An 81,947-nucleotide genomic window follows, 5' to 3' on the forward strand; every position below is an offset into this window, starting at 1 on the left:
CGACGACGTTCCTGATGGTGCTGTGCTGACTGTCGAGATCACGGAGAACGAGGGTGCCGTTGTCCGCTCCAACGAACTCACGATCGCAGGCGAGAGCGCGTAGGTGCACGCACGGCCGGGAACTTGCAGGCTGAGAGAGGTTTCGAAACCTCCAGGACCCGATACTGACGCGCTCAGAATCGGTCAGTTTGGGGCTGTGGCGCCGGGGGTTCTGAAACAGACCCTAGTCGCGGTACGGGTCCAGGCCCCATGTTGGGAAGACGTGCTTGCGCGTCGCAAGGATCGCGCGGTCGACGTGATCGGCGGGGTCGTAGCCCTCGGCCCAGGGATGCCACTCGGGATCGCCGCTGCCGAGGCGCTCGGCCGGGTCGAGGCCGGACAGCTCCTCGACCTCCCGGCGCCAGGACTCGGGAAGCTGAAGGCCGGGCGCCAGCGGCACGTGCGCCGCCTCCGCGACGAGGCTCGCCCACACCAGCGGCACGACGTCCACCACCGCGTACCCGCCGCCGCCGAGCGCCACCCACCGCCCGTCGGCGAGCTCGTGCGCGAGCTCGTGCACCCACCGGGCGGCGACGCGCTGCGCGCCGACGCCCACGTTCAGGTCGGTGAGCGGGTCGTTGCCGTGCGCGTCGCACCCGTGCTGCGACACGATCACCTGCGGCCGGAACTCGCGCACTACCACCGGGACGACGGCGTCCACCGCCCGCAGCCAGTGCGGCCCGTCGGTACGGGGCGGCAGCGCCACGTTCACGGCGGTGCCCTGCGCCGCCGTGCCGCCGGTGTCCCCGGCGTTGCCGCTGCCCGGGAAGAGGGTGTGGCCGTCCTGGTGCACCGAGACCGTGAGCACCCGCGGGTCGTTCCAGAAGATCGCCTCGACGCCGTCGCCGTGGTGCGCGTCCAGGTCGGCGTACGCGACGCGCTCGGCGCCGAGGTCGAGCAGCCGCTGCACCGCCGCGGCCGCGTCGTTGTAGATGCAGAACCCCGACGCCGCGCCCCGCTGGGCGTGGTGCATGCCGCCGGCGATGTTGACGCCGTGCGCCACGCGCCCGGACCACACGGACTCTGCCGCGTCCACCGACGCCGCCACCAGCCGGGCCGCGGCCTCGTGCATCGCAGAGAACACGGGGTCGTCCTCGGTGCCGAGCCCGCGCAGGGGGTCTGGGGCGCCCGTCGCTGCCGCGCGACGCACCGCGGCGACGTACTCGGGGTCGTGCACGGACTCGATGACCGCGTCGGTGGCCGGTGCGACGTCGCCCACCTCGAGGCCGGGCTCGTCGAGCAGCCCGAGCTCGGTCACGAGGCGCATCGTCAGGTCGAGGCGAGCGGGCGCCATAGGGTGCCCGGGGCCGAAGTCGTAGGCCAGGAGCTCAGGGCTCCACAGCAGCCGGGCGACACGCATCCCGTCACGTTAGCCCACGGCGTGGCAGGCTGTGGCCAGCGACTGAGGGGCGAGAGGGGACAGGGTGCCGACGAGGTGGGGCGGTCGCGCGCTCACGCTGCGCGGGTGGGCGAACCGGGCTGCACGCGAGTACCCCGCCCGCCTCGCCATGACGGTGTTCGCGGCCGTCATCACGGTGATCTGGCTGCTGCTGCTCACCCCCTGGGCGACGGCGTCCGGCAAGAGCGCATCCTTCGTGGACGCACTGTTCACCGCGACGTCCGCCGTGTGCGTGACCGGCCTCGTCGTGGTGGACACCGCGACGTACTGGTCCGAGTTCGGGCGCGTCATCATCCTCGTGGGCATCAAGGTCGGCGGCCTGGGAGTGATGACGCTCGCCTCGCTGCTCGGCCTGGCCATGTCACGCCGACTCGGCCTCACGCAGAAGCTGCTCACCGCGTCGGAGACCAAGACCGAGCGGCTCGGCGAGGTCGGCGCGCTGCTGCGCACGATCATCGTCACGGCCACCTCGATCGAGGTGTGCATCGCGCTGCTGCTGTTCCCGCGCTTCCTCGCGCTGGGCGACCCGGCGGGCCAGGCGGCGTGGCACGCCCTGTTCTACGGGGTGTCGTCGTTCAACAACGCCGGCTTCGTCCCGACGGCGCACGGGCTGCTGCCGTTCGCGTCCGACTGGTTAGTGCTGATGCCGATCGCGCTCGGCGTGTTCATCGGCTCGCTCGGCTTCCCCGTCATCCTCAACGTCATCACGCACCGCCGCCGTCGCGAGCACTGGGTGCGGTCGCTGTCGCTGCACACCAAGCTGACCGTGACGACGAGCCTCGCGCTGCTCGTGGGCGGCGCCCTGGTCATCGGCGCACTCGAGTGGAACAACCCCAGCACGTTCGGTTCCCAGAGCTTCACCACCAAGGTGCTGTCGTCGATCTTCGCGTCCGTGATGCCGCGCTCCGGCGGGTTCAGCAGCGTGGAGGTCCACGAGATGTCGCAGGAGACCTGGCTCGTCACCGACGCGCTGATGTTCGTCGGCGGCGGCTCGGCGTCCACCGCCGGCGGCATCAAGGTCACCACCCTCGCCGTCATGCTGCTCGCCATCTTCTCCGAGGCGCGCGGTGACAAGGACACCGAGGCGTTCGGCCGGCGCATCCCCCGTGACACCCTGCGGCTGTCGATCGCGGTCGTGTTCGTGGGCGCGACAGTCGTCCTCGTCTCGAGCCTGGCGCTGCTGCGGATGACCGAGTTCACGCTCTCCGCGGTGCTCTACGAGGTCATCTCCGCCTTCGCCACCGTCGGACTGTCCACGGGCATCACGGCCGACCTGCCGGACCCGGCCAAGTTCTGGCTCTGCGGGGTGATGTTCGTCGGCCGCGTCGGAGTCATCTCGCTGATGGGTGCCCTGGCCCTGCGCGACCGGCGGCGCATCGTACGCTTCCCCGAGGAGCGGCCGATCGTCGGCTGACCGCCACAGGCTGACCCGCTACAGGAAGGACCCGCCGTGCCCGAGAAGAAGGCTCCCCCGCGCGAGGCGGGCGTGCTCGTGGTCGGCCTCGGCCGCTTCGGCTCCGCCCTCGCGACGACGCTCGACCGCCTGGGCCAGGACGTGCTCGCCGTCGAGCGCGACGAGCGCCTGGTCGCGCAGTGGTCGGGACGCCTTCCGCTGGTGGAGGCGGACGCGTCGGAGGCCGAGGCGCTGATCCAGCTCGGCGCCAAGGACTTCGGCGTCGCGGTGGTCGGCGTGGGCACCGAGCTCGAGGCGTCCGTGCTCATCACGGCCAACCTGGTGGACCTCGGCACCCCGCAGATCTGGGCCAAGGCCGTCTCGGCCGAGCACGGCCGCATCCTCACCCGCATCGGCGCCCACCACGTGGTGTACCCGGAGGCGGACGCCGGCTCGCGCGTCGCGCACCTGGTGAGCGGCAAGATGCTCGACTACATCGAGGTGGAGGACGGCTTCACCATCGTGAAGATGCGCCCGCCCAAGGAGATGCAGGGCTTCACCCTCGCGCAGTCCGACATCCGCAAGCGGTACGGCGTCACCGTGATCGGCGTGAAGTCGCCCGGGGTCGAGTTCGCCTACGCCACGCCCGAGACCCGCGTGAGCGCCAACGACCTCCTCGTGTGCTCGGGTCACGCCGACCTGCTGGAGCGGTTCTCCGGGCGCCCCTGAGCCACCCCGCTGGTCGAGCCTGGCGAAACCCTGAGGTGGTTTCGACCAGCTCAACCCAGCGATGTACGTCACGCGGTGCGGCGACGCAGGGTGGCGACGCCGAGGGCGACGGCGCCGACGATGAACAGCGCGATCGCGCCGACCGCGCCGGCGACGTCCCCCCACTCGCCGCCGGCGGCGAGAGTCTGCATCGCCTCCACGGCGTACGTCAGGGGGAAGACGCGCGAGAGCCACTCGAGCACCTGGGGCATCTGGTCGCGCGGCATGAGCAGCCCACAGGTGATGAGCTGCGGGAAGATCACGGCGGGCATCATCTGCACGGCCTGGAACTCGCTGCGGGCCAGCGCGGACGCCGCCAGCCCCAGGCAGCAGCCCAGCACGGCGTCGAGCATGGCCACCACGACGACGAGCCACAGAGGGCCGAGCACGTCCATGCCGACGGCGAGCGCGAAGCCCACCACCACGACCGACTGCAGCAGCGCGAGCGCCGCGAAGGCCAGCGCGTAGCCGGCCACGAAGTCGCCCTTGCGCAGCGGGGTGGTCATGAGCCGCTCGAGCGTGCCGGACTGCCGCTCGCGCAGCGTGGCGACGCTCGTCACCAGAAACATCACGATGAGCGGGAAGAGACCCACGAGCATGGGGCCGAACTGGTCGAGCACGGGCGTGCCGTCGAACATCCACGCGATGAGGCCGAGCAGCAGGCACGGCAGCACGAGGATGAGGGCCACGGTGCGGCGGTCGAACCGGAGCTGAGCCAGCACCCGGCTCGCGGTGGTCATCGTGAGGCCGGTCGTGAGCGTCATCGGGATCCCTCCCCTGTCGTCGAGGGCGAGCTCTGCTGCTCGATGAGCGCGAGGAACGCGCGCTCGGCGTCCGGCGCCCCGGTGGTGGCGAGGAGGTCGGACGGCGTGGTGTCGGCCACGAGGGCGCCGTCGCGCAGCAGCAGCAGCCGGTCGCACTGGGTGGCCTCGTCCATGACGTGGCTGGACACGAGCAGCGTGCGCCCGTCGGCGGCGAGGCGGCGGAACATCGCCCACAGGTCGCGGCGCAGGACGGGATCGAGGCCGACGGTGGGCTCATCGAGCACGAGGAGCTCCGGGTCGGCGACGAGCGCGGCGGCCAGCGACACCCGCGACCGCTCCCCGCCGGACAGGGTGCCCACCCGCTGCCTCTCGTGCCCGCCCAGGTCGACGACGGCGACGGCGCGCTGTGCGGCCGCCTCCGCCCCGGCCCCGGGCAGGCCCGCGAGGCGGGCGAAGTAGCGCAGGTTCTGCGCCACCGTGAGGTCCGTGTACACCGAGGCGGCCTGGGTCACGTAGCCCACGCGACGCCGCAGCCCCGCCGAGCCGGCGGGCTCGCCGAGCACCGTCACCTCGCCCGAGACGTGCGACTGGACGCCGACGACCGCACGCATCAGCGTCGTCTTGCCCGAGCCGGAGGGGCCGAGCAGCCCCACCACCTGGCCGGCCGGCACCGCGACGTCGAGCCCGTCGATGATCCGTCTGCCGCCGCGCTCGACCCGGAGCCCGCGGGCTCTGACCGCGTCGCCGGCGGCGTCGTTATTCACCATGTGAAGAATTCTGCTCCCCGCGGGCGAGGAACGCAATGGTGGACGGCGGTTCAGTCCGTCCCGTCAGTTCGCCCCGTCAGAGGGGAGCGCCCCGGTGAGGTAGCGCTGCAGCGTCGGTCCGACGAGCGCCGCGACCCGCGCGGGCGGCTGCGACGCGAGCGGCTCGATCGGCACCAGGTAGCGCGTCATGAGCACCCCGGCCATCTGCGACGCGACCAGGCCCGTCCGCAGTGGCGCGTCCGCGACGTCGAGCCGCCGCACGATGGGGCCGAGCAGCTCCGCGCCGAGGAACTGCGGCAGCAGCGCGCGCAGCCCCGGGTCGGCCATGACCGCCGGGATCACGAGGCGCACGGTCTCGCCGTAGTCCGCGTCCCACAGCTCGACCACCGACCGGACGAGCCGCTCCCCCAGGCTCTCCGCGGGGCCACCCTCCACCACGGTCCGCACGATCGCCGCCGGGTCGATGTCCGCGAGCCCGAGCGAGGCCGTGAACAGGTGGGTCTTGTCGCCGAACCAGTGCCGCACCGTGCCCGGGTCCACGCCGGCGCGCCGGGCCACGGAGCGGACCGACGAGGCCTCGTAGCCGCGCTCCGCGAACTCCGCGCGGGCGGCGGCGAGCACCGGCTCGCGGGTGTCATGGCCTGCGGGCCGGCGGCCGCGACGACCGGGGTGGGCTGGTGTCGGGGGCACAAGGGTCATCGTGCCAGCACGACCGCGGCGGGGCCGCGCCGTCGGCCCCTTGCCCTACGGTGTGACCTGGCACACAGCGGCACACAGCGGCACACAGCGGCACACAGCGGCGGTCACTCCTACGGCACGGTGGCGATGGTGAGACGGGGGCGATGGTGAGACGGAGGCGATGGTGAGCACGAGCAGGCCCGCGGGCGAGGGGGCGCGCACCCCGCCCTGGCGGTACGCGATCGGGATGCTCGGCACGTCGATCCCGATCAACCTCGTCAAGGGGTCGGTGATCCTCTACTACGTCGACATCCTCGGCCTGGACGTGCGGGCCTACGGCCTCGTCATGACGATCTACGCGGTCATCGACGCGATCGACAACCCCGTCCTCGGCTACCTGTCGGACCGCACCCGCACCCGGTTCGGCCGGCGGCGCCCGTGGCTCCTGGTCGCCGCCCCGCTGCTCGCCGCCAGCATGATCGCGCTGTTCTCCGTGCCAACCGGGCTCGACGGCGCCCGGCTCGTGCTCTGGTTCGCCGTCTTCGCGATCCTGTGCGAGGCGTTCGACTCCGTGCTCAACGCGAACTACGGGGCCCTGCTGCCCGAGCTGTTCCCCGTCGAGCGCAAGCGCGCCGTCGCGAACGGCCTGCGGCAGGGGTTCCAGCTCGTCGCGCTCGTGATCTCGCTCGCCGTCACGCCGCTGCTGACGACGGGCGTCTTCGGCACGGAGGAGAGCACGGAGGGCTTCACCACCACGGCCGTGCTGTACGGGGCCGTCGCGTGCGCCGTCATCGTGTTCATGGCCCTGGGGGTCCGCGAGAACCCGCGATACGCCACCGACCGGAGGCCCGCCCTCTGGTCGGGGATCGTCGCGATCCTGCGCAACCCGCTGTTCTGGAAGGTCGGGCTCGTCGGAGCCTGCTACGCCGTGGCGATGGGGCTGGTGCTCACGGGCGTGCAGCTGTACGTGCGGTACTCGCTGGGGCTCGCGGTGACGAACGCCCTCTTCCTGCAGGCCGTCGTCATCCTCGTGGCGGCGGGCGGGCTCGCCGTCTGGACCCGGGTGGTCGCCCGGCGCGGGGCCCTGTGGACGTGGCGCGTGGCCTACGCCGTGCTCGCGGTGAGCTTCGCCGGGCTGTTCTTCGCCGACAGCCTGGTCACCGCCATGGTCGCCGGGGCGGTGGTCGGCGCCGGCTGGTCGGGCATGCTCGCCACCAACGACCTCGTCGTGGCCCGCGTGCTCGACTCCGACGCCGCCGTGCACGGCGAGCACCGCGAGGGCCTGTTCCTCTCGGCGTTCGGCTTCTTCGGGCGCCTCAACGGGATCGTGACGGGGCTGGCGCTGACGTCGCTCGGAGTGTTCTTCGGCTACAACTCCGGCGCCCAGCCGGGTGACGATCCCGGCCTCGCGTTCCGCATGTACCTGTGCGTCTACCCGTTCGTGCTCACCACGATCGGCGCCGTCGCGTCCCGGTTCGTCACCGTCCCCGCCCCGCCGGCCGACCGCGTGCCGACCGAGGAGGGCGCGCGATGAGGGGCCTGGTCATCACGGCGGACGACCTCGGCCGGGACGACGCCAGCACCGACGTCGTCCTCGAGCTGGCCGCCGCGGGGCACGTCACCGCGACCACGCTGATCCCCGTCGCGCCGGGCTCCGACGCCGCCGCCCGCCGGGCGCGCGAGGCCGGGGTCGCCCCGCACCTGCACCTCACGCTCAGCGGCGAGCGCGGGCTGCCGCCCTGGCGTCCCCTCTCGCCGGGGGCGAGCCTCGTCGGGCCCGACGGCGCGCTCCCCGACGACCCGGGGGAGGTCGGCGCCCGCGCCGAGACCGCCGACGTCGCGGCCGAGCTCGACGCCCAGCTCGCGTGGATGCATGACCGGGGGCTGAGCCCGGTCGCGACGGACTCCCACGCCGGCACCCTCTACGGGCTGCACGGGCGGTCGTTCCTCGCCGAGGCCCTCACCTGGTGCGCCCGGCACGGCCTCGCGTTCCGGCTGCCCCGCGATCCCGCCCCGTACATCGGCGGCCCCCTGCCCCCGCCGCTCGCCGACCAGCATGCCCGCGCCGTGGCACTCGCCGACCGGCTCGGCGTGCCCCTGCCCGCGACGATCTGGACCAACCGGCGCGACGCCGTCGCCCTCGGCGGCTACGAGGCGCTGCGCGCCGACCTCGTCGCCCGCCTGGGCGACCTTCCCGAAGGAGTGAGCGAGCTGTTCCTGCACCCGTCCACCACCGGCACCGTCCGCGCCTGGGAGGCGCGGCTGCTGCGCGACCCCGCCTGGCACGCAGCCCTGGAGCGCGCCGGCGTCGAGCTCGTCGCCGGGTGGTCGTCGTGACGCGCCTGGAGCGGACGCTGCGCCTCGGGCTCGAGGACCTGCTCGCCGACGACCTGCGCACGGTCGCGTTCGAGGTCGGCGGCGAGCCGAGCGTCGAGGTGACGCTGGACTACGACCGGGACGCCGCCGTCGTCGACCTCGGTCTGGAGGGGCCCGCGGGGTGGCGCGGGTGGTCGGGCGGCTCGAAGCGGAGCTTCGTCGTCGAGCGCGACGCCGCGACCCCGGGCTACGTCCCGGGCGAGCTCGAGCCGGGCGAGTGGCGCGTGCAGCTCGGGCTGTACCGGCTGCCGGTGGAGCCGATCGAGGTGCGTGTCACGGTCGAGCTGCCTGCGTCGTCGCCGTCGTCGCCGGTGCCGCCCGAGCCCGCGGGCGAGCCGCGACCGGACGCGCCCCGGGCGAGCGCGCGCGGGCTGCCCGCTTCCGACGGCCTCACCTGGTTCGCCGGGGACTTCCACGCGCACTCGACCCACTCGGACGGCGAGCAGTCCCTCGGGGAGCTGGCGGCGCTGGCCGTCAGCAACGGGCTCGACTTCCTCGCGGTCACGGAGCACAACACCGTCTCCCACCACCCGCTGCTCGCCGGGGTCGGCGCCGCGCACGGCATCACCCTGCTGCCCGGCCAGGAGGTCACGACCGCCCGCGGGCACGCGAACGCGTTCGGCGACATCGGCTGGGTCGACTTCCGCGAGCACCCCGACCGCTGGGTCTCGACCGTCGCGGAGCGCGGCGGCGTGCTGAGCGTCAACCACCCGCTGCAGGAGGAGTGGGCGTGGCAGCACCCGCTGGCCGCCCTCCCGGACGCGCTCGAACTCTGGCACGTCACGTGGTTTCGCGAGCCGCGGGCCACCGCCCCCTGGACCCTGCTGTCCCGGTGGCGCGACGACGCGACCCTGCTGGGCGGCAGCGACTACCACCACCCCCGCCACGGCTACCTGCCCGGCACGCCGGTCACCTGGGTCGCCGCCGCGGACCGCAGCGCCGAGGCGATCCTCGACGGCGTGCGGGCCGGGCGTACCGCGATCACCCGGCCCGGCCCCGACGCCCCCGCCCTCGTGCGCCTCGGCGACGACCTGGTCGCGCTCGCGGCCGACGGGACGGTGCTCGGCGACGTCGACGGCCGGCGGCGGAGGTTGCACGGCGACCGCGTCGTGCTGCCCGCCGACCGCGCCGGCCGCGGGCCGTTCCGGCTGGAGAGCCCGACCGGCGAGATCCTGGCGATCACCCGTTGACCGCCGCCCCCGCTGGTTGAGCCCGCTGGTCGAGCCCGCTGGTCGAGCCCGCTGGTCGAGCCCGCTGGTCGAGCCCGCTGGTTGAGCCTGTCGAAACCCGGTTCGTGGTCTCGACCCTTCGACAGGCTCAGGACGGCGCAAGCTCGACCGACGAAGCCTCGACGGGTCAGCCGTGCTCGGCGGCCAGCTCGCGCGAGCGGTCGCGCGCGGCCTCGAGAGCGTCGAGGAAGGCGGCCCGCACGCCGCCGTCGTCCAGCTTGCGCAGCGCGGCGACGGTGGTGCCGCCGGGCGACGACACCTTCTCGCGCAGCAGCACGGGGTGCTCCCCCGTCTGGTCGAGCAGCTTGGCCGAGCCCAGCACGGTCTCGACGGCGAGCCGGCGCGCGACGTCGCGCGTGAGGCCCAGCAGCACGCCGGCCTCCGCCATCGCGTCGACGACGTAGAAGACGTAGGCCGGGCCCGAGCCGGCGAGGGCACCGAACGCGTCCATGTCCTTCTCCGCGATGCGGAACACGTGGCCCGAGCCGGACAGCACCTTCTCGACCAGCGCGACGTCGTCCTCGCGGGCGGCGGTGCCGCCGACGACGGCGGTGACGCCCGCGCCGACCAGCGCCGGGGTGTTCGGCATGGCCCGGACGACGGGCGTGCCGGCGGGCAGGCGCTGCTCGAAGAACGACAGCGGCAGGCCGGCGGCCACGCTCACGACGACGGCGCCGGGGTCCAGCGCGTCGGCCACGCGGTCGAGCATCGCGCCCACGTCCTTGGGCTTCACCCCGATCACCACGACGTGCGCGCCCTCGACCGCGGCCACGTTGTCCGTCGTCGCGCGCACCCCGAACCGCTCGGTGAGGTGCGCCCCGCGCTCCGCGCGGCGCGACGTGGCCACCACGTCCTCGGGGGCGACACCGGCGGCCAGCGCCCCGGCCAGCACCGCCTCGCCCATGTTGCCCGTGCCGAGGAACGCCATCTTCACGCCGCTCACCTGGGCACTCGTCGGGGCCTGCTCGTCAGTCTGCTCGCTCACGGGCACCACGGTACGTCCCCGCGAGTTGCCGGCGGGCGGCGGGACTACAGCGGGTAGGCGGAGTAAAAGTCCTCCATCAGACCCGACGGGCCGGTGGCCTGCAGGACGGCCGTGCCGTTGCGCCAGGTGACGACCGACGTGCCCTCGGTGGTACCCGGGGTGATGACGTACGCGCCCACGGCCTTGTCGTCCACCGCCACGTCGCCCTCGCCCGTCGGCTCGCCCACGGCCTTGACCAGCGCCTCGTAGGCGGCGGTCGCGGTGTCGTCGTCCTCCCACTGGCCGGCCAGCACCTGCGCCGACGTGGCGCCGTCTCCGTCGCCGTCGGCGTACGTGAGCTGCCACGCCTCGACGGCGTCCGCGTCCTTCTCCCACGCCTCGTAGGTCGCCGCCTCGCGCAGCGCGAGCTGCAGCACCGCGTCCGGCGTGGCCTTGAGGAACGTCGTCTGGTCCTTCGGACGGCCGCTCGGGGAGATCGTCGGCGTCGGCACCGGGGCGGTCACCGTGGCCTGCGGCTCCGGCTCGTCGTGGGCGAACCCGGGCCAGACGAACGCCGTGAGCAGCACCACCAGCAGCACCAGTAGCCCCGCGCCCGACGCCACCACGATCCGACGGCGGCGGAACACCTCCGGCGACGGGCGCCCGTTTCCGCCCGTGCGTGCCTGGCTCACGATGTCCTCCTGCGGGTCGGTGCGTCGATGCACCCGCAGCCTAGGGGGCGCCGCCGCCGATCGATCGCGTCCGGCGGCCGCGTGTCGACGACCGCACGTCGACGCCGCGGCGCCGGTCCGACGACGGCACGAGCCCGCTGTCGGTGCCGACCTCTAGCGTCTGACGACGTGAGCACCACCGCCTCGTCCCGCACCCGCGCCAAGCAGGCGCGCCCCGGCTACCGCTGCACGGAGTGCGGATGGACCACCTCCAAGTGGGTGGGCCGGTGCGGCGAGTGCCAGGAGTGGGGCACCGTGACCGACGAGGGGCCGGCGGCGTCCGGGCCGCGCACGGTAGCGGTGAGCCCGAGCAGAACGCCCGCGCGCCCCATCTCGGACATCGACATCACCGCCGCGCAGACGGAGCCCACGCGGGTGGACGAGCTGGACCGGGTGCTGGGCGGCGGCCTCGTGCCGGGCGCCGTCGTGCTGCTGGCCGGGGAACCCGGCGTCGGCAAGTCGACCCTGCTGCTCGACGTCGCTGCCACGTACGCGCGCGGCGCCGACGGGCGCGACGCCCGCACCGTGCTCTACGTGACCGGCGAGGAGTCCGCCGGGCAGGTCCGGCTGCGCGCCGAGCGGGTGGGCGCGCTGGCCCCGAGCCTGCTGCTCGCCGCAGAGACGGACCTCGGCACGGTGCTCGGCCACATCGAGGCCAACGAGCCGGACCTGCTGGTCGTGGACTCCGTGCAGACCATCGCCTCGGCCGAGGTGGACGGCACCCCCGGCGGGGTCAGCCAGGTGCGCGAGGTCGCGGCGGCGCTCATCCGCGTCGCCAAGGAGCGCCAGGTGCCGGTGCTGCTGGTCGGCCACGTCACCAAGGACGGCACCGTGGCCGGGCCGCGCACCCTCGAGCACCTGGTGGACGTCGTGTGCCAGTTCGAGGGCGACCGGCACTCGCGGCTGCGGATGGTCCGCGCCGTGAAGAACCGGTACGGCCCCACGGACGAGGTCGGCTGCTTCGAGCTGTCCGAGGCCGGGATCGTCGGCCTCAGCGACCCGAGCGGACTGTTCCTCTCCCACCTCGGCGCGGGCGTGCCCGGCACCTGCGTCACTGTGACCCTCGAGGGACGGCGGCCGCTCGCCCTGGAGCTGCAGGCGCTCGTCGCGCCGTCCCCCCTGGCCAACCCGCGCCGCACCACCAGCGGCGTCGAGTCGTCGCGGTTGGCGATGATCCTCGCCGTCCTCCACCGGCATGCCGGGCTGCGCCTCGCCGACCAGGACGTGTACGTCTCCACGATCGGCGGCGCCCGAGTCACCGAGCCCGCCGCCGACCTGGCCACGTCCCTCGCGATCGTCTCCGCCCGCACGGGCGAGCCGCTGCCCACCGGCACGATCGCGCTCGGCGAGGTCGGCCTCGCCGGCGACCTCCGGCCCGTCACCGGGCTCGACCGGCGTGTCGGGGAGGCCGCGCGCCTCGGCTTCGTGCGCGCCGTGGTGCCCTCCGGCGCCGCCGTCAAGGCGCCCGCCGGGATGCAGTTGCTGGAGGCCCGGCACCTCGCCGAGGCGGTCGAGCTCGCCGGAGTCGGTGTCCGATCGGCGGATCACCAGGGCGAGCGCACTCCCACGTCGTAGGATTCCCCCGTGGCTCCCTCTTCCGTGCACTCCGATGCCCTGCTCCGGGAGACGCTTGCCGCGGTCGCCCCCGGCACCGAGCTGCGCGACGGCCTGGAACGGATCCTGCGCGGCCGCACCGGCGCGCTCATCGTGCTCGGCCTCGACAAGACGGTGGAGCAGATGTGCTCGGGCGGCTTCGAGCTGGACGTCCAGTTCTCCGCCACCCGCCTTCGCGAGCTGTCCAAGATGGACGGCGCGTGCGTGCTCGACCGCGACGCCACCCGCATCCGGCGCGCCGCCGTCCAGCTGCTGCCGGACCCGTCCATCGAGACCAGCGAGTCCGGCACCCGGCACCGCACCGCGGAGCGCGTCGCCAAGCAGACCGGCCTGCCCGTCATCTCGGTCAGCCAGTCCATGCGGATCATCGCCATCTACATCGGCTCGTTCCGGCACGTCCTCGAGGACCCGGACACGATCCTGGGCCGCGCCAACCAGGCGCTCGCCACCCTCGAGCGGTACCGCTCGCGCCTCGACGAGGTGTCCGGCACCCTGTCCGCGCTGGAGATCGAGGACCTCGTCACCGTGCGCGACGTGTGCTCGGTGGTGCAGCGCCTCGAGATGCTGCGCCGCATCTCCGAGGAGATCGACGGGTACGTCGTCGAGCTCGGCGCCGACGGCCGGCTGCTCGCCCTGCAGCTCGACGAGCTCATCGGCGGCGTCGGCGCCGACCGTGACTTCGTGGTGCGCGACTACGTGGAGCTCGATCGCAACAGCCGCACGCTCGCGAACGTGCACGCCGACCTCGCCGCCCTCGACTCGGCCCAGCTCCTCGACCTCGGCCACATCGGGCGGGTGCTCGAGCTGCCGGGCGGGGGCGTCGCCCTCGACGCCGCGGTGGCGCCCCACGGGTACCGGCTGCTGGCCAAGGTGCCGCGGCTGCCCGCCGCGATCATCGAGCGGCTGGTGCGGCACTTCGGCGGGCTGCAGAAGCTCCTCGCCGCCAGCGTGGACGACCTCATGGCCGTGGACGGCGTCGGGGAGCAGCGCGCCCGCGCCGTGCGCGAGGGCCTGTCCCGCCTGGCCGAGTCCAGCATCCTGGAACGTTACGTCTGACCTGTTCCGCCGGCCTCGTCCCGCCGTTCAGCGGGTCTTCTCGTCAGCGGCCTTGTCGCCCTTCGACTCCTCGGCCGGCTCGACGCCCTTCGCGTCGTCAGCTTTGGCACCGTCAGCCTTGGCGTCGTCGGCCTTCGCGTCCTTCGCGTCGTCGGCCTTCGCGTCGCTCTTCGCCTTCTCGGCGACGGTGAAGGTCACGGGCTCGCTGCGGGTGCCGGGGACGTCGGCGAGCGTCGCGGTCGCCTGGTAGGTGCCGGCCTCGACGGCGGGCTGCTCGCCCTCGCAACCCTTCACCGAGCGATCGCTGGACCACTTCACCTCGCGGACGTCCACGTTCTCCGGGCCGAGCAGCAGCATCCGCGTGCCGTCGGCGCAGTCGGCGGACGACCAGAGGCGCTCCTTGCCGGACTCGTCGGTGATCGTCACCGCGCGGCTGGCGTCCGCGCCGTCGAACAGGCACGGCACCCGCCCGACGTTCGTCACCCGCACCATGAACGACACCGGCGAGCCCGCCGTGACGGTATTCGCGCTCGACGAGAGCCGAAGCTCCACGTTCTCCGGGCGGCACGTCGTGGCCGGCCCACCGACGTCGAGCGGCTCCGGCACCGCGACCTTGTCCGCCGCCAGCCCTTCCGGGCCTCCGGCCAGCACCCCGCGCACCCCGTCCACCGCCTGCCCGAGCCCGTAGCCGCCCACCACGCCCAGCGCGGTCAGCAGGATCACGACCAGGAACGAGACGACCGGAGACCGCCGCCCGCGCCGGGCCGCCGGCCGCCGCGCGGGCTGCCGTCGTGCCGGCTTCCGACCCGCCGCCGCGCGGGCGCCCCCGCGGGAGGCTCCCGGCGCGACGAGCGGGGACGCCGTGGCGACGCGACGGTCGCCGCGCCGCGCGCCCGACGCGCGCGCCGTCGTCGACCGGCCGGCGGATCCGCGTGCGCCCGACCGCGCACCCGTGGACCGCGAGTTCGACGACGCGTTCTGGCGCGCACCCGCCCGCGGCGCAGAGCTCTTGGACCCGCCCTTCGATGCGCCCTTCTTCGGCGTGCTCTTCGAGGCGCCACGCGGCGCGCTCTTCGGCGTGCTCTTCGAGGCACCCTTGGGCGAGCCCTTCGAGGCGGACGTCCGCGAGGACGCGGACGACGATCGCTTGGACGCGCCGCCCTGTGACGACCGGGGCGTGCCGCCGGAGCGCGCGGACGAGCCGGACGCGCTGGTCCGCCCACCGGCGGAGCGCGCACCACCGCCGCGCGAGGTGCCCCCACCTCGACGCCCGTCGTCCGCACGTGTCACGGGCACCCCTCCGTCTCGATCCGTGCCGCCGCGCCACCGTACGACGCGCGCGGGCGCGCTCCGCGGAGCCGCGCCGCCGTCGTCCCGGGAACCACCCGCTCGCGCACGCGAGCTGTCAGGACCAGGGCGACGTATACGGGGCTGTGAACCTGACAGGTCGTGGGCGAGAATGGGCGACCGTGCCCTCCCCCACCGCCGAAGCGCCGACCTCGACCCGCGACGAGCTGGTCGCGCGCACGGTCGCGTGGTTCGACGACGCCGCCCGCGACCTGTTGTGGCGCCGCGCGGACCGCACCCCGTGGGGCGTGCTGGTCAGCGAGGTGATGCTGCAGCAGACGCCGGTGGTGCGCGTCGAGCCGGTGTGGCGGACGTGGCTGGAGCGATGGCCGACGCCGGCCGACCTCGCCGCCGCTTCCACGGCCGACGTGCTGCGTGCCTGGGACCGGCTCGGGTATCCGCGCCGCGCGCTGCGACTCCACCAGTGCGCGGCAGCGATCGTCGAGCGGCACGACGGCGAGGTCCCGGTCGACGAGGTCGCCCTGCGCGCGTTACCCGGCGTCGGGGAGTACACCGCCGCGGCGGTCCGCGCGTTCGCGTTCGGACGCCGCTCCGTCGTCGTCGACACCAACGTGCGGCGCGTGCTGGCCCGCGCCCTGGGCGGCAGCGCGCTCGGCGCGCCCTCCCCCACGGCGGCGGAGCGAGCGCTCGCGGCCGGCGTCGTGCCCGAGGACGACCAGACCGCGGCACGCTGGGCCGCCGCGTCGATGGAGCTCGGTGCCCTCGTCTGCACGGCCCGCACCCCGCGCTGCGGCGCGTGCCCCGTCGCGGACCTGTGCGCATGGCGCGCCGCCGGGCACCCACCCGACGAGGATGCGCACCGCCGTCGCACGCAGGCCTGGCACGGCACGGACCGGCAGGTGCGCGGCCGCGTCATGGCGGCCCTGCGCGCCGCCGTCGATCCCGTGCCCCGAGTCCTGCTCGTCGACTCCGGCCCCCACGCGCTCCAGGTGGACCGGTGCCTCGCCGGCCTGATCGAGGACGGGCTCGTCGAGCAGGACGACGCCGGCCGGTACCACCTGCCCGCCTGACGATGGGTTGAGCCGGTCGAGTCCCGGGTTTCGACAGGCTCAACCAGCGAGGGTTTCGACAGGCTCACCAGCGATGGTTTCGACAGGCTCAACCAGCGGCGGGGTCAGAGCTCCAGCAGCAGGCGGGAGTTGCCGAGGGTGTTGGGCTTGACCCGCGCGAGGTCGAGGAACTCGGCGACGCCGTCGTCGTGGGAGCGCAGCAGCTCGGCGTACACGTCGGTGGTGACGGGGGTGCCGTCGATCTCGCGGAACCCGTGCGTGCGGAAGAACCCGACCTCGAAGGTGAGGCAGAAGACGCGCCGCAGCCCGAGCTGCCGCGCCCGGCCGACGAGCCCCTCGACGAGCGCGTGCCCGACGCCGCGACCGCGCCAGGCCGGGTCGGCCGCGAGCGTGCGCACCTCGGCGAGGTCGTCCCACATGACGTGCAGCGCGCCGCACCCGATCACGCCGCCGTCGGGGTCCACCGCCACCAGGAACTCCTGGACCGCCTCGTAGTAGCCGACCATCTCCTTGGCCAGCAGGATCCGGCGCTCGGCGTACGGCTCCACGAGCCGCCGCACCGTGCGCATGTCTGCCGGCAGGGCGGGACGGACGGCGAACGACGCGCCGTGGTCCGCAGGCAGGTCCGGGAGCACGCCGTCACTCTACGGTCGGGCCCCCGCGACGGCACGGGCGTCCGGTGCACGGACGTTCACGTGCGCGGAAGTCAGGGGCGGGGCTGCTCCACGAGGGCCGCGGCGGTCACCTCGTCGATCACCAGGTCCGTCACGACGCCCGCGGCGAGCGCCGCGGTCAGAGGCCGGACCTTGTTGTCCCCGGCGACGGCGCACAGCCGGCGCGGCACGCGGCGCAGCTCCGCCGGCGACGGCCCCGTGGCACGGGCGTTCAGCTGGATGTCGCGGTAGGTGCCGTCCGCCCGCACGAAGACGGTGCACACGTCGCCGACCACACCCTCGGCGTCGAGCAGGGCGACGTCGTCGGGGTCCAGGTAGCCGGCCGAGTAGACGTGCGAGGGCACCCCTCCGGTGAGGGCGCCGACCGAGAACAACGCGATGTCGGCACGGCCTTGGACGTCGAGCACCCGGCGCACGGAGCGCTCGCGCCACATGGCGGCGCGCGTCTCGGCGAAGTCGAAGAACGCCGGGACCGGGAAGTGGTGCACCGTCGCGTCGAAGGCGGCGCCGAAGCCTGCGATCAGGTCGCCGGCGTAGCTCATGCCCGAGGTGCGCGTGTTGGCGGCGCCGTTGAGCTGCACGACGGCGGAGCCGCGCGTGGGCTTGTGGGGTAGGTGCTCGGCGATCGCGGCGAGCGTCGTGCCCCACGCGATCCCCAGCACCATGTCGGAGTCGAACCAGCGGGCCAGCAGGCGCGCGGTGGTGACTGCGACCTGCTGGAGGCGGTCGCCGTGGGTGGCCGCGTCGGAGACGGGCACCACGTAGGCGTCGATGCCGTACCGCTCCACGATCTTCTGCCCCAGGCCGGGCGCGCGGGAGTGGCCCGGGCGCAGCGTGATCTCGACGACGCCGGTGTCCCGCGCCCTCTTGATCAGCCGCGACACGGTGGAGCGCGACGTCCGCAGGTGCCGCGCGATCGTCTCCATCTTCATGTCCTGCAGGTAGTACATCGTCGCGGCCATGACGACGTCACGGTCCCGATAGCTCGACAGCTGGTTCGACATGACTCCAGCATCTCACCCTGCACGTTTGTGCACCCAGGTTGCGCGGACGTGCCAAGAGTGCTGGTCTGAGTACGTCTTCGCCGATCGGAAGGAACCCACGATGGCCTCCACCCGGCTTACCGCCGAGTCACGCACCCAAGCGCTCGCCGCGCTCAAGGCCTCGCAGGCCCCGAGCGGCGAGCTCGACGTCCTGGTCATCGGCGGCGGCATCACCGGCGCCGGTGTCGCCCTCGACGCCGCGACCCGCGGCCTGTCCACCGCGATCGTCGAGGCGCAGGACTGGGCCTCGGGCACGTCGAGCCGCAGCAGCAAGCTGGTGCACGGCGGCCTGCGGTACCTGCAGATGCTCGACTTCCACCTGGTCAAGGAGGCCCTCACCGAGCGCGACCTCCTGCTCAAGGACATCGCCCCGCACCTGGTGAAGCCCGTCCCGTTCCTCTACCCGCTCGAGCACCGGCTGTGGGAGCGCGCGTACGTCGGCGCCGGCATCGCGCTCTACGACATCCTGGCCTCGCTCGCCCCCGGCCGGCGCGCCATGCCCCTGCACCGGCACCTCAGCCGGCGGCAGATGGAGCACAAGTTCCCCGACCTCGCCCACGACGCCGCGATCGGCGCCGTCCAGTACTGGGACGCGTCGGTGGACGACGCCCGCCTCGTGTCCACGCTCGTGCGCACGGCCGCGAGCTACGGCGCCCACGCGGCGGCCCGCACCCAGCTGGTGGCGCTCACCAAGGGCGCCACCGGGGCCGTGAACGGCGCCGTCCTCCTCGACCTCGAGACCGGCGAGGAGATCGCCGTCCGCGCCCGCCACGTCATCAACGCCACGGGTGTGTGGACGGAGGACACCGAGGCGCTGGCCGGCGACGCCGGCGGCCTGCGCGTGCTCGCGTCCAAGGGCGTGCACATCGTGGTGCCGCGCGAGCGCATCAAGGGGACGGTGGGCCTGATCCTGCAGACCGAGAAGTCGGTCCTCTTCGTGATCCCGTGGTCCCGGTACTGGGTGGTCGGCACCACGGACACCCCGTGGGTGCAGGACCCGGTGCACCCCGTCGCGACCGCCCAGGACATCGACTACGTGCTGGACCACGCCAACGCCGTGCTGGCGCACCCGCTGTCGCGCGACGACATCGTCGGGACGTACGCCGGCCTGCGACCGCTGCTGCAGCCCGGCACCAAGGAGGGCACCAGCTCGGCCAAGGTCTCGCGCGAGCACACCGTCGCCAGCCCCGTGCCCGGCCTCACCGTCATCGCGGGCGGCAAGCTCACGACCTACCGCGTCATGGCCAAGGACGCCGTGGACTTCGCCATCGGCCAGCGCGCCGCGGCTCTGCCGTCGATCACACACCAGATCCCGCTGCTCGGCGCCGTCGGGCTGCGGGCCACCCGGCGCCTCGCCCGCACCTGGGCGCAGCGGTACGGCTGGACGCCTTCCATGGTCGACCACCTGCTGCACCGGTACGGGTCCTCGCTGCGCCAGCTCGTCGACCTGTGCGAGCAGGACCCGTCGCTGGCCCGCCCGCTGGAGCACGCCCCCGCCTACCTGCGCGCCGAGATCCACTTCGGCGTCAGCCACGAGGGCGCGCTGCACCTCGAGGACCTGCTGCTGCATCGCACGCGCCTCGTGTACGAGGTGGCCGACCAGGGCCGTGGCGCGCTCGCCGAGATCGCCGACATCACCGCGCCGCTGCTCGGCTGGGACGACGCCACCCGGCAGGCCGAGATCGACGCCTACACCGCCCGCGCCGACGCCGACGACGCGGCGGCGCTCGAGCCCGACGACGCCAGCGCGGAGGCCGTGCGCCTCCGCGTCCCGGACGTCGCCGCCATGCAGCCCCTGCGGGGCTGACCCACCCCGGCCGGGCGTACGGCCGGGACATCACCACCCGCAGGGCATCGCCCGACGCGGTACTCTCCGGTCCCGGAGAGGACAACGAGGTCCCTAACAGAAAGAGATCCGACGATGGACACACTGATCATGAACGCGTTCTGGTCCGAGATACTCGGTACCGCGACGCTGATCCTGCTGGGCGCCGGCGTCGTCGCCAACGTGGTGCTCCCCAGGACCAAGGGGTTCAACGGCGGATGGCTGCTGGTCAACTTCGGGTGGGGCCTCGGCGTGTTCGCCGGTGTCTTCACCGCGTACAAGTCCGGCGCGCACCTGAACCCTGCGGTGACGATCGGCCTGTACACCGCGCAGCAGCCGTTCGCCCAGCTCACCGGTCCCGACGGGCAGATCACCGCCACGATCGAGCCGACCGTGAGCAACATGTTCATCTACTTCGCCGCCGAGATGATCGGCGCGATCATCGGCGCCGTGCTCGCGTTCATCGCGTACAAGAAGCACTTCGACCAGGACGCCCCGGGAGCCACCAAGCTCGCCGTGTTCTCCACGGGCCCGGAGATTCGCTCCTACGCCTGGAACTTCATCACCGAGGTCCTCGCAACCTTCGTGCTGGTGTTCTTCGTCGTCGTCTCGGGCAAGACTCCGCACCAGCTGGGGCCGCTCGCCGTCGCGCTCATCGTGGTCGCGATCGGCGCCAGCCTCGGTGGACCCACGGGGTACGCCATCAACCCGGCACGTGACCTCGGGCCGCGCATCGCGCACGCCTTCCTGCCCATCAAGGGCAAGGGCTCCAGCGACTGGGCATACTCGTGGGTCCCGGTGGCCGGGCCGCTCGTGGGTGGCGTGCTCGCCGGCCTCCTCGGCTCCGTCTACTCCTGACCCGACCCCGCCGGCCGGGCCTCTCGCGGGCCCGGCCGGCTTCCCACCACCACACCGACGTGAAGGGCATCCCCCATGGCTGACTACGTCCTCGCCATCGACCAGGGCACGACGAGCTCGCGTGCCATCGTCTTCGACCACTCCGGCCGCATCGTCTCGTCAGGACAGCTCGAGCACGAGCAGATCTTCCCCCGAGCCGGGTGGGTCGAGCACAACGCCGAGCAGATCTGGACCAACGTGCGCGAGGTCGTCGGCCTCGCGCTCACCCGCGGCAACCTGGCGCACACCGACCTCGTCGCGATCGGCATCACCAACCAGCGCGAGACCGCGGTGGTGTGGGAGAAGAGCACCGGCAAGCCCGTCTACAACGCGATCGTGTGGCAGGACACCCGCACGCAGGCGATCGTCGACGAGCTCGGCGGCGACGTCGGCCCCGACAAGTACAAGTCGATCGTCGGCCTGCCCCTGGCCACCTACTTCTCCGGCCCCAAGGTCAAGTGGATCCTCGACAACGTCGACGGGGCGCGTGAGGCCGCCGAGCGCGGCGACCTGCTGTTCGGCAACACCGACACCTGGGTGCTGTGGAACATGACGGGCGGGCCCGACGGCGGCGTGCACGTCACGGACGTCACCAACGCGTCGCGCACCATGCTCATGGACCTCGACACCCTCTCCTGGCGCGAGGACATCGCGGCCGACATGGGCATCCCGATGTCGATGCTGCCCGAGATCCGCTCCTCCTCCGAGGTGTACGGGCAAGGCCGCGCCCGCGGCCTGGTCCCCGGCGTCCCGATCGCCGGCATCCTCGGCGACCAGCAGGCCGCGACCTTCGGGCAGGCGTGCTTCGAGGTCGGTACCGCGAAGAACACCTACGGCACCGGCAACTTCATGCTGCTCAACACCGGCACGGAGAAGGTGCCGAGCAGGAACGGCCTGCTCACCACCGTCTGCTACAAGATCGGCGACCAGCCCGCCCGCTACGCGCTCGAGGGCTCGATCGCCGTCACAGGCTCGCTCATCCAGTGGCTGCGCGACAACCTGGGCATGTTCGAGGACGCCCCCGACGTCGAGTGGCTCGCCCGCAAGGTGGACGACAACGGCGGCGCCTACTTCGTGCCCGCGTTCTCGGGCCTCTTCGCCCCGTACTGGCGTCCGGACGCCCGCGGCGCGCTCGTCGGGCTCACCCGGTACGTCACTCGCAACCACATCGCGCGCGCCGCGCTCGAGGCGGTCGCGTTCCAGTCCCGCGAAGTCGTCGACGCCATGCGCCTCGACTCCGGGGTCGAGCTCACCGAGCTCAAGGTCGACGGCGGCATGGTCCAGAACGAGCTGCTCATGCAGTTCCAGGCCGACCAGCTCGGGGTGGACGTCGTGCGGCCCAAGGTCGCGGAGACGACCGCGCTCGGCGCCGCCTACGCCGCCGGCATCGCCGTCGGCTTCTGGAAGGGCGAGGAGGACGTCACCGCCAACTGGGTCGAGGACAAGCGCTGGTCGCCGGCCATGGCCGAGGACGAGCGTGAGCGGCTCTACCGGTCGTGGAAGAAGGCCGTGACGAAGACGTTCGACTGGGTCGACGAGGACGTGCAGTAGTCCTACCTCGGTGGTTGAGCCTGTCGAAACCAGCATCCGCTGGTTGAGCTTGTCGAAACCACCGGCCGCTGGTTGAGCTTGTCGAAACCACCGGCCGCTGGTTGAGCTTGTCGAAACCACCGGCCGCTGAAGGGACGACGTCGCTTCGTCCGGTCGCGTTCACGCGCCCCAAGGGGCGCTCCACTTCGGGAACTTCTACGACCGGATGAAGCGATGTCGTCCCTTCAGCCTTTGCGTTCGGCTGGCTGCCGGGTGGTGAGAACGCGGTGCCCCCTCGGCTCCGCGTCCGGGCTACGCCACGACGAGGAGGCCGGAGGCGACCGCCGTCAGGGCGAGGCCCAGCACCTGGATCGCGCGCGGGCGCTCGCGCAGGACGAGGACGCCCACCAGCACCGGGACCACCGGATAGAGGGCGGACAGTGCCACCGCGACGGTGACGAGCTCGGTCCGCGTCGCCTGCAGGTAGCAGATGAGGGCGGCTGCGGCGAGGACGCCGGAGAGGGCCGCCGCGAGCCGCACTCCCGGGCTCGGCCGGGCGGTGACCGGGGCGTCCCCCTCCCGGACGGCCCGCTCCGGGGCGGGCACCGACGCCACCGGGACCAGGATCATGAGCGCGCCGACGAGGACGACCGCCGCCGCGCGCCCCGATGCCACCGGCCAGATCCCCAAGCCCGTCCCTGCCTGTGCCAGGGCGAGGTACTGGACCGCGATGCCGACGCTCGACGCGAGGCCGTCGCGCACGGCTCGGCGGTCCCCCCCGGCGCGCTTCCGCGTCCCCGGGAGACCGAACTACCCCGCATCCGCAGCCGGGCCGTCAGCCGCGCAGGAAGGTCTCTGCGGTGGTCAGCAGGAGGTCGCGCTCGCCCGCGACCGTGAAGGCGTCGTCCGTCGCGACGCGCTCGAGGAAGCCGCCCGACAGCAGGGCGAGCCAGGAGGCGATGCGAGCGGCGGGGGCGTCGTCGCGCACCTCACCCGCCGCCTGCCCGCGCTCGATCCACGGGAGCAGCAGGTCGCGCTGGGCCCGGTCGTCGGCCGCGAGCGCGTCGGCCACCGCGGGCAGGTGCATGACGCCCGCGACGGCGCGCACGAACCCAGGGATGCGGGGGTCGGCGGCGTCGTCGGCCCACCCGGCCAGGATGTCGAGCAGCACGCCGCGCGGGTCGCTGCGCCCCGCGTACCCGGCCGCCCGCTCGACGATGTCGGCGGTGCCCAGCTCGAGGATCGCGAGCACGAGCTCCGTCTTGGTGGCGAAGTAGTGGAAGAACGTGCCGGAGCCGATGCCCGCCTGCCGGCAGATCGCGGCCGTCGTCGCGCCCTCGTAGCCCCGCTCGGCCAGCACCGTCAGGCCGGCGTCCACGATCTGCAGGCGCCGGTGGGCGTGCCGCTCCGGGTCAACCGTGCGTGCCATGCGCACCGTCCGCACCGCGCCGCGCCGCCGTCCCGGCGTCGCCGCCTGCTGCCCCGCCGACCCTCCGCACCTGCAGGCGGTCGTCGCGCCGGCGCGCGGCGAGGCCGATCCCGGCGAGCTCGGCGTCCAGCTCCGCCACGGCGGCGGGGTCCTTGTGCTCCTCGAGCCGCCGCAGCAGGGCGTGCTCCGTCGCCGTGAACCCGGGCCGGCCGTCCATCCACCGCGCGTAGTCGGCCTCGTAGGGGTCGGCGTCGCGCCACGGCCAGTGGTGCGCCTCGAACGCGGCCCGCACCTCGGACTTGCGCAACGTGTCGGCATCGAGCCGCGCCCGCGGGGCTCCGGCCCCGCCGAGGAGGACCAGGTAGCGGCCGTCGCGGAAGACGTCGGCGACCCCGGCGCGCTCGATCCAGCCTTCCCGGTCGTCCGTGCGGTGCTCCAGGTGGTCGTCCGCGACGGTCAGCCGCAGCGCCTCCCCGATCGTGGTCAGCATCAGGAGCACCCCGCCCACCAGCCCGAGTCCGCCGAGGATCGGCACGGACCAGGCGAGGGGCAGCCCCGCGAGCAGGTCGACCGCGCCGAGGCTCGGCAGCGGGCTGCGCTCGAGCAGAGCCTGGAGCCAGCGGGCGAGCGGCGGGAGCACGAAGCCCAGCACCACGCCGGCGACGACGGTCGCCACGAGGACGAGGACGGGGACGGCACGGGGCTGGCGCACCTCGGTGGTCTGCACCCCGCAATTCTTGGAGCGTGCACTCCAATAATGCAACCCGGGGCCTACCCTGGGCCCGTGAGCATCACGGGCACCATCGCAGCACACGAATACACGATCCCCGGCGTCCACGTCACCGACCGCACCCTCACGGTGCCGCTGGACTGGTCGCGCCCCGACGACAGCCGCACGCTGTCGCTCTTCGTCCGCGAGCTCGTGGACCCCACCAAGCGCGCCGACGACCTGCCGCTCCTCGTCTTCCTCCAGGGCGGCCCCGGCGGCAAGGGGCCGCGGCCCACCGGCCCGGAGGGCTGGGCGGGCGAGGCGCTGAAGCGGTTCCGCGTGGTGCTGCTGGACCAGCGCGGCACCGGGCGCTCGACGGCCGTCCGCGCCGGCGCCCTCACCGCGCTGGGGTCCGCGGAGGCCCAGGCGGAGTACCTCACCCACTTCCGCGCCGACTCGATCGTGGCCGACGCCGAGCACGTGCGCGAGGCCGTGTACGGCGGGCGGCGCTGGTCGACGCTCGGGCAGTCGTACGGCGGCTTCCTCACGCTGACCTACCTGTCGCGCGCCCCCGAGGGCGTCGCGGCGTCGTACGTCACCGGCGGCCTCGCGGGGCTCACCGCGAGCGCCGAGGACGTGTACCAGCGCACCCAGCCGCGCGTCGTCGCGAAGAACGCCCTCTACCGCGAGCGCTACCCCGCCGACGAGGCCCGCATCGCCCGCGTCGCCGACCGCATCGCCGCGGGCGACGTGCGCCTGCCCGGCGGCGACCTGCTGAGCGTCGAGCGCTTCCAGATCCTCGGCACGGCCTTCGGTATGGGCCCCGGGTTCGAGCGCGTGCACTGGATCGTGGACGAGGCGTTCGACGACGCGGTGCCCGACGAGCTCACCGACACGTTCCTCGCCGAGGTCGAGGCCGCCACCGGCTTCGCGACCAACCCGATGTACGCCGTCCTGCACGAGTCGATCTACGCCCAGGCCGGCACCGGCCCGACGGCGTGGGCCGCCCAGCGGGTGCGCGACGAGGACGCGTCGTTCGGCGCCGGCGCCCGTCCGCTGCTGTTCACGGGCGAGATGATCTACCCCTGGATGTTCGAGCAGGTCGCGGCGCTGCGCCCGTTCCGCGCGGCCGCCGAGGCGCTCGCGGCCCGCACCGACTGGGACGACCTGTACGACCTCGACGCGCTCGCCGCCAACGACGTGCCGCTCGAGGCCGCCGTCTACCACGACGACATGTTCGTGGACGCGCAGCTCTCGCTCGCTACGGCCGCGCACGTCGGGAACGCCCGCGCCTGGGTGACCAACGAGTTCGAGCACGACGGCCTGCGCCTCGGCGACGTCTTCGGCAAGCTCCTCGCCCGTCTGGACGCCCGCGGCGGCGCCCGCCCCGCGAGGTAGTGCGAAATCCCGCGAGGTAGTGCGAATCTCGGCGAGGTAGTTCGGCCCGTCGGCATGGACTCGTCACGACGCCGTCCACGACCTCCCCGGCCAGTACGCCCACTCCTCGAAGTCGGCCACGCGCCCGTCGGGTGCGAAGCGCAGCACCCACAGGTCGCGGTACTCCTGCTCGTCCGGCTCCGTGTAATGCACTTCGAGCCGGACGACGGCGTGGTCGCCCTCGACGGCGAGCGGCTCGGCCGTCATCGTGAAGATGGCGCCCTCGTCGACGAGCCAGAACCCACGGATCGCGTCGTGACCGACCAGCTCCTGCGGGTCGTACGGCGAGCGGGCGTACCGCGCGTCCGGCGTGAAGAGCCGCGCGACGGCGTCGGCGTCCCCGTCGCGCCACGCGTCCTCGTACCCGGCGACCCACCGCCGCACGGCCTCCCGGTCCAGAGCCATCTCCGCAGTATGCCCACGGGCCACGCCCCCGGCAGCGTGGGACCGGTGCGGGTACCGGTGCGGGCACCGTGGGAACTGCGCGGTACCGTCGTTCGTCGGACTACCGGCCGGCCCCGTCGTCCGGCGCACGCACACATGAAGGTGACACCCGCATGAGCACCACCTCCCCCACCCCGATCCTGCGCGCGGCCGACCTCGTGGTCGGCTACGGCGGCCCCGCGATCCTGCAGGGAGTGGACCTCGAGCTGCTGCCGGGCGCCACGCCCGTCGGCGTGGTGGGCGAGTCGGGAGCCGGCAAGTCGACGTTGGTCCAGGCGCTGCTGGGGCAGATCCGCATCCGCGAGGGCCACGTGACGTACGAGGGCCGCACCGTCTCGCGCCTGTCCCGCCGCGACAAGAAGCGGTTCCGGGCGAGCGTGCGGTCCGTGGCGCAGAACGGGCTCGGCGTCGATCCCCGCTGGACAGCGGAGAAGGCGCTGACCGAGGCGCTCAAGGAGGCGCGCAAGGCAGGGCGCACCGGCGGGCAGACGGTCGCCGACCTGCTCGACGACGTCGCACTCGGCGCGGAGTTCACGTCGCGCACGGTGCACTCGCTGTCCGGCGGCGAGAAGCAGCGCCTTGCCCTGGCGCTCGCCCTCGCGACCCGCCCGGACGCCCTGCTGCTCGACGAGCCGCTCACGGCCGTCGACCCGACGATGCGCGGCGAGGTCGTGCGCCGGCTCACCGAGATCACCGCCGAGCAGGGCACCGCCGTGCTGCTCGTCTCGCACGACGTCGAGCTGGTCGACCGGCTCTGCCCCACCGTCCACGTCATGGCGGAGGGGACGTTCGTCGCGTCCGGCGCGCTGCGCGACGTCCTCGCCGACGCCGACCACCCCGCCGTCCGGGACCTGGCCGAGAACGCGCCCCTGGCGGCCCAGCGCTTCCGCTGACGGCCGGCCCAGGGAACCCGACCCGGAGCGGCGGCTGGCTCCTGTCCCGCTCCACCGACACCGTCGTGCGCCTGCTCGGCGGCGACCCGGACGTGCGCTCCGAGGAGATCAGCGAGCAGGAGCTGCGCGACCTGGTGGCCGCGCACCCCGGCCTGCACGAGGACGAGCGGCGCATCCTGACCGACGTGTTTGCCGCGTCGGACCGCACCCTCGGCGAGGTGATGCGCCCGCGCGGGGACGTCGTCTTCCTCGACGCGACGCTCACCCTGGCCGAGGCGGACGCCCGCACCCGCGGCCTGCCGTACTCGCGCTACCCGGTCACGGGCGAGGACGTGGACCCCGCGGCCGCCACGCGCGCCGCTCGGCACCTACGACGCCGGGCTCACCCCCGAGGGCTTCGCCCGGCTGACCTCCGTCGAGCTGCCCGACGGCCCGTACGAGACCGTCGCGGGCTACGTGCTCGCCCGGCTCGGGCGGCTGGCCGAGCCGGGCGACCAGGTCACGGTCGGCGGCCGGACCCTCACCGTGGAGTCCGTCGAGGACCGTCGGATCCGCACGGTTCGGGTGGAACCCCCGTCCTGAACGTCACGTGCCGGCGTCGTCGCGGGGCGCGTGCCGCTGCAGGAAGGCGAAGACGTCCGTGTCGTCGACGCCGGGGAACGCGCCGCGCGGCAGCGCCGCCAGCACCTGCTGGTGCATCCGCGCGCTGGGCCAGGCGACGCCGTGCCAGCGCTCGGCCAGGTCGGCCGGCGGGCGCTGGCAGCAGGAGGGGTCGGGGCAGGTAGAGCTGTGCCGCACGTGGGTGTCACGGCCGCGGAACCACTTGGCGTGCGCATACGGCACGCCCACCGTGATGGAGAACTGCCGGCCGTCGGCGCCGGAGCCCGTCTGCACGGAGTCCCAGAAGGTGCCCGCCGGGGTATCGGTGTACTGGTACGACTCCGTGGCCCGGTCACGACGCGTGAACGCCTCCCGCCCGGCCCACCACCGGCACACGAGCTGGCCCTCGATCGCGCCCGTGACGTCCTGCGGCAGGGGCAGGCCGTCGTTCGCGTAGCCGCGGAAGAGGGCGCCGTCGTCCCCGACGCGCAGGAAGTGCAGCGGGATGCCGAGGTGCACGGTGGCGAGGTTGGTCAGGCGCATCGCCGCGGCCTCGTGCGTGACGCCGAACGCGTCGCGGAAGTCCTCGACGGCGAGGTCCTTCTCGCGCTTGCGCTGCTGCAGGAACTCCGTGGCGACGGACTGCGGCATGAGGCAGCTCGCGGCGAAGTACGTGATCTCGACGCGCTGGCGCAGGAAGTCGGCGTAGCTGCGCGGTCGCTCGTGCCCCAGCACGCGGTGCGCGATGGCCTGCAGCGCCAGCGAGCGCAGCCCGTGCCCGCCCGGGATCGACGCCGGGGGCAGGTAGATGCGGCCGTTCCTCAGGTCGATCACGGAGCGCGCAGACCGAGGCAGGTCGTCCACGTGCAGGATGGTCAGTCCCAGCTGCTCGGCCATGCGCGCCACCGTGCGGTGCGTCAGCGCGCCGGCGCCCGAGTACCCCGCCCGCCGGATCAGGTCCTCCGCGACGGCCTCGATCTGCGGGAAGTAGTTGTCCCGCTCCTGCCGCTCGTTCCGCAGCTCGGTGTTGGCGCGACGAGCCTCCTCGGGGGTGGCGATAGCCTCCTCCTCCCGCCGAGCGAGCTCGGCGTGCAGGCCGACGAGCTGCTCCAGCACCGGCACCGGAAGCTTCTGGCTCGGCTTGACCGACGGCAGCCCGAGGGCGCCGAACAACGGCCCGCGCTGCGCGCGCTCGAGGGCGATCTCCAGCTCGGCACGGTGGGACGGCGGCTCGTCGGCGAGCAGGTCGGGCACCGCGACGCCGAGGGCGTCGGCGATGCTGCGCAGCACGGAGAGGCGCGGCTCGCGCCGCCCGTTCTCGATCAGGGACAGCAGGCTCGGCGCCGAGCCGACCCGCTCCCCCAGCGCCTCCAGCGTCAGGCCCCGCGAGGTCCGCGCGTGCCGGATCCGACGACCAAGCGTGATGAGGTCCGGGCTCACGGACGGGGCTCGCGGGTCGCGGTCGGGCATGAGTTCACGGTACGTGAAGATCGGCGAATCTTCACGGGTGAGTTACTGGAAAGGTGCCGCCGAGGCGGGGCACGCTGGTGGCAGCCCTCCCGGCATCGCACACGGAGGGCCATGCAGGGCCACGCCGACGGACGGAGCACCCGATGACCTTCACCGCGAACCCGCGCCGCACGCGACTCGCGATCGCCGAGCTCGCGCCCGACATTCTGGCTCTCGGCGAGCCGGCGGGCGCCGCGTCGCCGCGAGGCGCGACCTCGGCCGCGTTCTCGACGTCGGCCGCACCGGCGCCGCGGGACGCGCACGCCTGGGTGCGCCGGATCGCGGAGCTGACGCAGCCCGACGAGATCGTGTGGTGCGACGGCTCGGTCGCGGAGAAGCAGCGGCTGCTCGACCGGATGGTCGAGGCGGGCACGCTGACGAAGCTGGACGAGGCCAAGCGCCCGAACTCCTACCTCGCCCGGTCGGACCCGTCCGACGTGGCGCGCGTCGAGTCGCGCACCTTCATCTGCGCCGAGCGCGAGGCGGACGCGGGCCCCACGAACAACTGGCGCGCCCCGGCCGAGATGCGCGCCGAGCTCGATGACGTCTTCGCCGGGTCGATGCGCGGCCGCACGATGTACGTGGTGCCGTTCTCGATGGGCCCCGTCGGCGGCCCCATCTCCCAGGTGGGCATCGAAGTCACCGACTCGCCGTACGTCGTCGCGTCCATGCACGTCATGACGCGCGTGTCGACCCGCGTCATGGACCTCATCGACGGCGGGCAGCAGTGGGTGCCGGCCGTGCACTCCGTGGGCGCCCCGCTTGCGGACGGCGAGGCGGACGTGCCGTGGCCCTGCAACGACACCAAGTACATCGTCCACTACCCCGAGACCCGCGAGATCTGGTCGTACGGCTCCGGGTACGGCGGCAACGCGCTGCTGGGCAAGAAGTGCTTCGCGCTGCGCATCGCCTCGGCGATGGCCCGCGACGAGGGCTGGCTGGCCGAGCACATGCTGCTGATCCGGGTGACGTCCCCCGAGAAGCGGCAGTACCACCTGGCCGCCGCCTTCCCCAGCGCCTGCGGCAAGACGAACCTCGCGATGCTGCGTCCGACCATCCCGGGCTGGACCGTCGAGACCCTCGGCGACGACATAGTCTGGATGCGCCCCGGCACCGATGGCCGCCTGCGCGCGATCAACCCCGAGGCCGGCTTCTTCGGCGTCGCGCCCGGCACCAGCGTCGAGACCAACCCGACGGCGATCGACACGCTCTCCCACGACGTCATCTTCACCAACGTGGCGCTCACCGACGACGGCGACGTGTGGTGGGAGGGGCTCACCCCCGAGCCGCCCGCCCACCTGGTCGACTGGCGGGGCGACGACTGGACGCCGGAGTCCGACACCCCGGCCGCGCACCCCAACTCGCGGTTCACGGTGGCCGCCGCCCAGTGCCCGTCCATCGCGGACTCGTGGGAGGACCCGGCGGGCGTGCCCGTCGACGCGGTGATCTTCGGCGGCCGGCGCGCGACGAACGTGCCGCTCGTGGCGCAGGCGACCAGCTGGGACCACGGCGTGTTCATGGGTGCCACCATCAGCTCCGAGCGCACGGCGGCAGCCGAGGGCACTGTCGGCGAGCTGCGTCGCGACCCGTTCGCGATGATGCCGTTCTGCGGCTACAACATGGCCGACCACTGGGCGCACTGGCTGCGCGTGGGCAAGGCGATCGACGCCGACAAGCGACCCAAGGTGTTCCAGGTGAACTGGTTCCGCAAGGGCGACGACGGCGGCTTCCTGTGGCCCGGGTTCGGCGAGAACTCGCGCGTGGTCGAGTGGATCGTCACCCAGCTCGACCGGGCGCGGGGCCTGCGCACCGACGCCGGCGCCGTGCACTCCCCCGTCGGCCTGCTGCCCGCCCCGGACGCGCTGCGCACCGAGGGCCTGGACCTGTCCGACGCCGACCTTGCCGCCCTCTTCGACGTCCCGGCCCAGCCGTGGCTGGCGGAGGCGGCGCTGACCGGCGAGTTCTTCGACTCCTTCGGCGACCGCGTGCCCCAGCAGCTCCGGTCGCAGCTCGCCCTGCTGCGCGAGCGGCTCGGCACGACCGCCTGAGGGCCGCAACCCTCGATCGGGTCGGCAGTTCGTGATCGGGTCGGCAGTTCGAACTGCCGTCCCGATCACGAACTGCCGACCCGATTCGCGTCAGGGCCGCATCTCGGGCGTGAAGGCGATGCCGATGCGCTCGTAGAGCCGCTTGCGCTGCGTGTTCTGGAAGGCCGCGACGCGCCAGCCCTCCCCCGTGCGGACGATGGTGAAGGTCTGCACCTTCGACGCCCTGCGCGGGGGCTTCGTGGCCACGTCGCCCTCGGCGAGGACCACCGCCACGTCGGGGTGCGGCACCGAGACGGACACGACGCGGGCGAACATGCGCGTGCCCTTGAGGAACCTGCGGAACAGTGCGGCGTGCGACCGCTCGATGCCCTCCGGGCCGCGGTACGTCGTACCCATGAAGGTCACGTACGGCGCGTCCGGCGTGAACTGGGCAGCGTAGGCGGCCGCGTCGCCGCGGTCCCACGCGTCGACCAGCCGGTCGACGACGGCGAGCGCCTCGGCGCGGACGACCTCGGCCCGGGGCTCGGTGACGGCGGTGATTCCGGTCATGGCTTCCTCCTGCGACAATTGACTGCGACGCTGCAATAGTTGCACGCATGCACATACTTGTCGAGAGGAACCCTGTGCCTGTTGAGCCACCGGACGCTTCGGCGACGTACCGCCGATACCTCGCCGCCGTCGTCACCTACCACCTCGCCGCCGCCAACCGGCTGGGCCTGGGCGCCACCGACTACCAGGCGCACAGCCTGCTCGGGCTGCACGGCCACCTCAGCACCGGCGAGCTGGCGGGATATCTCGGGCTCTCGCCGAGCGCGACGACGCGCGTCGTCGACCGCCTGGTCGGCCTCGGCCTGGCTGCCCGCGGGGCCGACCCCGACGACCGCCGCCGCACCGTCGTCTCGGCGACCGACGCCGCGCCCCCCGGGCTCGAGGAGCAGCTGGCGGACGTCCGCCAGCTGGTGGGGCCCGCCCTCGCCGACCTCGACGACGCCGGGCGCGCGGCCCTCGGCCGGTACTTCGAGCGCGCGACCGACGGCTACCGCGTGGCCACGTCCCGCCTGTACAAGCCTCGCTGACCACCGCACCCGGATCGGGTGCGCCGGCGGGCTCGCACATCGACCTTGACCTCAGCCCTGGCCTTGACCTCACGTCATCTTGAGGTCCTAGCGTCTCGACCACACCCCAGGACGGCACGGGAGGCGAGCGCAAGCTGGCGCAGGCGCGGGAGCTCGGCGCGACCCTGGCGGTCGACTACTCGGCCGAGGGATGGCAGCACCGCGTCCGGGAGTCGACCGGCGGCGCGGGGGTCCGCGTGTCCCTCGACGGGGCCGGCGGCACCCAGGGCGCGGCGGTCACCTCACGCGTCGTACACCGTGCCCATGAGCTCGCGCACGTCGGCCAGGGTGCGGTCGGCCACGGCGTTCGCACGCGCGTTCCCCCGCGCGAGGACGTCGCGGACGACGGCGGGGGCGTCGGCGGCCAGGGCCCGTCGCCGCTCGCGCAGCGGCCGGAGCCCCTCCACGACGGCCTCTGTGACGACCGCCTTCAGCCGCCCCGCCCCCGCCGCGCCGACCGACTCGGCCAGCGTGTCCGGCGTCGTCCCCGCGAAGTGCGCGCCGATCCGCAGCAGGTTCGCGACCTCCGGGCGCCGCTCGGGCTCGTAGGTGATCCGCCGCTCGGAGTCGGTCCGGGCGCCGCGGAAGAACCGCACCGTCTCGTCCTCGGACGCCCGCAGCTCGAGCGCGTTACCGTGCGACTTGCTCATCTTGGCCCCGTCGTCGCCGAGCACGGTGAGCGACGGCGTGACCAGCGCCTCGGGCTCCGGGAAGTACGGGCGGGAGGGCGCGTAGCGCTGGTTGAACCGGCGCGCGACCGTGCGGGTGGTCTCCAGGTGCGGCAGCTGGTCCAGACCCCCCGGCACGAGGTTGCCGTGGCAGAACAGGATGTCCGCGGCCTGATGCACCGGGTAGGTGAACAGCAGGCCCGACATGCCGCGGCCCTGGCGGCGCTCGGCGTCGGCCGCCTCGGCCTTGACGGTGGGGGTTGCGCTCCAGCTCGGCCACGCTCACGAGGGACAGGAACGGCAGCAGCAGCTGGTTCAGCGCGGGCACGGCCGAGTGCGTGAAGACCGTGGTGCGCTCCGGGTCGATCCCGGCGGCCAGGTAGTCGAGCACCACCTCGCGCACGACGGCGGGCAGGTCGCCGGCGTCGTCCCGATCGGTGATGACCTGGTAGTCGGCGACGACGAGGACGACCTCGACGCCGGCGTCCTGGAGACGCACCCGATTGTCGAGCGTGGCGAGCAGGTGGCCGAGGTGCAGCGCACCCGTGGGGCGGTCGCCCGTGAGGACGCGGAAGCGGCCAGGGTCGCGGGAGAACTCGGCCTCGATCTCGGCGGAGCGGGCCTGCGCGACGGCGGCGCTCGCCGTCGCGGTCGCAGACGACGCGAGGGTGGGCGTGGACAGGGCGGGCATGGACACGGTGGCAGTAGACATCGAGCGGCTCCTTCAGGGATCGCCGCCCGTCGGCCCGGTCCGGACACGAAAACGTCCCGGCTGCGACGGGCAGCTCGGGACGGGATGCGTGGGTGCGTCAGGTCAGGGCTGCGGGGGCAGCCACCACCAGGACGCACGCATCGACATGCCGCCCACCCTACGCCGCGGTCAAGGCCGAGCTGACCGAGGGGCAGGCGGGCACGCGGCCGACGGGCCGGCTCACGACGATTGCACCGAGAGCACGTGCTCCAGGTCGGAGGCGTCCACCAGCGGGTCGTCCAGGTCGACCGTCACCTGGGAGCGCGCCATCGTGCGGGCCGCCCCGGTGATCGCGGAACGCAGCGCGGGGTAGTCGCCCACCTGGGCCTGTTGCAGCACGGTGCCGACGAACCGGCTGCCGCGCGGCGAGATGGTCTCCAGCGACTGCCCCTCCCGGATCTCGCCGCGCCGGGCCATCAGCGCCAGGCGCGCGGAGGTGCCGGTGCCGGTGGGGCTGCGGCAGAGCACGCCGGGGTGCACGTACGTGGCCGACGGCGACTCCCACCGGCCGTCGGCGATCTCGCGCAGCGGCCCCATGAAGTGCGCGAACGGCAGGGGCCCGACGTCGCCCAGGTCGGGGTGCTCCTGGCGCAGGCCCGGCCGGGCCGCACGGACGAATGCGTCCCCGAACGCGGTCAGCGCGATCTGCTCCGTCACGCTGAGGCTGAACCCGTACCGGGACGCGTCGATCAGGGCGTAGTAGGCGCCGCTCCACACGAGGTCGAACAGCACGTCGCCGTGCTGGGGCACCTCCACGCTCAGCGCCTCGTCGGCCACGTACGCCGGCTCACCCTCCGTGGTGACCGACACGACCCTGCCGTCGACGATCCGTGCGCTGACGCGGGCGAGGCCCGCGGGCGACTCGAGCACGATGTCCTGCAGCCCGTCGCCCTCGCGTAGCGGGATGGTCCCGCTCTGCAGGAGAGCGGTGGCGGTGCAGATCGTGTTGGAGCCCGAGTACAGCGGGTACCCCATCGCCTCCATGATGATGTAGCCGGCCTGCGCCTCCGGGTGGCTCGGCTCGACGATCAGGTCCACCGACATCGCGGGGTCCCCGTACGGCTCCGACAGCAGCAGCCGGCGCAGCCCGTCTCCGGCGCGTTCCAGGTAGCGGGCCTTCTCCAGCACGGTCGCGCCCGGCAGCGGCTCGACGCCGGACATGACGATCCGGCTGACGTCGCCGCCCGCCTGCGTGTCGATCAGCTCGAGGGTGCGCTCACGGTGCCGCATGCGGTGCCCCCACGACGTCCCAGTGCCGGTCGGGGACGACGACCAGCTTGCCGACGTACGTCTTGGACATGAAGGCGCGCTGCGCCTCGTGCAGGTCGGAGAGCCGGTAGGTGCGGTCGAGCAACGGCCGGATGTCGCCGTCGGAGATGTAGCGTACGAGGCGGCGGAACGCCGTCCGCGTGCCCTGGGACGACCCGTGCAGCTCGAGCTGCTTGAGGTACAGGGTGCGCAGGTCGAGGTTCACCACCGGGCCGCCGATGGCGCCCGCGGTGGTGTAGCGGCCCTCCGGCCGCAGGATCCGCAGCAGGTCGTTGAACATCGGGCCCGCGACCAGGTCCGCGACCACGTCGACCGGTCCGTCGACCACCCGCTCCACCTCGGCCACGAGGTCGGGGGCGTCGCGCAGGACGACGTCCTGCGCGCCGATCGCGCGCAGGGCCTCCTCCTTGCCCGCGCTCGTGACGGCGTACGGGACGGCGCCGCGGACCCTCGCCAGCTGGACGATCGCGGAGCCGACCCCTCCGGACGCCCCGGTCACCAGCACCCGCTCGCCGCGGGCGAGGCGGGCGCGGTCGAGCATCTGCTCCGCGGTCAGGTAGGCGCAGCAGAAGGTGGCGAGCTCGGCGTCGTCGATGTCGGCCGTGATCTCGTAGGCGTTCTCGGCGGGCACCGTGACGTACTCGGCGTAGCCCCCGTCGCGGCCGTGGCCGATGTAGTCGATGTCCGCCAGGCTGTCGTCGCCCTCGGGCCGGTGGTAGATCGAGAAGTCCACCATCACGCGCTCGCCGATCCGTGACGCCGGCACGCCCTCGCCGACGTCGGCGATCACCCCGACCGTGTCGGCGCCCTGGATGCGCGGGAACGTCAGGGTGGATCTGCCCCGACGCCAGGTCGAGACCGACCCCGGATCGGTCTCGGTGCCGTAGGCACCCTCGCGTACCCACACGTCCGTGTTGTTCATCCCGCAGGCGTGCACGTCGATCAGGACCTCGCCCGGCGCCGGCGCGGGAGTGGGCACGTCGTCGCGGTAGACCAGCTGGTCGAGGCCGCCGTGGCCGACCAGCTGCACCGCCTTCATCACCTCGGGAATCTCCGCCATCTGGCGAGCCTAGGGGCGTGCGGACCGGCGGCGCACCACCGCGCGGACGTTGCAGTTCTTCCGCACTGTACTTTCCTGTTTTTCCACCACGGAGCGACCGATCCTTCCTCCACGGCGTAGGAGCCCGCAGTGCGAGAATCAGGCCGTGCCACAGCTCCCGCCCGCGCCACCGGTCTCCCCTGAGCCTGTCGAAGGGCCGTCCCCGTTCGTCCACGTCGTCTATTACGAGCCGCGTATCCCGGGGAACACGGGCTCGGCGATCCGGCTCGCCGCGGTGACGGGGGCGCGCCTGCACCTGGTGGAGCCGCTGGGCTTCGACCTGTCGGAGGCGAAGCTCAAGCGCGCCGGGCTGGACTATCACGACCTCGCCGTCACGGACGTGCACCCCACCTTCGACGCCGCTCTGGACGCCCTGCCCGACGCGCGCGTCTTCGCCTTCACCGCGCACGCGACGACGACGTACACCGACGTCTCCTACCGCCCCGGCGACGTGCTGCTCTTCGGCCCCGAGCCCACCGGCCTGCCGGACGAGGCGCTCGAGCACCCCCGCGTCACCGACCGCGTGAAGATCCCCATGCTGCCCGGGCGCCGGTCGCTCAACCTCACCAACGCCGCGTCGATCGTCGTCTACGAGGCCTGGCGGCAGGCGGGCTTTCCCGGCGCCTGAGCCCCGCGAGCCCTTGCCGTCCCGGGGCATTCACGGCAGAGTCGTCGGTGACGCACCTCACAACGATGTGAGGTGCGGCGTCCAGGAGGTGGCGTGTGACGAGCCTTGAGATTTCGACGCTCCAACACTCGATCGAGCAGCTGCGACATAGCGTCGCCGAGGTGCACCGGGCCTTCGGCGACGCGCCGGCGGTCCGCCGGCTCGCGAACGACCTCGAGCGGCTGGAGATCGACGCCGGTGCCCTCGCCTCGTCCCCGCCCGCACCGCAGGGCGCTCCGGGCGTCCCGGAGCACGTGGTCGTCCCGGACACCCCACTCGACGAGAGCATGTGGACCGACGCCGACGACGAGGGCGTCGGCGGCTATCACGGCGACCGGACGTGACGACCGCGCGTGACGCCGGCACGCGCGGGGTCGCCACCCCCGGGCGTGCCGCCATCGGGGCGCCCACGCTGCGGGCGGACCGGTGGTGGCTACCGCCGGCGGCGACCACCGCGGGCCTGCTGGTCTTCCTCGTGTACGGCGGGGTGCGGGCGTTCCAGCAGCAGTACTTCTTCGCGGACGAGCGGTACCTGACGCCGTTCTACTCCCCGTGCGTGTCGCTCGGGTGCGCCTCGGAGCCGGGCTCCGCGCACTTCGGGATGTTCCTCCCGGACAACCCCCTCATCCCGTACGCGGCGCTCAGCCTGCCGTTCCTGCTCGGCTTCCGCCTGACCTGCTACTACTACCGCAAGGCGTACTACCGCTCGATCTGGCTGTCCCCCGCCGCGTGCGCCGTGCCGGAGCCGCACGCGACGTACTCGGGCGAGACGCGGTTCCCGCTGATCATGCAGAACGTCCACCGGTACTTCTTCTACTTCGCGCTGGTCGTGTCGCTGATCAACACCTACGACGCGATCGTCGCGTTCCGGCATCCCACCGACGGCTTCGTCGTCGGCGTCGGGAACATCGTGCTGCTGGTGAACGTCGCGCTGCTGTGGTGCTACACCGTGTCGTGCCACTCGTGCCGGCACGTGATGGGCGGGCGGCTCACGCACTTCTCGAAGCACCCCGTGCGGTACTGGCTGTGGACCAAGATCTCCGCGCTCAACACGCGACACATGCTCTTCGCGTGGGTCACGCTCGCCAGCCTGGTCCTCACCGACCTGTACGTCGCCCTCGTGGCGGCGGGAACCATCACCGACCTGCGGCTCCTCGGGTGAGGCGGAGGTGCAACGCAGGGTGAGGGCGGAGGAACGAGGCGCTCGCCCGCAGTGGAACCGCAGCCTCGACCGAAGAACGGCAAAGGACTAGGAGCCCGCCTTGACCGAGACCGAACGCCACGACTACGACGTCCTCGTCATCGGCGCGGGCGGTGCCGGGCTGCGCGCCGCCATCGAGGCGCGCGAGCGGGGGCTGCGGGTGGCGATCGTCTGCAAGTCGCTGTTCGGCAAGGCGCACACCGTGATGGCCGAGGGCGGGTGCGCGGCGGCGATGGGCAACGTCGCCGAGAAGGACTCCTGGCAGGTGCACTTCCGCGACACCATGCGCGGCGGCAAGTTCCTCAACAGCTGGCGGATGGCGGAGCTGCACGCGCAGGAGGCGCCCGACCGGGTCTGGGAGCTGGAGACCTGGGGCGCCCTCTTCGACCGCACGGCGGACGGCCGGATCCATCAGCGCAACTTCGGCGGGCACACCTACCCGCGGCTGGCACACGTCGGGGACCGGACGGGGCTGGAGCTCATCCGCACGCTGCAGCAGCGCATCGTGGCCCTGCAGCAGGCCGACCACGCCGAGACCGGCGACTACGAGGCACGGCTGCGGGTGTTCGCCGAGTGCACGGTGACCGAGCTGCTCACCGACCCTTCGACAAGCTCGGGGCACGCCGCAGGCTCAGGGCAGGCGAGCGAGATCGCCGGGGCGTTCGGGTACTGGCGGGAGTCGGGCCGGTTCGTGGTGTTCTCGGCACCCGCCGTGGTGCTGGCCACGGGCGGGATCGGGAAGTCGTTCCAGGTGACGTCGAACTCATGGGAGTACACCGGCGACGGCCAGGCGCTGGCGCTGCGGGCCGGCGCGAGCCTCGTCGACATGGAGTTCGTCCAGTTCCACCCGACCGGCATGGTCTGGCCGCCCAGCGTCAGGGGCATCCTCGTGACCGAGGGGGTGCGCGGCGACGGCGGCGTGCTCAAGAACTCCGCCGGCGACCGGTTCATGTTCGGGTACGTCCCGGACGTGTTCAAGGGCCAGTACGCGCAGACCGAGGACGAGGCGGACCGCTGGTACGACGACCAGGAGAACAACCTCCGCACCCCCGACCTGCTGCCGCGCGACGAGGTGGCCCGCGCGATCAACACCGAGGTGAAGGAGGGTCGCGGCTCGGAGCACGGCGGCGTCCTCCTCGACATCGCGAGCCGCCTGCCCGCCGAGGAGATCCAGCGGCGCCTGCCGTCGATGTACCACCAGTTCAAGGAGCTGGCCGACGTCGACATCACGGCCGAGCCGATGGAGGTCGGCCCCACCTGCCACTACGTCATGGGCGGGATCGACGTCGACCCGGAGACCGGAGCCACGAGCGTGCCGGGCCTGTTCGCCGCCGGCGAGTGCGCGGGCGGGATGCACGGCTCGAACCGGCTCGGCGGCAACTCGCTGTCCGACCTGCTGGTGTTCGGTCGCCGCGCGGGGATCGGCGCGGCCGACCACGTCGACGGCGTCGCGGGGCGGGGAGGCGGCCGGCCCGCCGTCCACGACGAGGACGTCGACGCGGCCGCGGAGATGGCCCTGGCGCCGTTCGCCCGGCAGGCGGACGGCCGGGGCGGGTCGGGCGGGTCGGGCGGGGCCGGCGAGAACCCGTACGCGCTGCACGCCGACCTGCAGCGAACCATGAACGACCTCGTCGGCATCATCCGGACGGAGGCCGAGATGACCGCCGCGACGGACCGGCTCGGCGAGCTGCGCACACGGCTGCGCGCCGTCGTCGTCACCGGGCACCGGCAGTACAACCCCGGCTGGCACCTGGCCCTCGACCTGCGGAACATGCTCATGGTCGGCGAGGCCGTGGCGTCCTCGGCGCTGCGCCGCACCGAGAGCCGCGGCGGGCACACGCGGGACGACTACCCGACGCTCGACCCGCAGTGGCGCCACCGGGTGCTGGTGACCCGCTGCGTCCCGGCCGGCCGCGACGGCGACGGCCGGGACCCCGATCTGGACCGACACCCCGTGGTGCCGCGCGTCGAGGTCGACGTGGCCGAGCGGGACCCGATGCGCGACGACCTGCTCGCGCTGTTCGACCTCACCGAGCTCGAGAAGTACTACACGCCGATAGAGCTGACGGCCCACCCGCAGGGCTCACCGGGAAGGGGCACCCCATGAGCGACACACGTCTCGTCCGCGTCTGGCGGGGCGACGCCGACGACGGGCAGCTCGTGGACTTCCGGGTGGAGGTCAACGAGGGCGAGGTGGTGCTCGACGTGCTCCACCGGATCCAGGCCACCCAGGCGCCCGACCTCGCGATCCGCTGGAACTGCAAGGCCGGCAAGTGCGGGTCGTGCTCGGCGGAGATCAACGGGCGGCCCCGCCTGCTGTGCATGACGCGGACGTCCGTGTTCACGCACTACGACGAGATCGTCATCACGCCCCTGCGGGCGTTCCCGGTGATCCGCGACCTCGTGACGGACGTGTCATTCAACTACGCGAAGGCGCGCGAGATCCCGTCGTTCACGCCACCGGCCCACCTGGTCCCCGGCGAGTACCGGATGGCACAGGTCGACGTCGAGCGGTCCCAGGAGTTCCGCAAGTGCATCGAGTGCTTCCTGTGCCAAGACACGTGCCACGTGGTGCGCGACCACGACGAGAACAAGGAGTCGTTCGCCGGCCCGCGCTACCTCATGCGCGTCGCCGAGCTGGAGATGCACCCGCTCGACGTCGCCGACCGCGTGCCCGCCGCCCAGGACGAGCACGGGCTCGGCCTGTGCAACATCACCAAGTGCTGCACCGACGTCTGCCCGGAGGGCATCAAGATCACCGACAATGCGCTCATCCCCATGAAGGAGCGCGTGGCCGACCGGCGCTACGACCCACTGGTCTGGCTCGGCCGCACCATCTCGCGCCGCCGCGACTGATCGTCGCCGAGGTCGTCCTTCCGGCCGACACGTCAGATGCTTCCGGCGGATACCGCGGGCTGCACGCAGACGGCAGGATGGGAGCCATGCGCAGCAGCCTGATGACCCTGACCGAGCCGCAGGGCGAGCCCGGTAGCTTCCAGCTCGTCAACCCCCGGATGGTCAAGGTGGACCTCGCCGGCTCCGGCGGGTTCTTCTTCGCCAAGCAGGGCTCGATGGTGGCCTACCAGGGCGACGTCGACTTCGCCTACGAGGGCGCCGGCGGCATGACCAAGCTGTTCAAGAAGGCGTTCACCGGCGAGGGGATGTCGCTGATGAAGGTCTCCGGCAGCGGCGACGTCTTCCTGGCCCAGGACGCCGACGAGGTGTTCGTGCTGTACCTCGAGAACGAGAGCGTCACCGTCTCGGGCGGCAACATCCTCGCGTTCGAGAGCACGCTCACCTGGGACATCAACCGGGTCCAGGGCGCCTCGATGCTCAGCGGCGGGCTGTTCAACACCACGTTCACCGGCTCCGGCGCGCTCGCCGTCACCGCCTACGGCACCCCGGTGGTGCTCCAGGTCGACGAGCCGACGTACGTCGACATGCAGAGCGTGGTGCTCTGGTCGACGTCGCTCACCAGCACCGTGCGCAAGACGGCGAAGATGGGCGCCGTCATCGGCCGCGGCTCCGGCGAGGCGTACCAGCTGGGGCTGACCGGCGACGGGATCGTCGTCGTGCAGGCCTCCGAGGGCCACCCCGTGCCGAACCAGCAGTGACCGGCGGGGTGCGGCGCGTGGGCATCGCGCGCCGCACCACTTGTCGCTTCGGGCACTTCATGCTTCCGTAACGCCTACGGACGTATTGCCGTCCCCGCGGCCCAGGCGAACGACGATCCGATCGAGGTCCACGACTCAAGGGCGAGTACTTCTCGACGTCCGCCCCTGGCGCGCACGACTTCCACGAGCTTGGGGGCGACGCCCTCGACCTCGACATCGTCCAGCCGAACCTGGTGCCGGCCTACGAGTCCTTCACGGGGCAGACGGAACACACCACGGCGCGCTGGACCGGCACGCTCACGGCGGCCACGTCGGGCGACTACACGTTCTACGCCGTGGGCGACAACGGATTCCGGCTGTTCCTCGACGACGAGCCAGCCATCGACCCAGGGCCTCAAGAAGGCGGATGCGGAGGCGAACCGTCGGCGGCCCGTGAGTCAACGCCTGAGGCCGAGGCCCGTGCCTTCGCGCGTGTGCTGCGCAAGCACGGGGTTGAGAACGTGAACGAAGCCGAACTCCGCAAGAGTTCGGCTGAAGTCGTCAGGTGCGCCGTCATGGGAGTCGCGCCTTGGCGGGCTGCGCAGATGCATAGCAGCACCCCCGGAGCATTCCGCGGCGGGGGTACTGCCGTATGTACCTGTCGCCGTGCGGTGGCTGCTGCTACGGGTTGCAGGCTGTCTTCACGAGCGTCGCGGCCGACACGACCGGTCGCCAACTCTCAAGGTTCCAGGTGCTCTTGACCCGAGCGACTGCCGACATCGGGTGGCAGACGTACTGCTGCTGCATGCTCGCGTAGTTCCAGACGCCCTTACGCTTGGCCTCCGGCCAGCCCCACTGGTTGTGAATCAGGGTCGGAGCGGCGCGGCCGTACGCAGAGGGCTGGACCTTGAACCTTGCACCCTGCGTCGTGCTCACCTTGGTGACCTTCGCGATGAGGTCCGAAACCGCCATCACGCTCACATCCAGGGGGTAGGCGGCCTCATCCAACGCACCCAGATCCACCGCGACAGTCTCACCGGTTGCCTGCACCGAAGCATCAACCGGCTCGCCTGAGGCGTCGACAACCTCGGGAAGAACCACGAACAGGTAATCCTCGTTTCCATCGAGGGCAACGATTCCGCCATCGTTGCCATCGATGAAACGCCCTCCTTGGAGGTCGAACGTCGCGGTGACGGCTTCGTCGGCTGCGTTCACTTCGGCGTGGACCTGCACACCGTCGTAGCCAGCAACATCGGCAACTGCCGCTGACTAGGATTCGACGTTCACAGCCGTCGCTTGGGCTGATCGAAAGGTCTCGTGAGGTGCAGGTTCGCTCGCCGAAGCGCCCGTAGCCGTGGAGACGGCGACGAGGGCGGTAGCAGCGATGACGGCGGCCGTTCGGGGACTGCGACTCACCGGCTCTCCCAGGGGTGGTTGCGGGCACAAAGGCCCGAGCGTTGCCGTTCAGCGACGTACTGGCTTGTCGGGGTTGCGGGCGTAGCACTCTTCGCCGCCGGTGCATACACGGGCTCTACCGAGGGCGTCCGCGCGGACGAGGGGCTCCCGACGTCGGGGCTCTTGCCGGCCGAGATCGCCGGGTTCGTTCTCGGTCCGCTCCTCGTCGTCGCGGCCGTCCTGTTCGCGATTTCAACGCGACGGGCCCGTCTCGCCCCCACGCCGGGCCTGGTCGGTGCCAACGGCGCTGCGTGATTCTTTTTGCGCGAGAGTACCTCGTGGCTACGCGGCGGGATGCTCTCGCGTTCCGGTCCCAAGTGCGTGGGGGCATCTAGCGTTCGGCGGTCGAATCAGCTGGCGGAGCAACTCCACTTCTGACCTCAACTCTCTCGCCGGCCCTTCGCGGTGATGCGCACCCAGGTGCGGATGCGGTGCCCGTCGGAACCTATGCGCAACGTCACGTGGCCCGCCTCGACAAGGACCTCAAGGTGGCGACCCAGGTTCCCATCGCTCAGCCAGAGAGCCCTCTTCAGGTGTGTGAAGTCCGCCTCCTTCGTCTCGTTGAGAATCGCGAGGATCCCGAGGCGGCCGCGTTCGTGAACCCTCTCGTCGAGGTCCGCCAACGGGTGACGAGCATCCTGAGTAGTCAGAACAGCGAGGGGCGGCCGGGCTCCGGCCCGGCCGCCCCTCGTCGCTCACACGCGACGCGGGGTCAGCACCTCGACGCGGTTGCCCGCGCCGTCACGGGTGTGGAACCGCAGGTACCCGGGGAACGTCTCCCGTTCGGTCCGGTCGACGACGAAGCCCGCGGACTCGAGCCGGTCGGCCGTCGCGTCGAGGTCGGCGACGTCGTCGACCAGCAGTGCCGGGTGCGCCTTGCGGGCCGGGGCAAACGGGTCCTCCACGCCGACGTGGATCTCCGCGACCATCGCGCCGGCGTCGTCGTACCCGCGGAACCAGCAGCCGCCGCGGCCGGCCAGCTCTGGCGGCTTCGGCACCTCCGTCAGCCCCAGCCCGTCACCGTAGAACGCGCGCGCCGCGTCCTCACCGCCCGCCGGGCACGCCACCTGCACGTGGTGCAGCCGCATCGCTCCCCCTCGCCGTCGAAGTATCTCGACGTCAAGATACTTTGTCTCGGGACCGTTCCCGACGGCGCCGCTCCGCGGCCGCGCGAACGGAGAGCCCTCCTCCGACGAAGATCGGAAGCATCACGGCGAACCGGCCGAGCGGCGAGATGTCCGGTGCCAGGCCCTCGATCGCATACGTGGCCGCGACCAACGCCACCAGGAACAGCGCCCCTACGCCGAGCACGCGCACGCGTCAGCCCTCCAGCAGCCAGGTCGCGGCCCGGCGCAGCAGGTCCGCGTGCGACGGGGAGTCGTAGGCGCGGCCGTCGTGACCCAGCGCGCTGAACACGGTGCGGCCGCCGTGCGCGGTCGCGACCCAGACGGCGGGATGGCGCTCGCCGTCGTCGTCGGTCACCCAGCCCAGCACCTGCGACGACGGCGCCACGCGCAGGCGGCAGTACCGCTCGTCGACGACCTCGACGGCGCCGAGGCCCTCGGTGATCGGGTGCGCGCCGACGGCGAGGGACACGGTGGCCGAGCCGAGCGGCGGGTGCATCGAGGCCCCCGGCACCCAGCGCCCGCCGAGCACCTCCTCCCATGCCGGCCGGTCGCCGAAGGCGTTCGCCGCCTGGTGCACGGCGAGGATCCGGCCGCCGGCCCGCGCCCACGCGTCGAGGCGGTCGTGGAACGGCGCCCACGCCGCGTCGTCCGGGCCGATCCCGGCCTCCCGGAACCCGGGCCAGGCGCTGCCGGCGTTGACGACCAGCAGGTCGACGTCGTCCAAGCCGTCGGCGCCGTCGAGCGCGTCGGGGAAGGTGCTGCGCACGACGACGTCGGGCGCCCCCGAGCCGAGGTCGAGGCCGGACAGCACCTGCGCGAGGCGGTGCGAGGTCGCGGCGTGGTCGTGCCAGGGGTCCTCGTGCCGGCCGCGGCCGGCCAAGACGAGGATGCGAACGGGCTCGGGCGCGTCGTCGGGTGAGCTCACGGCCCCATCCTGGCCCATGCCTCGGCCGCCGGGAGGAGCCGCTCCCGAGCGGGTGAAAACACATATCTGAACTATCCATTGGCAGCGCTGTCAATCTGTGATGGGCTAACCGGCGCACGACGATGCAGTCGATCTGGTGGGCCCCGGCCCGCCCCCGAACCGTGAGGTCAACGATGCCTTCTCGTCCGACGCGTTTGCGTCCGATCCACCGACCGCCCGCGCCACCCGGCGCCCCGCCGCCCCGCCGCCTCCGGCGCGCCGTCTCCTCCACGCTGGCCCTCGCACTCGGCGTGACCGGGATCGGCGTGACGGGGATCGGCGCCGCGGCGGCCGCGCCCTCGGCCCCCGCCGCCGGCGGCACCTTCGCCACCTCCTTCGAACCCGACGACCCGCAGCCCACCTGGGACAGCGAGACCGAGCAGGGGCCCGACGGCCCGCGCTCGTCCGGGGTCACGGGCACCACCGTGCTGGAGCGCGGCCCCAGCACCCCGACCGGCGACAACCTGCTGGAGGGCCGCACCGACGAGCTCAACTGGGAGGGGCCGTTCCAGAACGGCGTCGGCGAGGTGCCAGGCACCCTTGAGCCGACCACGGCGGACGACGACGATGCCATGCACTGGGCCATGGAGGCCGCCGGCGAGACGTGGGTGCAGGTGCCGATGCCCGACCTGGTGCGCGGCACCCCGCTGCGCGCGCAGGTGACGCTGAGCGGCAGCGGTACGGTCTTCCTCAACGTCTACGGCGGCAGCAAGGACGTCGGCGGGGAGGAGGTCGCGCTCACCGCCGACCCGCAGACCGTCACGGTCGACCTCGCCCGCCCGGGCGACGGCGGCGGCCGACCCCAGTTCCAGGTGCGCACGCACTCGGCGGGCTCCGTCGACGTCATGATCGCCGACGCCACGGTGCAGCGCCTCCAGCCCGGCGAGATCACTTTCCCGGGCGACGTCACCGACTCCGTGACGAAGGTCAGCGCCAGCGCCGAGAACGCCCCCGACGAGGCGGCCGCCAACCTCGCCGACGGCGACGTCAGCACCAAGTGGCTCGCGGGTGACACGACCGCCACCGTGACGTACGAGATGAAAAAGGCGGTGCCCGTCGCCACCTACGCGCTGGCCTCCGCGGGCGACGCCCCCGAGCGGGACCCGCGCGCCTGGAAGCTGGAGGGGTCGAAGGACGGCGAGAGCTGGACCACGCTCGACACCCGCCGCAACCAGGGCTTCGCCGAGCGGCTCGAGACCCGGCAGTACTCCGTCGACGAGCCGCAGGAGCTCCGCTTCTACCGGCTGAAGATCACCGAGAACTCCGGCGCCGACGGCACCCAGCTCGCCGAGTGGCTGCTGTCCGGAGAGGCCGTCGAGCCCACGCCGATGGCGACGACGCTCGGCTCCGGGCCGTCCAGCGCGTACGCGGCGAAGACCGAGGCGGGCTGGACCGGCGTGCACGCCCTGCGCTACGCGGGGAGCCAGACCGCCGAGGACCGCGGGTACGCGGACAACCGCGTGCTCGACGTCGACGTGCCCGTGGGCGACGACACGCAGCTGTCGTACGCGCTCTTCCCCGAGGCGTCGGAGAAGGACCAGTCGTACGCGAGCACCCACGTCGCCGTCGACCTCGCGTTCACCGACGGCACGTACCTGAGCGACCTCGGGGCCACCGACCAGCACGGCTTCGGCCTGAGCCCGCAGGGCCAGGGCGACGCGAAGGTGCTGTACACCAACCAGTGGAACGCCGTCCGCGCGAACCTGGGCCAGGTGGCCGCGGGCAAGACGGTCGACCGCGTCCTGCTCGGCTACGACAAGGACGCCGGCCCGGCCGACTTCAGCGGCTGGATCGACGACGTCGAGATCGGCGCGGCCCCCGAGGCCAACACCTCCGCGCGCCCGTCCGACCACGTGGTCACGACGCGCGGCACCAACTCCAGCGGGGACTTCTCGCGCGGCAACAACTTCCCCGCCACGGCGGTGCCGCACGGCTTCAACTTCTGGACGCCGTCGACCGACGCCGGGGCCAGCAACTGGCTGTACCAGTACCAGCGGAACAACGACGGCCAGAACCGGCCCACGATCCAGTCGTTCAACCTGAGCCACGAGCCCAGCCCGTGGATCGCCGACAGGCAGACGTTCCAGGTGATGCCGTCGGCCGCCCAGGGCGTTCCCGACGCGGCCCGCGACGTCCGGGCGCAGACCTTCAGCCACGACAACGAGGTGGCGCGCGCGCACTACTACGGCGTCACCTTCGACGACGGCATGAAGACCGAGATCACGCCGACCGACCACGCCGCGATGTTCCGGTTCACGTTCACCGGCGACGAGTCGAACGTGCTGTTCGACAACGTCAGCAACGAGGGTGGGCTGACCCTCGACCCGGAGGCGGGCACCCTGTCGGGCTACACCGACGTCGCGAGCGGCCAGAGCAACGGCCTCAAGCGGATGTACGTCTACGCCGCGTTCGACCGCCCCGCCACCGCCGGCGACAAGCTCTCCCCCGGCAGCCGCGACGACGTCGCGGGCTACCTGAAGTTCGACACGTCCCAGAGCAGGACGGTCGAGATGCGGATCGCGACGTCGCTGATCGGCGTCGAGCAGGCGAAGCGCAACCTCGCGCTCGAGATCGCCGGCGACGACACCTTCGAGTCCGTGCGCGACCGCGCGCAGGACCTGTGGGACGCCAAGCTCGGCGTGATCGACGTCGAGGGCGCGAGCGAGGACCAGCTCACCACGCTGTACTCCAACCTCTACCGCCTGAACCTCTACCCGAACTCCGGGCACGAGAACGTGGGCACCGCGGCCGAGCCGGAGTGGCAGCACGTCGACCAGTCCAGCTCCGACCTCGACCCCGCGCCGGAGGGCACCACGGCCACGAAGACCGGGGCGGAGATCGTCGACGGCAAGGTCTACGTCAACAACGGCTTCTGGGACACCTATCGCACCGCGTGGCCGGCGTACTCGCTGCTCTACCCGGGCGACGCCGCGGAGATGGTCGACGGGTTCACCCAGCAGTACGCCGACGGCGGCTGGGTGTCGCGCTGGTCCGCCCCGGGCTACGCGAACTCCATGACCGGCACCAGCTCGGACGTGTCGTTCGCGGACGCGTACGTCAAGGGGGTCGTCGGCGCGGACGGTGACGGCATCGACGTGCAGCGGGCGTACGACGCGGCGCTGAAGAACGCGTCCGTGGCGCCGCCGAACGAGCACGTGGGCCGCAAGGGCCAGGAGCAGGCGACGTTCCTCGGGTACACCCCGGCGGAGACCCACGAGAGCGTGTCGTGGTCGCTGGAGGACTACCTCAACGACTACGGCATCGCCACGATGTCGAAGAAGCTGCTGGACTCCTCCGACGCGTCCGACCCGCGCCACCAGGAGTACGCGGACAACCACGAGTACTACCTCAACCGCGCACAGAACTACGTCAAGCTCTTCGACCCCGAGACCGGGTTCTTCCGGGCCAAGGACGCCGACGGCAGCTGGGAGCAGTCGGCGGCGGACTTCGACCCGCGCGACTGGGGCAGCCCGTTCACCGAGACCGACGGCTGGAACTTCGCGTTCCACGCCGTCCAGGACGGCCAGGGTCTGGCCAACCTGTACGGCGGCCGCGGGCAGCTCGCCGACAAGCTCGACGAGTTCTTCGCGACGCCCGAGACGGCGCAGTTCCCGGGCGCCTACGGCGGCGTCATCCACGAGATGCGCGAGGCCAAGGCCGTCCGCATGGGCCAGTGGGGCCTGAGCAACCAGGTCTCGCACCACATCCCGTACCTGTACAACGCCACCGGCCAGCCGTCGAAGACGCAGGCGATCGTCCGCGAGGCGCTCGCGCGTGGCTTCGTCGGCAGCGACATCGGCCAGGGCTACCCTGGCGACGAGGACAACGGGGAGATGTCGGGCTGGCAGGTCTTCAGCTCCCTCGGGTTCTACCCGCTGCAGGTGGGCAGCCCGACGTACGCCATCGGCTCACCGCTGTTCACCAAGGCCACCATCCACCTCGCCGACGGCAAGGACCTGGTGATCGACGCGCCCGAGAACAGCGCCACGAACGTCTACGTCCAGGGCGTCACGGTGAACGGCGAGCCGCAGAGCTCGACGTCGCTCACGCACGAGCAGCTCACCCGGGGCGGCACCATCGAGTTCGCCATGGGCCCCCAGCCGTCGGCCTGGGGTACCGGCGAGGACGACGTGACGCCGTCGATCACGCAGGGCGACAAGGTGCCCGACCCGCTCACCGACGTCACCGGCCCGAAGGCCGGCAAGGCGAGCACGGACGACGACGTCGCCAAGGCCGAGCGGCTGTTCGACGACACGTCCGGCACGTCGACGACGTTCACGTCGCCGAAGCCCACCGTGGCGTACAAGCTGTCCGGACCCCCGGCCCGGGCGACGATGTACACGCTCACGTCGGGGGACGAGAAGGGCGGCGACCCGAAGGCGTGGAAGCTGCAGGGCTCGTCCGACGGCAAGCGCTGGGTCACCCTCGATACCCGTCGCGGGCAGAAGTTCGCCGAGCGTCAGCAGACGCGAGCCTTCTCCGTGGCGGACCCGGGGATCTACGGGCACTACCGGCTCGTCGTGACGAAGTCTCAGGACGCAGCCACCTCGCTGTCCGAGCTGGAGCTGCTGGCGCACCAGCCGCTCGTCGCGGAGATCTCCGAGGTCGTCGACGAGGCCAGGCACGACCGCGAGATCCCCGCGCGCACCGCGCGGGAGCTCGGCGAGATCCTCGACGCCGCCCAGGAGGCGGAGGACGCCGGGGACACCGACGGGGTGCGCGCCCAGGTGCGGGCCCTCAAGGCCGCGATGGACGCGATGCCGAGCAAGCGGCTCCCCGACCGGGTCCGCGAGGACCTCGAGCTGGTCGTGTCGCTGTGGGTCGGGGCCGGCGAGGGCCTCGACCAGATCCGGGCGCAGGTCGGCGACCTGACCCGCAGCGGGGACGTCGCCAAGGGCGTCTCGCGCACCCTCCTGGGCCTCGTCGACCAGGCGCAGGACGCCGCGGACGGGAGCCACTCGGCCCCGCTCGCGGAGGCGCTGGCCGACATGCGGTCCGCCATCGACACAGCGAAGGAGAAGAAGGTGAGCAGGCTCGCGAAGGCGGCGCTGCTGCCACTCGTCGACGCCCTGATCGAGTCGCCGCCGTCGGCGGTGCGGGCGACCCGCGCCGCCGAGGTGCTCATGAGCGACTACGACACCGACAAGGCGTGGTGGCCGTCGTCGTGGTGGAACTCCGCCGTCGCGACGGAGACCGTCATCGAGTACATGCAGCGCACCGGCGACACCAGCTACCTGCCGCAGGTGGACCGCACCTTCGAGCGCAACAAGGGAGCGTTCCCTGCCGGCGAGCTCTCTGGCGACGAGCTCTGGGGCAACTTCACCAGCCGGGCGATCGACGACTCGGAGTGGTGGGGCCTGGCCTGGATCCAGGCGTACGACCTCACCGGCGACCAGAAGTACCTGGACATGGCCGAGACCATCGGTGAGTTCGTGCACGGGTACTGGGACACGAGCACCTGCGGCGGCGGCGTGTGGTGGGACCACGAGCGCACCTACAAGAACGCCATCACCAACGGGCTCTGGGTGCGCCTGACGGCCGAGCTGCATCACCGCATCGACGGTGACACGCAGTGGCTCGACCGCTCGCAGGAGGGCTGGGACTGGCTCACGTCCAGCGGCATGATCAACTCCGACGGCCTGGTGAACGACGGCCTCACCGCCGACTGCGAGAACAACGGCGGGACGGTCTGGAGCTACAACCAGGGCCTGTTCCTGGGCGGCGGCCTGGAGCTGTACCGGGCCACCGGCGACGCAGACGTCCTCGACACGGTGCGCGGGCTGGCCGACGCCGGCACCACGGCGCCGGAGCTGGTGACCGACGGGGTGCTCACGGAGTCGTGCGACGCCAAGGGCACGTGCGACGACAACCAGAAGCAGTTCAAGGGCATCTTCATGCGGTACCTGGGTGACCTCAACGATGCCGTGGACGACCACCCGTACCAGGAGTTCGTCGACCGTCAGGCGGCGTCCGTGTGGGCGCACGACCGCAACGGCGAGGACCGCCTCGGCCTGCGCTGGGCCGGCGGCAACGGCACGGAGAAGGCCAACGTGTTCGACTGGCGCACCCAGGCGAGCGGGCTGAGCGCCCTGCTGGCGAACCTGCCGGCGGAGTAACCCGCCGGGGTTGATGGGCCGAGATAGAGAAGCTGAACCCGCGAGATAGAGAAGCTCGGACGAGGTCGCACACGTGCGGCCTCGTCCGAGCTTCTCTATCTCGCGGGTTCAGCTTCTCTATCTCGGCACGCCCGACGGTCAGCGGGCGAAGAGACGCACGAGCGTCTCGACCCGTTCCTCCTGGTTCCCGGCCGAGAGCCGGTCGGCCCGGTGCAGCGTGACGAGGCCGTGCACGGCGCCCCAGAGCACCTCCGCCGTCGTCCCGACGTCCGCGACCGGGGGGTCGAGGCTGCGCAGCATGCTCGCGATCGCCTCGAACCCCTCGCGCATGACCGCCGGGGTCTCGTCCGACGCGAACGGGACCACGACGGGCAGCAGGAACATGGCGTCGTAGGTGGCCGGGTGGCGGTCGGCGAAGTCGACGTAGGCGGTCACGAGCGCCCGGACCCGCTCGGCGTCGGACGCCTCGGGGCCGAGCGCCGACGCGCTCAGCGCCGCCGCGAACTCCTCGAAGCCGGCGAGCGCGACGGCGGTGACGATCTCCGTCCTGCCCTGCGGGAAGTGCCCGTACAGCACGGGCTGGCTGTACTCGATCGCGTCCGCGAGGCGCCGGGTCGTCACGGCCTCCCAGCCCTGCTCCTCGGCGAGGTGCCGGGCGGCGGCGACGATCCGGTCCCGGCGTTCCTCGAGCTGACGGGCTCGGCGTGCTGCGGCGGGGGTCGGCATGACATCGACCCTAGCACTGCTAGCGCATCTCTGATACGTTCTCAAGCGCCGCTAGATCTAGCGGCGCTAGACAGCGGAGGAGCCGGTCATGGAATGGTTGCCGATCGTCGCGGTCGTGGTCGTCGGGCTGATGGTGGGGGTGGAGCTGTCGGTCGCGTTCGTGATGAACCCGATCTTCGAGGGCCTGCCCGAGGACGCCGGGATCCTCGCCCGCGCCCACGGTGGCCGGATGCTCGGCCGCCTCATGCCGTTCTGGTACATCGGCTCGACGCTCCTGGTCGCCGGCACCGCGCTCGTCAGGCCCGACGCCGCGGCCCCCGCCTGGACCGCCGTCGGGCTGATGCTCGTCAGCGTGGTGCTGTCCGTCGCGCTGCTGGTCCCGATCAACAACCGGTCGAAGAACGTGACGCCCGAGACCGCGCCTGCCGACTACCAGGAGCAGAAGAGCCGGTGGGACCGCCTGCACCTGGTGCGCCTCGCCCTGATCGTCGCCGCGTTCGTGCTGGCGACCGTCGCCGCCGCGCGGTGACGGCCGCGCTCACGCCTCCAGCAGCACCGCCGACCCCTGACCGCCGCCGCCGCACAACGCGGCGACGCCCACGGACCCGGGCCCGACCTCCTGCAGCCGCCGGGCCAGGTGCCCCACGACCCGTGCTCCGGACGCCCCGATCGGGTGCCCCAGCGCGATGGCCCCGCCATGGGCGTTGACCAGCTCCGGGTCGAGCCCGAGCATGTCCGCCGACGCGAGCACCACGGCGGCGAACGCCTCGTTGATCTCGACGGCGGCGAGGTCGCGGGGCGCCAGGCCGGCCCGCTCGCAGGCCGCGGTGATCGCGTTGGCCGGCTGCGCGTGCAGGCCCACGTCCGGCCCCGCGACCAGCGCGTGCCCCCGCACCCGCACGCCGGTCAGGCCGCGCGCGGCGGCCACCTCGTCCGCGACGAGCACCAGCGCCGCGGCGCCGTCCGAGATCTGCGACGCGTTCCCCGCGGTGATCGTGCCCTCGGGGCGGAACGCCGGGCGCAGGCGGCCCAGGCCCTCGAGGGTCGAGTCGGGCCGCACGCCGTCGTCGGCGTCCACGGTCACCGACCCGCGGCGCCCCGGCACCTCGAACGGCACGATCTCCTCGGCCAGCAGCTCGGCCGCCTTCGCCGCCCGCGTGTGCGAGGCCGCGGCCAGGGCGTCCTGCGCCTCGCGCGTGTTCCACGCGGCGGCGGCCATGCTCTCCCCGTGCCGCTCGGTGCTCAGCCCCATCGAGTCGCGCTCGAACGCGTCGGTGAGGCCGTCGTGCGTCATCGTGTCGATCAGCTCCACCGGGCCGAACTTCTGCCCGGCCCGCGAGCCCACCCACGCGTGCGGGGCCAGCGTCATCGACTCCATGCCCACCACGGCCACCACCTGCGCCTCGCCGCCCGCGATCAGCCGGTGCGCCTGCACCACCGCCTCCGCCCCGGACAGGCAGACGGCGTTGAGCGTCACGGCCGGCGCCGTCATCGGCACCCCCGCCCCGACGCCCGCCTGCCGGGCCGGATTCTGCCCGGCGCCGCCCTGCAGCACCTGACCGCCGATCACGACGTCCACCTCGCCCGGCTCGACGCCCGCCGCCGCCAGCGCCCCGGCGAGCGCGTGCGCGCCCAGCGCGGTGGCCGGCACTGCGGCGAACGCGCCGTTCGAGCGGACGAACGGCGTGCGGCGGTACCCCACGATCACGCTCATGATGACTGCTCCCCTCGGTCGATGGTTGAGCTTGCGCCGTCCTGAGCCTGTCGAAGGGTCGAAACCCTGGTCTCGACAGGCTCGACCGGCAGGACGGACTCCTCCAGCTCCACGACCAGCTCCCCCTCGGTGGCCTCGCGCACCTCGTCGACGGTGACGCCGGGCGCGAGCCGCCGGAGCACGAACACGGCCTCGAGCCCGTGGTCCGTCACGTCCAGCACGGCCCGGTCGGTGACGACCCGGTCGACCACGCCCTCCCCCGTCAGCGGCAGGGTGCAGCGGCCGCGCAGCTTGGGCGTGCCGTCGCGGGCCACGTGGTCCATGAGCGCGACGATGCGCCGGGCGCCGACCACGAGGTCCATCGCGCCGCCCATCCCCTTGACGAGCTTGCCGGGCACGGTCCAGCTCGCGAGGTCGCCGGTGGCAGACACCTGCAACGCCCCCAGGATCGCGATGTCCACGTGCCCGCCGCGGATCATCGCGAACGAGTCGGCCGCGTCGAAGAAGCTCGCGCCCGGCATCGCGGTGACCGTCTGCTTGCCCGCGTTGATGAGGTCCGCGTCCTCCTCGCCCTCCACCGGGAACGGCCCGATGCCGAGCAGGCCGTTCTCGCTCTGCAGCGTGATCCCGACGCCGGGCGGCAGGTGGTTCGCCACCAGCGTCGGGATGCCGATGCCCAGGTTGACGTAGTCGCCGTCGCGCAGCTCGGCCGCGGCGACCGCGGCCATCTGGTCGCGCGTCCAGGTCATGCCGCACCTCCATGCTCTACGCCGGTTGCGCTGGTCGAAACCCCTTCGCTGGTTGAGCCTGTCGAAACCCGGGTTTCGACAGGCTCAACCGGCGGGGTGGTCTCGACAGGCTCAGCCAGCGGGCGCACCGTGCGCTGCTCGATGTCCTTGACCCGCTCGCGCGCCAGCACCAGGCGGTTCGTGTAGATGCCGGGAGTCACCACGACGTCCGGGTCGATCGGCTCGTCCGTGATCTCCTCCGCCTCGACCACCGTCACGCGCCCCGCCGTCGCGATCACGGGGTTGAAGTTGCGTGCCGTGTACCGGTAGACGAGGTTGCCGAACCGGTCGGCCCGCCGGGCGTGCACCAGCGACAGATCGGCCACGATCGCCCGCTCCAGCACGTACCGACGGCCGTCGATCTCGTCCACGGGCTTGCCCTCGGCCACGGGTGTGCCCACGCCCGTCGGGGTGTAGAAGGCGGGGATGCCCGCACCGCCCGCCCGCAGGCGCTCGGCGAGCGTGCCCTGCGGCACGAACTCGACCTCGAGCTCGCCGTCCAGGTACTGCTGCGCGAACAGCTTGTTCTCCCCCACGTACGAGGCCAACACCCTGCGCACCTGGTCGTTCTCCAGCAGGATCCCGAGCCCCTTGCCGTCCACGCCCATGTTGTTGGACACGATCGTCAGGTCCTTCACCCCGGAGTCGCGCACCGCCTCGATGAGGTCGTTCGGATTGCCGCTCAGGCCGAACCCGCCGACGGCGATCGTCATGCCGTCGTGCAGCAGGCCCTCCAGCGCGGCCACGGCGCTGGGCTGCAGCCGTGTCGTCATCGTGGTCCCCCATTCTCCTCGACAGTACTTCCGACGACAGTACTTCCGACCGCGGCGCTGTCGGGATCACCTTGGTGCTGGCCGACCCGTTCCGCGCGGCGCAGCACCGCCTCGGCGTGTCGCAGCAGCGGGGCGTCCACCATCTGCCCGCCCACCGTGAGCACGCCCGCGCCGGTGAACGCGCCGGCGCCGCCGACGCCCGGCAGCCACTCGAACGCTTCCGCCTGACCAGCCGCGGCGGCGAGCACCTCGCGCGCCCGCTCGATCTCGGCCTCCGACGGCGCGAAGGCCGCGCGCACCACCGGCACGTGGCTCGGGTGCACGCACAGCGAGGCGGCGAACCCGCTCGCCGCGGCGTCCTCGGCCTCGTCGCGCAGGCCCGCCAGGTCGTCCAGCTCGAGGTGGACGGCGTCGATCGCCGCCTTGCCGGCCGCGCCCGCCGCCAGCAGCACCGCGGACCGGGCGTGCCGCGCGACGTCCCGGTACCGGCCGTCCGCTCCCCGGCTCGACGTGCCGTGCAGCGACGCGACCAGGTCCTCCGCCCCCCACGCGAGCGCGACGACGTCGGGCCGGGCCGCGAGCGCCGGTGCGGCGAGCACACCCGCCGCCGTCTCGCACAGGGCGACGACGGCGTACGGGCGGCCGTCGGGCCCCACCAGTGGGCCGACGAACCGGCCGTCCGCCTTGGGCAGCATCACCGTGCGGTAGGGCGTGTGCGCGAGGGCGGCGAGGTCCGCGTCGTGGTCGGGCGTGCCGACGGCGTTCACCCGCACGATCACACGGTCGGGATCGAGTGACTGTTCCACCAGGGCCGCGCGGGCCGCGTCCTTGCGCCCCGCCGCGACCGCGTCCTCGAGGTCCAGGATCGCCGCGTCCGCGCGGTCCAGGGCCTTGGCATATCGGTCGGGCCGGTCGGCCGGGCAGAACAGCAGCGCCGGACCGAGGGCGAAGGGGAGGGGGTTCATGTCCCCCTCCGGACGTCGGTCCCAGCACCGTCACTGGTGCGCTCGCTCTCGTGCGCCTCGTGACCCTCGCGCGTCCACATCAGCACCGTGCGCACGGCGCGGGCGACGACCTCGCCGTCCTGGTTGCGCCCCACGTGCTCGAACGTGACGACGCCGGTGCCCGGCCGCGAGCGCGACGGCCGCCGGTCCGTCATCGTCGTCTCGCCGTACAGGGTGTCGCCGTGGAACATCGGGTGCGGGAACGCCACGTCCGTGAAGCCGAGGTTCGCCACGATCGTGCCGCGCGTCAGGTGCGCCACCGACAGCCCCACCAGCGTGGCCAGCGTGAGCATCGAGTTCACCAGCGGTTTGCCGAACGGCTGCGTCGCCGCCCACGCCGCGTCCAGGTGCAGCCCCTGCGGGTTCATCGTGACGGACGTGAACAGCACGTCGTCCGCCTCCGTCATCGTGCGCCCCGGCCGGTGCACGTACCGCACGTCCGGCTCCAGCTCGTCGGAGTACAGCCCGCGCTGCACCTCGTCACGCATCGCGCCCTTCCCTCCCCGTGCCGAACAGGCGGTTGACACCGCTATGACGGCCGTCGGCGCGCGATAACGGTGTCAACCGCCTGTTCGGCACCTGCCCGGGGGTCACGACGCGAGCCCCAGGTCGCGGGCGATGACCATGAGCTGCACCTCGGTGGTGCCCTCGCCCACCTCGAGGATCTTGGAGTCGCGGTAGTGCCGCGCCACCGGGTTCTCGTTGAGGAAGCCGTACCCGCCGAAGATCTGCGACGCGTCCCGGGCGTTGGCCATCGCCGCCTCGCCGCCCACGAGCTTCGCCACCGACGCCTCGGCCTTGAACGGCTTCCCGTGCACCTGCTTCAGCGCGGCGTCCATCCAGCACAGCCGTGCCGAGTGCACGCGCGCCTGCATGCGCGCCAGCGTGAACGCGATGTGCTGGTTGCTGCCGATGGCGCGGCCGAAGACGTGGCGCTCGCGCGAGTAGCGCAGCGCCTCCTCCAGGCAGCCCTGCGCGGCGCCCGTCGCGAGCGCGGCGAAGGCGATGCGGCCCTCGTCCAGCGCGCGCAGGAAGTTGGCGTAGCCACGGCCGCGCTCGCCCAGCAGGTGGGCGGCCGGGACGCGCACGCCCTCGAGCGTCAGCGGGTGCGTGTCGGAGGTGTGCCAGCCGACCTTGTCGTAGGCCGGGCCGACGGCGAAGCCCGGCGTGCCCGAGGGCACCAGGAACGACGACAGCTCCGGCTGGTCCGAACCGTCCGAGGCCGTCCGGCGTCCGGTCACGGCGGTGACGGTGACGACGCTGGTGATGGGCGTGCCGGAGTTCGTGATGAACTGCTTGGACCCGTCGATCACCCACTCGCCCGCGCCGTCGGGCCCCGCGCCCTCCTCGAGCCGTGCCGTGGTGCGCGTGGCCCCGGCGTCGGACCCGGCCTCCGCCTCGGTGAGCCCGAAGGCGGCGAGCGCCCTGCCGGCCATGAGGTCGGGCAGCCACTTCTGCTTCTGCGCGCCCGTGCCGTGCCGAAAAATCGGCATGATGCCCAGCCCGACGCCCGCTTCGAGCGTCACCGCGATCGACTGGTCCACCCGGGCCAGCGCCTCGACCGCGAGGCACAGCGACACGTAGTCCTTGCCCTGCCCGCCCACGTCCACCGGGAACGGCAGGCCGAACAGCCCGAGGTCGCCCATCTGGGCGATGATCTCCAGGGGCAGGCGACGCTCGGTGTCGTACCGGTATGCCGCGGGGGCCACCACCTCGTCGGCGAACTCGCGCACCACGGCGCTGAGCTTGCGCTGCTCGTCGGTGAGCACGGTGGACTGGGTCTCGCTGATCATGACGCTCCTCGGGTGGCGGGGTCAGCCTGGATAGGCGCGGCCGCCGCGGCGGGGTGTGCCGGGGCGGGGGCTGGTGTGGCGGGGTCGATCGCGGGCGGGTCGACGACCGCGACGACCTGGTCGAGCCGCACCTGGTCGCCGGGCCGCACGTCGAGCCGGACGACGCCGGCGACGGGTGCGAGCAGCGGGTGCTCCATCTTCATCGCCTCGACGACGACGACGGGCTGGCCGGCGGTCACGACGTCCCCGTCCGCGACGGGCACCACCGACACCGTGCCCGGCATCGAGACCCGCACGGGCGCGACCTGCGCCGCGCCGTCGTCGGCCGCGGGCACCTCGCGCGCGGCGCGTCGTCGCGCGGCCTGCGCGGCCCGGTCGAGCACGGTGAACGACGTCGTCCGTCCGTCGACGTGCACCCACACCGCTGGTGTCGTGGGTGGGCTCGTGGCCCGGTTCCGCCCGCCGGAGTGGGCAACGAGCCCATCCACGACACCGGCCAGGGGCCGGGTGAGGCCGCCGACGGTGAGCAGGAACCGGTCGTCACCCAGCGGGCGCAGCGAGGCGGAAGTGGGCTCGCCGTCGTCGGTCGTGACGACGGCGTCGTCCGGCGTCCCGACGACGGTCACCGCGTGCTCGGCGCCCGCCGCGTCGACGAGCAGCACGCGGCGTTGCGCGGCGGGAGCGTTGAGTCGCCACCCGTCGGCGGCGGCCCACGGTCCGGGGGTCGCGTCGCGCGACGTCGGGAGCATCAGCAGCGCGGCGGCCACCCGTCCGACGGTCGAGCTCGCGCCGTCCTGAGGCTGTCGAAGGATCGAAGCCCGGTTCCCGAACGCTCGAGGGGTCTCGACAGGCTCGACCAGCGAAGCGGTCTCGACCAGCGAAGCGGTCTCGACCAGCGAAGCGGTCTCGACCAGCGAAGCGGTCTCGACCGGCTCGACCGGCTCGACCGGCGAGGCCGCGACGAAGCGGTCGATGAGGCCGGTGTCGAGGCGGCCGGCGCGCACGTCGTCGTCGGCCAGGAGGTCGCGCAGGAACCCAGCGTTGGTCTCGACGCCCAGCACGACGACGTCGGCCAGCAACCTGTCGAGCCGCCGGATCGCCTCGGCACGCGTCGGCGCCCACGCGACAGCCTTGGCCAGCATCGGGTCGTAGTCGCCGGTGACCTCCGTGCCCGAGCGCAGCCCGCTGTCGAGCCGGAGCGGCGAGGCGCCCGGCCCGGCGAGCGCCCCGGCGTCGTCGTATGCGAGCACGCGCCCGGCCGCGGGCAGGAACCCGCGCGCGGGCGACTCCGCGTACAGCCGAGCCTCGACGGCGTGCCCGCGCAGGCGCACGTCCTCCTGCCGGATCGCGAGCCGCTCCCCCGCCGCGACGCGCAGCTGCTGCTCGACGAGGTCGAGGCCGGTGACCATCTCGGTGACGGGGTGCTCCACCTGCAGGCGGGTGTTCATCTCGATGAACCAGAACGACGACGGGTCGTCGGCGGGCACGAGCAGCTCCACGGTGCCCGCCCCGACGTACCCGACGGACCGGGCGACAGCGCACGCCGCTTCGCCGATCCGCGCGCGCGTCGCGTCGTCGACGGCGGGCGACGGCGCCTCCTCGACCACCTTCTGGTGCCGGCGCTGCAGCGTGCACTCGCGCTCGCCCAGGTGCACGACGGTGCCGTGGGCGTCGGCGAGCACCTGAACCTCCACGTGCCGCGGCCGCTCCACCAGCCTCTCCAGCAGCAGCCCGTCGTCGCCGAACGACGACGCCGCCACCCGCCGGGCCGAGGCGAGCGCGTCCGGGAGCTCGGCCGCCGCGCTCACGACGACCATCCCCTTGCCGCCGCCGCCCGCGACAGGCTTGACCAGCAGCGGGAACCCGACGCCGTCGGCCGCCGCGACCAGGGCGTCGTCGTCGAGCCCGTCCTCGAGCGTGCCGGGCAGCACGGGCACGCCGTGGTCGGCGACGAGCCGCTTGGCGGCGGCCTTGTCCGCCATCGTCTCCATCGCCCCGACCGGCGGCCCGACGAAGACGATCCCCGCCCGCTCGCACGCCAGGGCCAGGGCGGGATTCTCGGACAGGAAGCCGTAGCCGGGGTGGATCGCGTCGGCGCCGGTGGCGACGGCCGCCGCGACCACCGCCTCCACGTCCAGGTAGCCCCCGAGTCGGATTCGACCTGCTGCGGCGGGCGCCGGGCCGAGGCGCACGGCGACGTCCGCCTCGCGCACGTGCCGGGCGTCCGCGTCGACGTCGGAGTACACGGCGACGGACCGGATGCCGAGGCGGCGCAGCGTGCCGATCACGCGGCACGCGATCTCCCCGCGGTTGGCGACGAGCACGGCGGTGAACGGTCGGGTGGACATGCGCCTCACATCCGGAAGAGCCCGAAGCGGGGCTCGGTCGGGGCGGTCGTCGAGGACCCGCCCGGCAGCGGCGTGCGGGCGCACACGCCGAGGGCGAGCCCGAGCACGCGACGCGTGTCGAGCGGGTCGATGATGCCGTCGTCCCACAGGCGCGACGTCGCGTGGTACGGGTCGCCGGCGACCTCGTAGTCGTCGCGGATCGAGGCGCGGAAGGACTCCTCCTCGGCCGGGTCCCACTCCTCGTCGCGCCGGGCGAGCTGGTCGCGCTTCACGGTGGCGAGCACGGACGACGCCTGCGCGCCGCCCATCACGGAGATCCGCGAGCCGGGCCACGACCACAGGAACCGCGGCGAGTACGCCCGCCCGCACATCGCGTAGTTGCCGGCGCCGAACGATCCGCCCACGATCACGGTCAGCTTCGGCACCCGGGTGGTCGCGACGGCGGTGACCATCTTGGCGCCGTCCTTGGCGATGCCGCCCGCCTCGGCGTCCCGACCCACCATGAACCCCGAGATGTTCTGCAGGAACAGCAGCGGGATGCCGCGCTGGTCGCACAGCTCGATGAAGTGCGCGCCCTTGAGCGCCGACTCCCGGAACAGCACGCCCGCGTTGGCCAGGATCCCGACCGGGTGGCCGTGGATGCGCGCGAACCCCGTGACGAGCGTGCTGCCGTACTCGGCCTTGAACTCGTGCAGCTCGCTGCCGTCCACGAGCCGGGCGATCACCTCGCGCGGGTCGTACTGCTGCTGCACGTCGACTGGTACAGCGGCGTACAACCCCGCGGGATCGACGGCGGGCGCGACCGCGGGCGCGACGTCCCACGCCGGGTCGGGGTCCGGCGGCAGGGTGGAGACGATGTCGCGCACGATGTCGAGCGCGTGCTCGTCGTCCTCGGCCAGGTGGTCGACGACGCCGGACCGCTGCGCGTGCAGCTCGCCGCCACCGAGCTCCTCGGCCGTCACGTCCTCGCCGATGGCCGCCTTCACCAGGGGCGGGCCGCCGAGGAAGATCGTGCCCTGGCCGCGCACGATGACGGTCTCGTCGCTCATCGCGGGCACGTACGCGCCCCCTGCGGTGCACGAGCCCAGCACCGCCGCGATCTGCGGGATCCGCTCCGCCGACAGCCGCGCCTGGTGGTAGAAGATCCGGCCGAAGTGGTCCCGGTCGGGGAACACCTCGTCCTGCCGCGGTAGGAACGCGCCGCCCGAGTCCACCAGGTACACGCAGGGCAGCCGGTTCTCGAGCGCGATCTCCTGCGCCCGCAGGTGCTTCTTCACGGTGAGCGGGTGGTAGGTGCCGCCCTTGACGGTCGCGTCGTTGCAGACCACCATCACCTGCCGCCCGCTCACCTGCCCGATGCCGGCGATGACGCCGGCACCCGGCCACGCTCCGACCTCGCCCGGGCCGGCGGGCTGCCCTGAGCTTGCCGAAGGGTCTACCCCGTACGCCGCGAGCGGCGCGACCTCGAGGAACGGGCTGCCCTCGTCGAGCAGCCGCGCCACCCGGTCGCGCGGCAGCAGCTTGCCGCGCGACGTGTGCTGGTCCCGGGCGCGCTGCGTGCCGCCCTCGGCGGCGACGGCGGTGCGGTCGCGCAGCCGGTCCGCCAGCGCGCGCTGCGCCTCGTCGTTGGTGCGGGCGGCGTCGGCGCGGGGGTCGACGGCGGAGGCGAGGACGGTCATGCGCCCGCCACCCCGTCGGTTGAGCTTGCGTCGTCCTGAGCCTGTCGAAGGGTCGAAACCCGGGCCCCCGTGGACTCGACAGGCTCGACCGACGGCAGCAGCAGGGCAAGGCCCGGGTCGGCGAGCACCGCCCCCAGCTCGGCGAGGAACCGGGCGCCCTGCTCGCCGTCCACCACGCGGTGGTCGAGCGTGAGGCTGAGCGTCGTCACCTGGCGCAGCGCCAGCTCGCCGTCGTGCTCCCACGGGCGGCGGGCCACCTGGCCGAGCCCGAGGATGGCGGGCTCGCCCGGGTTGAGGATCGGCGTGCCGGAATCCACGCCGAACACGCCGATGTTCGTGATGGTCAGCGTGCCACCCACCAGGCGCTGGGGCGTCGTGCGCCCGGCCCGCGCCGTGGTGGTGAGCTCCATGAGCGCGGCGGCGAGCCCGGTGAGGGACAGCGTGTCCGCGGCGGGGACGTGCGGCACGACGAGCCCCCGGTCGGTGGCCACCGCGATCCCGAGGTTCACATGCGGCGGGCGCACGATCTCCGCCTCCCCGTCCGCGCGGTCCACCCAACGGCTCGTGAGCGCGGGGTGCGCCGGCAGCAGCGCGCACACGGCCCGCGCCACGAGGGCGAGCACGGTGATCCGCTGCCCGCCCGCCATCGGGTGGGTCTTGAGGCGCGCCAGCAGCTCCATGCTCGCGGTGACGTCCACCGTGAGGAACACCGACGCCTGCGGCGCCGCCGCGCTCGCGACCATCGCCGCGGCCGTGCGCTTGCGGACCCCGCGCACCGGGGTGCGCGTCTCGCCGGACGGCGCGTTCGCCGTCGTCGTGCCCGTGCCCGTGCCCGACGGTGCGCCGGACGACGCCGCTTCGACGTCCTCCCGCGTGATGCGGCCGTGCGGTCCGCTGCCGTTGACCGCGGAGAGGTCGACGCCGCGCTGCCGAGCGAGCGTCCGCACCACCGGCGTCGAGCGCGGGCGTTCGCCCGTCCCCTCGCTGGTCGAGCTCGTCGAAACCCCGTTCGTGGTCTCGACAGGCTCGACCGACGAGGTGGTCCCGACAGGCTCGACCGACGAGGTGGTCCCGACAGGCTCGACCGACGAGGCGGCGGCGTACCGCCGCGGCCGTCGCGCCGGGCGTCCGGCGCGCTCCGGCCGGGCGCCGTACCCGACGAGGTTCGGCTCGGGCACATCCTCGCTGGTCGAGCTTGCCGAGACCCGGTTCGTGGTCTCGACAGGCTCGACCGACGAGGTGGTCCCGACACGCTCGACCGACGAGGTGCTCCCGACAGGCTCGACCGACGAGGTGCTCCCGACAGGCTCGACCGACGAGATGGTCCCGACAGACTCGACCGACGCCCCTTCCGACAGGTCGAAGGTGATCAGCGGTTCGCCGACCTCGACGGTCTGACCCTCCTCGGCGTGCAGCACCCGCACGACGCCGGCGCACGGCGACGGCAGCTCGACCAGCGCCTTGGCGGTCTCCACCTCCGCGATGACCTGGTTGAGCTGGACGGCGTCGCCGACGGCCACGCGCCACTCGACGACCTCCGACTCGGTCAGCCCCTCGCCCAGGTCCGGCAGCCTGAACTCGCGCATCGCCATCACGCTCCCACCGCCACGCCCGCGACGTCGCCCGCGGACGCCGGGACCCGCCCCAGCACGCGATCCACGCCGTCGAGCACGCGGTCGAGGTCCGGCACCTGGTTCCCCTCGAGCTTGGCGGGCGGGTACGGGATGTCGTAGCCGGTCACGCGCACGGGCGGCGCCTCGAGGTACTCGAAGCAGCGTTCGGTGGCCGTCGTCGCGATCTCGGCGCCGACGCCGGCCTCCCGCGGCCCCTCGTGCAGCACGACGAGCCGGCCGGTGCGCCGCACGGATGCGGCGATCGTGTCGTGGTCGATCGGCGACAGCGACCGCAGGTCGATCACCTCGACCGAGACGCCCTCGTCGGACGCCGCGACGGCCGCGTCGAGCGCCGTCGCCACGTGCGAGCCGAACGTCACGAGCGTCACGTCGTCCCCCGGTGAGACCACGCGCGCCGAGCCCATCGGGGCGACGTCGTCGAGCGGGAGGTCCGGGTCCACCTCGCCCTTGACGTGGTAACGCCGCTTGGGCTCGAAGAAGACGACGGGGTCGTCGCAGGCGATCGCCTGGCGCAGCATGGTGGCGGCGTCCTGCGGGTTCGCCACCGAGACCACCCGCAGCCCGGCCGTGTGCACGAAGTAGGCCTCGGGCGACTCCGAGTGGTGCTCCGCCGCACCGATGCCGCCGGCCACGGGGATCCGGATCGTGACGGGCAGCTTCACCGCCCCGTTGGTGCGCGCGTGCATCTTGGCGAGCTGGCTGACGATCTGGTCGAACGCGACGTACACGAAGCCGTCGAACTGGATCTCCACCACCGGCCGGTAGCCGCGGTACGCCAGCCCGATCGCGGTGCCGAGGATGGCGGACTCCGCGAGCGGCGTGTCCACCACGCGCCGCGCCCCGAACTCGGACTGCAGCCCGTCCGTCACGCGGTACACACCGCCGAGGCGGCCGATGTCCTCGCCGAGCAGCATGACGGTCGGGTCGTCGGTCATCGCCCGGCGCAGGCCAGCGCCCAGCGCCTTGGCGAGGGTGAGAGTCTGGGTGGTCATCGGTCGGCCCCCTGTCCGTTCGTGGCGGTCGTGGCGGTCGTGGCGTCGGACACGTCGGCGAAGCCCGCGAGGTAGCGCGCGTGTTCCTCGCGCTGGGCGCGCACCGCGGTGTGCGGCTCCGTGTAGACGTGGTCGAAGACGCTCAGCGGCGGCGGGTCCTCGATGGCGATGCAGCCCTCCCGCAGCTCGGCGGCGACGGCGTCGGCGGCGTCGCGCACGCGTGCCTCGTCGTCGTCGGTCAGCAGGCCGCCGGAGCGCAGGTACGCCGCGAGGCGCGCGACCGGGTCGCGCTCGGCCCAGGCGTCGACCTCGGCAGCGTCGCGGTACCGGGTGGGGTCGTCGGCGGTGGTGTGCGGGCCCATCCGGTATGTCACGGCCTCGACGAAGGTGGGGCCGCCGCCGGTGCGCGCGCGGTGCAGCGCCTCGCGGGTCACGGCCAGCACGGCCAGCACGTCGTTGCCGTCCACCCGCACGCCCGGGACGCCGAACCCGGACGCCCGCTGCACCAGCGGCACGGCCGACTGCAGCGCCACCGGCTCGGAGATCGCCCACTGGTTGTTCTGGCAGAACAGCACGTACGGGATCTGCCAGGTGGCGGCGAAGACGAACGCCTCGTTGACGTCGCCCTGGCTCATCGCGCCGTCGCCGACGTAGGTGACCACGGCGGGCGTGCCGTCGTCACCCGGGACGACGACGCCGCGCTCGACGTCGGCCTGGATCCCCAGCGCGTAGCCCACCCCGTGCAGGGCCTGCGCACCGATGATGACCTGCGGCGTCGCCATGCCCGCGGTGTACGGGTCCCAGCCGGAGGCGGTGACGCCGCGCCACACGCGCAGCAGCTCCACCGGCGTCACCCCGCGTGCCCGCGCGACGGCGTGCTCGCGGTAGCTGGAGAACACGAAGTCGTCATCGCGCATCGCCCGGGCCGAGCCCACCTGCGCCGCCTCCTGGCCCAGCAGCGGCGGCCACAGCGCGAGCTCGCCCTGCCGCTGCAGCGCCGTCGCCTCGGCGTCGATGCGCCGCGCGACGACCATGTCCTCGTACAGGCCGAGCAGCGTCGCGCGCGCCCCGTCCGAGCCGTCGTCGACGTCGGTCAGCCAGCGGTCCAGCCCCGGGTCGGGGTGCCGCACGCCCTTCTGGTCGAGCAGCCGGACCGCGCCGGCCATGACCGCGCCGGCGGTGCTCGTCGTGCTGTCGGTGCTGTTGCTCGTCGTGTCGTCCGTCGTACCGGACGCCGTCTCGGTCCGCGCTCCGCCCGCTCGTGACAGGTCGTCGCGGGACGTCGAACCCATGGTGCTGGGCATCGTCGCCTCACCTCGCGTGTCCCCGGCCGCTCCGCGTCGAGCGCCGGATACCGCGAACGTAGCGCCGCTCACAGGCCGCGACCACCACCTTCGCCCGCACTGCGCAGAGTGCTCAGCCTGCCCCCGCTACGCTGGTCGATGTGCGCAGCTACGACGCCGTGGACCTGAGCCTTCTGTCGGCCCTCGCCCAGGACCCGAGGGCCACCATCGCCGCCCTCGCGGAGCGCCTGCGCCTGTCCCGGAACACCGTGCACGCGCGGCTGGCCCGGCTCGAGGAGGCCGGCGCGTTCCTCGACTTCGACCGGCGCATCGACCCGCAGTTCCTCGGCCACCCGCTCACTGCGTTCCTCGAGGTCGAGGTGCGGCAGAAGGAGCTCGGACGCATCGTCGACGCGCTGGCCCAGATTCCCGAGGTGGTGCAGGCGTTCGGCCGCAGCGGTACCGCCGACCTGCGCGTGCAGGTGGTGTGCCGGGACACCGACCACCTGTTCCGCATCGACGCCGCCATCCTCGCCGTCGACGGCGTGGAGCGCACCGAGACGTCGCTGTCCATGGGCGAGCTCATCCCCTTCCGCATCCAACCGCTCATCGACCAGGCGCGCCGGGGGCTCTGACCCGCGGCGTCGATCGCGGTCGGGAAGGTCAGGTCCGCCAGGCGACGACGAGGTCCGCACCGTCGCGCGTCGACTCGATGAGCTCGGCGTTGGCCTGGTCCGAGCCGCGCGCCCAGCGCCGGGCGTCGGCGCGGCTCTTGCCGAACGCGTGGTGCCGCTCCTCCAGCCGCCCGAGCCGCACGTCGTCCGGCACGTCGACGTACCAGACCTCCGCCATCCGGGCGCGCGCGGCCGGCCACGCGCCCGAGGGTGCGAGCAGGTAGTTGCCCTCCGTCACGACCAGCGGCACGCCGGCAGGGACCCCGACCCCCGCCGCCACCGGCTCCTCGAGCTCGCGGCGGAACACGGGCGCGTAGACGGGCGGGTCGCCGGGCCGCGCGCCGGCGAGGCGCGCGACCAGCGCGGCGTAACCCGCGTCGTCGAACGTGTCGATCGCGCCCTTGCGGTCCCGGCGCCCGAGCTCGGCCAGGACGGCGTTCGACAGGTGGTAGCCGTCCATCCCCGCCTCGACGGCGAGCTCCGGCCCGAGCGCCTCGACGAGCACCCGGGCGAGTGTCGACTTCCCCGACCCAGGCGCCCCGACGATCCCGAGGATGCGCCGCTCGCCCAGCACCGCCAGGCGCCGGGCGCGTGCGACGAGCTCCGCCGTCGACGCCTCGACCGGCCCGCGCGACCTGTCAGGGCCACGACCTGCGAAACCGTGCTGTGGTCCTGACAACTCAATCGCCTCGCGAGTTGTCAGGACCAGGACCCTCAGAACCCGCGCGTGGGCCTGACAGGTCCGGGAGGTGCACCAGCCACGACCGCGGCCCGACGTGCGCCACCCGCGTGCTCGCGACGCGCACCGCCGCCGCGCAGGCGTCGGGCAGCGACTCGCCCCGGGCGAGCGCCACAGCGAGCGCCCCGTGGAACGCGTCCCCCGCGCCCAAGGTGTCGACCGCCGTCACCGACGGCACGGGCACGACGCCGCTGCCGGCCACGGCGCCGGTGGACGTGTCCGGCACCGACCAGGTCACCGGGTCCGCGCCACGCGTCACGACCACCGACCGCGCACCTAGCAGCAGTGCGCCGTGCGCGCCGTCCGCCGCCCCGGGGACGATGCCGGCGGGCACGGTGAAGTCGGCGCTCAGCGCCGCGACGTCCGCCGCGGGCAGCAGCTCGGCGAACAGGGGCCGCCACCGGCCGCCGTCGAGCACGACCCGCGGCCGCGGGCGCAGTCCCTCGACGTACGCGAGCACGGCCCGCGCGATCGCGGGGTGGTGGCCGTCGAAAAGCACGACGTCGGGCGCGGGGAGCCGGGCGAGCCGGACGGCGGTGGGCGTGGGCGCCACCGCGAGCGCGCCGTCGGGCGAGACGACGGACCGCTCGCCCGTGGCCTCGTCGACGAGGACCGCGGAGACCGCGAGCGGGAATCCCTCGTCCGGGCCGGCGACGTCGTGCACCTGCACCTCGCAGGCGTCCAGGTCGGCGCGGGCCGCCTGGGCGACGGGGCCGGCGCCGAGCGCACTGATCAACACGGACCGCGCGCCGAGGGCCGCGGCGGCCACCGCGGCGTTGGCCGCCGGGCCACCGGCCGCGACGTCCTGCCGCGTGGCGGTGACCTTCTCGTCCGCGCCCGGTCGCCCGGCCGCGCGGTGCACGACGTCGAGCGTGGTCAGCCCGACGAACCAGCAGACAGCCATCGGTCCCCCTTTCCTCGTCGGTCGAGCTTGCGCCGTCCTGAGCCTGTCGAAGGGTCCGGACCAGTGACGATCCGGGTTTCGACCGGCTCAACCAGCGAAACAACTTCCTAGCGGCCGGCGTCGTCCACGGCGTACGGCTCGATGGCGGCGATCTCGTCGTCGGTGAGCGCCGGGGCGGCGAGCGCCGCCACGTTGTCCTCGAGCTGCGCCACGGACGACGCGCCGATGAGCGCCGACGTCACGCGGTCGTCGCGCAGCACCCACGCCAGGGCGAGCTGCGCGAGGGTCTGGCCGCGGCCCTCGGCGATCGCGTTCAGCGCCCGCGCCCGCTCCAGGTACGTCTCGGTGAGGTTGGACGACGACAGGAACGGCGAGTCGCTGCGCGCTGCGCGCGAGCCCTCCGGCGCCGACCCGCCGAGGTACCGGCCGGTGAGCAGGCCCTGCGACAGCGGCGAGAAGACGATCGTCCCGATGCCGAGGTCCTCGACGACGTCGAGCAGCGATTCACTCTGCCGGCCGTCGTAGGCGTCCTCGCGGTCGGCGATCTCGACGTGCCGGTTGAACATCGAGTAGCTCGGCTGGTGGATGAGCAGCGGGACGCCGAGGTCGGCCAGCACCTGCGCGGCCTCGCGGGTGCGCGACGGCGAGTAGTTGGAGACACCCACGTACGTCGCCTTGCCCTGCTGGACGGCGGTCGCGAGCGCGCCCATCGTCTCTTCCAGCGGCGTCGACGGGTCCGGGCGGTGGTGGTAGAAGACGTCGACGTGGTCCAGGCCCATCCGGTTCAGGGACTGATCGAGCGACGCGAGCAGGTACTTGCGCGAGCCGTGGTCGCCGTACGGGCCGGGCCACATGTCGTAGCCCGCCTTGGTGGAGATGACGAGCTCGTCGCGGTACGGGCGGAGGTCCTTCGCCAGGTGGCGGCCGAAGTTCTCCTCCGCCGAGCCGTAGGGCGGGCCGTAGTTGTTGGCCAGGTCGAAGTGCGTGATCCCCAGGTCGAAGGCCCGGCGCAGGATGGCGCGCTGGGTGTCGAGCGGGTTCACGTCGCCGAAGTTGTGCCACAGGCCCAGCGACAGCGCGGGCAGGTCCAGGCCGGAGCGGCCGGTGCGGCGGTAGGTCATCGACTCGTAGCGGGCGTCGTCGGCCAGGTACCGAGGTGCGAGAGGCATGGCCCCATCTTCCATCACCGCCGGTCGAGCCGGTCGAGTTGATTGTCGGTCGAGCTTGTCGAGACCCGGTCTCGACAAGCTCGACCAGCGGACTCGCTCAACCAGCGGACTCGCTCAACCAGCGGCCGGCGGGACGGGGAAGTTCGCGCGGAACACGTTGTCCGCGTCCCAGTCGCGCTTGACCTCGCGCAGCCGGGTGAGCGTGGGCTCGGGGAAGGCGTCGGCGAGCCGCTCGGGCCGGGTGTCGGTGTCGAACGACAGGTAGAGCCCGTCGGTGTACGGCGCCATGACGGCGTCCCACACAGCGTCCAGCCGGTCCTGCGAGGACGACATCGCCGACAGCAGGAAGTTCTGGTGCCGGTGCGCGTACGCCGTCGCCCCCGGGTCGACGTCGTTCGCCGCGCCGCCGGTGGCCCGGATCTGCAGGAAGTACGTCTCCCCGGACAGCGCGAGCTTCTCGAACGCGCGGCTCGTGGCGGTGTCGAGGTGGTCGACCAGCCCCGACCGGACGGCCGGGTCGCCGCCGCCGGAGTGGTGCTTGTCCCCCGCCTGCACGACGCCCGAGTACGGCATCAGGTAAGCCTGGTGGCCCAGCAGCGGCCCGGCGCCGGCGAGCCGCTCGAGCTGCTCCACCGCCGCGTCGGTGTCGTCGCCCGCGAAGACGGTCATGAGCTGCGCGACCGGCCCCTGATCGTCGCTGCCGTCCGAGAGCCGCCCCCGGCGCCCGGGCGACAGGATGAGGAAGCTCGTGAGCTCGCGCGGCGCCGACTCGACGACGGCGCCCCAGCGCTCCAGGACGCCCGCGATGTCGGTGGCGTCGAGCGTCATCTGCGAGAACACCACGTTCCCCAGCTCCATGGCCTCGACCTCGACCCACGTGACCGCGCCCAGATTGCCGCCGGCCCCGCGCAGCCCCCAGAACAGGTCGGGGTGCTCGTCGGCCGACGCGCGCACCACGCGCCCGTCGGCGGTCACGACCTCAGCCGCGACGACGTGGTCGATCGTGAGGCCGTAGGTGCGGCCCAGGTACCCCACGCCGCCGGCGGTGGCGAGCCCGCCCACCCCGACGCCGCCGTAGTCGCCCGAGCTGATGGCCCAGCCCCGCGGCGCGAGGGTCTCCGCCACGCGGCCCCAGGTGGCGCCGGCGCCGATCCGCACCCGGCGCGCGGCCTCGTCGACCACCTCGATCTGGTCCAGCGCCCCGAGGTCGACCACGATGCCGCCGTCGTTGGTGGACCGGCCGCTGATGCCGTGCCCGCCGGAGCGCACCCCGAGCGGGACGTCCTGCGTCCGCGCGAACCGCACGGCCTCCGCGACCTGCTCGGCGTCGCGCGGGCGCAGCACCAGGCCGGGCGCGCCGGAGCGCAGATAGTTGTGGCGGACGACGTCGTAGGCGCGGTCGCCCGGCTCGACGGCGCTCGGCGCCAGCGTGGCGGGAACGCCGGCGTAGTCGATGTCCGGGCGACGCAGGGCGATCGCCCGCTCGCCGCGCTGCGTCGCGGCCGAGGCCGTGCCCGACGACGCGCGCTCGCGCGCCACCGCCTCGCGGACGGCGGGCGCGACCTCCTGGCCGTAGACCTGGATCAGGTTCGGGTCGTCGGCGGCCAGGATGAACGTGCCGATGCCGTCGGAGAGCGCGAGCGCGGAGAGCTCCTCCACCCACTGCTCCACCGGCCCCTGCAGGAAGCCCTGGCGCGACGGCGCCAGCTCGCCCTGGACGTTGAGCAGTCGGCGCACCGCGGCGGGATGACGGCCGGCGGCCGTGGCCGCCTCGTCGATGATCTCGTGCCCGCGCTGCAGGTCGCCGTCCTTGAGGTACGCCAGCGACGGGAGCCAGCCGTCGGCCTTGCGGCCGATCAGGCGCAGCATGCGCGGCTTGAGCGCGCCGAGCCAGATCGGCACGTCGTGGGCGGGCTCGGGGCCGCGCTTCGCCCCGGCCACGCGGTGGTGCGTGCCGTCGACCCGCAGCCCCCGGCGCTCCCGGCCGTCCCAGATGCCGCGGATGATGTCGAGCGCCTCGTCCAGCGCGTCGACGGACTCGCCGGGGGTGAGCCGGGTGCCACCCATCGCGACGATCGGGTCCCAGAACCCGCCGGCGCCGAGGCCGAGGGCGGTGCGGCCGCCCGAGAGCAGGTCGAGCGACGCGACGGCGCGCGCGAGCACGGCGGGCTGCCGCAGCGGCAGGTTGAGCACGTTGCCCGCGACGGTCACCCGCTCCGTCCGCGCGGCCACCCAGGACAGCAGCGTCCACGTGTCGAGGAAGGCGGGCTGATACGGGTGGTCCTGGAACGTCACCAGGTCCAGGCCCGCGGCCTCCGTCAGCTGGGCGAGCCGCACCGGCACCTGCGGGTCGCGGTTGGTGGGGGTGATGAACGTGCCGAAGACCAGGTCGTGGCCGTAGTCCGTCATGCGGGACCTTTCGCGGGGAGGACCGCTCCCGGGATGGGAGATCGTCTGCACCACAGACGATATCAGCGCCAACTCTTCTGACCAGCCGCACATTCCCTTACGATGGCCGGGTGACCACCACGACGGACGCGAGCACCGACAGCGCGACCCCCTCCCCGCTGGGTTGGTCGCTCGCCGCCCTGCTGCGCGAGTGGAGCAACCACGTCGCCGCCGTGTGCGCCGACGTCCCGCACGGCCCGCGCGGCTACGAGGTGCTGGCCGCCGTGGTGCACGACGCGCCGCCCACGCAGGCCGCGCTCGCCGCCCGCCTCGGCATCGACCGCACCGTCATGACGTACCTGCTCGACGAGCTCGTCGGCTGCGGCCTGGTCGAGCGGCAGCCGGACCCGTCCGACCGCCGCGCCCGCCGCATCGTCCCGACCGACCACGGCCGCGCCGTCCTCGCCGACCTCGACGCGCGGGTGCGCACGGCCGAGGACGAGCTCCTCGGCGGCCTCGAGGTCGCCGAGCGCGACGCCCTGCGCCACCTGCTCGCGCGGGCCGCCACTGGCGCCGCCCCGGGCGACGACCGCTGCGCCGTCGTCGCCCGGGTGGTGGACGCGGGGGCCTGACCGCCAGCGTTCAGCCGGCGATCCCGACGGTCACCACGGCACCGGCCCGAGGGCGTCCACGAACGTCCCCGACGGCGCCGAGTCCGGCAGCGTCGCGGCCCGGTGCACCACCTCGGCCGCGTCCTCGGGAGCCAGCGGCGCGTGCTCCCGGGCCATGGGCGCGAGATCGGTCCGCACGAACCCCGGGCAGACCGAGGTGACCTTGATCGGCGTCCCGGCGAGCGCCTTCGCCAGCGCCACCGTGACGCCGTTGAGCGCCGCCTTCGACGACTGATAGGCCGGCACCACCGTGGCGTAGTAGGGCGACGCCGAGTCCTGCTGGTCCGCGAACGAGCCCATACGGGTACTGACGTTGACGATGCGTCCCGCGGCGCTGCGGCGCAGCAGCGGCAGGAACGCCTCGAGGACGGCGACCGGTCCGAGCACGTTGGTCGCGTAGGTGCGGCGGAACAGCTCCAGGTCCACCGCCTCCGTCGCGTCCGACGTAGCCTCGGGCAGCACCCCGGCGTTGTTGACCAGCACGTCGAGCCGGCCGAACCGGTCCCCCACGAGCGTGGCCGCGGCGCGGACCTGTTCCGCGTCGGTGACGTCGAGCAGCACGCTGCTGGCCTCGCCACCCTCGCTCCGGACGAGGTCGGCCGCGGCACGACCGGCCTCGTCGCTGCGCGCTCCGACCACCACGTGGTGGCCGTCGCGGGCGAGCCGTCGGGCCACGGCCAGCCCGATCCCTCGGGTGGCTCCGGTGACGAGTGCGATCTGCATGACGTGTCCTCTCGGGGAGCGGTGACGCGCCCCGGGCGGGGCCGCACGCCCATCACAGCAACGCCGCGGCACGGGCACTGGCGGGAATCGGTCACCTCGCGAGGACGAGATCCCCGGTCGAGCCTGTCGAAACCAGCAGCACGAACGCTGGTCGAGCCTGTCGAAACCAGCAGCACGAACGCTGGTCGAGCCTGTCGAAACCAGCAGCACGAACGCTGGTTGAGCCTGTCGAAACCAGNAGGACGAGATCCCCGGTCGAGCCTGTCGAAACCAGCAGCACGAACGCTGGTCGAGCCTGTCGAAACCAGCAGCACGAACGCTGGTCGAGCCTGTCGAAACCAGCAGCACGAACGCTGGTTGAGCCTGTCGAAACCAGGTCAACAGGTTTCGACAGGCTCAACCAGCGAGAGGTTCGACAGGCTCGACCAGCGAGAGGTTCGACAGGCTCGACCAGCGAGAGGTTCGACAGGCTCGACCAGCGATCGGCCGGTCAGCCCCCGATCGCCGCGCCGACGTCCTTGAGGAAGGCGTCCGCGGCCTGGTCCGGCGTCATGCGCTCGAACAGCACCTCGGTGTTGAGCCGGATCATGATGTCCTGGATCTCGTTGGCACCGTTCGGGGGCACCGCGGGGTTGTCGACGATGTCGCCCTCGATGTCCGCCATGAAGTCGGCCATCCGCTGGTCGGCGGCGGTGAGGTCGCCGAGGACGGCCTCCCGCACGGACGTGTTCGCCGGCAGGCCGCGGTCGGTCAGCTGCAGCTTCGCGGCCTCTGGGTCGTTGAGGAGGAAGTCCACGAGCTTCGCCGACTCCTCCGGGTGCTCGCTCTTCGCGGAGACCGAGTAGTACATGGCGGGCTTGAAGTACATCCCGGTGCGGTCGAACTGGGACTCGCCCGGCAGGCGGAGCAGCTCCAGCTCATGCCCGGAGGCGTCCGAGAGCGCCCCGAGCTGGTTGGACCACCACACGCCCATGGCCCCGGCGTTGGTACCGAGCAGCGAGCCCTCCGGGCCGGCGTTCTGGTACTCCACTGAGCGGGAGGCGTCGGGCTGGCCACCGTTGGCCATGAGGTCCAGCGACGTCTGGAAGAACTCGGAGACGGTCCCCTTCGAGACGCCGAGCGTGCCGTCCTCGGTGTAGAGCGCCTCGCCCTTCTGGCGGGCCAGCACGTTCAGGCCGGCCTCGTTGAAGCCGTAGTCCTGCGCACCCCACACCCCGTCCCCGGCGCCCTTCGAGACCTTCCCGGCGATCTCGACGTAGTCGTCCCACGTCCAGGTGGTGTCGTCGGGCATGTCGACGCCCGCGTCCGCGAAGATCTGCGGGTCGGCGACCATCGCGTAGGCGTTCACGCCGGTCGGGATGCCGTAGAGCTTGCCGTCGATCTCCCCCGTGCTGAGGATGTCGTCCGAGATCTCGGCCGTGTCCACGTCCAGCTCCGCGAGGTCGGCGATCACGCCGCGCGTGGCGTAGTCCGACAGGTACCGCTCCTCCTGCGTGATGACGTCCGGGGTGTCGCCGCCCGCCGTGGCGGTGGCGAGCTTGTCCCAGTAGCCGCCCCAGTCGGTGTAGTCCGGCACCACGGTGATGCCGGGGTTCTTCCCCTCGAACAGGTCGATGATCTGCTGCGTCGTCGTGTGCCGGTCGTCCGAGCCCCACCAGGCGAAGCGGATCTCGACGTCGCCGTCGCCGCCGCCGCCGTCGTCGGCCGGTAGCGCGCCCGAGTCGCCGGAGCAGGCGGTGAGGGCGAGCACCCCCGCCGCGGTGAGTGCGGCGATCGCGGCGCCGTGGCGCCGGGCCCGCCGGGTGGCTGTGAGTCGCATAGGGATCTCCTTCGTCGGTGAGCGCTTCGATGAGCTCTTCGGTTGACTCGGCGAGGACTACTTGATGCCGGTGGTGGCGATGCCCTTGACGAGGTACTTCTGGCCGAACAGGAAGACCAGGAACACGGGGATCAGCGAGACGATCGACATCGCGAACAGCGGGCCCCACGAGCTGTTGCTCGTCGCGTCCACGAAGGTGCGCAGCGCGATCGGCACGGTGTACATGTCCGGCTTGGTCAGGAAGATCAGCTGGCTGAAGAAGTCGTTCCACGTCCAGATGAAGGTGAAGATCGCCGTGGTCGCCAGGGCCGGCAACGACAGCGGCAGCATGATCCGCAGGAAGATCCGGCCGTGCCCGCACCCGTCGAGCCGGGCCGCCTCGTCGAGGTCCTTGGGGATACCGCGGAAGAACTGCACCATGAGGAACACGAAGAACGCGTCGGTGGCGAGCAGCTTCGGCACGATGAGCGGCAGGAACGTGTTGATCCACGAGAGCGACGAGAACAGGATGTACTGCGGCACGATGATCACGTGGATCGGCAGCATGATCGACATGAGCATGACGGCGAACCACAGGTTGCGGCCCCGGAACTTCAGCCGCGCGAACGCGTAGGCCGCCATCGAGCACGAGACCAGGTTGCCGAGCACGCTGCCCAGCACCACGATCGCCGAGTTCAGCAGGTAGTGGCTGAACGGGTCGAGCAGCGCATTCCACCCGTCGGTGTAGTTGGAGAAGTCCCACTCGGTCGGGATCAGCCCGGGCTCGCGGAAGATCAGCGCGGTGGGCTTGAACGAGCTGGCCAGCATCCACAGCAGCGGGTACAGCATGACCAGGCCGAACGCGATCAGCGCGACGTGCTTGCCCAGCCGCCGCAGCCGCGGGCCGACCCGCCGACCCCGCGGCCGGTCGGGAACCTCTGCCGCGAGCTCGCTCAGGGTGCGCCGCGCGGGCGACTCCTCGGGACGCGCCTTCGGGCGCACGGGGGTGTCAGTCATCGTAGAAGACCCAGAACTTGGAGGCGAGGAAGTTGACGGCCGTCATCCCTGCGATGACGAGCAGCAGGAACCACGCCATCGCCGACGCATATCCCATCTGGTAGGAGCCGAAGCCCTTCTCGTAGAGGTAGAGCGTGTAGAAGAGCGTGGAGTCCACCGGGCCGCCCGTCCCGCCACTGACGATGAACGCCTGCGTGAAGGTCTGGAACGCGCCGATGAGCTGGAGCACGAGGTTGAAGAAGACGATCGGCGTCAGCAGGGGCACGGTGATGCTGCGGAACTTGCGCCACCACCCGGCGCCGTCGATCGAGGCCGCCTCGTAGTACATGACGGGGATCTGCCGGAGCCCCGCGAGGAAGATGACCATCGGCGCCCCGAAGGTCCACACGTTGAGCACGATGAGCGTGCCGAGCGCGTAGTCGGGGTGCGACACCCAGCCGACGCCCTCGACGCCGAAGAAGCCGAGCACCTGGTTGACCAGCCCGTCGGCACCGAACACCTGGCGCCACAGGATCGCGATGGCGACGCTGCCGCCCAGCAGCGACGGCAGGTAGTACACGGACCGGTAGAAGGCGAGCCCGCGCAGGCCCTTGTCGAGCACCATCGCCAGCGCCAGCGCCGCGGCGAGCTGGAGCGGGACCGAGACGAGCACGTACGTGAACGTGACCCTGAGCGCCTGGAAGAACCGCGGGTCGGAGAACATCTGCGTGTAGTTCTCCAGCCCGATCCAGCCCGGCGCCTCGAGCAGGCTGTAGTCCGTGAACGACAGGTACAGCGACGCGACGAGGGGAAAGGCCGTGATGACGACCAGCCCCAGGAACCACGGGGCGAGGAAGATCGCGGCAGCCTTGCCGTCGCCCTTGCGACGCTCCTTGCCCGCGGCGCGGGTGCGGGCCACCTCCTGGATCACCGCCATCGCGACACCTCGCCTCGCGGCGTTCGGGTGGGCGTCATCGCCGGCCTCCGGATCTCCCTCGATCGGCGGCCCCCAGGGTTGTCGTGCCCTGGAAACCGGTTGCTCATCGGGAACTTATCACGGGAGGAACCGGTTTCCAATGGTGTACGGTCAACTCGTGAACCCGAGGGAGGCATCGATGCCCGACGTGAACCTCCGGCGAGCGTCGGTGACCATCGCCGACGTCGCCGATGCCGCCGGGGTCTCCCGCGCCACCGTCTCGCGCGTGATGAACGGTCGCAGCACCGTGGACCCCACCATCGCCGCCCGCGTGCAGGAAGCCGCGATCGACCTCAACTACCGGCCGAGCAATGTCGCGCGCAGCCTGTCCCTCGGCCGCACCACGACCGTCGCGCTCGTCGTGCCGGACCTCGGCAACCCGGTGTTCCAGCAGATCCTGCGCGGGGTCACGTCCGCCGCCGCCGAGGACGGCTATCGAGTGCTCGTGGCCGATGCCGCCGAGGACCCGTCCGAGGAGCCGGCGATCGCCCGCGAGGCGCGCATGCGCTGCGACGCCCTGATCCTCGTCGCCCCGCGCATGCCCGGCGCCGCGCTGGACGCCCTGCTACCCCTCGTGACGCCGGCGGCGGTCATCAACCGCGAGGTCGAGCACGCCGCCACGCCGAGCCTCGTCATCGACTACGCGGACGCCACCGTGCAGGTCGTCGAGCACCTGGTGGGCCTGGGGCACCGGCGGCTCGCGTACCTCGCCGGCCCGCGGGCCGCCGCGACCGACGCCGCGCGCCGCGCCGGCCTCGTCACCGCCCGCGAGCACCACACGGACCTCGAGGTCGTGGAGCTCCCGGTCGGCGCCGACCTGGCTGCCGGCCACGCCGCGGCCGCCGCGGTGCTCGCCAGCCGGGCCACCGCCGTCGTCGCCTACAACGACCTGGTCGCGTTCGGTCTCCTGGCCGCGCTCAACGAGGCCGGGGTCGCCGTGCCCGGCGACATCTCGGTGGCCGGCTACGACGACATCGACCTGGCGCGGTACGCCACGCCCGCACTGACCACCGTCTCCGTGCCGCAGGCCGAGCTCGGCCGGCAGGCGTGGCGCGAGCTGCACGCGGTGATCGACGACGGCGCGCACCCGGCCACGACCACCCGCTTCACCGCCCGGCTCGAGGCGCGGTCCAGCACCGGGCCCGTGCCCCGCAGCATCACGCGGGCCGCGGTCGACGAGCCCGCGCTCGTGCCCGCGCCGGCGGCCGACGAGGTCCCGCAGGGTCCGACCTGGTCGGTCGAGCCGCGCGAGATCGTGCTGCGGCACACGCGCGACCGGGTGCCGCTCGCGCGGTACGTGGACGGCGATCGGCTGCCCGCCATCCACTCCCCGCGCCCGTACCTGCACCCGGTCCACTCGCTCGCCGGGGTGGCGCTCACCGAGGCCGAGCCGGTGGACCACCGCCACCACTACGGCGTGAGCGTGGCGGTGCCCGACGTGAACGGCACCAGCTTCTGGGGGGGACGAACGTTCGTGGCCGACGTCGGCCCCACGCTGCTGCCCAACCACGGGCGCCAGGCGAGCACGCGCACCGAGGTGGACCCCCTCGCCCCGCACGTGCTCCTGGAGACCGTGCGCTGGGACGACGAGCACGGCGACCCGCTGCTCGACGAGCAGCGGCGCCTCGGCGCGCGCCTCCTGGGCGACGACGGCTGGGCGCTGGAGTGGCGCAGCACCCTGCACGCGTCGCACGGCCCGCTGGAGATCCGCTCCCCGGCGACCAACGGTCGCCCGGGCGCCGGGTACGGCGGGCTCTTCTGGCGGGCGCCGATCGCGCAGCGCACGGTCGTGCTGTCGGAGGCCGGCGAGGGCGAGGAGCTCGCCCACGGCAGCACCTCGCCGTGGGTCGCGTTCGTGCAGCAGCACCACGACCCGTACGCCGAGGACCGCCCGACGACGGTGCTGCTCGCGCAGACGTCCCCCGCGCGGCACTGGTTCCTCCGGGCCGCCGAGTACCCCGGCGCCGGCCCGGCGCTGGCCTGGGACACCCCGCTGACCGTGCCCGCCGGCGGCACCGTCGAGACCGGGATCGTGGCCGCCATCGTGGACCACGCCCTCGACCTCGACGAGGCGGCCGCGCTCGCCACCGCGCTGCGCTGACCCATCACCCTGCGCCTTCCCGGCGCGACCCTGCATCGACACGGCACCGACTCACGACAGGACGACAATGACGGACCCGACCTCCGACGGCCTCGCCCCCCAGATCGCGGTGGTGGGCCTGCACGGCCACGGCGCGTCGCACGTGCGGCGCGTGCTCGAGCTGCAGCGCGAAGGCCGGGCTCGGCTGGCCGCCGTCGTGGACCCCCGCGAACCCGCGCCCGGCCACGATGCCCACGACGCCGGCGCGCCCTGGTTCCCCACGCTGGGCGACCTGCTGTCCACGCCGTCGGCACGGGTCGACGTCGTCATCCTGAGCACGCCCATCCCGACCCACCTGCCCCTGGCGCGTGCGGCGATGGAGGCCGGCATCGACGTGCTCCTGGAGAAGCCCACCACCGCCTCGCTCGCGGAGCACACCGAGCTCGTCGCGGTGGCCGAGCGCACGGGCCGCCGCTGCCAGGTCGGCTTCCAGACCTTCGGTTCACACGCCCTGCCCGCGGCCGCCGACCTGATCGCGCGCGGCGAGATCGGCGACGTGACCGGCCTCGGCGCGGTCGGCACCTGGGTGCGCACGGCCGCGTACTGGCAGCGCGCTGCCTGGGCCGGCCGGCGGCGGCTGGACGGGCGCGACGTCGTCGACGGCGTCGTGACCAACCCGCTGGCGCACGCGGTCGCGACCACCCTGCACCTGGGCGGCGCCACCACCGCGCAGGACGTCGTGTGGGTGGACACCGACCTGCACCGGGCCAACCCCATCGAGGCCGACGACACGTCGGCCGTGCGCGTGCAGGACGCCGGCGGCCGCCGCTACGGCTTCGGCCTCACGCTCTGCGCCCCCGAGCGCTCCCCCGCCCGCGTGGTGGTGCACGGCACCCGCGGCGATCTCGTGCTCGAGTACGAGACCGACCGTCTGCTGCTGCGCACGGACGCGGCGCAGATGGACAAGACCTACGGGCGCACGTCGCTGCTCGACGACCTCCTGGCCGCCCGCACCGACGACCGCCGCGCCCTGCTGTGCGACGTCCGCGACACCGGCGCCTTCATGCGGGTGCTCGAGGGCGTGCGCACCAGCGCGGACCCGGCGCCGATCGCGCCCGAGCACGTCGACTGGCAGGGCGAGGGCGACGAGCGCCACCCCGTCGTCCGCGACGTCGAGCACTGGTGCGCCGAGGTCGCCCGCACGCAGCGCACCTTCGCCGAGCTCGGCGCGCCCTGGGCGCGCTGACGCCATCCGCCGGTTGAGCCTGTCGAAACCGCGCTCCTGTTTCGACAGGCTCAACCGGCGAAGGGAGCGACTACAGCTCGAGGCCGAGGTCGGCGAGCCGCACCGGGTCGCCGGACGCGAGCGACCGGTTGCCGGCATAGCCGATGCCGGAGGCGCGCAGGCCGTCGCGGAAGCCGGCGGCGCGGCCGAGCGGGTCGGCCTCGGTGCGCCCGCGGAAGACGTCGGAGAGCAGGAGGGCGTCGCCGCCGCCGTGCCCGCCCGCGTCGACGGCGACGATCGGCCGCTCCTCCGCCCGCTCCCAGTGCTTCTGCACGATCAGCCGCTCGCCGGCGGGGCGCACGGTGTCCCCGCCGAAGGCCGCGGTGAAGCTCGGGTCCACGGTCGCCTTGCCGTCGGCGCCGAAGACGACGGAGCCGCGCTCGACCACCTCGAGCTCGGCGCGGCCGCGCGAGCCGTTCACCACCACGCGGTAGCCCTCCCACGGCGCGCTGGCCGTGAGCGAGTAGGTGAGCACCGGGCCGCCGGCGTACTCGACGACGAGCCCGAGCGTGTCCTCGGTGGTGATGCCCGGGTCGAAGACGCTACGGTCGCGCCGGTAGCCGTCCACGGCCTGCGCCTCGGGACCGTAGAGCTCGGCGAGATACGGGTCGGCGTCGACGTCGATGTGCCAGGGGTCCACGCCCTGCTCGTTGAGCGCTCGCTCCCCCGCCGTCGGCTCGTAGCCCACCGCGTGCGCGGCGTCGTCGCCGTAGAAGCGCCGTCCGCCGCTCGCGAACACCCGCTGCGGCACGGCGTCGATCCACCAGTTGACGAGGTCGAAGTGGTGGCTCGACTTGTGCACCAGCAGGCCGCCGTTGTTGACCTTCTCGCGGTGCCAGCGGCGGAAGTAGTCGGCGCCGTGCACCGTGTCCAGGGCCCAGTCGAAGTGCACGGACAGCACCCGGCCGATCTCGCCGGAGGCGATGACCTCGCGCAGCGCCGAGTTCCGGGGCGCGTAGCGGTAGTTGAACGTCATCGTGAGGTCGCGGCCGGTCTCGGTGACGGCGTCCGCGATCTGCCGGGCCTCGGCCTCCGTCGCGGCGATCGGCTTCTCGACGACGACGTCGACGCCCGCACGCAGGGCGCGCGACACCAGGTCGGCATGGGTGTTGTCGACGGAGGTGACGATGACGCGGTCCACGCGCTGTTCGTCGAGCGCCTTCTCGAGGTGGTCCGGGTGATACACCGGGCGCTCGCTGCCGACTGTGGCGGCGACCTTGGCCTCGTGGACCGCGGCTCGCACGGGGTTGGGCTCCACCCAGGCGACGATCTCGCCGTCGTCGGCATGGTCCCCGACCAGCGCGTTCACGTACATGCCGGCGCGGTGACCGGTGCCGGCCACGGCATAGCGGCGACGGTCGGGACCGGACGGGACGGCGGGGACGGAGGGCATCGTCGATCTCCTGCATCAGCCTGGGAAGCGGTTTCCCGACAGCCTACCGGAGTGCCGCCGTCGACCCCACCCCGATCCGAGCCCCCGATCCCACAGGTCCGCCACGACCACCGACCGCGAGGTAGTCCGGCGGTCTCAACCGGTCATCGCAACACCGGTTTGATCACGGGGCTGAGAGTAGCTCGGCGAGCTTCTCAG

At 73.0% G+C, this 81,947-nt stretch carries 74 protein-coding genes and 1 pseudogene (1 of these 75 cut by a window edge); 30 read left to right on the top strand and 45 right to left on the bottom strand.

Annotated elements, in window-relative coordinates:
- Positions 1–103, top strand: the end of a protein-coding gene (locus AC1C2W_RS10095; protein ID WP_495388731.1) for a hypothetical protein. It extends 338 nt beyond the left edge of the window; 103 of the gene's 441 nt are visible here — the last part of the coding sequence; its start codon lies beyond the left edge, outside the window; it ends in the stop codon at positions 101–103.
- Between the two features lie 120 nt (positions 104–223).
- Here the strand turns inward: AC1C2W_RS10095 and AC1C2W_RS10100 are convergent, their stop codons facing one another.
- Positions 224–1,399, bottom strand: a complete 1,176-nt coding sequence (locus AC1C2W_RS10100) for an acetoin utilization protein AcuC (RefSeq protein WP_495413014.1) — start codon at positions 1,397–1,399, stop codon at positions 224–226.
- A 64-nt stretch (positions 1,400–1,463) separates the two neighbouring features.
- On the opposite strand from AC1C2W_RS10100, the gene AC1C2W_RS10105 reads away from it, so the two are divergent.
- Both AC1C2W_RS10105 and AC1C2W_RS10110 read left to right on the top strand, forming a co-directional pair.
- Positions 1,464–2,852 carry a TrkH family potassium uptake protein gene (locus AC1C2W_RS10105; protein ID WP_495388733.1) on the top strand — a complete coding sequence of 463 codons (1,389 nt, stop codon included), beginning with the start codon at positions 1,464–1,466 and terminating at the stop codon, positions 2,850–2,852.
- Positions 2,853–2,888: 36 nt separating this feature from the next.
- Positions 2,889–3,560: a potassium channel family protein gene (locus tag AC1C2W_RS10110; protein ID WP_495388734.1), complete on the top strand. Its 672-nt coding sequence runs from the start codon at positions 2,889–2,891 to the stop codon at positions 3,558–3,560.
- Between the two features lie 68 nt (positions 3,561–3,628).
- On the opposite strand, the gene AC1C2W_RS10115 is transcribed toward AC1C2W_RS10110, so the two are convergent.
- The 3 genes from AC1C2W_RS10115 to AC1C2W_RS10125 form a co-directional block, all read right to left on the bottom strand.
- Positions 3,629–4,363, bottom strand: a complete 735-nt coding sequence (locus AC1C2W_RS10115; RefSeq protein ID WP_495388735.1) for an ABC transporter permease — start codon at positions 4,361–4,363, stop codon at positions 3,629–3,631.
- Positions 4,360–5,130, bottom strand: coding sequence for an ABC transporter ATP-binding protein (locus AC1C2W_RS10120; RefSeq protein ID WP_495388736.1), 771 nt, complete (start codon positions 5,128–5,130; stop codon positions 4,360–4,362). Before AC1C2W_RS10120 ends, AC1C2W_RS10115 begins: the two co-directional genes overlap by 4 nt.
- A gap of 63 nt (positions 5,131–5,193) precedes the next feature.
- Positions 5,194–5,820 carry a TetR/AcrR family transcriptional regulator gene (locus AC1C2W_RS10125; protein ID WP_495388737.1) on the bottom strand — a complete coding sequence of 209 codons (627 nt, stop codon included), beginning with the start codon at positions 5,818–5,820 and terminating at the stop codon, positions 5,194–5,196.
- 172 nt (positions 5,821–5,992) lie between these two features.
- Between AC1C2W_RS10125 and AC1C2W_RS10130 the strand changes: the two genes are divergently transcribed.
- Genes AC1C2W_RS10130 through AC1C2W_RS10140 form a run of 3 tightly spaced genes read left to right on the top strand, consistent with a single transcriptional unit; the run spans position 5,993 to position 9,374 of the window.
- Entirely contained in the window at positions 5,993–7,342 is a 1,350-nt protein-coding gene (locus AC1C2W_RS10130) for an MFS transporter (protein WP_495413015.1), read from the top strand.
- The gene (locus tag AC1C2W_RS10135; protein WP_495388739.1) at positions 7,339–8,145 is read left to right on the top strand and encodes a ChbG/HpnK family deacetylase; all 807 of its coding nucleotides are present in this window, start codon (positions 7,339–7,341) and stop codon (positions 8,143–8,145) included. The genes AC1C2W_RS10130 and AC1C2W_RS10135 overlap by 4 nt, the downstream gene beginning before the upstream one ends.
- A complete protein-coding gene (locus tag AC1C2W_RS10140; RefSeq protein WP_495413016.1) occupies positions 8,142–9,374 on the top strand; it encodes a CehA/McbA family metallohydrolase in 1,233 nt (410 codons plus the stop codon). The genes AC1C2W_RS10135 and AC1C2W_RS10140 overlap by 4 nt, the downstream gene beginning before the upstream one ends.
- Before the next feature lie 166 nt (positions 9,375–9,540).
- On the opposite strand, the gene proC is transcribed toward AC1C2W_RS10140, so the two are convergent.
- Both proC and AC1C2W_RS10150 read right to left on the bottom strand, forming a co-directional pair.
- Positions 9,541–10,398, bottom strand: coding sequence for a pyrroline-5-carboxylate reductase (gene proC, locus AC1C2W_RS10145; protein WP_495388741.1), 858 nt, complete (start codon positions 10,396–10,398; stop codon positions 9,541–9,543).
- A 44-nt stretch (positions 10,399–10,442) separates the two neighbouring features.
- Positions 10,443–11,069: a hypothetical protein gene (locus AC1C2W_RS10150; protein ID WP_495388742.1), complete on the bottom strand. Its 627-nt coding sequence runs from the start codon at positions 11,067–11,069 to the stop codon at positions 10,443–10,445.
- A 168-nt stretch (positions 11,070–11,237) separates the two neighbouring features.
- Between AC1C2W_RS10150 and radA the strand changes: the two genes are divergently transcribed.
- Positions 11,238–12,683 (top strand): DNA repair protein RadA, encoded by a 1,446-nt coding sequence (gene radA, locus AC1C2W_RS10155; protein ID WP_495413017.1) that lies wholly within the window; start codon positions 11,238–11,240, stop codon positions 12,681–12,683.
- 9 nt (positions 12,684–12,692) lie between these two features.
- The gene (disA, locus tag AC1C2W_RS10160) at positions 12,693–13,778 is read left to right on the top strand and encodes a DNA integrity scanning diadenylate cyclase DisA (RefSeq protein ID WP_495388744.1); all 1,086 of its coding nucleotides are present in this window, start codon (positions 12,693–12,695) and stop codon (positions 13,776–13,778) included.
- Between the two features lie 27 nt (positions 13,779–13,805).
- On the opposite strand, the gene AC1C2W_RS10165 is transcribed toward disA, so the two are convergent.
- Positions 13,806–14,501, bottom strand: coding sequence for a hypothetical protein (locus AC1C2W_RS10165; RefSeq protein ID WP_495413018.1), 696 nt, complete (start codon positions 14,499–14,501; stop codon positions 13,806–13,808).
- 746 nt (positions 14,502–15,247) lie between these two features.
- Between AC1C2W_RS10165 and AC1C2W_RS10170 the strand changes: the two genes are divergently transcribed.
- A complete protein-coding gene (locus tag AC1C2W_RS10170; RefSeq protein WP_495413019.1) occupies positions 15,248–16,156 on the top strand; it encodes an HhH-GPD family protein in 909 nt (302 codons plus the stop codon).
- Between the two features lie 104 nt (positions 16,157–16,260).
- On the opposite strand, the gene AC1C2W_RS10175 is transcribed toward AC1C2W_RS10170, so the two are convergent.
- Together AC1C2W_RS10175 and AC1C2W_RS10180 are read right to left on the bottom strand one after the other, a co-directional pair.
- Positions 16,261–16,791, bottom strand: a complete 531-nt coding sequence (locus AC1C2W_RS10175; protein ID WP_495388747.1) for an amino-acid N-acetyltransferase — start codon at positions 16,789–16,791, stop codon at positions 16,261–16,263.
- Positions 16,792–16,862: 71 nt separating this feature from the next.
- Positions 16,863–17,834, bottom strand: a complete 972-nt coding sequence (locus AC1C2W_RS10180) for a sugar-binding transcriptional regulator (RefSeq protein ID WP_495388748.1) — start codon at positions 17,832–17,834, stop codon at positions 16,863–16,865.
- A 100-nt stretch (positions 17,835–17,934) separates the two neighbouring features.
- On the opposite strand from AC1C2W_RS10180, the gene AC1C2W_RS10185 reads away from it, so the two are divergent.
- The 3 genes from AC1C2W_RS10185 (at position 17,935) to glpK (ending at position 22,146) form a co-directional block, all read left to right on the top strand.
- On the top strand, positions 17,935–19,680 hold the full coding sequence (locus AC1C2W_RS10185; protein ID WP_495388749.1) for a glycerol-3-phosphate dehydrogenase/oxidase: 1,746 nt from the start codon (positions 17,935–17,937) through the stop codon (positions 19,678–19,680).
- 114 nt (positions 19,681–19,794) lie between these two features.
- On the top strand, positions 19,795–20,556 hold the full coding sequence (locus AC1C2W_RS10190; protein WP_495388750.1) for an MIP/aquaporin family protein: 762 nt from the start codon (positions 19,795–19,797) through the stop codon (positions 20,554–20,556).
- A gap of 75 nt (positions 20,557–20,631) precedes the next feature.
- Positions 20,632–22,146 carry a glycerol kinase GlpK gene (glpK, locus tag AC1C2W_RS10195; RefSeq protein WP_495388751.1) on the top strand — a complete coding sequence of 505 codons (1,515 nt, stop codon included), beginning with the start codon at positions 20,632–20,634 and terminating at the stop codon, positions 22,144–22,146.
- Positions 22,147–22,437: 291 nt separating this feature from the next.
- On the opposite strand, the gene AC1C2W_RS10200 is transcribed toward glpK, so the two are convergent.
- From AC1C2W_RS10200 to AC1C2W_RS10210, 3 genes are all read right to left on the bottom strand, one after another.
- A complete protein-coding gene (locus AC1C2W_RS10200; RefSeq protein ID WP_495413020.1) occupies positions 22,438–22,887 on the bottom strand; it encodes an EamA family transporter in 450 nt (149 codons plus the stop codon).
- A 73-nt stretch (positions 22,888–22,960) separates the two neighbouring features.
- Positions 22,961–23,554, bottom strand: a complete 594-nt coding sequence (locus tag AC1C2W_RS10205; protein ID WP_495413021.1) for a TetR/AcrR family transcriptional regulator — start codon at positions 23,552–23,554, stop codon at positions 22,961–22,963.
- On the bottom strand, positions 23,538–24,281 hold the full coding sequence (locus tag AC1C2W_RS10210) for a YqeB family protein (protein ID WP_495413022.1): 744 nt from the start codon (positions 24,279–24,281) through the stop codon (positions 23,538–23,540). Before AC1C2W_RS10210 ends, AC1C2W_RS10205 begins: the two co-directional genes overlap by 17 nt.
- Positions 24,282–24,311: 30 nt before the next feature.
- Here AC1C2W_RS10210 and AC1C2W_RS10215 point away from each other — a divergent pair, with 30 nt between their 5' ends.
- Entirely contained in the window at positions 24,312–25,661 is a 1,350-nt protein-coding gene (locus tag AC1C2W_RS10215; RefSeq protein WP_495413023.1) for an alpha/beta fold hydrolase, read from the top strand.
- 63 nt (positions 25,662–25,724) lie between these two features.
- Here AC1C2W_RS10215 and AC1C2W_RS10220 read toward each other — a convergent pair whose 3' ends face one another.
- A complete protein-coding gene (locus AC1C2W_RS10220; protein WP_495413024.1) occupies positions 25,725–26,105 on the bottom strand; it encodes a YybH family protein in 381 nt (126 codons plus the stop codon).
- A 152-nt stretch (positions 26,106–26,257) separates the two neighbouring features.
- Here AC1C2W_RS10220 and AC1C2W_RS10225 point away from each other — a divergent pair, with 152 nt between their 5' ends.
- Together AC1C2W_RS10225 and AC1C2W_RS10230 are read left to right on the top strand one after the other, a co-directional pair.
- On the top strand, positions 26,258–27,037 hold the full coding sequence (locus AC1C2W_RS10225; RefSeq protein WP_495413025.1) for an ABC transporter ATP-binding protein: 780 nt from the start codon (positions 26,258–26,260) through the stop codon (positions 27,035–27,037).
- 420 nt (positions 27,038–27,457) lie between these two features.
- The gene (locus AC1C2W_RS10230; protein WP_495389130.1) at positions 27,458–27,619 is read left to right on the top strand and encodes a transporter associated domain-containing protein; all 162 of its coding nucleotides are present in this window, start codon (positions 27,458–27,460) and stop codon (positions 27,617–27,619) included.
- Positions 27,620–27,622: 3 nt separating this feature from the next.
- Here AC1C2W_RS10230 and AC1C2W_RS10235 read toward each other — a convergent pair whose 3' ends face one another.
- Positions 27,623–29,107, bottom strand: coding sequence for a helix-turn-helix domain-containing protein (locus tag AC1C2W_RS10235; protein WP_495413026.1), 1,485 nt, complete (start codon positions 29,105–29,107; stop codon positions 27,623–27,625).
- 143 nt (positions 29,108–29,250) lie between these two features.
- Here AC1C2W_RS10235 and AC1C2W_RS10240 point away from each other — a divergent pair, with 143 nt between their 5' ends.
- Positions 29,251–31,194: a phosphoenolpyruvate carboxykinase (GTP) gene (locus AC1C2W_RS10240; protein WP_495413027.1), complete on the top strand. Its 1,944-nt coding sequence runs from the start codon at positions 29,251–29,253 to the stop codon at positions 31,192–31,194.
- Between the two features lie 90 nt (positions 31,195–31,284).
- Here the strand turns inward: AC1C2W_RS10240 and AC1C2W_RS10245 are convergent, their stop codons facing one another.
- On the bottom strand, positions 31,285–31,743 hold the full coding sequence (locus tag AC1C2W_RS10245; protein WP_495413028.1) for an SgcJ/EcaC family oxidoreductase: 459 nt from the start codon (positions 31,741–31,743) through the stop codon (positions 31,285–31,287).
- Between the two features lie 74 nt (positions 31,744–31,817).
- On the opposite strand from AC1C2W_RS10245, the gene AC1C2W_RS10250 reads away from it, so the two are divergent.
- A complete protein-coding gene (locus tag AC1C2W_RS10250) occupies positions 31,818–32,270 on the top strand; it encodes a MarR family winged helix-turn-helix transcriptional regulator (protein ID WP_495413029.1) in 453 nt (150 codons plus the stop codon).
- A 281-nt stretch (positions 32,271–32,551) separates the two neighbouring features.
- Here the strand turns inward: AC1C2W_RS10250 and AC1C2W_RS10255 are convergent, their stop codons facing one another.
- The 4 genes and pseudogenes from AC1C2W_RS10255 to AC1C2W_RS10270 all read right to left on the bottom strand — a co-directional run bounded on the left by AC1C2W_RS10255 (position 32,552) and on the right by AC1C2W_RS10270 (position 36,057).
- Complete coding sequence (locus AC1C2W_RS10255) at positions 32,552–33,184, bottom strand: tryptophan--tRNA ligase (RefSeq protein ID WP_495413030.1); 633 nt, start codon at positions 33,182–33,184, stop codon at positions 32,552–32,554.
- A gap of 106 nt (positions 33,185–33,290) precedes the next feature.
- Positions 33,291–33,689 (bottom strand): annotated as a pseudogene (locus AC1C2W_RS10260) (tryptophan--tRNA ligase); the annotation flags it as partial.
- Positions 33,690–33,908: 219 nt separating this feature from the next.
- Positions 33,909–34,958: a proline racemase family protein gene (locus AC1C2W_RS10265; protein ID WP_495388763.1), complete on the bottom strand. Its 1,050-nt coding sequence runs from the start codon at positions 34,956–34,958 to the stop codon at positions 33,909–33,911.
- Complete coding sequence (locus AC1C2W_RS10270) at positions 34,945–36,057, bottom strand: alcohol dehydrogenase family protein (protein ID WP_495388764.1); 1,113 nt, start codon at positions 36,055–36,057, stop codon at positions 34,945–34,947. The genes AC1C2W_RS10265 and AC1C2W_RS10270 overlap by 14 nt, the downstream gene beginning before the upstream one ends.
- Positions 36,058–36,202: 145 nt before the next feature.
- On the opposite strand from AC1C2W_RS10270, the gene AC1C2W_RS10275 reads away from it, so the two are divergent.
- The 7 genes from AC1C2W_RS10275 (at position 36,203) to AC1C2W_RS10305 (ending at position 42,318) form a co-directional block, all read left to right on the top strand.
- Positions 36,203–36,724, top strand: a complete 522-nt coding sequence (locus AC1C2W_RS10275; protein ID WP_495413031.1) for a tRNA (cytidine(34)-2'-O)-methyltransferase — start codon at positions 36,203–36,205, stop codon at positions 36,722–36,724.
- A 95-nt stretch (positions 36,725–36,819) separates the two neighbouring features.
- Positions 36,820–37,107, top strand: coding sequence for an Rv0250c family protein (locus AC1C2W_RS10280; RefSeq protein ID WP_495413032.1), 288 nt, complete (start codon positions 36,820–36,822; stop codon positions 37,105–37,107).
- Positions 37,104–37,925, top strand: a complete 822-nt coding sequence (gene sdhC, locus AC1C2W_RS10285; protein WP_495413033.1) for a succinate dehydrogenase subunit SdhC — start codon at positions 37,104–37,106, stop codon at positions 37,923–37,925. Before AC1C2W_RS10280 ends, sdhC begins: the two co-directional genes overlap by 4 nt.
- 100 nt (positions 37,926–38,025) lie before the next feature.
- The gene (locus tag AC1C2W_RS10290) at positions 38,026–40,071 is read left to right on the top strand and encodes a fumarate reductase/succinate dehydrogenase flavoprotein subunit (protein WP_495413034.1); all 2,046 of its coding nucleotides are present in this window, start codon (positions 38,026–38,028) and stop codon (positions 40,069–40,071) included.
- Positions 40,068–40,820 (top strand): succinate dehydrogenase/fumarate reductase iron-sulfur subunit, encoded by a 753-nt coding sequence (locus AC1C2W_RS10295; RefSeq protein WP_495413035.1) that lies wholly within the window; start codon positions 40,068–40,070, stop codon positions 40,818–40,820. Before AC1C2W_RS10290 ends, AC1C2W_RS10295 begins: the two co-directional genes overlap by 4 nt.
- An 86-nt stretch (positions 40,821–40,906) precedes the next feature.
- Positions 40,907–41,578: an AIM24 family protein gene (locus tag AC1C2W_RS10300; protein WP_495413036.1), complete on the top strand. Its 672-nt coding sequence runs from the start codon at positions 40,907–40,909 to the stop codon at positions 41,576–41,578.
- 233 nt (positions 41,579–41,811) lie between these two features.
- Positions 41,812–42,318: a PA14 domain-containing protein gene (locus AC1C2W_RS10305; RefSeq protein WP_495413037.1), complete on the top strand. Its 507-nt coding sequence runs from the start codon at positions 41,812–41,814 to the stop codon at positions 42,316–42,318.
- Here AC1C2W_RS10305 and AC1C2W_RS10310 read toward each other — a convergent pair.
- The 5 genes from AC1C2W_RS10310 to AC1C2W_RS10330 form a co-directional block, all read right to left on the bottom strand.
- On the bottom strand, positions 42,239–42,790 hold the full coding sequence (locus AC1C2W_RS10310) for a DUF2599 domain-containing protein (protein WP_495388772.1): 552 nt from the start codon (positions 42,788–42,790) through the stop codon (positions 42,239–42,241). The genes AC1C2W_RS10305 and AC1C2W_RS10310 overlap by 80 nt on opposite strands.
- A gap of 602 nt (positions 42,791–43,392) precedes the next feature.
- Positions 43,393–43,635, bottom strand: a complete 243-nt coding sequence (locus AC1C2W_RS10315) for a transcriptional regulator (RefSeq protein WP_495388774.1) — start codon at positions 43,633–43,635, stop codon at positions 43,393–43,395.
- A gap of 72 nt (positions 43,636–43,707) precedes the next feature.
- Positions 43,708–44,100 carry a VOC family protein gene (locus AC1C2W_RS10320; RefSeq protein WP_495413038.1) on the bottom strand — a complete coding sequence of 131 codons (393 nt, stop codon included), beginning with the start codon at positions 44,098–44,100 and terminating at the stop codon, positions 43,708–43,710.
- A gap of 31 nt (positions 44,101–44,131) precedes the next feature.
- Positions 44,132–44,329 carry a hypothetical protein gene (locus tag AC1C2W_RS10325; RefSeq protein WP_495413039.1) on the bottom strand — a complete coding sequence of 66 codons (198 nt, stop codon included), beginning with the start codon at positions 44,327–44,329 and terminating at the stop codon, positions 44,132–44,134.
- 3 nt (positions 44,330–44,332) lie between these two features.
- Positions 44,333–45,064, bottom strand: a complete 732-nt coding sequence (locus AC1C2W_RS10330; protein ID WP_495413040.1) for a ThuA domain-containing protein — start codon at positions 45,062–45,064, stop codon at positions 44,333–44,335.
- Between the two features lie 305 nt (positions 45,065–45,369).
- Between AC1C2W_RS10330 and AC1C2W_RS10335 the strand changes: the two genes are divergently transcribed.
- Positions 45,370–51,219: a GH92 family glycosyl hydrolase gene (locus AC1C2W_RS10335; RefSeq protein WP_495413041.1), complete on the top strand. Its 5,850-nt coding sequence runs from the start codon at positions 45,370–45,372 to the stop codon at positions 51,217–51,219.
- 138 nt (positions 51,220–51,357) lie between these two features.
- On the opposite strand, the gene AC1C2W_RS10340 is transcribed toward AC1C2W_RS10335, so the two are convergent.
- Positions 51,358–51,945, bottom strand: coding sequence for a TetR/AcrR family transcriptional regulator (locus tag AC1C2W_RS10340; RefSeq protein WP_495413042.1), 588 nt, complete (start codon positions 51,943–51,945; stop codon positions 51,358–51,360).
- Between the two features lie 88 nt (positions 51,946–52,033).
- Here AC1C2W_RS10340 and AC1C2W_RS10345 point away from each other — a divergent pair, with 88 nt between their 5' ends.
- Positions 52,034–52,474, top strand: a complete 441-nt coding sequence (locus AC1C2W_RS10345) for an anthrone oxygenase family protein (protein WP_495388780.1) — start codon at positions 52,034–52,036, stop codon at positions 52,472–52,474.
- 9 nt (positions 52,475–52,483) lie between these two features.
- On the opposite strand, the gene AC1C2W_RS10350 is transcribed toward AC1C2W_RS10345, so the two are convergent.
- From AC1C2W_RS10350 to pdhA, 11 genes are all read right to left on the bottom strand, one after another.
- The gene (locus AC1C2W_RS10350) at positions 52,484–53,659 is read right to left on the bottom strand and encodes an acetyl-CoA C-acyltransferase (RefSeq protein WP_495413043.1); all 1,176 of its coding nucleotides are present in this window, start codon (positions 53,657–53,659) and stop codon (positions 52,484–52,486) included.
- Positions 53,656–54,408, bottom strand: a complete 753-nt coding sequence (locus AC1C2W_RS10355) for a 3-oxoacid CoA-transferase subunit B (RefSeq protein ID WP_495413044.1) — start codon at positions 54,406–54,408, stop codon at positions 53,656–53,658. Before AC1C2W_RS10355 ends, AC1C2W_RS10350 begins: the two co-directional genes overlap by 4 nt.
- On the bottom strand, positions 54,405–55,220 hold the full coding sequence (locus AC1C2W_RS10360) for a CoA transferase subunit A (protein ID WP_495388783.1): 816 nt from the start codon (positions 55,218–55,220) through the stop codon (positions 54,405–54,407). Before AC1C2W_RS10360 ends, AC1C2W_RS10355 begins: the two co-directional genes overlap by 4 nt.
- Positions 55,217–56,185: an HpcH/HpaI aldolase/citrate lyase family protein gene (locus AC1C2W_RS10365; RefSeq protein ID WP_495388784.1), complete on the bottom strand. Its 969-nt coding sequence runs from the start codon at positions 56,183–56,185 to the stop codon at positions 55,217–55,219. Before AC1C2W_RS10365 ends, AC1C2W_RS10360 begins: the two co-directional genes overlap by 4 nt.
- Positions 56,182–56,712 carry a MaoC family dehydratase gene (locus AC1C2W_RS10370; protein WP_495388785.1) on the bottom strand — a complete coding sequence of 177 codons (531 nt, stop codon included), beginning with the start codon at positions 56,710–56,712 and terminating at the stop codon, positions 56,182–56,184. The genes AC1C2W_RS10365 and AC1C2W_RS10370 overlap by 4 nt, the downstream gene beginning before the upstream one ends.
- Before the next feature lie 102 nt (positions 56,713–56,814).
- Positions 56,815–58,017 carry an acyl-CoA dehydrogenase family protein gene (locus AC1C2W_RS10375; RefSeq protein WP_495388786.1) on the bottom strand — a complete coding sequence of 401 codons (1,203 nt, stop codon included), beginning with the start codon at positions 58,015–58,017 and terminating at the stop codon, positions 56,815–56,817.
- Entirely contained in the window at positions 58,014–60,365 is a 2,352-nt protein-coding gene (locus AC1C2W_RS10380; protein WP_495413045.1) for an acetyl/propionyl/methylcrotonyl-CoA carboxylase subunit alpha, read from the bottom strand. Before AC1C2W_RS10380 ends, AC1C2W_RS10375 begins: the two co-directional genes overlap by 4 nt.
- Positions 60,366–60,370: 5 nt before the next feature.
- Positions 60,371–62,044, bottom strand: a complete 1,674-nt coding sequence (locus AC1C2W_RS10385) for a carboxyl transferase domain-containing protein (RefSeq protein ID WP_495413046.1) — start codon at positions 62,042–62,044, stop codon at positions 60,371–60,373.
- The gene (locus AC1C2W_RS10390) at positions 62,041–63,636 is read right to left on the bottom strand and encodes a dihydrolipoamide acetyltransferase family protein (protein ID WP_495413047.1); all 1,596 of its coding nucleotides are present in this window, start codon (positions 63,634–63,636) and stop codon (positions 62,041–62,043) included. Before AC1C2W_RS10390 ends, AC1C2W_RS10385 begins: the two co-directional genes overlap by 4 nt.
- A complete protein-coding gene (locus AC1C2W_RS10395) occupies positions 63,636–64,670 on the bottom strand; it encodes an alpha-ketoacid dehydrogenase subunit beta (protein WP_495413048.1) in 1,035 nt (344 codons plus the stop codon). Before AC1C2W_RS10395 ends, AC1C2W_RS10390 begins: the two co-directional genes overlap by 1 nt.
- Positions 64,667–65,974, bottom strand: a complete 1,308-nt coding sequence (gene pdhA / locus AC1C2W_RS10400) for a pyruvate dehydrogenase (acetyl-transferring) E1 component subunit alpha (RefSeq protein WP_495413049.1) — start codon at positions 65,972–65,974, stop codon at positions 64,667–64,669. Before pdhA ends, AC1C2W_RS10395 begins: the two co-directional genes overlap by 4 nt.
- A 140-nt stretch (positions 65,975–66,114) precedes the next feature.
- Between pdhA and AC1C2W_RS10405 the strand changes: the two genes are divergently transcribed.
- The gene (locus tag AC1C2W_RS10405) at positions 66,115–66,588 is read left to right on the top strand and encodes an Lrp/AsnC family transcriptional regulator (protein ID WP_495388792.1); all 474 of its coding nucleotides are present in this window, start codon (positions 66,115–66,117) and stop codon (positions 66,586–66,588) included.
- 28 nt (positions 66,589–66,616) lie between these two features.
- On the opposite strand, the gene AC1C2W_RS10410 is transcribed toward AC1C2W_RS10405, so the two are convergent.
- The 4 genes from AC1C2W_RS10410 to AC1C2W_RS10425 all read right to left on the bottom strand — a co-directional run bounded on the left by AC1C2W_RS10410 (position 66,617) and on the right by AC1C2W_RS10425 (position 71,848).
- The gene (locus AC1C2W_RS10410) at positions 66,617–67,306 is read right to left on the bottom strand and encodes a nucleoside/nucleotide kinase family protein (RefSeq protein ID WP_495388793.1); all 690 of its coding nucleotides are present in this window, start codon (positions 67,304–67,306) and stop codon (positions 66,617–66,619) included.
- Between the two features lies 1 nt (position 67,307).
- Positions 67,308–68,270 (bottom strand): carbohydrate kinase family protein, encoded by a 963-nt coding sequence (locus AC1C2W_RS10415; RefSeq protein ID WP_495388794.1) that lies wholly within the window; start codon positions 68,268–68,270, stop codon positions 67,308–67,310.
- A 107-nt stretch (positions 68,271–68,377) separates the two neighbouring features.
- Entirely contained in the window at positions 68,378–69,439 is a 1,062-nt protein-coding gene (mgrA, locus tag AC1C2W_RS10420; RefSeq protein WP_495388795.1) for an L-glyceraldehyde 3-phosphate reductase, read from the bottom strand.
- Between the two features lie 114 nt (positions 69,440–69,553).
- Positions 69,554–71,848 (bottom strand): LLM class flavin-dependent oxidoreductase, encoded by a 2,295-nt coding sequence (locus AC1C2W_RS10425; RefSeq protein ID WP_495413050.1) that lies wholly within the window; start codon positions 71,846–71,848, stop codon positions 69,554–69,556.
- A 110-nt stretch (positions 71,849–71,958) separates the two neighbouring features.
- On the opposite strand from AC1C2W_RS10425, the gene AC1C2W_RS10430 reads away from it, so the two are divergent.
- Complete coding sequence (locus AC1C2W_RS10430; RefSeq protein WP_495388797.1) at positions 71,959–72,459, top strand: MarR family winged helix-turn-helix transcriptional regulator; 501 nt, start codon at positions 71,959–71,961, stop codon at positions 72,457–72,459.
- Between the two features lie 30 nt (positions 72,460–72,489).
- Here the strand turns inward: AC1C2W_RS10430 and AC1C2W_RS10435 are convergent, their stop codons facing one another.
- From AC1C2W_RS10435 to AC1C2W_RS10450, 4 genes are all read right to left on the bottom strand, one after another.
- A complete protein-coding gene (locus AC1C2W_RS10435) occupies positions 72,490–73,221 on the bottom strand; it encodes an SDR family NAD(P)-dependent oxidoreductase (RefSeq protein ID WP_495388798.1) in 732 nt (243 codons plus the stop codon).
- A gap of 490 nt (positions 73,222–73,711) precedes the next feature.
- Positions 73,712–75,040: an ABC transporter substrate-binding protein gene (locus AC1C2W_RS10440; RefSeq protein WP_495413051.1), complete on the bottom strand. Its 1,329-nt coding sequence runs from the start codon at positions 75,038–75,040 to the stop codon at positions 73,712–73,714.
- A gap of 57 nt (positions 75,041–75,097) precedes the next feature.
- Entirely contained in the window at positions 75,098–76,036 is a 939-nt protein-coding gene (locus AC1C2W_RS10445) for a carbohydrate ABC transporter permease (protein ID WP_495388800.1), read from the bottom strand.
- On the bottom strand, positions 76,029–76,952 hold the full coding sequence (locus AC1C2W_RS10450; protein ID WP_495388801.1) for a carbohydrate ABC transporter permease: 924 nt from the start codon (positions 76,950–76,952) through the stop codon (positions 76,029–76,031). Before AC1C2W_RS10450 ends, AC1C2W_RS10445 begins: the two co-directional genes overlap by 8 nt.
- 178 nt (positions 76,953–77,130) lie before the next feature.
- On the opposite strand from AC1C2W_RS10450, the gene AC1C2W_RS10455 reads away from it, so the two are divergent.
- Both AC1C2W_RS10455 and AC1C2W_RS10460 read left to right on the top strand, forming a co-directional pair.
- Positions 77,131–79,092, top strand: coding sequence for a DUF6807 family protein (locus tag AC1C2W_RS10455; RefSeq protein ID WP_495388802.1), 1,962 nt, complete (start codon positions 77,131–77,133; stop codon positions 79,090–79,092).
- A 67-nt stretch (positions 79,093–79,159) separates the two neighbouring features.
- On the top strand, positions 79,160–80,317 hold the full coding sequence (locus AC1C2W_RS10460) for a Gfo/Idh/MocA family protein (protein WP_495388803.1): 1,158 nt from the start codon (positions 79,160–79,162) through the stop codon (positions 80,315–80,317).
- A 70-nt stretch (positions 80,318–80,387) separates the two neighbouring features.
- On the opposite strand, the gene AC1C2W_RS10465 is transcribed toward AC1C2W_RS10460, so the two are convergent.
- Entirely contained in the window at positions 80,388–81,749 is a 1,362-nt protein-coding gene (locus AC1C2W_RS10465; RefSeq protein ID WP_495413052.1) for a Gfo/Idh/MocA family oxidoreductase, read from the bottom strand.
- Positions 81,750–81,947: the final 198 nt, after the last annotated feature.

The organism is Isoptericola sp. Y581 (assembly GCF_059445475.1).

What these genes read in the sequence shown, in the direction of transcription:
- AC1C2W_RS10100 (WP_495413014.1), bottom strand. Translation starts at nt 1,399, where the DNA reads ATGCGTGTCGCCCGGCTGCTGTGGAGCCCTGAGCTCCTGGCCTACGAC.
- AC1C2W_RS10115 (WP_495388735.1), bottom strand. Translation starts at nt 4,363, where the DNA reads ATGACGCTCACGACCGGCCTCACGATGACCACCGCGAGCCGGGTGCTG.
- AC1C2W_RS10120 (WP_495388736.1), bottom strand. Translation starts at nt 5,130, where the DNA reads ATGGTGAATAACGACGCCGCCGGCGACGCGGTCAGAGCCCGCGGGCTC.
- AC1C2W_RS10135 (WP_495388739.1), top strand. Translation starts at nt 7,339, where the DNA reads ATGAGGGGCCTGGTCATCACGGCGGACGACCTCGGCCGGGACGACGCC.
- AC1C2W_RS10180 (WP_495388748.1), bottom strand. Translation starts at nt 17,834, where the DNA reads ATGTCGAACCAGCTGTCGAGCTATCGGGACCGTGACGTCGTCATGGCC.
- AC1C2W_RS10185 (WP_495388749.1), top strand. Translation starts at nt 17,935, where the DNA reads ATGGCCTCCACCCGGCTTACCGCCGAGTCACGCACCCAAGCGCTCGCC.
- AC1C2W_RS10190 (WP_495388750.1), top strand. Translation starts at nt 19,795, where the DNA reads ATGGACACACTGATCATGAACGCGTTCTGGTCCGAGATACTCGGTACC.
- glpK (WP_495388751.1), top strand. Translation starts at nt 20,632, where the DNA reads ATGGCTGACTACGTCCTCGCCATCGACCAGGGCACGACGAGCTCGCGT.
- AC1C2W_RS10205 (WP_495413021.1), bottom strand. Translation starts at nt 23,554, where the DNA reads ATGGCACGCACGGTTGACCCGGAGCGGCACGCCCACCGGCGCCTGCAG.
- AC1C2W_RS10215 (WP_495413023.1), top strand. Translation starts at nt 24,312, where the DNA reads ATGCAACCCGGGGCCTACCCTGGGCCCGTGAGCATCACGGGCACCATC.
- AC1C2W_RS10220 (WP_495413024.1), bottom strand. Translation starts at nt 26,105, where the DNA reads ATGGCTCTGGACCGGGAGGCCGTGCGGCGGTGGGTCGCCGGGTACGAG.
- AC1C2W_RS10225 (WP_495413025.1), top strand. Translation starts at nt 26,258, where the DNA reads ATGAGCACCACCTCCCCCACCCCGATCCTGCGCGCGGCCGACCTCGTG.
- AC1C2W_RS10235 (WP_495413026.1), bottom strand. Translation starts at nt 29,107, where the DNA reads ATGCCCGACCGCGACCCGCGAGCCCCGTCCGTGAGCCCGGACCTCATC.
- AC1C2W_RS10240 (WP_495413027.1), top strand. Translation starts at nt 29,251, where the DNA reads ATGACCTTCACCGCGAACCCGCGCCGCACGCGACTCGCGATCGCCGAG.
- AC1C2W_RS10245 (WP_495413028.1), bottom strand. Translation starts at nt 31,743, where the DNA reads ATGACCGGAATCACCGCCGTCACCGAGCCCCGGGCCGAGGTCGTCCGC.
- AC1C2W_RS10255 (WP_495413030.1), bottom strand. Translation starts at nt 33,184, where the DNA reads ATGTCGGGCCTGCTGTTCACCTACCCGGTGCATCAGGCCGCGGACATC.
- AC1C2W_RS10265 (WP_495388763.1), bottom strand. Translation starts at nt 34,958, where the DNA reads ATGCGGCACCGTGAGCGCACCCTCGAGCTGATCGACACGCAGGCGGGC.
- AC1C2W_RS10270 (WP_495388764.1), bottom strand. Translation starts at nt 36,057, where the DNA reads ATGGCGGAGATTCCCGAGGTGATGAAGGCGGTGCAGCTGGTCGGCCAC.
- AC1C2W_RS10295 (WP_495413035.1), top strand. Translation starts at nt 40,068, where the DNA reads ATGAGCGACACACGTCTCGTCCGCGTCTGGCGGGGCGACGCCGACGAC.
- AC1C2W_RS10300 (WP_495413036.1), top strand. Translation starts at nt 40,907, where the DNA reads ATGCGCAGCAGCCTGATGACCCTGACCGAGCCGCAGGGCGAGCCCGGT.
- AC1C2W_RS10320 (WP_495413038.1), bottom strand. Translation starts at nt 44,100, where the DNA reads ATGCGGCTGCACCACGTGCAGGTGGCGTGCCCGGCGGGCGGTGAGGAC.
- AC1C2W_RS10340 (WP_495413042.1), bottom strand. Translation starts at nt 51,945, where the DNA reads ATGCCGACCCCCGCCGCAGCACGCCGAGCCCGTCAGCTCGAGGAACGC.
- AC1C2W_RS10345 (WP_495388780.1), top strand. Translation starts at nt 52,034, where the DNA reads ATGGAATGGTTGCCGATCGTCGCGGTCGTGGTCGTCGGGCTGATGGTG.
- AC1C2W_RS10350 (WP_495413043.1), bottom strand. Translation starts at nt 53,659, where the DNA reads ATGAGCGTGATCGTGGGGTACCGCCGCACGCCGTTCGTCCGCTCGAAC.
- AC1C2W_RS10355 (WP_495413044.1), bottom strand. Translation starts at nt 54,408, where the DNA reads ATGACCTGGACGCGCGACCAGATGGCCGCGGTCGCCGCGGCCGAGCTG.
- AC1C2W_RS10360 (WP_495388783.1), bottom strand. Translation starts at nt 55,220, where the DNA reads ATGACGACACGGCTGCAGCCCAGCGCCGTGGCCGCGCTGGAGGGCCTG.
- AC1C2W_RS10365 (WP_495388784.1), bottom strand. Translation starts at nt 56,185, where the DNA reads ATGAACCCCCTCCCCTTCGCCCTCGGTCCGGCGCTGCTGTTCTGCCCG.
- AC1C2W_RS10370 (WP_495388785.1), bottom strand. Translation starts at nt 56,712, where the DNA reads ATGCGTGACGAGGTGCAGCGCGGGCTGTACTCCGACGAGCTGGAGCCG.
- AC1C2W_RS10375 (WP_495388786.1), bottom strand. Translation starts at nt 58,017, where the DNA reads ATGATCAGCGAGACCCAGTCCACCGTGCTCACCGACGAGCAGCGCAAG.
- AC1C2W_RS10380 (WP_495413045.1), bottom strand. Translation starts at nt 60,365, where the DNA reads ATGTCCACCCGACCGTTCACCGCCGTGCTCGTCGCCAACCGCGGGGAG.
- AC1C2W_RS10385 (WP_495413046.1), bottom strand. Translation starts at nt 62,044, where the DNA reads ATGACCGTCCTCGCCTCCGCCGTCGACCCCCGCGCCGACGCCGCCCGC.
- AC1C2W_RS10390 (WP_495413047.1), bottom strand. Translation starts at nt 63,636, where the DNA reads ATGGCGATGCGCGAGTTCAGGCTGCCGGACCTGGGCGAGGGGCTGACC.
- AC1C2W_RS10395 (WP_495413048.1), bottom strand. Translation starts at nt 64,670, where the DNA reads ATGACCACCCAGACTCTCACCCTCGCCAAGGCGCTGGGCGCTGGCCTG.
- pdhA (WP_495413049.1), bottom strand. Translation starts at nt 65,974, where the DNA reads ATGCCCAGCACCATGGGTTCGACGTCCCGCGACGACCTGTCACGAGCG.
- AC1C2W_RS10415 (WP_495388794.1), bottom strand. Translation starts at nt 68,270, where the DNA reads ATGGCTGTCTGCTGGTTCGTCGGGCTGACCACGCTCGACGTCGTGCAC.
- mgrA (WP_495388795.1), bottom strand. Translation starts at nt 69,439, where the DNA reads ATGCCTCTCGCACCTCGGTACCTGGCCGACGACGCCCGCTACGAGTCG.
- AC1C2W_RS10425 (WP_495413050.1), bottom strand. Translation starts at nt 71,848, where the DNA reads ATGACGGACTACGGCCACGACCTGGTCTTCGGCACGTTCATCACCCCC.
- AC1C2W_RS10435 (WP_495388798.1), bottom strand. Translation starts at nt 73,221, where the DNA reads ATGCAGATCGCACTCGTCACCGGAGCCACCCGAGGGATCGGGCTGGCC.
- AC1C2W_RS10440 (WP_495413051.1), bottom strand. Translation starts at nt 75,040, where the DNA reads ATGCGACTCACAGCCACCCGGCGGGCCCGGCGCCACGGCGCCGCGATC.
- AC1C2W_RS10445 (WP_495388800.1), bottom strand. Translation starts at nt 76,036, where the DNA reads ATGACTGACACCCCCGTGCGCCCGAAGGCGCGTCCCGAGGAGTCGCCC.
- AC1C2W_RS10450 (WP_495388801.1), bottom strand. Translation starts at nt 76,952, where the DNA reads ATGGCGGTGATCCAGGAGGTGGCCCGCACCCGCGCCGCGGGCAAGGAG.
- AC1C2W_RS10455 (WP_495388802.1), top strand. Translation starts at nt 77,131, where the DNA reads ATGCCCGACGTGAACCTCCGGCGAGCGTCGGTGACCATCGCCGACGTC.
- AC1C2W_RS10460 (WP_495388803.1), top strand. Translation starts at nt 79,160, where the DNA reads ATGACGGACCCGACCTCCGACGGCCTCGCCCCCCAGATCGCGGTGGTG.
- AC1C2W_RS10465 (WP_495413052.1), bottom strand. Translation starts at nt 81,749, where the DNA reads ATGCCCTCCGTCCCCGCCGTCCCGTCCGGTCCCGACCGTCGCCGCTAT.